The 111582-nt window shown below is 74.8% G+C and carries 102 protein-coding genes (1 of these 102 only partly in view); 41 read left to right on the top strand and 61 right to left on the bottom strand.

The genetic code is table 11. The annotated features are described in order from the left end of the window. Positions 1–1386, bottom strand: the 5' portion of a protein-coding gene (locus AB0Q96_RS32040; protein ID WP_365331625.1) for a hydrolase. Its footprint begins 222 nt before the window's first position; the window shows 1386 of its 1608 coding nt (coding positions 1–1386); it begins with the start codon at positions 1384–1386; its stop codon lies off the left edge, out of view. Positions 1387–1619: 233 nt separating this feature from the next. Between AB0Q96_RS32040 and AB0Q96_RS32035 the strand changes: the two genes are divergently transcribed. The 12 genes from AB0Q96_RS32035 (at position 1620) to AB0Q96_RS31980 (ending at position 14892) form a co-directional block, all read left to right on the top strand. Beyond that, the gene (locus AB0Q96_RS32035; RefSeq protein WP_365331624.1) at positions 1620–3206 is read left to right on the top strand and encodes a phage tail sheath subtilisin-like domain-containing protein; all 1587 of its coding nucleotides are present in this window, start codon (positions 1620–1622) and stop codon (positions 3204–3206) included. 97 nt (positions 3207–3303) lie between these two features. Beyond that, a complete protein-coding gene (locus AB0Q96_RS32030) occupies positions 3304–3747 on the top strand; it encodes a phage tail protein (protein ID WP_365331622.1) in 444 nt (147 codons plus the stop codon). Then, positions 3747–4184: a hypothetical protein gene (locus tag AB0Q96_RS32025; RefSeq protein ID WP_365331620.1), complete on the top strand. Its 438-nt coding sequence runs from the start codon at positions 3747–3749 to the stop codon at positions 4182–4184. The genes AB0Q96_RS32030 and AB0Q96_RS32025 overlap by 1 nt, the downstream gene beginning before the upstream one ends. Further along, positions 4181–4333 (top strand): DUF6760 family protein, encoded by a 153-nt coding sequence (locus tag AB0Q96_RS32020; protein ID WP_365331618.1) that lies wholly within the window; start codon positions 4181–4183, stop codon positions 4331–4333. Before AB0Q96_RS32025 ends, AB0Q96_RS32020 begins: the two co-directional genes overlap by 4 nt. Positions 4334–4374: 41 nt before the next feature. Then, positions 4375–7368: a hypothetical protein gene (locus AB0Q96_RS32015; RefSeq protein WP_365331616.1), complete on the top strand. Its 2994-nt coding sequence runs from the start codon at positions 4375–4377 to the stop codon at positions 7366–7368. A gap of 59 nt (positions 7369–7427) precedes the next feature. Next, on the top strand, positions 7428–7865 hold the full coding sequence (locus tag AB0Q96_RS32010; protein WP_365331614.1) for a phage tail protein: 438 nt from the start codon (positions 7428–7430) through the stop codon (positions 7863–7865). 1 nt (position 7866) lies between these two features. Then, the gene (locus AB0Q96_RS32005) at positions 7867–8643 is read left to right on the top strand and encodes a LysM peptidoglycan-binding domain-containing protein (RefSeq protein ID WP_365331612.1); all 777 of its coding nucleotides are present in this window, start codon (positions 7867–7869) and stop codon (positions 8641–8643) included. Further along, on the top strand, positions 8640–10478 hold the full coding sequence (locus AB0Q96_RS32000; protein ID WP_365331610.1) for a VgrG-related protein: 1839 nt from the start codon (positions 8640–8642) through the stop codon (positions 10476–10478). Before AB0Q96_RS32005 ends, AB0Q96_RS32000 begins: the two co-directional genes overlap by 4 nt. Positions 10479–10507: 29 nt before the next feature. After that, positions 10508–10906: a GPW/gp25 family protein gene (locus AB0Q96_RS31995; RefSeq protein ID WP_132917962.1), complete on the top strand. Its 399-nt coding sequence runs from the start codon at positions 10508–10510 to the stop codon at positions 10904–10906. Between the two features lie 10 nt (positions 10907–10916). Continuing rightward, positions 10917–12944: a putative baseplate assembly protein gene (locus AB0Q96_RS31990; RefSeq protein WP_365331608.1), complete on the top strand. Its 2028-nt coding sequence runs from the start codon at positions 10917–10919 to the stop codon at positions 12942–12944. Then, complete coding sequence (locus AB0Q96_RS31985; RefSeq protein WP_365331607.1) at positions 12941–13543, top strand: phage tail protein; 603 nt, start codon at positions 12941–12943, stop codon at positions 13541–13543. The genes AB0Q96_RS31990 and AB0Q96_RS31985 overlap by 4 nt, the downstream gene beginning before the upstream one ends. Then, entirely contained in the window at positions 13540–14892 is a 1353-nt protein-coding gene (locus AB0Q96_RS31980; RefSeq protein WP_365331606.1) for a hypothetical protein, read from the top strand. Before AB0Q96_RS31985 ends, AB0Q96_RS31980 begins: the two co-directional genes overlap by 4 nt. Here AB0Q96_RS31980 and AB0Q96_RS31975 read toward each other — a convergent pair. Then, positions 14844–15815, bottom strand: a complete 972-nt coding sequence (locus AB0Q96_RS31975; RefSeq protein WP_365331680.1) for a MerR family transcriptional regulator — start codon at positions 15813–15815, stop codon at positions 14844–14846. The genes AB0Q96_RS31980 and AB0Q96_RS31975 overlap by 49 nt on opposite strands. Before the next feature lie 139 nt (positions 15816–15954). On the opposite strand from AB0Q96_RS31975, the gene AB0Q96_RS31970 reads away from it, so the two are divergent. Then, positions 15955–17433 carry an alpha/beta hydrolase gene (locus AB0Q96_RS31970; protein WP_365331604.1) on the top strand — a complete coding sequence of 493 codons (1479 nt, stop codon included), beginning with the start codon at positions 15955–15957 and terminating at the stop codon, positions 17431–17433. A 366-nt stretch (positions 17434–17799) separates the two neighbouring features. Here the strand turns inward: AB0Q96_RS31970 and AB0Q96_RS31965 are convergent, their stop codons facing one another. Further along, positions 17800–18150, bottom strand: coding sequence for a helix-turn-helix domain-containing protein (locus tag AB0Q96_RS31965; protein ID WP_365331602.1), 351 nt, complete (start codon positions 18148–18150; stop codon positions 17800–17802). A gap of 68 nt (positions 18151–18218) precedes the next feature. Between AB0Q96_RS31965 and AB0Q96_RS31960 the strand changes: the two genes are divergently transcribed. Next, the gene (locus tag AB0Q96_RS31960) at positions 18219–19133 is read left to right on the top strand and encodes an NAD(P)-binding domain-containing protein (protein ID WP_365331600.1); all 915 of its coding nucleotides are present in this window, start codon (positions 18219–18221) and stop codon (positions 19131–19133) included. Between the two features lie 22 nt (positions 19134–19155). Here the strand turns inward: AB0Q96_RS31960 and AB0Q96_RS31955 are convergent, their stop codons facing one another. Together AB0Q96_RS31955 and AB0Q96_RS31950 are read right to left on the bottom strand one after the other, a co-directional pair. After that, positions 19156–20322 (bottom strand): alpha-hydroxy-acid oxidizing protein, encoded by a 1167-nt coding sequence (locus AB0Q96_RS31955; protein ID WP_365331598.1) that lies wholly within the window; start codon positions 20320–20322, stop codon positions 19156–19158. A 106-nt stretch (positions 20323–20428) separates the two neighbouring features. After that, positions 20429–21013 (bottom strand): Type-2Aa cytolytic delta-endotoxin, encoded by a 585-nt coding sequence (locus AB0Q96_RS31950; protein WP_365331596.1) that lies wholly within the window; start codon positions 21011–21013, stop codon positions 20429–20431. A 96-nt stretch (positions 21014–21109) separates the two neighbouring features. Here AB0Q96_RS31950 and AB0Q96_RS31945 point away from each other — a divergent pair, with 96 nt between their 5' ends. The 5 genes from AB0Q96_RS31945 (at position 21110) to AB0Q96_RS31925 (ending at position 25997) form a co-directional block, all read left to right on the top strand. After that, positions 21110–22204, top strand: coding sequence for a sulfite oxidase (locus AB0Q96_RS31945; protein ID WP_365331594.1), 1095 nt, complete (start codon positions 21110–21112; stop codon positions 22202–22204). Between the two features lie 260 nt (positions 22205–22464). Next, positions 22465–23613, top strand: a complete 1149-nt coding sequence (locus tag AB0Q96_RS31940; RefSeq protein ID WP_365331592.1) for a YncE family protein — start codon at positions 22465–22467, stop codon at positions 23611–23613. A 60-nt stretch (positions 23614–23673) separates the two neighbouring features. After that, positions 23674–24168, top strand: coding sequence for an NUDIX domain-containing protein (locus tag AB0Q96_RS31935; RefSeq protein ID WP_365331590.1), 495 nt, complete (start codon positions 23674–23676; stop codon positions 24166–24168). 32 nt (positions 24169–24200) lie between these two features. Then, on the top strand, positions 24201–25055 hold the full coding sequence (locus AB0Q96_RS31930) for a DUF6585 family protein (RefSeq protein WP_365331588.1): 855 nt from the start codon (positions 24201–24203) through the stop codon (positions 25053–25055). Between the two features lie 144 nt (positions 25056–25199). After that, positions 25200–25997 (top strand): VOC family protein, encoded by a 798-nt coding sequence (locus AB0Q96_RS31925; RefSeq protein WP_365331586.1) that lies wholly within the window; start codon positions 25200–25202, stop codon positions 25995–25997. A gap of 72 nt (positions 25998–26069) precedes the next feature. Here AB0Q96_RS31925 and AB0Q96_RS31920 read toward each other — a convergent pair whose 3' ends face one another. The 12 genes from AB0Q96_RS31920 to AB0Q96_RS31865 form a co-directional block, all read right to left on the bottom strand. After that, entirely contained in the window at positions 26070–27662 is a 1593-nt protein-coding gene (locus AB0Q96_RS31920; protein ID WP_365331585.1) for a hypothetical protein, read from the bottom strand. Positions 27663–27793: 131 nt separating this feature from the next. Continuing rightward, entirely contained in the window at positions 27794–27988 is a 195-nt protein-coding gene (locus AB0Q96_RS31915; RefSeq protein WP_365331583.1) for a hypothetical protein, read from the bottom strand. A gap of 123 nt (positions 27989–28111) precedes the next feature. Then, positions 28112–28765 carry a hypothetical protein gene (locus AB0Q96_RS31910; protein WP_365331581.1) on the bottom strand — a complete coding sequence of 218 codons (654 nt, stop codon included), beginning with the start codon at positions 28763–28765 and terminating at the stop codon, positions 28112–28114. Next, complete coding sequence (locus tag AB0Q96_RS31905; RefSeq protein WP_365331579.1) at positions 28762–29454, bottom strand: ATP-binding cassette domain-containing protein; 693 nt, start codon at positions 29452–29454, stop codon at positions 28762–28764. Before AB0Q96_RS31905 ends, AB0Q96_RS31910 begins: the two co-directional genes overlap by 4 nt. Then, positions 29438–30442: an ABC transporter ATP-binding protein gene (locus AB0Q96_RS31900; protein ID WP_365331678.1), complete on the bottom strand. Its 1005-nt coding sequence runs from the start codon at positions 30440–30442 to the stop codon at positions 29438–29440. The genes AB0Q96_RS31905 and AB0Q96_RS31900 overlap by 17 nt, the downstream gene beginning before the upstream one ends. An 11-nt stretch (positions 30443–30453) precedes the next feature. Further along, the gene (locus AB0Q96_RS31895) at positions 30454–31338 is read right to left on the bottom strand and encodes an ABC transporter permease (RefSeq protein WP_365331577.1); all 885 of its coding nucleotides are present in this window, start codon (positions 31336–31338) and stop codon (positions 30454–30456) included. Beyond that, positions 31331–32323: an ABC transporter permease gene (locus AB0Q96_RS31890; protein WP_365331575.1), complete on the bottom strand. Its 993-nt coding sequence runs from the start codon at positions 32321–32323 to the stop codon at positions 31331–31333. Before AB0Q96_RS31890 ends, AB0Q96_RS31895 begins: the two co-directional genes overlap by 8 nt. Further along, positions 32320–33927: an ABC transporter substrate-binding protein gene (locus tag AB0Q96_RS31885; protein ID WP_365331573.1), complete on the bottom strand. Its 1608-nt coding sequence runs from the start codon at positions 33925–33927 to the stop codon at positions 32320–32322. Before AB0Q96_RS31885 ends, AB0Q96_RS31890 begins: the two co-directional genes overlap by 4 nt. An 89-nt stretch (positions 33928–34016) precedes the next feature. Then, positions 34017–35192 (bottom strand): acyl-CoA dehydrogenase family protein, encoded by a 1176-nt coding sequence (locus AB0Q96_RS31880; protein ID WP_365331571.1) that lies wholly within the window; start codon positions 35190–35192, stop codon positions 34017–34019. Beyond that, the gene (locus AB0Q96_RS31875; protein WP_365331569.1) at positions 35189–36382 is read right to left on the bottom strand and encodes an acyl-CoA dehydrogenase family protein; all 1194 of its coding nucleotides are present in this window, start codon (positions 36380–36382) and stop codon (positions 35189–35191) included. The genes AB0Q96_RS31880 and AB0Q96_RS31875 overlap by 4 nt, the downstream gene beginning before the upstream one ends. Beyond that, the gene (locus tag AB0Q96_RS31870; RefSeq protein WP_365331567.1) at positions 36379–37347 is read right to left on the bottom strand and encodes an NADPH:quinone oxidoreductase family protein; all 969 of its coding nucleotides are present in this window, start codon (positions 37345–37347) and stop codon (positions 36379–36381) included. The genes AB0Q96_RS31875 and AB0Q96_RS31870 overlap by 4 nt, the downstream gene beginning before the upstream one ends. Positions 37348–37441: 94 nt before the next feature. Next, entirely contained in the window at positions 37442–38029 is a 588-nt protein-coding gene (locus AB0Q96_RS31865) for an XRE family transcriptional regulator (RefSeq protein ID WP_365331565.1), read from the bottom strand. Between the two features lie 64 nt (positions 38030–38093). On the opposite strand from AB0Q96_RS31865, the gene AB0Q96_RS31860 reads away from it, so the two are divergent. The 3 genes from AB0Q96_RS31860 to AB0Q96_RS31850 all read left to right on the top strand — a co-directional run bounded on the left by AB0Q96_RS31860 (position 38094) and on the right by AB0Q96_RS31850 (position 40964). Then, on the top strand, positions 38094–39050 hold the full coding sequence (locus tag AB0Q96_RS31860; RefSeq protein ID WP_365331564.1) for an NAD(P)/FAD-dependent oxidoreductase: 957 nt from the start codon (positions 38094–38096) through the stop codon (positions 39048–39050). A gap of 41 nt (positions 39051–39091) precedes the next feature. Continuing rightward, positions 39092–40039 (top strand): SDR family oxidoreductase, encoded by a 948-nt coding sequence (locus AB0Q96_RS31855; RefSeq protein ID WP_365331562.1) that lies wholly within the window; start codon positions 39092–39094, stop codon positions 40037–40039. Positions 40040–40184: 145 nt separating this feature from the next. Further along, positions 40185–40964, top strand: a complete 780-nt coding sequence (locus tag AB0Q96_RS31850; RefSeq protein ID WP_365331560.1) for a VOC family protein — start codon at positions 40185–40187, stop codon at positions 40962–40964. Positions 40965–40997: 33 nt separating this feature from the next. Here AB0Q96_RS31850 and AB0Q96_RS31845 read toward each other — a convergent pair whose 3' ends face one another. The 6 genes from AB0Q96_RS31845 to AB0Q96_RS31820 all read right to left on the bottom strand — a co-directional run bounded on the left by AB0Q96_RS31845 (position 40998) and on the right by AB0Q96_RS31820 (position 47368). Next, the gene (locus AB0Q96_RS31845) at positions 40998–41831 is read right to left on the bottom strand and encodes an enoyl-CoA hydratase/isomerase family protein (protein WP_365331558.1); all 834 of its coding nucleotides are present in this window, start codon (positions 41829–41831) and stop codon (positions 40998–41000) included. A gap of 73 nt (positions 41832–41904) precedes the next feature. Beyond that, positions 41905–42666 carry a PIG-L deacetylase family protein gene (locus AB0Q96_RS31840; protein WP_365331556.1) on the bottom strand — a complete coding sequence of 254 codons (762 nt, stop codon included), beginning with the start codon at positions 42664–42666 and terminating at the stop codon, positions 41905–41907. A 185-nt stretch (positions 42667–42851) separates the two neighbouring features. Continuing rightward, positions 42852–43745, bottom strand: coding sequence for an SIS domain-containing protein (locus AB0Q96_RS31835; protein WP_365331554.1), 894 nt, complete (start codon positions 43743–43745; stop codon positions 42852–42854). 134 nt (positions 43746–43879) lie between these two features. Next, positions 43880–44995, bottom strand: coding sequence for a GntR family transcriptional regulator (locus AB0Q96_RS31830; RefSeq protein ID WP_365331552.1), 1116 nt, complete (start codon positions 44993–44995; stop codon positions 43880–43882). Positions 44996–45227: 232 nt separating this feature from the next. Further along, the gene (nadE, locus tag AB0Q96_RS31825) at positions 45228–46058 is read right to left on the bottom strand and encodes an ammonia-dependent NAD(+) synthetase (protein ID WP_365331550.1); all 831 of its coding nucleotides are present in this window, start codon (positions 46056–46058) and stop codon (positions 45228–45230) included. A gap of 128 nt (positions 46059–46186) precedes the next feature. Beyond that, the gene (locus tag AB0Q96_RS31820) at positions 46187–47368 is read right to left on the bottom strand and encodes a molybdopterin-dependent oxidoreductase (RefSeq protein ID WP_365331548.1); all 1182 of its coding nucleotides are present in this window, start codon (positions 47366–47368) and stop codon (positions 46187–46189) included. 63 nt (positions 47369–47431) lie between these two features. On the opposite strand from AB0Q96_RS31820, the gene AB0Q96_RS31815 reads away from it, so the two are divergent. Continuing rightward, entirely contained in the window at positions 47432–48502 is a 1071-nt protein-coding gene (locus AB0Q96_RS31815; protein ID WP_365331546.1) for a P1 family peptidase, read from the top strand. On the opposite strand, the gene AB0Q96_RS31810 is transcribed toward AB0Q96_RS31815, so the two are convergent. The 5 genes from AB0Q96_RS31810 to AB0Q96_RS31790 all read right to left on the bottom strand — a co-directional run bounded on the left by AB0Q96_RS31810 (position 48426) and on the right by AB0Q96_RS31790 (position 53502). Continuing rightward, entirely contained in the window at positions 48426–50069 is a 1644-nt protein-coding gene (locus tag AB0Q96_RS31810) for a molybdopterin-dependent oxidoreductase (protein WP_365331544.1), read from the bottom strand. The two genes, AB0Q96_RS31815 and AB0Q96_RS31810, sit on opposite strands and share 77 nt — an antisense overlap. A 145-nt stretch (positions 50070–50214) precedes the next feature. Next, the gene (locus AB0Q96_RS31805; RefSeq protein WP_365331676.1) at positions 50215–51072 is read right to left on the bottom strand and encodes an amino acid ABC transporter permease; all 858 of its coding nucleotides are present in this window, start codon (positions 51070–51072) and stop codon (positions 50215–50217) included. A gap of 122 nt (positions 51073–51194) precedes the next feature. Further along, on the bottom strand, positions 51195–51860 hold the full coding sequence (locus AB0Q96_RS31800; RefSeq protein ID WP_365331542.1) for an amino acid ABC transporter permease: 666 nt from the start codon (positions 51858–51860) through the stop codon (positions 51195–51197). A 10-nt stretch (positions 51861–51870) separates the two neighbouring features. Further along, positions 51871–52716 carry a glutamate ABC transporter substrate-binding protein gene (locus tag AB0Q96_RS31795; RefSeq protein ID WP_365331540.1) on the bottom strand — a complete coding sequence of 282 codons (846 nt, stop codon included), beginning with the start codon at positions 52714–52716 and terminating at the stop codon, positions 51871–51873. Positions 52717–52746: 30 nt separating this feature from the next. Then, positions 52747–53502 (bottom strand): amino acid ABC transporter ATP-binding protein, encoded by a 756-nt coding sequence (locus tag AB0Q96_RS31790; protein WP_365331538.1) that lies wholly within the window; start codon positions 53500–53502, stop codon positions 52747–52749. Between the two features lie 327 nt (positions 53503–53829). Here AB0Q96_RS31790 and AB0Q96_RS31785 point away from each other — a divergent pair, with 327 nt between their 5' ends. Both AB0Q96_RS31785 and AB0Q96_RS31780 read left to right on the top strand, forming a co-directional pair. Further along, positions 53830–54354 (top strand): hypothetical protein, encoded by a 525-nt coding sequence (locus AB0Q96_RS31785; RefSeq protein ID WP_365331536.1) that lies wholly within the window; start codon positions 53830–53832, stop codon positions 54352–54354. Continuing rightward, on the top strand, positions 54351–55673 hold the full coding sequence (locus AB0Q96_RS31780; protein WP_365331534.1) for an ATP-grasp domain-containing protein: 1323 nt from the start codon (positions 54351–54353) through the stop codon (positions 55671–55673). Before AB0Q96_RS31785 ends, AB0Q96_RS31780 begins: the two co-directional genes overlap by 4 nt. Before the next feature lie 60 nt (positions 55674–55733). On the opposite strand, the gene AB0Q96_RS31775 is transcribed toward AB0Q96_RS31780, so the two are convergent. Continuing rightward, positions 55734–56429 carry an alpha/beta hydrolase gene (locus AB0Q96_RS31775; RefSeq protein WP_365331533.1) on the bottom strand — a complete coding sequence of 232 codons (696 nt, stop codon included), beginning with the start codon at positions 56427–56429 and terminating at the stop codon, positions 55734–55736. A 281-nt stretch (positions 56430–56710) separates the two neighbouring features. Between AB0Q96_RS31775 and AB0Q96_RS31770 the strand changes: the two genes are divergently transcribed. Further along, positions 56711–57169 carry a cyclic nucleotide-binding domain-containing protein gene (locus tag AB0Q96_RS31770; RefSeq protein ID WP_365331531.1) on the top strand — a complete coding sequence of 153 codons (459 nt, stop codon included), beginning with the start codon at positions 56711–56713 and terminating at the stop codon, positions 57167–57169. Between the two features lie 27 nt (positions 57170–57196). Here the strand turns inward: AB0Q96_RS31770 and AB0Q96_RS31765 are convergent, their stop codons facing one another. Next, positions 57197–57622, bottom strand: a complete 426-nt coding sequence (locus AB0Q96_RS31765) for a GNAT family N-acetyltransferase (protein ID WP_365331529.1) — start codon at positions 57620–57622, stop codon at positions 57197–57199. A gap of 166 nt (positions 57623–57788) precedes the next feature. Between AB0Q96_RS31765 and AB0Q96_RS31760 the strand changes: the two genes are divergently transcribed. The 4 genes from AB0Q96_RS31760 to AB0Q96_RS31745 are packed head-to-tail and all read left to right on the top strand — an operon-like array spanning position 57789 to position 60732. Continuing rightward, entirely contained in the window at positions 57789–59138 is a 1350-nt protein-coding gene (locus AB0Q96_RS31760) for a diacylglycerol kinase family protein (protein ID WP_365331527.1), read from the top strand. Continuing rightward, entirely contained in the window at positions 59122–59850 is a 729-nt protein-coding gene (locus tag AB0Q96_RS31755; RefSeq protein ID WP_365331525.1) for a phosphatase PAP2 family protein, read from the top strand. Before AB0Q96_RS31760 ends, AB0Q96_RS31755 begins: the two co-directional genes overlap by 17 nt. A gap of 45 nt (positions 59851–59895) precedes the next feature. Beyond that, positions 59896–60258: a zinc ribbon domain-containing protein YjdM gene (locus tag AB0Q96_RS31750; RefSeq protein WP_365331523.1), complete on the top strand. Its 363-nt coding sequence runs from the start codon at positions 59896–59898 to the stop codon at positions 60256–60258. Positions 60259–60300: 42 nt separating this feature from the next. Continuing rightward, positions 60301–60732 carry a PPOX class F420-dependent oxidoreductase gene (locus AB0Q96_RS31745; RefSeq protein ID WP_365331521.1) on the top strand — a complete coding sequence of 144 codons (432 nt, stop codon included), beginning with the start codon at positions 60301–60303 and terminating at the stop codon, positions 60730–60732. Positions 60733–60790: 58 nt separating this feature from the next. On the opposite strand, the gene AB0Q96_RS31740 is transcribed toward AB0Q96_RS31745, so the two are convergent. From AB0Q96_RS31740 to AB0Q96_RS31700, 9 genes are all read right to left on the bottom strand, one after another. Beyond that, entirely contained in the window at positions 60791–61507 is a 717-nt protein-coding gene (locus tag AB0Q96_RS31740) for a GntR family transcriptional regulator (protein ID WP_365331519.1), read from the bottom strand. Between the two features lie 40 nt (positions 61508–61547). Continuing rightward, complete coding sequence (locus AB0Q96_RS31735; protein WP_365331517.1) at positions 61548–62534, bottom strand: ornithine cyclodeaminase family protein; 987 nt, start codon at positions 62532–62534, stop codon at positions 61548–61550. After that, positions 62531–63577 carry a proline racemase family protein gene (locus tag AB0Q96_RS31730; RefSeq protein WP_365331515.1) on the bottom strand — a complete coding sequence of 349 codons (1047 nt, stop codon included), beginning with the start codon at positions 63575–63577 and terminating at the stop codon, positions 62531–62533. Before AB0Q96_RS31730 ends, AB0Q96_RS31735 begins: the two co-directional genes overlap by 4 nt. Beyond that, positions 63574–64578, bottom strand: coding sequence for a proline racemase family protein (locus tag AB0Q96_RS31725; RefSeq protein ID WP_365331513.1), 1005 nt, complete (start codon positions 64576–64578; stop codon positions 63574–63576). The genes AB0Q96_RS31730 and AB0Q96_RS31725 overlap by 4 nt, the downstream gene beginning before the upstream one ends. Before the next feature lie 41 nt (positions 64579–64619). Then, a complete protein-coding gene (locus tag AB0Q96_RS31720; protein WP_365331511.1) occupies positions 64620–65543 on the bottom strand; it encodes a dihydrodipicolinate synthase family protein in 924 nt (307 codons plus the stop codon). 74 nt (positions 65544–65617) lie between these two features. Next, complete coding sequence (locus AB0Q96_RS31715) at positions 65618–67012, bottom strand: FAD-dependent oxidoreductase (RefSeq protein WP_365331509.1); 1395 nt, start codon at positions 67010–67012, stop codon at positions 65618–65620. After that, entirely contained in the window at positions 66993–67304 is a 312-nt protein-coding gene (locus AB0Q96_RS31710; protein WP_365331507.1) for a (2Fe-2S)-binding protein, read from the bottom strand. The genes AB0Q96_RS31715 and AB0Q96_RS31710 overlap by 20 nt, the downstream gene beginning before the upstream one ends. Before the next feature lie 25 nt (positions 67305–67329). Beyond that, positions 67330–68484 (bottom strand): FAD-dependent oxidoreductase, encoded by a 1155-nt coding sequence (locus AB0Q96_RS31705; RefSeq protein WP_365331505.1) that lies wholly within the window; start codon positions 68482–68484, stop codon positions 67330–67332. Between the two features lie 70 nt (positions 68485–68554). Further along, complete coding sequence (locus tag AB0Q96_RS31700; protein WP_365331503.1) at positions 68555–70924, bottom strand: collagenase; 2370 nt, start codon at positions 70922–70924, stop codon at positions 68555–68557. A 311-nt stretch (positions 70925–71235) separates the two neighbouring features. Between AB0Q96_RS31700 and AB0Q96_RS31695 the strand changes: the two genes are divergently transcribed. Further along, a complete protein-coding gene (locus tag AB0Q96_RS31695; RefSeq protein WP_365331501.1) occupies positions 71236–71829 on the top strand; it encodes a TetR/AcrR family transcriptional regulator in 594 nt (197 codons plus the stop codon). A gap of 144 nt (positions 71830–71973) precedes the next feature. Then, positions 71974–74040, top strand: coding sequence for a discoidin domain-containing protein (locus AB0Q96_RS31690; RefSeq protein WP_365331499.1), 2067 nt, complete (start codon positions 71974–71976; stop codon positions 74038–74040). A 78-nt stretch (positions 74041–74118) separates the two neighbouring features. Here AB0Q96_RS31690 and AB0Q96_RS31685 read toward each other — a convergent pair whose 3' ends face one another. Beyond that, positions 74119–75399, bottom strand: a complete 1281-nt coding sequence (locus AB0Q96_RS31685) for a YncE family protein (RefSeq protein ID WP_365331497.1) — start codon at positions 75397–75399, stop codon at positions 74119–74121. A 308-nt stretch (positions 75400–75707) separates the two neighbouring features. Between AB0Q96_RS31685 and AB0Q96_RS31680 the strand changes: the two genes are divergently transcribed. The 3 genes from AB0Q96_RS31680 to AB0Q96_RS31670 all read left to right on the top strand — a co-directional run bounded on the left by AB0Q96_RS31680 (position 75708) and on the right by AB0Q96_RS31670 (position 80529). Further along, on the top strand, positions 75708–76856 hold the full coding sequence (locus tag AB0Q96_RS31680) for a hypothetical protein (RefSeq protein ID WP_365331495.1): 1149 nt from the start codon (positions 75708–75710) through the stop codon (positions 76854–76856). Further along, complete coding sequence (locus AB0Q96_RS31675) at positions 76844–77482, top strand: response regulator transcription factor (RefSeq protein WP_365331493.1); 639 nt, start codon at positions 76844–76846, stop codon at positions 77480–77482. Before AB0Q96_RS31680 ends, AB0Q96_RS31675 begins: the two co-directional genes overlap by 13 nt. Before the next feature lie 203 nt (positions 77483–77685). Then, entirely contained in the window at positions 77686–80529 is a 2844-nt protein-coding gene (locus tag AB0Q96_RS31670; RefSeq protein ID WP_365331491.1) for an AAA family ATPase, read from the top strand. An 8-nt stretch (positions 80530–80537) separates the two neighbouring features. Here the strand turns inward: AB0Q96_RS31670 and AB0Q96_RS31665 are convergent, their stop codons facing one another. The 4 genes from AB0Q96_RS31665 to AB0Q96_RS31650 form a co-directional block, all read right to left on the bottom strand. Then, a complete protein-coding gene (locus tag AB0Q96_RS31665; RefSeq protein WP_365331489.1) occupies positions 80538–82166 on the bottom strand; it encodes an ABC transporter ATP-binding protein in 1629 nt (542 codons plus the stop codon). Then, positions 82163–84871 (bottom strand): class III lanthionine synthetase LanKC, encoded by a 2709-nt coding sequence (gene lanKC / locus AB0Q96_RS31660; RefSeq protein WP_365331487.1) that lies wholly within the window; start codon positions 84869–84871, stop codon positions 82163–82165. Before lanKC ends, AB0Q96_RS31665 begins: the two co-directional genes overlap by 4 nt. Before the next feature lie 114 nt (positions 84872–84985). Next, a complete protein-coding gene (locus tag AB0Q96_RS31655; protein WP_365331485.1) occupies positions 84986–85096 on the bottom strand; it encodes a class III lanthipeptide in 111 nt (36 codons plus the stop codon). Between the two features lie 115 nt (positions 85097–85211). Further along, positions 85212–85322 carry a class III lanthipeptide gene (locus AB0Q96_RS31650; protein WP_329426498.1) on the bottom strand — a complete coding sequence of 37 codons (111 nt, stop codon included), beginning with the start codon at positions 85320–85322 and terminating at the stop codon, positions 85212–85214. A 213-nt stretch (positions 85323–85535) separates the two neighbouring features. On the opposite strand from AB0Q96_RS31650, the gene AB0Q96_RS31645 reads away from it, so the two are divergent. Next, complete coding sequence (locus tag AB0Q96_RS31645; protein WP_365331483.1) at positions 85536–86024, top strand: GNAT family N-acetyltransferase; 489 nt, start codon at positions 85536–85538, stop codon at positions 86022–86024. A 48-nt stretch (positions 86025–86072) separates the two neighbouring features. Here AB0Q96_RS31645 and AB0Q96_RS31640 read toward each other — a convergent pair whose 3' ends face one another. Together AB0Q96_RS31640 and AB0Q96_RS31635 are read right to left on the bottom strand one after the other, a co-directional pair. Further along, positions 86073–86798: a DUF1524 domain-containing protein gene (locus tag AB0Q96_RS31640; RefSeq protein ID WP_365331481.1), complete on the bottom strand. Its 726-nt coding sequence runs from the start codon at positions 86796–86798 to the stop codon at positions 86073–86075. An 86-nt stretch (positions 86799–86884) separates the two neighbouring features. Next, positions 86885–88225 (bottom strand): hypothetical protein, encoded by a 1341-nt coding sequence (locus tag AB0Q96_RS31635; RefSeq protein ID WP_365331480.1) that lies wholly within the window; start codon positions 88223–88225, stop codon positions 86885–86887. Positions 88226–88351: 126 nt separating this feature from the next. Here AB0Q96_RS31635 and AB0Q96_RS31630 point away from each other — a divergent pair, with 126 nt between their 5' ends. The 3 genes from AB0Q96_RS31630 to AB0Q96_RS31620 all read left to right on the top strand — a co-directional run bounded on the left by AB0Q96_RS31630 (position 88352) and on the right by AB0Q96_RS31620 (position 91193). Continuing rightward, complete coding sequence (locus AB0Q96_RS31630) at positions 88352–89284, top strand: aminoglycoside phosphotransferase family protein (protein WP_365331478.1); 933 nt, start codon at positions 88352–88354, stop codon at positions 89282–89284. A 169-nt stretch (positions 89285–89453) separates the two neighbouring features. Then, positions 89454–89924 (top strand): TrkA C-terminal domain-containing protein, encoded by a 471-nt coding sequence (locus AB0Q96_RS31625; protein WP_329426492.1) that lies wholly within the window; start codon positions 89454–89456, stop codon positions 89922–89924. Positions 89925–89927: 3 nt separating this feature from the next. Beyond that, positions 89928–91193, top strand: coding sequence for a cation:proton antiporter (locus AB0Q96_RS31620; protein ID WP_365331476.1), 1266 nt, complete (start codon positions 89928–89930; stop codon positions 91191–91193). Here the strand turns inward: AB0Q96_RS31620 and AB0Q96_RS31615 are convergent. Further along, a complete protein-coding gene (locus AB0Q96_RS31615) occupies positions 91176–91934 on the bottom strand; it encodes a DUF2071 domain-containing protein (protein WP_365331474.1) in 759 nt (252 codons plus the stop codon). The two genes, AB0Q96_RS31620 and AB0Q96_RS31615, sit on opposite strands and share 18 nt — an antisense overlap. Further along, positions 91931–92308 carry a metalloregulator ArsR/SmtB family transcription factor gene (locus AB0Q96_RS31610; RefSeq protein ID WP_365331472.1) on the bottom strand — a complete coding sequence of 126 codons (378 nt, stop codon included), beginning with the start codon at positions 92306–92308 and terminating at the stop codon, positions 91931–91933. Before AB0Q96_RS31610 ends, AB0Q96_RS31615 begins: the two co-directional genes overlap by 4 nt. A gap of 178 nt (positions 92309–92486) precedes the next feature. Here AB0Q96_RS31610 and AB0Q96_RS31605 point away from each other — a divergent pair, with 178 nt between their 5' ends. Beyond that, positions 92487–93080, top strand: coding sequence for a cysteine hydrolase family protein (locus AB0Q96_RS31605; protein ID WP_365331470.1), 594 nt, complete (start codon positions 92487–92489; stop codon positions 93078–93080). Between the two features lie 102 nt (positions 93081–93182). Here AB0Q96_RS31605 and AB0Q96_RS31600 read toward each other — a convergent pair whose 3' ends face one another. Continuing rightward, positions 93183–94400, bottom strand: a complete 1218-nt coding sequence (locus AB0Q96_RS31600; RefSeq protein WP_365331468.1) for an alpha/beta hydrolase — start codon at positions 94398–94400, stop codon at positions 93183–93185. A 131-nt stretch (positions 94401–94531) separates the two neighbouring features. On the opposite strand from AB0Q96_RS31600, the gene AB0Q96_RS31595 reads away from it, so the two are divergent. Then, complete coding sequence (locus AB0Q96_RS31595; protein ID WP_365331466.1) at positions 94532–95272, top strand: hypothetical protein; 741 nt, start codon at positions 94532–94534, stop codon at positions 95270–95272. Positions 95273–95275: 3 nt separating this feature from the next. On the opposite strand, the gene AB0Q96_RS31590 is transcribed toward AB0Q96_RS31595, so the two are convergent. The 12 genes from AB0Q96_RS31590 to AB0Q96_RS31535 form a co-directional block, all read right to left on the bottom strand. Beyond that, positions 95276–96055, bottom strand: coding sequence for a phosphate ABC transporter ATP-binding protein (locus AB0Q96_RS31590; RefSeq protein ID WP_365331674.1), 780 nt, complete (start codon positions 96053–96055; stop codon positions 95276–95278). Positions 96056–96188: 133 nt separating this feature from the next. After that, positions 96189–97133: a sortase gene (locus AB0Q96_RS31585; protein ID WP_365331464.1), complete on the bottom strand. Its 945-nt coding sequence runs from the start codon at positions 97131–97133 to the stop codon at positions 96189–96191. Beyond that, positions 97130–98431 (bottom strand): Ig-like domain repeat protein, encoded by a 1302-nt coding sequence (locus AB0Q96_RS31580; protein ID WP_365331461.1) that lies wholly within the window; start codon positions 98429–98431, stop codon positions 97130–97132. Before AB0Q96_RS31580 ends, AB0Q96_RS31585 begins: the two co-directional genes overlap by 4 nt. A 30-nt stretch (positions 98432–98461) precedes the next feature. Continuing rightward, the gene (locus tag AB0Q96_RS31575; RefSeq protein ID WP_365331460.1) at positions 98462–99382 is read right to left on the bottom strand and encodes a hypothetical protein; all 921 of its coding nucleotides are present in this window, start codon (positions 99380–99382) and stop codon (positions 98462–98464) included. 69 nt (positions 99383–99451) lie between these two features. After that, positions 99452–101236, bottom strand: coding sequence for a DUF916 domain-containing protein (locus AB0Q96_RS31570; RefSeq protein WP_365331458.1), 1785 nt, complete (start codon positions 101234–101236; stop codon positions 99452–99454). A gap of 87 nt (positions 101237–101323) precedes the next feature. Next, positions 101324–102898, bottom strand: a complete 1575-nt coding sequence (locus AB0Q96_RS31565) for an Ig-like domain-containing protein (RefSeq protein ID WP_365331456.1) — start codon at positions 102896–102898, stop codon at positions 101324–101326. A 74-nt stretch (positions 102899–102972) separates the two neighbouring features. Next, positions 102973–103971: a substrate-binding domain-containing protein gene (locus AB0Q96_RS31560; RefSeq protein WP_365331454.1), complete on the bottom strand. Its 999-nt coding sequence runs from the start codon at positions 103969–103971 to the stop codon at positions 102973–102975. Positions 103972–104080: 109 nt separating this feature from the next. Continuing rightward, positions 104081–106636, bottom strand: a complete 2556-nt coding sequence (locus AB0Q96_RS31555) for a hypothetical protein (RefSeq protein ID WP_365331452.1) — start codon at positions 106634–106636, stop codon at positions 104081–104083. Further along, the gene (gene pstS, locus AB0Q96_RS31550; protein WP_365331450.1) at positions 106633–108390 is read right to left on the bottom strand and encodes a phosphate ABC transporter substrate-binding protein PstS; all 1758 of its coding nucleotides are present in this window, start codon (positions 108388–108390) and stop codon (positions 106633–106635) included. Before pstS ends, AB0Q96_RS31555 begins: the two co-directional genes overlap by 4 nt. A 183-nt stretch (positions 108391–108573) precedes the next feature. Beyond that, positions 108574–109821, bottom strand: coding sequence for a phosphate ABC transporter permease PstA (pstA, locus tag AB0Q96_RS31545; protein WP_365331448.1), 1248 nt, complete (start codon positions 109819–109821; stop codon positions 108574–108576). 2 nt (positions 109822–109823) lie between these two features. Further along, on the bottom strand, positions 109824–110840 hold the full coding sequence (pstC, locus tag AB0Q96_RS31540; RefSeq protein ID WP_365331446.1) for a phosphate ABC transporter permease subunit PstC: 1017 nt from the start codon (positions 110838–110840) through the stop codon (positions 109824–109826). Continuing rightward, positions 110840–111262, bottom strand: coding sequence for a hypothetical protein (locus AB0Q96_RS31535; RefSeq protein ID WP_365331444.1), 423 nt, complete (start codon positions 111260–111262; stop codon positions 110840–110842). Before AB0Q96_RS31535 ends, pstC begins: the two co-directional genes overlap by 1 nt. Between the last annotated feature and the right edge of the window lie 320 nt (positions 111263–111582).

Below are 111582 nucleotides of genomic sequence, written 5' to 3'. Positions count from 1 at the left end.
CCCGTTCATCGCCCAGTAGAAGGCGGCCATCAGGCGGGTGGTCTCCCAGCTCCTGCCGCCCTTCTTGACCATGTCGGGCGTGACCCCCTGCATCCACAGCGAGGTGAGGGTGGCCGGGCCCAGCATGCCCTCCTTCTCGACGGCGAGGATCTTCGTGGGGTTCTTGCCGCTGTTGTCGACGGCGTGCTGGTAGCAGACGAGCGCGGCGCGGGTCGGCGCGTCGATCACGCCGCGGGTGAAGCTGCGCGGGCTGCACGCGTTCTCCAGCGCGACCAGGCGTTGCTGGGCGAACTCGACGACGACGTGCTTCTGGTAGCCGAGGCCCCAGGGCGGGCCGGTCTTCGCGGGCGGCGGCACGTTGGGCCGCTGCGCGGAGCCGCCGCCACCGCCTCCGCCGACGGTCCCGCCGCCACCGCCACCGCCACCGCCTCCGTCACCGGTGCCGCCGTCGTCGGAGGGCGGCGGGGCGCCGCCGGTGTCGGGGTCTCCCCCGTCGGCGGGCGGCGGCGACGCGCCGCCGGGGCCGCCGCCGGCGTCGTCGCCGGTGTTCGGGGGCAGCGGCGGCGGGGTCGGGAGGTTCTTCCCGTCGCCCTGCTGGACGGGGTTGGGGGCGCCCGAGGCGAGCAGTTCCTTGGCCGAGCTGCCGATCTTCGGCGAGAAGCCGAACCACAGCACCGCGAAGGCGATGACCGCCGCGGTGAGCAGTCCGCCGACCGACATCAGCCAGGCCCCGATGACCGGCCGCTGGACGTAACTGCCCTCCAGCTCCTGGCCGGTGTCGTCGCCCGACCTGCGCAGCGCGAGGGTGAAGCGGTGGGTCTGCTCGCTGCCGGTCCACCGGATGGCGCGGGGGCGCAGCGTCAGGGCGGCGAAGGCGGCCCGGCCCGGGTCCACGCGCACGGCGTTCGGCGCCAGGTCGAACTCGAGGGCGTCGGTCTCGTCGCGGGCCACCAGGGAGGCGGTGACCGGCGTGTTGCCGAGGTTGTCGACGGCGGCGCGGGCCCGGCCCCGGAACCGGCCGGTCAGGGCGGGCGGCAGGAGTTCGGCCCGGATCTCCGTGAAGGGGGCGATGGTGAGCTGCCCCTCGACGACGTCCCGTACCGCGGTGTTCTCCCGCGGCTCGACCCGGATGCCGTAGGCGGCGGGGCCGGCCTCCGCGTCCGGGGTGCGCGGCGGGGCGAACGAGATCTCCGCGGTCCCCTCCGCGCCCGGGTAGAGGCGCAGCACATCGGGTTCGACGCGGCCCCAGCCGGCGGGCCTGCCGACGAGGGAAAGGCGGTACTCCTCGACGGTGTCGCCGGTGTTCCGCACCCGGAGCCGGGCGGTGGCCCGGGAACCGGGCTCCACGGCCACGGCGGCCGGGTCCAGAGAGGTCCAGATGGTCATGGGCGGCAGGCTACGGGCGGGCGGGCGGTGCGGGCGTGTCCGAAGGTCCCGGGACGGGGGCAGGCCGGGCTGCCCTTCCGTACGGGCGCCCCTTCCTGATGTCCGGTCAGGCAGCGTTCGCTGCCCTCGGCACCGCCCGTTCGTCCACGCGCCGGGGCGCGCGGGCGGGAGAGGGTCGGAAGCGTCACCGCCCCTTTCCCGTCCTCCGTACCCATCGAGGAGCGCTCGCACCCATGCCCACCTACCTCTCCCCCGGTGTCTACGTCGAGGAAGTCGCCAGCGGCTCCCGCCCCATCGAGGGGGTCGGCACCTCCGTCGCCGCGTTCGTCGGACTCGCGCCGACCGGACCGCTGCACGAGCCGACGCTGGTGACCAACTGGTCCCAGTACGTGGCCTCCTTCGGCGACTTCGCGGACGGGTACTACCTGGCGCACTCCGTCTACGGCTTCTTCAACAACGGTGGCACCGCCGCGTACATCGTCCGGGTGGGCGGCGGGGACGCCTCCGGGGCGCTGCCCTCGGCCACCGGTGCGAGCGGTACGGACGCCCCGAGGGAGCTGCTGCCCGGAACCGCCGTCGCGCTCGGCGCCTTCCGCGTCGCCGCGATCGCCGCCGGGTCCGGCGCGGACGGCACGCTCACCGTCGAGGTGCAGGAGGCCGAGGGCGACGACGAGCGTTTCAAGCTGGTCGTGAAGGACGGCGACAAGGCCGTCGAGAGCTTCGAGGTCAGCGCGAAGAAGAGCGCCCGCAACTTCGTCGTCACCCAGGTCCGCCAGCGGTCCAAGACGATCGTGGTGGAGGAGACGGCCGGTGCCGCGCTCGCCCGCCCCGAGGCGCAGTCGGTGACCCTCACCCCGCCCGCCCCGGCCCCGGTGGCCGTGCCCGCGGCCCGCGCCGGCCAGGACAAGGCCCTGGAGTCGGGCCAGTTCATCGGCGACTCGGCGGACCGCACCGGCTTCGGCGGCCTGGAGGCGCTCGACGAGATCGCCATGGTCGCGGTGCCCGACCTGATGGCCGCCTACCAGCAGGGGCTCATCGACCTGGAGCAGGTCAAGGCCGTCCAGCTCGGCCTCATCGCGCACTGCGAGCTGATGGGCGACCGGATGGCGCTGCTCGACCCGCCGCCCGCCATGAACGCCCGCGACATCCGCAAGTGGCGGCAGGAGACGGCCGGTTACGACTCGCGCTACGCGGCCCTGTACTACCCGTGGATCAAGTCCTTCGACCCGGCCACCGGTCAGACCCGCACCGTCCCGCCGTCGGGCCACATGGCCGGCGTGTGGGCCCGCAACGACTCCGAGCGCGGTGTGCACAAGGCGCCCGCCAACGAGATCGTCCGCGGTGCCGTCGACCTGGAGCTCCAGATCACCCGCGGCGAGCAGGACCTGCTCAACCCCGTCGGCGTCAACTGCATCCGTGCCTTCCCGGGCCGCGGCATCCGCGTGTGGGGCGCCCGCACCCTGGCCTCCGACCCGGCGTGGCGCTACCTCAACGTGCGCCGCTACTTCAACTACCTCGAAGAGTCGATCCTCATCGGCACCCAGTGGGTCGTCTTCGAGCCGAACGACCAGGCCCTGTGGGCCCGGATCCGGCGCAACATCTCGGCGTTCCTGGTGAACGAGTGGCGCTCCGGGGCGCTCTTCGGGCAGCGCCCCGAGGACGCGTTCTACGTGAAGTGCGACGAGGAGACCAACCCGCCGGAGTCCGTGGACCTCGGCCGCGTGGTCTGCGAGATCGGCATCGCGCCGGTCAAGCCGGCGGAGTTCGTGGTCTTCCGCCTGGCGCAGTTCCAGGGCGGCGGGGGCGAGCTGGAGGAGTAGGCGCCCCCTCCCCGGCGGGAGGAAACCCCTCCCGCCCCCTCCACCGCGCGCCGAGCGCGCCCTTCCTCAGCGAACCAGAACCAAGGAGTGACCCCGCATGTCCCTGCAGCCCGGTGACGCCCTCACCACCCATAATTTCGGCCTCCAGATCGACGGCGTCATGGTCGAGTACCTCCAGGAGGTCAGCGGCCTGTCGATGGAGCAGGACGTCATCGAGTACCAGCAGGTCTCGGCCGACGGCAAGCCCGTCGTGAAGAAGATGCCCGGTGTGAAGAAGGCCGGCCAGTGCACGGTCGTGCGCGGCATGACGCAGAGCGCCACCTTCAACGAGTGGATCAACCAGTCCATCGCTGGTGACATGGGATCGGCGCGCAAGAACGCCTCGATCATGATGATGGACTTCCAGAACAACCCGGTGAAGCGGTACAACCTGCGCAACGCCTGGTGCAGCAAGGTCGACACGAGCGGGGTCAAGGCCGGCGACGCCGCCGCGCTCACCGAGACCGTCACCATCGTGTTCGAAGAGCTGGTCATCGAGTAATGCGACGCGAATCCCCCGGGGGCGCGTCCGCGCCCTCTTCCGCAGCCGCCGAGGAGCGACGCGAGCCGCTGCGCACGGAGTTCGAGTTCGAGCTGCCGCGCGGGTACGTCGACGAGTCCGGCACCGTGCACCGCCGCGGTGCGATGCGGCTGGCGACCGCCCGGGACGAGCTCGTCCCGCTGCGTGACGTCCGGGTACGGGAGAACCCCGCGTACCTGTCGGTCGTCCTGCTGGGCCGGGTCGTCACCCGGCTCGGCACGCTGCCGTCGGTGCACGACGGGACGGTGGAGAACATGTTCGCCTCCGACCTGGCGTTCCTCCAGGACTTCTACCGGCAGATCAACGCGGAGGGCCACACCCGGGCCGCCGTGGCCTGCCCGCACTGCTCGGAGTCCTTCGAGGTCGAGCTGGCCGGGAGCCGCCTGGGGGAATCGTGACGTACGCGGCCGACCGCATCGAGGAGGAGACCGCGTACCTCGCCTACCACTTCCACTGGTCCCTGGACGACGTCCTAGACCTCGAACACGGGGACCGCAGGCGGTACGTCGAGCGGGCCGCGTCACTGGTGGAGCGGTCGGCACCGTAGGCGGGCGTACGTGAGCAGTGAGGGAGCAGGAGGGGATGGGAATGTTCGGCAGGTGGAAGTCGCGGCGCGGCGGCTCCGGCGGCACGTCGCCGACGCCGTCGCCGGAGGCCGCGGCGGCGCCGCGACCGGGCCGGGGCGACGCGTGGGCGGCGCTCCCGCCGGTCCAGCGCGTCCTCGCCCCGCCGCAGCGGGTCGCCGACCCGTCCTTCTCCGCCGCCCTCGCGACCCACGCGGACCCCTCCTTCCAGCGTGAACTCGGCCACGGCCGCACCCCGTCCGCCCCGGGCGGCCTCCTCCTCGACGCCGTCCGCGTGATCCCGGACCGCCCGGCCGGCACCGAACTCCCGGCCGTACGGCTGCCGGTGACGGCGCCGGAAGGGACCACGACGGCCGGGCGGGGCACGGCTGCCGCCCCGGCTCCGACGGGTGCCGCGCCCGCCCGGCGGGCCACGGACACCGGGGCCACGCCCGTGAACCGGGCGGCCGGAGCGGCGCGTTCGGCGGCTCCTGCCGCACCCGTCCAGCGGGCCTCCGGCGTACCCGGCCCGGCGGCCGGGCCCCCGCGGGTCCAGCGGGCGAAGGACACCACCGGAACCTCGCGGCGCGCGTCCGGCGACCCGGGCGCGACGCCGGTCACGCCCGCCGTGGACACCACCGCCGCCGGTGCGGCGGCCACGCCGGCCCCGGCGGCGCCCGTCCAACGGGCCACGGCCACGGGTTCGGCGGCCACGCCCGCCCCGCGCGCCGGCGGCACGTCTGTCACATCCGGCACATCCAGCACGTCTGTCACGCCCGGCACCCCCGGCGCTTCCGGCCCGGCCGTCCAGCGGGCCACGGCGAAGGCGGCTCCGGCGGATGCCGCCGCGACGCCCGTCAGCCGGGCCCGGGCGACCGGGACGGCGCACTCCACCTCCGGCACACCCGCCGAGGGACCGGCCCCGACTTCCCGCACGTCCCGGGCGACGGAGCCCGTGCGTCCCGTCGTCCCGACGACCGGGACGGCACCCGCACCCACGCGCGCGCAGGACACCTCGGCAGCCGCCGCCCCCGTCCAGCGCGCCTCCAAGACGAGCGCCGACCCTGCGGCGCTCCCCGCCAGGGGCGACTCGGCCGTGGGCCCCTCCCCCGTGCCGAACGCCGCTGCCGTCCGGCGGGCCGAACCGGCGCACCCGGTCCGGCCCGCCGCGGACGCCCGCGTGACGCCCGTCGCCCGCCCCGTACGCGACGCGTTCCTCACGACGGCGCGCGCCACGGCCGGCACGGCACCGCAGCGACGCCTGGCCCCGGTCGCCGCGCCCGGCACGCCGCAGCCGACGCCGCCGGTGCAGCGGGCCGAGAGCGCCGCTTCCGCCGCGTCCGCCGCTTCCGCCGCTTCCGCCGCTTCCGCCGCCCAGGACACCGTCACCGTCGCCCGCAGCGCGGCCCCGGCCGCCGCACCCGCGCGGCCCCTCGACGTCCCGGTTCCGGCTCCCCTCGACGGGCCCGTGACCCCGGCCGCCGACGCCGGCGCGCGGTCCGGCCCCCCGGTGCGCCGCTCCCGCCGCGCTCCGGGCGCCGACTGGAGCACGGCGACGCCGACGGCCCCGGTCCGCAAGGGAGTCGGGGCGCCCGTCCAGCGAGCCGTGGCGGAGCCGCCCTCGGCTCCGTCCGGGCCCCGGCCCCGGCGTTCCCCGATCGGCCCGCCGATCACCCCCGCGCAGCCGGCACCGGCCGCGGCCGCCCCGGCCCCGGCTCCGTCGACGCCTCCCTCGCAGGCCTCCCACACCGCGACCCCGATCCACTCCGCCGCTCCGGCGCGAGTCACGCCCCCGGCGCCGGCCCCCGCGACGAGCCCGGCGCGGAACACGCCCGCAGCGGCCCCGGCTCCGTCCACCGCTCCGGCCCGGGTCACGCCCCCGGCCTCCGCCGCTCCGTCCGGCACCCCCGCGCGGCCGACCCCCGGAGCAGCGTCCGGTCCGTCGAGCGCCCCGGCGCAGAGCACGCCCGCAGCCCCCTCGGCGCGGTCCGGCGCACCCGTGCAGCGGGCCGCCAAGGCCGCCCCGGTGCCGGTCACGCCCACGGCGCCGTCCAGCACTCCCGTACAGCGGGCCCCCAAGGGCGCGCCGGCCCCGTCCGTCACCCCGGGTCCGGTCACGCCTCCGGCGGCGCCCTCCATGACTCCCGTACGGCCGACGCCCGCAGCCACCCCGCGTGCGTCCGGCACTCCGGGACAGGTCACCGCGGCCCCTGCTCCGGCCACCGCTCCGGCACGCGTCACACCCACGGCACCCCCGGCTCCGTCCGCGACTTCCGCGGCGTCCGCGCGGTCGGCGACGCCCGAGGCGGCCGCGCTCCCCGCGCTCCCCTCGGTCACGCCCACGGCGCCCCCGGCGCCGCAGCCGCCCGCCGGGCAACCCGCCCTCCAGCGCAGCCCCGCCCCCGCCCCGGCACCGGCCGCACCCCGCCCCGCCGCCCCCGTCCAGCGCATCGCGCTCCCCCTCGCCCGGACGACGGGACCCGCTCCGCTGCCCCTGGCGACGGCGCGCCCCCTCGCTCCTCAGCACGCGACGCCGAACGCCCCGGCGCCCGCCGGACCCGTCGCACCCCCCGCGCCCGTCACCCCCACCGCCCCCGGTGGTCCGGTCGCCGTGCAGCGCAGCACCCCCGCGCCCCCCGTCGTACCCCTGTCCGCGCCCCGTCCCGCGCGGCCCGTGCGCACGCCGGTCGCGGTGCAGCAGGCGCCGGCCGTCGTGGCGCCGCCCGCGCCGAGCCGACCGGTGCAGCCGAGTGCCACCGCGCCGGCACCCGCACCGGCGCCGGTCATCCCCACCCCTCTCCCGCCCCGTCCGCCCGTGCAGCGCTCGACCGGTTCCGCGCCCGCGCCGGCGGCTCCGGCTCCGGCTCCGGAGCAGGCGGCGGGGGCCGCGGCCTCCGCTTCGCCCGCGCAGTTGGACGAGTTGGCGCGGCGGCTGGTCACGCCGCTGTCCCGGCTGTTGCGCGCCGAGCTGCGGGCGGACCGGGAGCGGGTGGGCCGGTTGCGTGATCACGGGCGCTGAGAGAGCGCCGCCCCCGTCCGTCCGTCGCCACCCTCCCCACCGAGTCCGAGAGAACTCCTATGCCCCAGCCCCTGGACCCCGCCTCCACCATCTTCTTCAGACTGACGATCGACGGTCAGGACCTCGGCCTGTTCAACGGCTGTGACGGTCTCGCCTCCGAGGTGCAGGTGGAGCAGCGCCAAGAAGGCGGGAACAACGGCTTCGTCTGGCAGCTGCCCACCCGTGTCACCTTCTCGACCATCCGTCTCACCCGCCCGCTGACCCCGGACACCGCGCGGGTCGCCGCGTGGATCTCCTCGCTGGCCACCGGCATCACCCGGCCGACGGCGCAGATCGCGGCGCTGCGGGCCGACAAGTCGGTGGTGGCGCAGTGGGGTCTGGTGGAGGTGCTGCCGGTCCGGTGGACCGGGCCGAGCCTGGATCCGGGGAACCCGTCCGTGGCGACGGAGACCCTGGAGATCGCGCACCACGGGTTCACCGACGCGGGAGGGGCCTGAGATGGCGGCGCCCTCGGGCGGCAAGGCGGCGCGCGGTCTGTCGCGGGCCTCGTTGTCGATCCATCAGCCGCCGACGGACCTGGGCGGCTCGATGGGCGGCTCCATCGGCGAGGTGAAGTTCCAGTTCAACCCCGACCAGCTACGTCTGAGCCGTTCGGCGGACTGGCACACGGAGCCCGCGGTGGCCTACACCCGGGGCGCGCCGCCGAAGTTCACCGGCAGCCGGCCCGCGGCGCTGGAGCTTGAGGTGTTCCTGGACGCGTCGGGGACGCCGAGTTCGACGGCGGTGCAGAGCCAGGTGGAGCTGCTGCTGTCCTGCTGCGAGGTGACGGCGCAGAGCGTCGACTCGAAGGCGCCGAGCCCGCCGTGGGTGCGGTTCTCGTGGGGTTCGTTCTCGACGGTGCAGTTCGTCGCGTACGTGACGAACGTGTCGGCGACGTACACGCTGTTCAGCCCGAGCGGGGTGCCGATCCGGGCGACGTGCTCGCTGTCGCTGACCGAGGTCGCGTCGGAGACGAAGAAGCAGAACCCGACGTCCGGCGCGCTGTCCGCGCGCCGGGTGCACCGCACGGTCGCCGGTGACTCGCTCGCCTCGCTGGCGTGGCGGGAGTACGGCGACGCGACCCGCTGGCGGGTGATCGCCGAGGCGAACGGCATCGACGACCCGATGCGGCTGAGCCCCGGCACGGAGCTGCTGCTGCCGTCCGCCTCCGAGCTTCCGGCGGCGGTCCGGCCGTCCGTACCGACCTTCCGATCGCCGACCGAGGGCGCCGCATGAGCGAGAAGACCTTCACCACCGTCCTGCACGTGCAGCTGGACGGGGTGACACTCCCCGACCCGCTCGCGGTCCGGCTCACGGAGGGCTGGGTGGACGCGAGCGTCAACGTGCCGTCGGCGTTCCAGCTGACCTTCAGCGACAAGGACGGCACGCTGACGGAGAAGTTCCCCTTCCTGAAGGTGGGGGCGATGGCGGTGCTGTCGCCGTTCACCGACGGGCGGCTCGGCGCGCCGATGCTGACGGGCGAGGTGACGGCCCTGGAGACGGACGCGGCGCCGACGCTGGGCCGGTACCTGATCGTGCGCGGCTACGACCCGGGGCACCGGCTGCTGCGCAACCGCCGGGTCGAGGGCTATCCGAACATGACCGCCTCCGACATCGTGCGGAAGGTGGCGGCGCTGAACCGGGTGCCGCTCGGGCAGGTCGACGCGACGCCGACGGTGTACGAGCTGGCGACCCAGCCGAACATCACCGACTGGGACTTCCTGTCGCGGCTGGCGCAGGCGAACGACGTGCGCCTGGCGGTGGACCCGGCGGGCCGGCTGACCTTCGCGGCCCTGCCGCCCGCCGCGTCCGCCCCGGCCGACACGACGCCGGCCGCGCAGAGCCCGTACGTCCTGGACTTCGGGCACAACACGCTGCACAGCCGGGTGTCGGTGACGGCGGCCGGCCAGGTCGGCCGGGTGGACGTACGGGGCTGGGATCCGCGGACGAAGCAGGCGCTGTCGTCGCCGACGCCGGCGGCGAGCAGCACGGAGATCGTCTCGGACATCACGCCCGCGCAGCTCTCCGCGCCGTTCGGGACGGCCGAACTCACCCTGGCGGACCGCCCGTTCACCACCCAGTCGGAGGTGCGGCAGGCGGCGCGTTCGCTCGCCGACGACGTCACCGGCTCGTTCGCGGAGGTGGAGGTGGCCGTGACTGGCAACCCGGAGCTGAAGCCGGGGCAGCCGGTGGCGGTGAAGGGTGCCGGGTTCCCGTTCGAGGGGCGGTACACGGCGACCGGGGTGCGGCACGTCTTCGCGTCGGGGCGGCAGTTCACGTCCTGGCTGACGGTGTCGGGACGCCAGTTCCGTTCGCTGTACGGGACGGCCGCCGGCGGCGGCGAGCCGGCGCCGCCGATGCCGGGGGTGGCGGTCGCGCTGGTCACCAACACCAAGGATCCGCTGTCGCTGGGCCGGGTCAGGCTGCGTTTCCCGTGGCTGTCGGCGACGTACGAGAGCGACTGGTGCCGGGTGGCGCAGCTGGGCGGGCGCGGGGGCGGCGGGCTGATGCTGCCGGACGTCGACGACGAGGTGCTGTGCGCCTTCGACCGGGGCTCGCTTGAGCACCCGTACGTCCTGGCCGGGCTGTACAACGGCGTCGACAAGCACACTCCGGCGACCGACCGGGTGCCGCCGGTCGACCCGACCAGCGGCCGGGTGCAGTGGCGGGCGCTGACCTCGCGCACCGGGCACACCGTGGAGCTGCGGGAGGAGGGCGGCGGCCGGACCCGCGCCTCGCACGGCATCCGGCTGCGCACCGCGCAGGGGAAGCTGAGCATCGAGCTGAACGAGGCCCGTACGACGCTGACCGTGGACAGCGACGGCACGGTGACGATCAGCGGCGCGCGCGGGGTGACGGTGGAGTCGGGGGCGGACCTCACGCTCTCCGCGCTGGGGAAGATCAGCCTCAACGCCGGAACCGGGGTCGACATCAAGTCGACCATGGGGGTCGACATCAAGGCGGGGACGCGGTTCAAGGCCTCGGCCACGCAGGCCGTCCTCAACGCGCCCAACATCGTCACCTTCACCGTCCCGATGCCGAACCCGGTCATCGCGGCCTCCCCGCTCTGACGGGCCCGTGAGCGGAGAGAGGACCTTCCATGAGTGAGCATTTCGTCGGTGCGGGCTGGGCGTTCCCGCTGCGCACCGGGCCGAGCGGGTCGATCGCGCTCGTGCGGCGCGACCGCGAGATCGAGGAGTCGATGCGGCTGGTGCTCGCGACGGCGCCGGGCGAGCGGCCGATGCGGCCCGAATTCGGCTGTGCGGTGCACGAGTTGGTCTTCGCGCCGGTGAACGACGCGACGACGGGGCGGATCCGGTACGAGGTGCTGACCTCGCTGGAGCGCTGGGAGCCGCGCATCGAGGTGGAGGAGGTCACGGTGACCCCGGCCCCGGGGGATCCGGCCACCCTGCACATCGACGTCCGCTACCGGGTGCGCGGCACCAACAACCCGCGCAACCTCGTCTTCCCCTTCTACGTCATCCCCTCCGAGGACTGAAAGAGCCGCCATGGCCCTGCCCGCACCCCATCTCGACGACCGCCGCTTCCAGCAGTTCGTCGACGACGCCAAGCGCTACATCCAGCAGGCGTGTCCCGAATGGACGGACCACAACGTCTCGGACCCCGGCGTCACGCTCGTCGAGGCCGTCGCGCACATGGCCGACCAGCTGGTCTACCGCCTCAACCGGGTCCCGGAGAAGAACCACCTGGCCTTCCTCGACCTCCTCGGCATCACCCTCTTCCCGCCGGCCGCGGCCCACGCGGACGTCACGTTCCGGCTGTCGGCGCCGCAGATCGAGCCGGTGCTGCTGCCGGCCGGCACGGAGGTGTCGACCGGGCGTACGGAGACGGAGGAGGCGGTCGTCTTCGCCACCACCGACGATCTGACGGTGGTCCCCTGCGAGCTGGCGCGGTTCCTGCGCCAGCCGGCCGGCGAGACCCCGGAGGACCGGACGCAGGACGTCCTCGGCGGCTCCGACGTGCCCGCGTTCGCGCCGCTGCCGGCCGTGGGCGACCTGCTGCTCTTCGGCCTGTCGGCGGCCGTCCCCGGCTGTGTCCTGGTGCTCGGCCTGGACAGCCGGGTGGACGGCGTGGGCGTGGACCCGCGGATGCCCCCGCTGGTGTGGGAGGCGTGGACGGCGACGGACGGCTGGGTCGGCTGCGAGGTCGACGAGGACACCACGGGCGGTCTCAACCGGCCCGGCGAGGTGGTGCTGCACATACCGGCGGGGCACGCGCTGTCCCGGCTGGGCCGGCACGAGGCGGGCTGGGTGCGCTGCCGGGTCGTCCAGGCGGCCGAGGGCCAGCCCGCGTACAGCGAGTCGCCGACGGTCCGCGCCGCGAGCGCCTTCACCATCGGCGGTACGGTGCGGGCGGCGCACGCGGAGACGGTGCGGGACGAGTCGCCGGGCGTGTCGGAGGGCGTTCCGGGGCAGCGGTTCCGGCTGACCCACGCGCCGGTCGTGAACCGGCCGCCGATGCTGCTCCAGATCGCCGAGCACACGGACGAGCCCGGCGCCGCGAGCCCCGGGGACGGGGCCGGTGGCGCCCCCGCGCTGGAGGGCGACACGGCGACGGGCTGGCAGGAGTGGACCCTGGTCCCCGACTTCGCGTCCTCCCGCCCCCGCGACCGGCACTTCACCCTCGACGCGACGACCGGCGAGATCGCCTTCGGTCCGAGCGTGCGCCAGCCCGACGGCACGCTGCGGCAGTTCGGGGCGGTGCCGCCGAAGGGCGCGGCGATCCGCGTGGCCCGGTACGGCACCGGCGGCGGCCGGGCCGGGAACGTCGCGCGGTCCTCGATCAGCGTGCTGCGCAGCTCCATCCCGTACATCGCCCGGGTCGAGAACCGTGAGGCGGCGCGCGGCGGGGTGGACGGGGAGACCGTCGAGGAGGCCAGGCTGCGCGCGCCGATCGCGCTGCGCGCCCAGGAGCGGGCGGTCACCGCCCGCGACTACGAGGAGCTGGCCCGCCGGGCCGCTCCCGAGGCCGCGCGGATCGCCTGTCTGGCGGCGGACGCGGCGGAGTCCGGGGACAACGCGGTGCGGGTCCTGGTGGTGCCGCAGGCGGTGGCCGACCGGGGCGGCCGGCTGCGCTTCGAACAGCTCGTGCCCGGCGAGGAGTTGCTGGGCCGGGTGACGGACTTCCTCGACGAGCGGCGCCCGCTCGGCACCCGCCTCGCGGTCGGGCCGCCGTTCTACCAGGGGGCGACGGTGGTGGCCACGCTGCACGCGTTCCGGGCGGTGAAGGCGGAGAAGGTGCGCTCCGACGCGCTGGACGCGCTCTACGCGTACCTCGATCCGCTGACCGGCGGGGTGCACGGCGAGGGCTGGCCGTTCGGGCGTCCGCTGCGCGCCGGGGAGATCTTCGCGGCCCTCCAGCGGGTGCCGGGCGTGGAGCTCGTCGACGAGGTGCTGCTCCACCCGGCCGACCCGCTGACCGGCCGCCGGGGCGAGGCGACGGACCGGATCGAACTGGCCCCGTCGGCGCTGCTGTTCCCGTTCGACCACCACGTCCGCGTGATCGAGGCCCGGTGAACGGGTCGCGGCACGGCGCGCCGGGCGGCTCCGCGCGCGGTACGGTGCCGGGTCTGGCGACGCCGTACCCGCTGGGCGACGCGCTGCCCGCCGTGTACGCGGAGGACGACTTCGGGCGCCGGTTCGTGTCGGGCCTGGACGTGGTCCTCGCGCCCCTCTTCAACGTGCTGGACTCGCTGGAGGCGTACTTCTCGCCCGCGCTGGCCCCGGCCGACTTCGTCGACTACCTGGCGACCTGGGTCGGCGCCGAACTCGACGGCTCCGAGCCGCTGGAGACGCGCCGCCGTGCCGTCGCGGCGGCCGTCGCGCTGCACCGGGTGCGCGGCACCCGGCGCGGTCTGGTGGCGGCGGTGCGGCTCGCCTTCGGCACCGCGCCCGAGGTCGTCGAGAGCGGCGGGGCGCACTTCTCGGTGCGTCCGCTCGGCCCGTTCCCCGGCACGCCCGTGCCCGGACTCCACGTCACCCTCCGGGTCGCCGACCCGGGCGCCGTGGACCCGTACCGGCTGCGCGCGGTCGTGGCCGCCGCGCGCCCGGCCCATCTTCCGTTCACCACCACGGTGACCGCCGCTTCCGCCCCCGAAGGAGTCTCCACCCCATGAGCGACACCGCCCAGCCCCGTCCCTGCCCGGACTGTGCCCGTCCGGTCCGGGCGGCGGACCAGTCCTTCTGCGACGCGTGCGGCGCGTTCCTGCGCTGGGACACGCCGTCGGCGCGCCCGGCGGCCGGGGACGGCGCCGAGGACGGCGCCCGGGACGGCGGCTCGACGACCCCCGCCGGGACCTCCGGGACGGCCGGGTCCGGTGGTACCGGCGGGGCGACCGGTCCGGCCGGTGCGGGCGCGGGCGCCCCGGCGTCCGAGGCCGTCACCGAGTCGCTGCCCGCGGTACGGGAGGGCGAGAGCGGCGGCGGTGACGGCGGGGCGCCGACGGCCGCCACCGGAGACGGGCCCGCGACCGGGAGCGATGCCCCGGCGGCGCCCGCCGCAGGGGCCCCGGCCCGGGCCACCGCCGCCCCGGTCGAGACGCCGGCCCCGGCCGAGGCCCCCGCGGCACCGGCCGCCGCTCCCGCCCCCGCGGCCTCGGCTCCCGTTCCCGCCCCCGTGCGCCCCTCCGGCCCGTCCGACACCGTCGCCCGCGCCCTCCTGGTCCCCGTCCCGGAGAGCGACCCGGCCGCCCCGGCCGCCGTGCTGCCGGGCCGCCCGGACGCGCCCCGGCCGACGGTCCGGGCCGCCGAGGCGCCCGTGGTGGCGCACGGCGGGACGCCGTGCCCCGCCTGCGGGACCGGCAACACCCCCGGCCGGCACTTCTGCCGGGTCTGCGCGACGCCGCTGGTCGCGCGACCGCTGACGGCGGCCGAAGGCCCGTACGCGGGTCAGCGGCCCCGGCTCGCCCGGGACCGGGGGCGCTGGATCGTGCGGGCCCTGGCGACGACCGCCGTGGTGGCCGTGGTCGTGGGCGGCGTCTTCGGCGGGCCGCCGGCCGCCCGCGCCGTGCAGGACCACTTCGCCGACCGGACCCCGGTCCACCCGGCGGCCTGGCGCGCCTCGCACTCCGCCCCGAAGCAGGGGGCCGCGATGGCGGGCGACGGCTACTCCAACACCTGGTGGGGCACCGGGTACGCGGGCGACTCGGCGGGCCAGTACCTGGAGGCGCTGTTCGGCGAGCCGACCGATCTGCTGGCGGTCCTGATCACGCCCGGCAGCGGGAAGAACACCACCCGGGCCGACGGGCAGGCGACGCCGCGCACCTTCGACCTGGTGGTCACGGACTCGGCGGGCGAGACGCACGTATCGCAGCACCGGATCAATGACGGCGGCACCCAGAAGATCGAGCTGCGGGTGCGGGACGCCGTGTCCGTGCGGCTCGTGGTGCGCACGGCGTGGCGGGCGGACCCGACGCGTCAGGTGGCCGTCGCCGAGCTGGAGTTCTTCGGGCGCTCCTTCTCCTGACCGGTCGGGAACGGACGTGTCCCGGGGCCGGTCTTGAGGGCCACGCAGAGCCAGTGGTGGGTCGCGCCGGCCGTCGGTTCGGCGCGGCCCGCGGCGGGCGTGGCCGCCTCGGCCGCCAGCTCCCAGTAGCGGGCGATCAGCGGGTCGGCGCCCTGGATCATCAGCCCGCCGAGACGGCGCCGGAAGGCGCGGGTGTCGGGCACGCCGAGGGCGGCGGCGTAGGCGGCGACGAAGCAGTCGAGCGCCTCGCCCGCGACGGGCGGGCGGCCCGCCCGCAGGTGCGCCGCCGCGAGGGCGTACGCCTCGCCGAGGCCCTCGTACAGGACGGCGGGCCGGTGGTCGAGGCCGTCGAGGTGGACGACCGGGGCGGGCGCCCGGGCGACGAGTTCGTGCAGGCGGGCGAAGGCCAGGACCTGGGCGGGGGTCGGGTCCTCGGGCGGGTCGGGCACGGCGACGCCGACGATCGTGGCGGCGAGCCGGGGCGGCAGCCGTACCGGCAGCGTGCGGCGCCAGAAGCGGGCCAGGGCCGTCGTGTCGGGCGGCACGGGCACGGTCCCGAGGAGCCGCAGCCGCTCGACGCGTTCCTCGGCGGTGCAGTCCTGGAGGAGCCTGAGGGACGCCTCCTGCCAGCGCAGGGCGGCGAGCCGGCCGCCGACCTCCCGCAGTCGCCGGGCGACGACGTCCGCCAGGTCGTCGTCGCGGTCGAGCACCCGCCCGACGTCCGGGACGGGCAGGTCGAGCGTGCGCAGGGAGCGGATCAGCCGGATCCGGTCCAGTGCCTCGGGCCCGTACCGCCGGTGACCGCCGCCGCTGCGCCCGGCCTCGGGCAGCAGCCCGCGGTCGGAGTAGAAGCGGACGGTCTTGACGGTCACGCCCGCGCGCTCGGCGAGTTCGCCGATGCTCCACAGCTCCTCCGGTGACACCCGCACGCCCTCCCCCGCCGCGAGGCACCAGGCTAACCCGCGGGGCGCGTCGGCCGGCCGGGCCCTCGCGCGCTTGAACCTCCCCCAGGGGGAGTTCCTACCGTTCGCCCTGCCAGGAGGAACGTGAGGAGACGAAGAGATGACCGCATTCGTATTGGTGTCGGGGCCGTTCACCGGGGGCTGGGTGTGGGGCGAGGTCGCGGACCGGCTGCGGGAGGCGGGGGCCGAGGCGGTTCCGGTGGGGCTGACGGGGATGGTGGACGGGCCGCCCGGCGGGCCGGGCACGGACCTGGACACGCACGTCGCGGACGTGCTGCGGGCGGTCGACGCCTGCGGCGCGTCCGAGGTGGTGCTCGTCGGGCACGACTACGGCATCCACCCCGTGCTGGGCGCCGCCGACCGGCGGCCGGGGCGGGTGGCGCGGGTGGTGTACCTGGACGCGGGGATGCCGGGGGACGGCGACGCGGCGCTCGCGCTCGCCCCCGAGGGGACCGTCGAGCGGGACGGGTTCGTGGCGCCGCCGTCGGGCGGGGAGTGGGGGCGCTGGGGCAGCCTGGAGGGGATCCCGGCGGAGGCGCTGGACCGGCTGGACCGGCTCGCCGCGCCGCAGCCCGCGCGGACGCTGACCCAGCCGCTGCGGCTGACCGGCAGCCCCTTCGACCGGCCGACGACCGGGGTGCTGTGCACCGCGAACGGCTCCGGGATCGCGATGGTCGAGCTGCTGGTGGCGACGGGCCCGCCGGCGTTCCGGGTGCTCGCCGGTCCGCGGGTCGGCTTCCTCGAACTGGGCACCGGGCACTGGCCGATGCTCTCCGCGCCCGGCGAACTGGCCGGGGCGCTGCTGCGGGCCGCGGCGGACGAGGGGCACCGAGTGAAGGCGCCGGAGCGGGAGCGTCCGGCACACACGGGATCCTTCCTCCTGGACGTCGAGGAGCGGCCCCGGGTGCGCGAGGGGCGGGTCGATCTGCATCTGCCGGAGGCCGAAGGGCCGCGCCCGGCGGTGCTGTTCGTGCACGGCGGGCCGGTGCCGCCCGACGCGCGACCGACGCCCCGGGACTCGGCGACCCTGCTCGGCTACGCCCGGTACGTGGCGGGCCTGGGCGTGGTGGGGGCGACGCTGGACCACCGTCTGCACGACCTGGCGGACTATCCGCGCGCGGCGGAGGACCTGGCCGAGGCGGTGGAGCTGGTCCGTGCCGATCCGCGGGTGGACGGGGACCGGATCGCGCTGTGGTTCCTGTCGGCGGGCGGCCTGCTCTCGGCCGACTGGCTCGCGGCTCCGGCGCCCTGGCTCCGTACGGTGGCCCTGAGCTATCCGGTCCTCGCGCCGCCGCCCAGCTGGCGCGCGGTGCCCCCGCGCTTCCGGCCCGCCGCGGCGGTGGCCGCGGGCGGCCCGCCGGTCGTGCTGGTCCGGGCGGAGCTGGAGCACGAGGTGTTCGCGGCGACGGTGGAGGAGTTCCTGACCGCCGCCGGGAAGGCGGGCGCGGAGGTGGACGTCGTCGACGCCCCGCTCGCCCGCCACGGCTTCGAGACCCTCGACCACACCGAGGACACCCGCGCCGCCGTGGCCCGCGCGACGCGCGCGGTGCTCGGACACCTGCTGGCGCCGGTGGACTGAGCACCCGGGGGCCCACCGGCCGCCGGACGGCGGCGGCCGGTGGGGTGGTGACGGCAGGCGTCGGCCGGTCAGGTGACGGACACGACCGGCTGCCGCCTCCGGGCAGCGGTGCGCCACGGCGATCCCCTCAGGCGGGAGGACGCGGACGACGGACGGCCGAAAGGCCCCGGTCCGCGGCCCCGAGGAGACGGACGCCGCGGCGCGCCGCGGTCGTTCCCGGGCGTGGGCGTCCATGGGACTCCCCGACACCCACTTTTTTGTGGGTACTTGTCGCCGCCCGCGCCCCCGGGAGAACCTGGCGGAGGCCGGGAGACACCCGGGGCACCCCGCCCCGGACCACGGCCGGAACAGGAGGACGACGAGGGATCAGGACACGGCACGCTCCTCGGTGAGCCGGTCCAGCCTGCGGTGGCCCCAGTCGGAGAGCGGAGCCAGCGCCGTGGCGAGCTCCTGGCCGAATCCGGTGAGCGAGTAGACGGTCTTCGGCGGCACCACGTCGTGCACCTCGCGGTGGACGAGGCCGTCCGTCTCCATCTCCCGCAACGCCTGCGTCAGCACCTTCTCGCTGATCGCCGGTACCTTCCGGCGCAGTTCGCCGGGCCGGTGCGGGCCGGACTCCAGCAGCCACAGCAGCAGCGTCTTCCACTTGCCGTCGATCACGGCGATCGCGGCGGTCACTCCGCACACGTCGGTGTCCAGGGCGCGGCTGCGCGTCATCTGCGTCGTCCTCCGGTGTCTCGCGTCGTCTCCTTGCCTTCTTACCTCACCTCCAAGGGAGTTCCGTCATGCCTTCTTCCCCCACCGCCCCCGCCTCCCCGGCTTCCCCCGGGTCCTCGGCCGTCACGGTGATCGGGCTCGGCCCCATGGGCCGTGCCCTGGCCGGCGCCTTCACGGCCGCCGGGGTGCGCACCACCGTGTGGAACCGCACGCCCGGCCGGGACGCCGAGCTGCTCGCCCGGGGCGCGCTCGGCGCGGCGACCGCGGAGGAGGCGGTCGCGGCGAGCCCGCTGACCGTCGTCTGCGTGGTCGACTACGACGCCTCGGACGCCGTACTGCGGCGCGGTCCGGTGACCGCCGCGCTCAAGGGGCGCACCCTGCTCAACCTGACCGCCGACACCCCCGGGCGGGCCCGGGACACCGGCCGGTGGGCCGGGGAGCACGGCATCCGCTACCTCGACGGCGCCATCATGACGCCGACCCCGACCATCGGCACGCCGCAGGCGGTGTTCCTGTTCAGCGGCCCGGAGGAGCTGCACCACGAGCACCGGCCGGTGCTCGACGCCCTGGGCGGCACCCACACCCACCTCGGCGAGGACGTCGGGCGGGCCGCCGCCTACGACATCGCGCTGCTCGACATCTTCTGGACCGCGATGGCCGGCTACACCCACGCGCTGGCGCTGGCGACCGCGGAGGGCGTCTCCCCGCGCGAACTCGCCCCGTTCGCCGAGGGGATCGGGGCGATCCTGCCGCCGCTGTTCCGGGAGTGGGCCGACGACGTGGAGAGCGGCTCGTACTCGGGCGAGGGCAACCCGCTGACCTCGGCGGTGTCGTCGATGGCGCACATCGTGCACAGCTCGGAGGACCACGGCATCGAGGCGGGCGTGATGCGCGCCGCCGAGGGGCTGGCCCGCCGGACCGTCGCCCTCGGGCACGGCGCGGACGGGTTCTCCCGGCTCGCCGAGGTCCTCGGACGACGCTGAACGGCCCCGCCCCCGCGCCCCCTCACACCCGGCGCAGCGCGCCCTCGGCCCGCAGGTCGGCGAGGGCCGGGTAGCCGTCGACGGCCATGACGAGGTCGGCCTCGGCGAGCAGCGACCGCAGGACGTGGACGATGCCGTCGGTACCGCCGAGGGCGAGGCCGTAGGCGTACGGGCGGCCGACGGCGACGGCGGTGGCGCCGAGGGCCAGGGCCTTGACCGCGTCGGCGCCGGTGCGGACGCCCGAGTCGAAGAGCACGGGCAGTCCGTCGGCCGCCGCCACCACGTCCGGCAGGGCATGGAGGGCGGGCAGTCCGCCGTTGGCCTGCCGTCCGCCGTGGTTGGAGCAGTAGACGCCGTCCACGCCGCCGTCCCTGGCCCGGCGGACGTCCTCGGAGTGGCAGAGGCCCTTGAGGACGAGGGGAAGCGAGGTGAGGGAGCGCAGCCAGGGCAGGTCGTCCCAGGTGAGCGGGTTGCCGAAGAGGCCGGTCCACTCCAGGACGGCGGCCTGCGGGTCCTCCTCCGGCGGCTTGGCGAGGCGGGCGCGGAAGACCGGGTCGGAGGTGTAGTTGGCGAGCGCGTGGCCGCGCAGCTGGGGGAAGTTGCCGGTGGCGAGGTCGCGGGGGCGCCAGCCGGTGACCCAGGTGTCGAGGGTGACCACGATGGCCTTGAACCCGGCGGCCTCGGCGCGGTGCACCAGGCTCTCGGCGAGGGCGCGGTCGGTCGGGGTGTAGAGCTGGAAGAGGCCCGGGGTGTCGCCGAGTTCGGCGGCGACCGACTCCATCGGGTCGACGCTCAGGGTGGAGGCGATCATCGGGACGCCGGTGCGGGCCGCGGCGCGGGCGGTGGCCAGGTCGCCGTGTCCGTCCTGGGCGCACAGGCCGATGACGCCGACGGGGGCCATGAGCAGCGGGGTGGGCAGCCGCAGTCCGAACAGGTCCACGGTGAGGTCGCGTTGCGCGGCGCCGATCATCATCCGGGGCACCAGACCCCAGTCGCGGAAGGCCTCGACGTTGGCCCGCTGGGTGTGTTCGTCGCCGGCGCCCCCGGAGACGTACGACCAGACGGACGGCGGGAGCGCGGCGCGGGCCCGGTCCTCCAGCTCGGCGAAGGTCATGGGGAGCGTGGGCGGGGTGCCGAAGAGCCCGGCCAGGTAGATCTCGTTCTGGTAGTCGCCGAACCGCTGGGTCATCGCGCGTCTCGTCCTTCCGCCGGTCTCCGCTGTGCGGCGACGCTACCGCCCGGTACCCGCGGAAGGCCATGGCCCGGGACGGCGGGCCGTGACGTGGTGCGGAGGGTCAGGCGGCGAGGGCGGGGGCGAGCTCCTGGCGCAGCACGATCGCGTTCAGGCGGATCGCGAAGGGGACGGCGTCGGTCATCTCCAGGGCGCCGACGGCCTCCTTGCCGAGGCCGATGGTGACGTCGATGCAGAACGCGATGGCGTACATGTGCTCGCCCGTCTCCTCGTCCTGGAGGGCGAAGAACAGGTCCCGGTAGTAGCGGGTGCGGTCGGCGCCCTCCTCGTAGTAGGCGAGGCCCGGCAGGCCCTCCTGGGCGGCGAGGCCCGTGAAGGCGTCGACGAGTTCGCGCTCGACGGTGTCCCAGAAGGACGCCTGCGCCGACTCGGGCGGCAGGGCCTGCCGGACGGCCTCCTTGAGGGAGAGGACCATGACCAGGACCGGGGCGTGCTCCTGGAGTCCCCAGCCGCGCACCATCCGCACGATGCTGCTGTCGGGGATCGCGGCGGCGGCGTCGCGGATGTGGTCGAAGTCGTAGTTGACGGTGGCGGGGGCGATGGCCTCCTGGAAGGCGTGGCCGAGGGCCCGCGCCTGGGCGAGGTGGCCGGGGCCCACCTCGATGACCGTCTTGAAACTGGCGCCCAAGAGTCCTCCTTGAACAATCTGTTGATCGAGGAGGGTCAGTATGACCCAGCGTCCGGCGGACGGCCCAGGAGGGTCCGGGCGTAGCCTGGAGGGACCATGTGCCCCTCCGTGATCCCCCGCGGGCCGGGAGCCACCGCGTGGGCGCCGGAGACGGTGACCACCGACCCGTACAACGCCGAGACGCCGTCGGCCGCGCTGACCGAACCGGTCACCCCCGCCGGCGCCCTCTTCGTCCGCGACCACTTCGGCGTGCCGCGCCTCGCGCCCGCCGGGTGGCGGCTGCGGATCGACGGGGCGGTGCGGGCGCCCCTCGCCCTCGGGTACGCGGAGCTGCTCGCCCTCCCGCACACGGAACTCGACGTGGTCCTGGAGTGCGCGGGCAACGGGCGCACCCTGATGACGCCCCGGCCGCCGGGACTGCCCTGGGGCCGGCGGGCGGTCGGCTGCGCGCGGTTCGCGGGCGTCCCGTTCCGGCTGCTCGCCGAACGCGCGGGCATCGACCCGGCGGCCGTCGAGTGCGTCTTCACCGGTGCCGACGCGGGAACCGTGCGCGGGCACCGCACGCCCTTCGCCCGCAGCCTGCCGCTCGCCGTCGCCCGCCACCCCGGCACCCTCCTCGCCACCCGCCTGGACGGCGCGCCGCTCACCCCCGAGCACGGCGCGCCGGTGCGGCTGGTGGTCCCCGGGCGGTACGCGGTGGCGGACGTGAAGTGGCTGGTGGGCGTGCGGGCGGTCACGGAGCCCTTCGCCGGGGTGTTCCAGACCGAGGAGTACGTGTACGTCGACGCGGACGACGGCGCCACGGGCCCGGTCGCCGGGCTGCGGGTCAGCTCGCTGATCACCGCGCCCGAGCCGGACGAGGACCTGCGGCGGGGCCGGGAGACCCTGGTGCGGGGCCGGGCCTGGTCCGGCGACGGGGTGCCGGTGCGGCGGGTCGAGGTGCGGACCGTGCACGAGGACGCCCCGGAGGACCCGTCGGCGGGATGGCGGGACGCCGAACTGACCCGGCCCTCCGGCCCGTACGCGTGGACGGCCTGGTCCCGCCCCTGGACGCCGGACGCCCCCGGCCGCTACCGGGTGCTCGCGCGGGCCACCGACGCGGACGGGGCGGTCCAGCCGGAGCGGGCACCGTGGAACGCCCGCGGCTACGGCTGCAATCCGGTGTCCGCGGTCGACGTGGTCGTCGTCTGACGGAGCCACCGCGCCCGAACCGGACCGGTCGGGGCAGGACAGGGCAGGGCAGGGCAGGGGGCGGTGACCGGCGGCGGGGGTGCGGGGGCGGGGCCTTCGGCCCGACCGGGGTGCGGGCCCTTCGGCCGTCGAAGGGTCAGCCGATCGGTTGACCCGGCGGGCCGCGGGGTGGCCGGAGCATGGGACACGGGCGGTTCCCGCCGCCCCACGCCTACCGGACCCGCCCGGACCCGCCCCGCCCCGCCCCAGGAGTCCCGCCGATGAACCGTCACCGCGCCCTCGCCGGACTGGCCGCCGCCGTCGCCCTGCTCGCCGGGTGCGCCCAGGGCGGTACGGAGGCCGCCGGAGCCTCCGCGCCGGCGTCCCCCGCCACCCCCTCCCCCGCCTCGCCGACCCCCGCCCCGGCGGCCCCGTCGCCGTCCCCGGACACGCCCACCCCGGCGGGCACGCTGCTCCTCGCCGACTTCGGCGCGGACACGGTCACCTTCGTCGACCCCGCGCGCGGGCCGCTCTCCTCGGTGCGGGTCGGCACCGCGCCGTACGGGCTCGCGGTCGGCGCCGACGGCCGGGCCTGGGTGGCCACCGCCGAGGGCGTGGCCGTCGTGGACACCGTCACGCGCACGCGCCTCGCGCTCGTCCCGTACCGGACGGCGACGGGTCCCGTCACCACCGGCGAGTACCGGGGCGGCGGCATGGGCATCGCCCTGTCGCCCGACGGCGGCCGGGCGTACGTGGGCGTCAACGTGCCGGGCGGGAACGGCACCCTGGAGGTGATCGACACGAAGGCCCTGAAGGTCACGGACACCGTGCCGGTCGGGCGGCGGCCCTTCGACGTGGACGTGGCGCGCGACGGCTCGGAGGTGTACGCGACGGACCACGACTCCTTCGACGTCACCGTGGTCCGCGCCGACACCCTGCGCCCGCGCCGGATCGAGGTGGCCCCGTACGGGACGGAGGGCGGGCTCGGCTCCTGGCTGAAGCCGCACTACGCGGCGGTCCGCCCGTCCGACGGGAAGCTGCTGCTGCCCTTCGAGGGCGAGCGGCTCGTCGTCCTCGACCCGCGCACCGGCCGCTCCGAGATCGAGCCGATGACCGCGAACACGCACCAGCACGGCGTCACGGTCACCCCCGACGGCACCCTCCTGACCGTCGGCACCGGCCCCATCGACCCCGCCACCGACCGGGGCCCGTCCCTCACCGTCCGCTCGCCCGACGGCACCGAGCGCGTCCACCCCCTGGACGGTCCGCACGAGGACGTCGCCGTCTCCGGGGACGGGCGCACCGCCTACGTCACGGGCGGCTTCACCCGCGACGGCTCCTGGGACGGCCTGACCGTCGTCGACCTCACCGACGGCTCCACCCACCGGCTGGCGGCCGGCTCGCGCCCCCTGGGCATCGCCGTGCTCTGAGCGTTGTCGGTGCCATGGTGTTGGCTGGGCGGGACGACGCGCCCCGCCCGAGGAGAGTCCATGACCGACGCCGCCCGCAACACCCAGCCGCCCCCCGCCCAGGCATCCCTCGGCACGGGCGTGGTGGTCACCGACGCCGCCGGCCGGGTCCTGCTCGGCCTGCACCGCTCCGGTGTCTGGGAGCTCCCGGGCGGCAAGGTCGACCCCGGCGAGTCGATCGAGCGGGCGGCGGTGCGCGAACTGGCCGAGGAGACCACGCTCGTGGCCGACGAGGCCGACGCCCGGGTCATCGGGCTCGTCCTGGACACCCGGACCTCTGCCGAGCTGACCCGGATGACCGCCGCGACCGTCGTCCACGCCCACACCGGCACCCCGGCCGTCGCCGAACCCGACAAGATCGAGCGCTGGGAGTGGACCGACCCCGGCCGGCTGCCCACCGCGCTCTTCCTCCCCTCGGCCCAGGTGCTGAAGCTGTGGCGCCCCGAACTCCCCATCGACGACACCCCGTTCCACCGATACGCCGTCGAGCGTCTGGCCCCCCGGGGACGCCCCTGACATCATGCCGATGAGGGGGAGGGGGGTGCGCGGTGACGACCTGCGACCGGGTGACGGTGCCACCGCCGGGCGAGGAGGCCACGCGGACCGCGCGCGAGGCCGGGCTCGGGATGTACCTACGGGGATTCCGGGCGCACCACGCCGAGAGCGAACGGCGCGGCGGCGGGCCGCCCGCCGCGCTGCTGCTCCTCACGGTGGCGAGCCTGTGGCTCCCGGTCCTCGCCACCCGGCTGGTCGGGACCTGGGCGGGGATCGCGCTGCTCGCGCTGCCGTTCGGGCTGCTCGGGCGGCAGGTGTGGCGGTACGGCAGGGTGCCGGGCGCGTCCTTACGGCCCGACGAGTACGTGTACCTGTACGAGCGGGGGCTGCTCTGCCCCGGCGCGGACGGCGGCGCGCGGGCGGTGCCCTGGGCGTCGGTGACCGCGATGCACCAGGACGTCACCCGCACCTACGTCCACGGCGGCTACGCGGGGACCCGCTACGCGTACCGCCTGTCGGCCGGCGGACGGCGGACCGTGTCGGTGGGCGGGTTCATCAACGAGGAGACCGTGCCGAAGCCCACCGACTCGCAGATCCGCGAGCTGGCCCAGATCGTCCTGGACGAGACGGTCCGGCGCGCCCTGCCGACGGCGGTGTCCACCCTGGAGGAGGGCGGCAGCGTCGCCTTCGGCGAGGTGGCGCTGGACGGGCGGGGCATCACGCTGCCCTCGGGGACCTCCCCGTGGGAGCGGGTGCGGCGCTGCGAGCTGCGCGGCGACGGCCTGGTGGTGGTGCGGACCGCCGGCGGCGGCCGGTGGGCCCGGGAGTCGAAGGAGATCCCCGACTTCCCGGTCTTCTGGGCGCTGCTCAAGGAGCTGTCGCCGACCACCCGTGAGCACCGACGGTGACGAGCCGGAACGGCTGACGGCGCGGCGCGGGACACGGGAGGGGACGCGGGACGGAGCACGGTCACCGTGCGTCACCAGGCGGGCGGGGGCGGACCTGGTTAGCGTGGCCGTAGACACGTCATCGATTCGGAAGAGAGTCCCGTCATGGCTTCACGCACGGAAGGCACGCCGGTCTGGACCGACGCGATGTTCACGGACGTCGAGGGGGCGAAGGCGTTCTACGCCGACGTCCTCGGCTGGACCTTCGGCGAGTCCGCCTCGGAGTTCGGGAACTACACCCAGGCGTACAAGAACGGCAAGGCGGTCGCGGCGGTCGTCCCGCCGATGCCCGGACAGGACGGCGAGCCGCAGTCGGCCTGGTGTCTGTACTTCGCCTCGCCCGACGCCGAGACCACCGCGGAGAAGATCAAGGCCGCCGGTGGCACGCTGCTGATGGAGCCGATGAAGGTGGGCGACTTCGGCACCATGTGCCTGGCGCAGGACCCGACGGGCGTGGTGTTCGGCGTCTGGCAGGCCGGTGCCCACGAGGGCTTCGAGCTGGAGGGCGAGACCGGCAGCTACGTGTGGGCGGAGGTCTTCACCCGCGAGCCGGGCAAGTCCGACGACTTCTTCACCGCGGTCTTCGACTTCGGCTCGAAGAAGATCAAGGACGAGCACATGGACTACCGGGTCTTCGACCTGGGTGCCGGTCCCGTCCTGGGCCGGATGGTGATGAGCCCCGACGACTTCCCGGCCGAGGTCCCCGCGTACATCCAGATCTACTTCGCGGTCGACAACTGCGACAAGGCCGTGGAGGCGGCCGAGCGGGCCGGCGGGCGGAAGGTGTTCGGGCCGATGGACAGCCCCTTCGGGCGGTTCGCGGCGGTCCTGGACCCGCAGGGTGCCGCGTTCGCGGTGATCGACGTCAAGACCACGGTCGGCGAGATGCCCGAGATGGTCTGACCCCGGACGCACCGCGGGCGTGCCCGGGACCCCTGGGGTCCCGGGCACGCCCGCGCCGGTGCCGGCCGGCCGTCAGGCGCCGTCGCGGACGGCGACGATGCCGTTGAAGACGCCGACGTACGCGGCGCCGTCGGGGCCGATGGTGATCGGCGCCCAGTTGTTGTCGTAGGCGGGACCGGTGCCGGTCAGCCGGGACCAGGCCCGCTTCCCGGTGCGGAAGTCGACGGCCGTCAGGTACCAGGCGTCGATGCCGAGGGCGTGGGGCCGCTTCTCGTAGAAGTAGAGCAGGCCGTTGGCGGTGGACAGCTTGGGCACCGTGGAGGGCGAGCGGACGTCGCTCTCCCACACGGTGTCGCAGCCGCTGCCGTCGGCGCGGACGTCGACGCGGGTGGCGCCGCCGACGACGCTCCGGCCGAAGGTGAGCGAGGTGATGTTCTCGTAGCCGTAGTTGTTCTCGACGACGAGGCTGTTTCCCCAGCTGATCAGCGAGTTGTCGGTGGTGGAGGCGCCGGAGCCGAAGACCGGGACCTTGCAGACGAGCCGGTCGGCCGCGGGCACGTCGGTGCCGCGCCGGTAGACCAGGATGTTCATCCGGTCGTCGGCGTTGTCGGTGATGGCGACGTACCGCGCGCCGTTCTGGCCGAAGAGGTCGGGGGTGGTGCCCGAGCCCTGGTTCACGGAGCCCGGCTTGGTGCCGGTGCCCCGGTCGTAGGTCTGCCGCCACTGGACACGCGGGGTGCCGTCGGGATCGGCGCGGAAGCTGTAGAGGGCGTGGTCGGAGACGATGGAGACGCCGTCCTCGGCGACGGAGAAGGAGTTCTGGATCTCCTCGCCGTCGAGCCGGATCGCGCGCAGGGCGCCGGTGGCGGGGTCGACGGTGCCGACGCGGCCGAGCCGGGTCACCCACCAGATCCGCCCGTCCCAGTCGGGCATCACCGAGGTGACCGGGTCGCAGACGCCGCTGGGGAAGAGGTTGGTCCAGCTGACGCAGTCGTGCGGGACGAGCGAGGTCAGGTCCCAGTCGTCCTCGACGACGAACTCCCACGCTCCGTCGCTTTTCTGACGGTGCGCCAGGCGCAGGACGTGCTGGCGCGAGTCGGCGAGGACGACCCTGTCGCGGTCGTCGAGGTAGAAGTAGGCACCGCCGGAGGTGTCCTTGAAGATCTTCTCGAAGTCGAGGCGGGTGATGGCCTCGACGGTGGAGGAGCGCTGCGGCAGCTTGTACTCGGCGAGGGTGTCCAGGGTGCGCGGGTCGAGCAGCTTGAGCAGGAAGCCGTTGAAGGTGCCGCAGACGGTGACGAGCCGGCCGCCGGCGTCGAAGGTGACGGTGGCGCACTCGCCGCCGAGGGCGGCGATCTTCTCGCTGTCGACCTCCGGGTCGCGCCCGAGCGGTCCGGAGAACGGGTGGGTGCCGCTGCCGGCGGCGTCGGCGTGCATGCCGCTGCGCCCGTTGGGGGCGAGGTACGGGTGCTGGGGCGGGGCCTCGGCGGGGACGGGCCGGGCGGTGGCGGGCGCCCCCTCGTAGTGCTCGACGAGCCGGTGCCCGGGGGCGAGCGGTATCTCGTCGGCGAGGGCGACGGGCGTGGCCAGGGCGAGCGCGGTCGCGCTCACGGCGGCGATCAGCGCGAACGCGCGGGCTCGCCGACCGGGGGGTCGGGTGGTCAATGCGGCTCCTCGGGTGCGTGCGTACAAGGTCGCGCCGCGGCGACGCTAGGCCCGAGGACTTGAGATGTACATGGAAATGCGCGCCGTTTCACGCGCACTTCACGATCGCGAAACGAACCGGCGGACGCCGGTCAGGGCCTCAGGCTGGACACCACGTCGGCGGTGGCGGCGACCCCGTTCTGGATGCTGGGCGCCATGCTCGTGCCGGCCAGGAAGAAGCCGAGCAGCGCGCAGACCAGCGCATGGGAGAACTTCAGGCCGCCGCTGCGCAGGAAGATCATGGCGAGCACCAGCAGGAGCAGCAGTACGGATACGGAAACGGCCATCGCGCAACCCTCCTCGCGCCGCACCGGATTGCGGCGTTCGGCCGACAGTGTGGCGGACCGGGCGATCCGGACGGCGGTACGGCGGCGCGCCCATCCGGGTGGTCTTCCGGAGCGGGCCGTTCCTCAGCCCCGCGCCCAGGTCTCGGCGATGCTCGGATGGCGTACGGCCTCCAGCTCCTCGTCGGCCAGCAGCGCGGCGATCAGCTCGGCGCTGCCGAAGACCTCGGTGGCGCACAGGTCCCAGTCGGTCAGCACGAACCAGGACCCGTCCACCGCCCACCAGTTGGCGGGGAACTGGAGCCAGGAAGCGCCGCTCCGGCCCGAGCAGTGGTCGTGGTGGGCCGGCGCGTCGGCGAGCCGCCCCGCGCGGGCCGGGACGGACGTGCCGAGGTCCTCGATCGGCGCCTGGGCCGCGTGGCAGGGGGTGTCGGGACCGTCGGCGCCGTGCCGGGCGAGCAGCGCGACGAGCCGCGCCAGGCAGGCCCGGTCGATCTCCCCGTCCGAGGGCCCCTCCCAGTCGTGCCGCGCCTCGATGCCCTGGAAGAGGAGGTACGAGGGGGTCTTCGGCCACCGGTCCAGGGGCGGCCGGCCGGCCTCCGCGAGGATCTCGCGCCAGCGCAGCCGCCGGGTCCCGTCGTGGACCGTGTGCAGGACCCAGCAGCGGTCCTCGTACCCCTCCCGGGGTTCGTGCCCGAGGACCGCGTCCGCCGCCTCCAGGACGGGGCGCAGGCCGCCGAGGGGGTGGGTGTCGGGCAGCGGGGTCCAGGGGCTGGTCATGCCGCATTCTCTCCCGGGGCGCCCGGGGCCCCGGCGGCGAGGCAGTCGGCCCAGTCGACCGTGCGGTCGCACCAGCGCTCCAGGAGCACCCGGTCGTGCCCGACGGCGAGCAGGCCCGCGCCGGTCTCCGCCCGGTATGCCTCCACCGCACCGACCAGGGCGGCGGTCGTCGAGGCGTCGAGCATCGCGGTCATCTCGTCGCAGATCAGCCAGCGGGGCCGCAGCACCAGGGCGCGGGCCAGGCAGGCGCGCTGGAGCTGCCCGTCGCTGACCTCGTGGGGGCGGCGGCCCAGCAGGTCGCCGGTGAGCCCGACGACGGGCGCGAGGGCGGCGACGCGTTCGGGGACCTCGCCGCGCCGGCCGGTGGCGCGCAGCGGCTCGGCGATCAGGTCGGCGAGCCGCAGGCGCGGATCGGCGGAGAGCCGGGGCTGCTGGAAGACCACCCCGATCGAGGTGCGCAGCGCGCGGGGGGCGCGGTGGCGCCAGGCCCGTACCTCGGTGCCGTCGACGCGGACCCGGCCCGCGTCGGGGCGGTGCAGCAGGGCGGCGACCCGGGCGAGGGTGGACTTGCCGCAGCCGCTGGGGCCGAGCAGGCCGACGGACTCGCCGGGGGCGACGGTGAGCGAGGCGTCCCGGAGGACCGGGGCGCGCCGCTCGTACCCGGCGGTGACGTCATGGAGTTCGAGCATCGTCGGCTCCCCAGGGGTGGTGGCAGGCGGTGCCGGCCAGGACGTCCGGCCGGACGGCGCAGGCCGCGGTGGCCCGGGCGCAGCGCGGGGCGAAGGCGCAGCCCTCCGGCAGGTCGGACAGTTCGGGCGGCAGCCCGGGGATGGGGGTGAACTCCCGTTCCGGGAGGGCGTCGACCAGTCCCCGGGCGTAGGGGTGGCGGGGGCCGGGTTCGCCGAAGAAGCGGGCGGCGGAGGTGAGTTCGACGATCCGACCGGCGTACATGACGGCGACCCGGTCGGCGACCCGCCGGGCCGCGGCCAGGTCGTGGGTGATGAGCAGCAGGGCCTTGCCCTCGTCGGCGTGGCGGCGCAGCTCGTCGGCGGTGCGGTCGACGAGTTCCCGGTCGAGTCCGGTGGTGGGCTCGTCGGCGAGGAGCAGGGGCGCGTCCCCGATGAGGGCGAGGGCGGTGGCCGCGCGCTGGGCGAGGCCGCCGGAGAGCTCGTGCGGGTAGCGGTCGAGGTGCCCGGCGGGGAACGCGGCCCGTTCGGCGGCGGCCTCGGCGACGGACCGGCGCCCGCGCCGCGGGGTGCCGGTCAGGGCGCGGACGGTCTCCTCCAGGTGGGCCCGTACGGTGCGCACCGGGGTGAGGTGGGCGGCGGGGCTCTGCGGGACGAGGCCGACGCGGCGTCCGCGTACGGTGCGGGCGAGGGTGCGTTCGTCGGCGGCGAGCAGGTCGGTGCCGTCGAGGAGGGCGCTGCCCGCGGTCTCGGCGTTGCCGGGGAGCAGGCCGAGGAGGGCGGAGGCGAGGACGGACTTGCCGCAGCCGCTCTCGCCGACGAGGGCGAGGCACTCCCCCGCCGCCAGATCGAAGTCGGCGTCGGTGACGGCGGCGACGCTCCGTCCGCCGCGCAGCCGGAAGCGCACGGTCAGGCCCCGGACGCTCAGCACCGCGTCCTCGGCACGCTCGGCGCTGACGGCGGCGAGGGCCCGCGCGATCTGCGGGTCCACGGTGTTCCCGGTCACAGCGTCAGCTCCGATCGGCGGCGCGGGTTGAGCCGGTCGCGCCAGATCCCGGCGAGGCCGGCGAGGGCGAGGGTCGGCACGATCAGCAGCAGGCCGGGGAAGAGCGTCGGCCACCAGGCGCCGGCGAGCAGCGAGGAGCGCGCGGTCTGGACGAGGTTGCCGAGGCTGGCCTGGTGGCTGGGAAGGCCGAGGCCGAGGAAGGAGAGCGCCGACTCGTGCCACATGGCGTGCGGCACCATGAGGACGGCGGCGAGCCCGGCCTGCGGCAGGACGGCGGGGAGCAGGTGCCGGACGCCGACGCGCCAGCGGGAGGCGCCGCCGGAGATCGCGGCGTCCACGAAGGGCCGCCCGCGCAGCGACAGCACCTCGGAGCGCACGATCCGGGCGGTGGAGAGCCAGTGGGTGAGCGCCACGGAGACGATCACGGGCCAGACCCCGGGCCGGAACATGGCCACGATGAAGATGCCGAGCAGCAGGTGCGGCACGGACGAGAAGGCGTCGACGATCCGCATCACGAAGCGGTCGAACCGGCCGCCGAGCGCGCCGGCGGCGGCACCGACGGCCGTCCCGATGACGGTGGCGACGAGGGCGGCGACCAGGCCGACGAGGAGCGAGATCCGCAGGCCGTAGACGCAGCGCAGGAGGAGGTCCCGGCCGAGGTCGTCGGTGCCGAAGGGGTGGTCCCAGGACGGCGGCAGCAGTTTGCTGCCGAGGTCGACGGCCTGTTCGTCGAGCTGGACGAGGGGCGGGACGAGCAGGACGGCGAGGACGACGGCGCCGGTGACGAGCGCGGAGCTCCACAGCCGCACCCGCCGGGTGCGGTCGGCGGGGGCGCTCCTGCGCGGGCCGGACGTGCGGGCCTTGAGGTCGGTGTCAGCCATCGAATCCCACCCGGGGGTCGGCGAGCCCGTACAGCAGGTCGGAGAGCAGGTTGCCGAGCAGCACGGCCGCGGTGGCGAGCACGGTGAGCGCGGCGAGCAGCGGGAAGTCGACGGAGACGGCGGCCTGCACGGTGGCGGCGGCGATGCCGGGCCAGCTGAAGACGGTCTCCACGAGGAGGGCGCCGGTGATGAGTTCGGGGACCCGGGAGCCGATCAGGGTGAGCATCGGCAGCATGCCGGAGCGCAGGGCGTGCCCGGTGAGGACGGTCCGCTCGGAGAGGCCGCGGGCACGGGCGCCGCGCACCGGGTCCTCCTCCAGGGCGTCGCCGACGCCCTGGCGTACGTACAGGAAGAACCAGGGCAGTTGGGAGACGCCGAGGACGAGGGCGGGCAGCACGAGGTGGCCGGCGACCTGGCCGGCGGTGACGGTGTCGCTGCCGGTGTCGGTGAGTCCGCCGGCGGGCAGCGCGCCGAGCCTGAGGGCGAAGAACCAGATGGCGAGCAGGCCGAGCCAGAAGGCGGGGGCGGCTTCCAGGGTGTACGCGGCGGAGCTCACGGCCCGGTCGAGGAGGCCGCCGCGGCGGCGTCCGGCGAGGACGCCGAGGGCGGTGCCGAGGGTGACGGCGACGAGGAAGGCGGTGGCGGCGAGCAGCACGGACCAGCCGACGCGTTCGGCGATGACGTCGGCGACGGGCTGGCGCATCACGCCGGACTGTCCGAGGTCGCCGGTGACGGCGTCGCCGAGCCATTCCCACCAGCGGGTGAGGAGGGGCCGGTCGACGCCGAGGTTGGCGCGCAGCTGGTCCAGGTTCTCCTGGGAGGCGGTGAGTCCGGCGGTGCCGGCGTAGGCCTTGACGGGGTCGAAGGGGGAGGCTTCGGCGACGGCGAAGACCGCGAGGGTGACGCCGAGCAGGACCGGGACGGCGGCCAGCGCGCGCCGTCCCGTCATGCGGGCCATGGCCCCCCAGGGGAGGCGGCGGCTCACGGCTTCGGCTTCCAGCTCTCGACGTTCCACCAGGGGCCGGAGGCGAGGCCGTGGTCGTGCGGTTCGACCTGGGTGGTGAGGCCGCCGGAGGCGGTGTCCCAGCGGTCGTCCACCACGTACAGGTGGTCGATGTGGGTGAGGAAGGTGTAGCCGGGGTTCTTCACGAGTTCGCGCTGCACGGTGTCGTAGGCGGCGCGGCGCTCGGCCGGGTCGTCGGTCCGGCGGCCGTCCTCCAGGGCCCGGTCGACGGTCTTGTTGTCGTACCAGGCCATGTTGTTGAAGCCGTCGCCGGCGAGGGAGGAGGTGAGCAGCAGGTACTGGTCGAAGTCGGGGTCGCCGGGCGAGCCGCCGCCGGCGAGGACGGCGTCGGTCTTCATGCGGGGCTCGATGACCTCCCAGGTGCCGGCCTGGGCCTTGATCTCGATGCCGGCCTTCTTGGCGTCGGAGGCGTAGGCGAGGGCGTGGTCCTGGCGCAGCTTGTCGCCGGAGAGGTACCAGAGCGGGAAGGAGGCGCGGACGCCGTCGCGGACGCGGACGCCGTCGGGGCCGGGCTTCCACCCGGCCGCGTCGAGGATCCTGCCGGCGGCGGCGAGGTCGTGGCGGCGCTCGGTGCCCCGGGCGAACCAGGGGCTGTCGGTGGGGACGGGGCCGTAGGCGGGCTTCCCGGCGCCTTCGAGGATCTTGTCGACCATGGCCTGCCGGTCGACGGCGACGTCGAGGGCGCGGCGGACGGCGGTGTCGCCGGTGACCTTGTGGTGGGTGGGCAGGGTGACCGTGCGGTAGTCGTAGGTCTTGGCCGCGTAGGTCTTCCTGCCCTTGTCCTGGGCGAACCCGGCGGCGAGGGCGGGCGGCAGGATGGCGGCATCGAGGTCGCCGGCGCGCAGCCGGGTGGCGCGGACGTCGTCGTCCTTGATGATCGCCATGGTGAACTTCTTCACGGCGGGCGCGCCGCCCCAGTAGCCGGGGTTGGCCTTGAAGGTGAGCTTCTCGCCCTTGGACCAGCCGGTGAGGACGTACGGTCCGGTGCCGACCGGGCGCGTGGTGAAGGGGCCGGTGTTGACGTCCTGGCGGCCCGCGACGTGCTCGGGGGCGATGGCGAGGACGGTGCGCTGGGCGAAGGGCGCGTAGGGGTACTTGAGGGTGAACACGACGCTGTCGTCGCCGACGGCACGGACGTCCTTGAGGGCGTCGAGCTCGGTCCGGGAGGCGTTGTTGGTCTTCGGGTCGAGCACCGTGCGGTACGTGAAGACGACGTCCTTCGCGGTGAACGGCTGCCCGTCGCTGAACTTCACGCCCTGGCGCAGGCGGTACGTGTACGTGAGGCCGTCGGCGCTGACGGTGGGCAGTGCGGCGGCGAGGGCGGGGCGCAGCTTCATGTCGGCGTCGAGGGCGAGCAGCCCGTCGAAGATCTTCGAGTTGCCGTCCTTGCCGTAGCCGAGGAGGGGGCTGAGCGACTCGGGTTCGTAGGCGATGCCGACGACCGCCGTGTCCCGGGGGCCGCCGGAGCCCGCGGCGCCGCCGGGGGTCGAGCAGGCCGCCGCGGTGAGGGCCAGCGTTCCGGCCAGCGTCGCGGCGGCGGCGCCGCGTATGGATCGGGCGGTCATGGTGTCCACACCCCTCTTGAAGATCAACTGTTATTGCGAACGACTCGCAATTAAACAGCAGGTAAAGGGGTGCGGACAACGAGGGCCCCTTACCGGCCCTGGGCCGGAGCCGGCAGGTCCGCCAGAACGGCGAGGGTGTCCTGGTGGCGGCCCGCCGAACCCAGCGCGATGGCATCGGACTTGGCCCGCTTCAGCGCCAGGTGGGCCGGGTGCTCCCAGGTCATCCCGATGCCGCCGTGCAGCTGGACGCACTCCTCCGCCGCGCGCACCGCCGCCTTCGAGCAGTACGCCTGGGCGACGGCCACGGTCAGGGCGGCGTCCCCGGCGCCGGTGGCGAGCGCGTCCGCGGCGGCCCGGGCCACCGCCCTGGCGCCCACCAGCTCCAGCCAGAGCTGGGCCATCCGGTGCTTCAGCGCCTGGAAGGAGCCGACCGGCCGGTTGAACTGGTGCCGCTCCCGGGTGTGCCGCACGGTCTCCTCCAGGCACCACTCGGCGAGCCCGACCTGCTCGGAGGCGAGCAGTCCGGCACCCGCGAGCAGCCCGCGCCGCACCGCCTCGCGCGCGGCTCCGGCATCGGCGAGGCGGGTGCCGGCCGCGCCGCCCGGGTCGACATCGGCGAGCGGCCGGGTGAGGTCGAGCGAGGAGCGCGGGGTGACGACGGCGTCCGAGGCGTCGACGGCGTACAGGCCGTCGGCGCGCGGGACGAGGAAGACATCGGCCGCGACGGCGTCGGGCGCGGCCGGGACGGGGCCGTCGGGGACAGCGGGCCCGTCTGGGCCGTCTGGGCCGTCGGGGACAGCGGGGCCGGCGGAACCGGCCGGTGCCGGGGAGCCGTACGGGGCCGGGCCCGCCGGGTGCCCGTCCGGGGCCGTGGAGAACGGGACGGCCAGGACGGCGACGCGTTCGGCGTTCGCCAGGGCGCCGAGCAGGTCCGCGACGGGGCCCCGCTCCGCGCCGAGGGCGAGCAGCGTCGAGGTCGCCACCACCGCGCTCGTCAGGTACGGGGCCGGGGTCACCGCCCGCCCCAGCTCCTCCAGGACGACGGCCGCCTCGCGGTGGCTCGCGCCCTGGCCGCCCAGCTTCTCGGGCACGAGGAGCCCGGCGGCGCCGATGCCGCCCCCGAGGGCCTCCCAGAGGCCCGGCGGGTACGGGTCCGGGCCCTCGATCCGGCCGAGCACCGTCCGCGGGCCGGCCCGGTCGGCGAGCAGGGAGCGGACGGCGGCGCGCAGGTCGTCCTCGGTCTCGGAGTACAGCAGGTCGCTCATCGGGCGAGGTCCTTCCAGGCGACGTCCTTGTCGTTGCGCGGCTCGGCGGGCAGGCCGAGGACCCGCTCGGCGACGATGTTGAGCAGCACCTCGCTCGTGCCGCCCTCGATCGAGTTGCCCTTCGAGCGGAGGTAGCGGTAGCCCGCGTCGCGCCCGGTGAAGTCGACGAGCTCGGGCCGGACCATCGTCCAGTCCCCGTACGACAGGCCCTCGTCGCCGAGGAGTTCCACCTCCAGGCCGCTGATGGCCTGGTTGAGCCCGGCGAAGAACAGCTTCATCGCGCTGCCCTCGGGCCCGGGCTGTCCGGCGACGAGCTGCTGGCGCAGGCGCTCGCCGGTGAGCCGGGCGACCTCGGCGTCCACCCACAGGCCGAGCAGCCGCCGGTGCAGGTCGTGGGTGCGCAGCTCGGGCCGGGCGCGCCAGGTCCCGGCGGCCTTGCCGATCATGCCGCCCTCGCGGGGGACGCGGGCGCCGCCGATGGAGACCCGCTCGTTCATGAGGGTGGTCTGCGCGACCCGCCAGCCGTCCCCGACCTCGCCCAGGCGGTGGGCGTCGGGGATGCGCACGTCGGTGAGGAAGACCTCGTTGAACTCGGCCTCGCCGGTGATCTGCCGCAGCGGCCGCACCTCGACGCCCGGGTCGGTCATGTCGCAGACGAAGTAGGTGATGCCGCGGTGCTTGGGCTGCTCCGGGTCGGTGCGGGCGATGAGGATGGCCCAGCGGGCCACGTGGGCGCTGGAGGTCCACACCTTCTGCCCGTTGAGCACCCACGTGTCGCCGTCCCGCACGGCGCGGGTGCCCAGCGCGGCGAGGTCGGAGCCCGCGCCGGGCTCGCTGAAGAGCTGGCACCAGACCTCCTCGCCGACCCAGAGCGGCTTCAGGAAGCGCTCCTTGACCTCCTCGGAGCCGTACGCGAGGAGGGTGGGGGCGGCCATGCCGAGGCCGATGCCGATCCGGCGCGGATCGTTGTCGGGGGCTCCGGCGGCGGCGAGCGCGGCGTCCACGACGCTCTGGAGGGAGCGCGGCGCGTCGAGTCCGCCGAGGCCGACGGGGTAGTGCACCCAGGCGAGTCCGGCGTCGAAGCGGGCCTTCAGGAACTCGGTGCGGCCGGTGGTGGCGGGCGGGTGCTCGGCCAGCAGCCGGTGGACGCGCCCGGTCAGGGCGTCGGCGTCGGGGGGCGTGCCGGTCATGCGCGGGCCCCTTCCGGGAGGACGACGAGCCGGCCGGTGGTGACGCCCTCGGAGACCCGCTGCACCGCGTCGGCCGCGCCCTCGAAGGGGACCCGCTCGCTCACGTACGGCTTGATCAGGCCCTTGGCGGCGAGCGCGGTGAGGGTCTCGTGGCAGCGCAGGACGGCGGCCGGGTCCTTGAGGTTGTAGAGGCCCCAGTGCAGGCCCAGGATCGAGTAGTTCTTGATCAGGGCGTGGTTGAGGGCGGGGGCGGGCACGGTGCCGCTGGCGAAGCCGACGACCACGATCCGGCCCTCGAAGGCCACCAGTTTGGCGGACTGCTGGTAGGCGGCGCCGCCGACGGGGTCGTAGATCACGTCGGCGCCCCGGCCGCCGGTGGCCTCCTTGACTGCGCCGACGACGTCCTCGGCGTGCCGGTCGACGACGGTGTCGCAGCCGAGCGCGCGGGCGGCGGCGGCCTTGTCGGCGCCGCCGACGACGCCGATGACGGTGGCGCCCGCGGCCTTGCCGAGCTGGACGGCGGCGCTGCCGACGCCGCCCGCGGCGGCGTGCACCAGCAGCGTCTCGCCCTCCTGGAGGGCGGCCCTGCGGTGCAGGCCGAACCAGCCGGTCTGGTAGCCGATGTGGAGGGCGGCGGCCTCGGCGTCGTCCAGGGCCTCGGGGGCGGGCAGCAGGGCGGCGGCGTCGGCCACCGCGTACCCGGCGAGGCCGCCGTACGGGAGGGCGGGGGTGGCGATCACCCGGCGTCCGTCCTCGGTCTCGGCGCAGATCTCCACGCCCGGCGTGAAGGGCAGCGGCGGCCGTACCTGGTACTGCCCCCGGCACAGCAGCGCGTCGGGGAAGTTGATGCCGGTGGCGCGGACCTTGAGCAGGACCTGCCCGTCGCCGGGCACCGGGCGCTCGACCTCGTCGCGCTGCATCACCTCGCCCGGTTCGCCGTTCTCGTGCACTCGCCATGCCTGCATCGGGGGCCTCCAGCAGCCGTCGTCGGTCCTGCGCGCTCCTTCGGAGCGATGCCCGGCATACTAAGCGGTCGCTTGGGCTGGCGGAACCAGGCGCTCAGGACTTCTTGGGGCGCGCCCGCACGTGCATCCGCTCCCCCTGCGGCCCGAACAGGCTCAGGAACTCCACCGGCCGGTCCCCGGCGGGCCCGAACCAGTGCGGCACCCGGGTGTCGAACTCGGCGGCCTCGCCGGAGCCGAGCACCACGTCGTGGTCGCCGAGCACGAGCCGCAGGCTGCCGGAGAGCACGTACAGCCACTCGTACCCCTCGTGGACGCGCGGCTCGCCCGCCTCCGCGCCGGGTTCCTGCACGACCTTGTACGCCTGGAGCCCGCCGGGCTGGCGGGTGAGCGGGTACATGGTGCGCCCGTGCCGGACGATCGGCTTCGCCCGGACCCGGGGGTCGCCGACCGGCGGGGCGCCGACCAGCTCGTCCAGCGGCACCTGATGGGCGCGGGCGATCGGCAGCAGCAGCTCCAGGCTGGGCTTGCGCTGTCCGGACTCCAGCCGGGACAGGGTGCTCACGGAGATGCCGGTGGTGGTGGCGAGCTCCGCCAGGGTCGCCCCGCGCTCGCGCCGGATGCGGCGCAGCCGGGGGCCGACCTCGGTCAGCACGGCGTCGATGCGGTCGTCTTCGGTGGTCATGCTCCTATTGCAGAAACGGCAACTTCGTTTGTCAAGTGAGCATGCCCCGCGTGACCCTCGCGGCATGAACGACAACGAGCAGACCCGTGACACGTACGACGTCGTGGTGGTCGGCGGCGGCGCGGCCGGACTGAGCGCGGCCCTCGTCCTCGGCCGGGCCCGGCGCACCACCCTGGTGGTCGACGCCGGCGAGCCGCGCAACGCGCCCGCCGCCCACATGCAGGGCTACCTCACCCGGGACGGGATGAGCCCGGCCGCGTTCCTGGAGGCGGGACGGCGGGAGATCGCCGGGTACGGGGTGGAGCGCACCGAGGGCGTGGTCACCGGTGCGACGCCGGACGGGGCCGGCGGCTTCGCCGTCGCCCTGGCGGACGGGCGCCGGATCGGGGCCCGCCGGCTGATCGTCACGACCGGGCTGGTGGACGAGCTGCCGGAGCTGGACGGGCTCGTCGGGCGCTGGGGCCGGGACGTGATCCACTGCCCGTACTGCCACGGCTGGGAGGTCCGCGACCGGGCCTTCGGCGTGCTCGCCCACCCGGAGCTCCCGGCCCACCAGGCGCTGATGGTCTCGCAGTGGTCGGCCGACGTGACCCTCTTCCTCCACACGGCCGCGGCCCTCTCCGCGCAGGACGCGGCCCGTCTGGCGGCGGCCGGCGTGACCGTCGTGACGGGCGAGGTGGCGGGTCTCGTCGTCGAGGACGACCGTCTGACGGGCGTACGGATGGCGGACGGGCGGACCGTGCCGCGCGAGGTGCTGTTCGTGGGTCCCCGGCCGGTCCCCCGCGACGGGCTGCTCACGGCGCTGGGCGCGGACACCCGCGAGACGCCGTTCGGCGCCTTCGTGGCCGTGGACGAGACGGGGCGCACCTCGGTGCCCGGAGTCTGGGCGGCCGGGAACGCGATCGGCGCGCACGAGCAGGTGGTCAACGCGGCGAGCGGCGGCTACCGGGCCGCCGCCGCGGTCAACGGGGACCTGCTGCTGTCCGACCTGGACCGGAAGGCGGCGGGTTCCGCGGCCTGACGGGTCTTCAGTTCTCGGCGCGGGCGCGCTATCGATGCCCCATGGACGAGACGAGGGACCCACGGCACGAAGGGGCGTACGAGACTCCCGGGCTGCCCGCCCCTCCGCCGCTCGGCGCGAGCGCCCTGCCGGCGGGCACCTTCGGGGGCCGGGTGGTCCTGGTGACCGGCGGGGGCTCCGGACTCGGCAAGGCGATCGCCGCGGAGTTCGCCCGGCTCGGCGCCGATCTGGTGATCCTGGGACGCACGGCCGGGCGGCTCGCGGCGGCCCGTGCGGAGCTGGCGGCGGTCGCCGGGACGCGGGTGGTGACCGGGGTGTGCGACATCCGGGACCCGGAGCGGATCGCCGGGGTGCTGGACTCCTGCGAGGCGGCGCTGGGCGCCCGGCCGGACGTCCTGGTGAACTGCGCGGCGGCCAACTTCCCCGTACCGGCGGAGGACCTGACGCCCAACGGCTGGCGGGCGGTGGTGGACATCACGCTCTCCGGGACCTGGTTCACGACCCGGGAGTTCGCCCGCCGGCACCTGGCGGCGGGGACGCCCGCCTCGGTCGTGAACGTCGGTGCCTCGTACGCCTGGACCGGCGGGCCCGGGTACGCGCACTCGGCGGCGGCGAAGGCCGGGGTGAAGAACCTGACGGAGACCCTGGCGGTGGAGTGGGGGCCGTACGGTATCCAGGTCAACGGCCTGGTGCCGGGGCTGATGCCGCACGAGGAGATGGTCCCGGCGGTCCGGGCGAACCTGGACCGGGCCGGGCGACCGGAGCTGCGGCAGCCGGCCCTGCGGGTGGGGAGTCCGCGCGAGCTGGGCTGGGCCGCCACCTTCCTGGCCTCCCCGTACGCCCGGTTCGTCAGCGGGCACACCCTGGTGGTGGACGGCGCCAACTGGCAGCGGCGCTCGCTGGTGAACGAGCCGGTGGTGCCGGTCCGGGCCCAGCTGGGGCGCGGCCCGTTCACCGGGGAGGGACCGGAGCGGGCGGAAGAGGGCTGAACCGCGCTGGGCCGTGCGGATGAAAGCGGGGTGGCAGGGCTGCGGAGGGCCCGACAGGGGGTGAGGATCGGCCATGGTGGCCGGAACCCCGCCACTCGCTCCGCTTCGGCACGGCCTCCCCACCCGGAAGGACGGGACTCATCCCATGCTCGGTACGGACTTCACCACGGGCTCGCCCGACTGGCTCGACCTCGGCAGCCCCGACACCACCGCCGCCGCCACCTTCTACGGGCGGGTCTTCGGCTGGGACTTCGCCTCGGCCGGCCCCGACGCCGGCGGCTACGGCTTCTTCCAGCAGGACGGCAAGACGGTCGCCGCGCTCGGCCCGCTCACCCAGGAGGGCGCGAGCAGCGCCTGGACGGTCTACTTCGAGACCCCGGACGCCGAGGCCACCGCCCGGGCGGCCGAGCAGGCCGGCGGCACGGTCCGGATGGCCCCGATGGACGTGATGGAGGCCGGGCGGATGGCCGCCCTGACCGACCCGGGCGGCGCCGAGTTCGCCGTCTGGCAGCCGAACGCGGTGAAGGGCCTGGAGCGCACCTCCGAGAACCACACCCTGCTCTGGGCCGAGCTGCACGTCGCCGACCCGGAGGCGGTGCTCGGCTTCTACCGAGGGCTGTTCGGCTGGCGCTGGGCGGAGATGGAGGCGCCCGGCATGACCTACCGGGTGATCTCCACGGCCGCCGGGGACCAGCAGGACGCCTCCTTCGGCGGCGTGGCCCCGCTGCAGCCCGGAGCGGACAAGGCGCGCTGGATCCCGTACTTCGCCACGACGGACGCCGACGTGGTCGCCGCCTCGGTCCAGGAGAGCGGCGGCTCGGTCCTCATGTCGCCCGCGGACGTCCCGCAGGTGGGCCGGATCGCCTGGCTCGCCGACCCGTTCGGCGCCCCCTTCGCCGTACTGAAGCCCGACCCCAGGATGTGACGCGGAGGGTCCCCCGGGGCGTCCCGTCGGCGGTCAGCGGCCCTCGAAGCGGGGCGGCCTGCGGGCCGCCTTCGCCGCGTAGCCCTCGCGGGCGTCCTCGGAGGTGAGGGTGAGGGCGGCGGCGAGCGCGGTGCGGTCGAGGGCGGCGGCGAGGCCCTGGTCGGCGAAGGCGTCGATGTCGCGCTTCACCGCCCGGACCGCGAGCGGGGCCGCCGCCGCCACGGCCCCGGCCGTCTCGTACGCCGCCGCCGCGAGCTCCTCGGGCGCGGTGACGCGCTGGACCAGGCCGAGGCGTTCGGCCGTGGCGGCGTCGATCCGCCGCCCGGTGAGCGCCAGGTACTTGGCCCAGCCGGCGCCCGCCTCGCGGGCGATCCGCAGGTCGCCGCCCGCGTCCACGGCGACGCCGATGCCGGTCTCGGGGAGGGCGAAGACGGCGTCGTCGGCGGCGATGCGGATGTCCGCCATCAGGGCCAGCTCGAAGCCGAAGCCGAGGCAGTAACCCTGGACGGCGGCCACGACGGGCTGCGGCAGCCGGGCGAAGGCGGCGAAGCGCTCGTGGACCCAGCGGACGCCCTCGGCGTAGTTCTCGGTGCGCTCGGCCGCCGAGCGCCCGGTGATGGCCCCGCCCGGCGCGGTCACGTCGATCCCCGCGCAGAAGGCCCGGCCCTCGGCCCGCAGCAGCACGGCCCGCACCCGCTCGTCGAAGCGGATCCGGTCGGCGACGAGGCCGAGTTGCCGACTGGCCTCCCAGCTCCAGCCGTTGAGCTTGTCCGGGCGGCACAGGGTGACCACCCCGATGCCGTCCTCGACCCGGAGGGTGAGCCGCTCCTCGCCCTCCGGGACCGTGTGGTCGAGCGTGTCGATCACCGCACCGCCCCCTGCCCCACGCCCTCCTGACTGACCGTCAGAAAGCTCCGGCGTGGAGCCTAGCGCCCGTCCCCTACCGGGGGAACACCTCGAACGCGACCGCCGGGCGGCCCCCGAAGCGGTCCGAGGAACGGGCCGTGGACTGGGCGACGAACTCACGGCAGTACCCGTCCGCGTCCTGGTCGGTCAGCGCCTCGATGTAGGTGCGGTGGGCGAGCAGCGAGCGGGTGGCGCGCTCCAGGCCCGGTCCGGCGTCGACCGCGTGGGTGGGCAGGTTCGAACCGGCGACGGCCACCCAGCGCACCCCGTTCCAGGGTGCGAGGCCCCGCTCGGTCAGCTCGGGGAAGATCCAGCGGTTGCCCGCGTCGGCCGCCGCGTCCAGGACGGCGCGGCCCACCGCCAGGTGGTCCGGGGTGTTCCAGGCGCCGCCGGGCTCGGGGCCCCAGGTGTCGCGGTGGTTGAGGGTGAGGACGAGTTCGGGGCGGTGCCGGCGGATGGCGGCGGCGATGTCGCGGCGCAGCCCGAGCCCGTACTCGATCACGCCGTCCCGGTGGTCCAGGAACTCCACGGTCCGCACCCCGACCACCGCCGCGCTGTCCCGCTGCTCCCGCTCGCGCAGCGGGCCGCACACCGCCGGTTCGAGGCCGTCGATGCCCGCCTCGCCCCGGGTGGCGAGGACGTAGACGACCTCCTTGCCCGCGTCGGTCCAGCCCGCGACGGCCGCGGCGCAGCCGTACTCCAGGTCGTCGGGGTGGGCGACGACGGCGAGGGCGCGCTGCCAGTCGGAGGGCATCTCTTCCAGCTGCGGCGGGACCTGCCCGGTGGTGTCGATCATGGGCGCAGGATACGTCCCGGGCCCGGCCCTCGGTCGGCTCCGGCACGGTGCCGGAGCCGACCCGACGGCGCGCCGGGTGGGCTTCAGGGCTTCTTCAGGCACTCCTCGGGGCCTCTTCGGGGCCTCTTCGGGGCCTCTTCGGGGACGCGTGCAGGGACGCGTGCGGGGCCGCGTGCGGGGCCGGCTCAGCGGGCGCCGGCGAGGATCACCGAGCGGGTGAGGTGGCGGGGGCGGTCGGGGTTGAGGCCGCGGCGGTCCGCGAGGGCGACGGCCAGGCGCTGGGCGCGCACCAGGGCGGCGACCGGGTCGACGGCGTCGGCGACGAACCGGGCCCCGGTGGAGGCGACTTCGTCGGCGAGGCCGGGCGGGACCGGGCCGAGGCACCACACCAGGCTGCCGGGGTCGCTGATGCCGATCGGGCCGTGCCGGTACTCCATCGCCGGGTACGACTCGGTCCAGGCGCGGGCGGCCCCGCGCAGCTTGAGCGCCGCCTCGTCGGCGAGGCCGACGGTCCAGCCGGTGCCGAGGAAGGTGAACTGCCCGTACCGCGTCCAGCTCGCCGGCAGCGGCTCGTACAGGGCGAGTTCGGCGTCCGCGATCGAGGGGCCGAGGTCGACGCCGAGACCGGCCCTGAGCAGTTGGAGCGCGGTGGTGGGGAACCGGGTCTGCACCACGGAACGCTCGTCGGCGAACGGCAGGTCGAGGACGGCGTCGGCGAGCCGCGCGGCCGGGCTGCCCGGCACGCCGGTGAGGACGAGGGTCGGGGTGCGCCCGGCGGCCCGGGCGAGCAGCTCGGCGACCTCGGTGGTGGTGCCCGAGCGGGTGAGGGCCACGATCCGGTCGTAGCCCCGGCCGAGCGGGGTCGGGTCGGAGGCGGGGAAGGCGTCCGTCTCGCCGCCGCCGAGCGACTCCCGGAGGGCGGCGTAGGCGCGGGCGATGAAGTACGAGGTGCCGCAGCCGACGACGGCCACCCGCTCGCCGGCGCGCGGCAGCAGCTCGGCCCGTGCCGCGGCGATCTCGGCGGCACGCCGCCAGCAGTCCGGCTGGCTCGCGATCTCGATGTCCACGTGGCTGGTCATGTCCGTCCTCTCTCGGACCCCGGTGCGGGGGCCCGGACGGAGTTCTATCCCTTCGCGGCGGAGCGAACAAGGAGCAATCGGTGAGCAGGACTTGGACTTTCGGACGCGGCGGCGCCGACCGGGCGGCCGGGCCGTCAGCCCGCCGACCGCGCCGGCGCCCCGCAGGAGGCCCGGACGACCAGGCGCGGGCGCAGCCGGACCTGGTGGAGCGGGGCCGCGTCGCCCTCGGCGAGCCGGCGCAGCAGGATCTGCGCGGCGAGCCTGCCGAGCTGGAACTTCGGCGGGGAGACGGCCGTCAGCGGGGTCTCGGCCACATCGGCGAACTCGTTGTCGTAGCTGATCAGGGCCAGGTCCTCGGGGACCCGCAGACCGGCCCGGCGGGCGGCGCCGAGGACCAGCGCGGCCTCCCGGTCGCCGAAGCAGAGCGCGGCGGTGACCCCGGCGGCGCGCAGTGCGGCCACGGCCCGGTCGGCACGGGCCGGGTCCCACTGCGCCATGGCCTCGCTCTCCCGGTGCGCCGAGGGCAGCCCCAGGTCGGCCAGGGCGCGGGCGAAGCCGGACTCGATGGGTGCCGTGGTCGGCGCGTCGGAGCGCACGACGAGCCCGAACCGCCGGTGCCCGAGGGCCCGCAGGTGCCGTACGGCGTCGTAGGCGCCGCCCTCGTGGTCGGTGCAGACGTGCTCGGTGGGGTCGCCGGGGCCGTGCGCGGCGAGCCGCCGCTCGACCAGGACGGCGGGTACGGGCAGGGCGAGGAGCTCCTCGGCGCGCCGTCCGGGGTCGGCGGCGGTGTGCAGGGAGGGCACGAGCAGCAGCCCGTGGACGCCCGCGCCGAGCAGCCGGGCGACGGCGGCGTCCTCCTCGGCCCGGTCGTAGTGCGAGCAGGCGAGGACCAGCCGGGCACCGGCCGCGGCGAGCTCCTGCTCGATGCCTTGGAGGACGCGCGGGTAGTAGAAGGCGGTGTCGGGCACGAGGACGCCGACGACCCGGCGGCCGGCCCGCTCCTGCCCGGCGCGGTGCGCGGCGAACGTGCCCGCGCCCTGACGCCGTCGGACCAGACCGAGGGCGACGAGGTCCTCGTACGCCCGGCGGACGGTGGTCACGGAGACCCCCGTCTCGGCGGCGAGGGCCCGCTCGGTGGGCAGCTTGCTGCCGGGCGGCCAGGTCCCGTCGAGCAGGCCCCGGCGCAACTGGGCGGTCAGCGCCCGGAACTTCAGCTCGCGTCCGGACGCGGGGATCTCGCCGTGTGCCACCGGGCCCCCTGGTGCTCGGGTCGCCGGCCGCGGGCCGGCCGGCGGGCGACCGGGTGCGGACCGGTCGCGCGGCGCATCCTATCCCCGCGCATCGGGCGGGCCGGGGGTCGGAGTTCGCCGCGCACCGGGCGGGCCGGGGCTCCGAGTTCGCCACGCACCGGGCGGGCGGCCGGCCGAGGGCACGGGGCCGCCGGCCCGTACGGCGCCGGGTGCGAGGCCGGGGGTGGTGCGGTCAGGGGGCGATGGGCAGCCGGCGCTTGTGCTCGGTCAGCTCGTAGCGGCGGACGATCGAGGCGAAAGCGGCCTCGCCGACCGGCTTGCCCTCCAGGAAGTCGTCGATCTCGTCGTAGGTCACGCCGAGGGCGTCCTCGTCGGGCTTGCCGGGGTCGAGGGTCTCCAGGTCGGCGGTGGGGGTCTTCCAGACCAGCTCGGCGGGGGCGCCCAGCTCGGCGGCCACGGCGCGCACACGGCGCTTGGTGAGGCCGGTGAGCGGGACGAGGTCGGCGGCGCCGTCGCCGTACTTGGTGAAGAAGCCGGAGACGGCCTCGGCGGCGTGGTCGGTGCCGACGACCAGACCGTTGTGGGCGCCCGCGACCGCGTACTGGGCGATCATCCGCTGCCGAGCCTTGATGTTGCCGTGCACGAAGTCCTGGTGGTGCGGGTCGCGGAAGGCGGTGCCGGCCGTGACCGTGGCGTCCAGGGCGGCGTCACTGGCCGCCTTGATGTCGACGGTGAGGACCTCGTCGGCGCGGATGAAGTCGAGGGCGAGCCGGGCGTCGCGCTCGTCGGCCTGGACGCCGTAGGGCAGCCGCATGGCGTAGAAGGTGGCCCGGTGGCCGGCGGCGCGGGCGCGCTCGACGGCGAGCTGGCAGAGCCGTCCGGCGGTGGTGGAGTCGACGCCGCCGCTGATGCCGAGGACCAGGCAGCCCAGGCCGGTGGAGGTCAGGCGCTCGGCGAGGAAGGCCACCCGGCGCTCGATCTCCGCGCGCGGGTCGAAGGTCTCGCCGACCTCCAGCTCACGGGCGATCCGCTGCTGCAGGGCGGTGGTCTCCGGGTCGGTCACGGAATGCTCCTCGGTGGTGCGTGGTGTGCGGCGTCCGCTCCGACTCTATGCGGCCCGCGCGGCGCGTGTCGCCCGCCCCGGGGCCCGGCCGCGGGCACCGCCCCGGCGACCACCGGCGACCACCGGCGCTAGGTGACGCAGAGCACCTCGACCCGCTGGACCAGGTTGTTGCCGAAGCCGCCCCGGTTCCACGGGGCCGTGAGCGGCTGGCTGCGGCCGGTGGCGTCGGTGGCGCGGACGGTGAGCAGGTACGGGCCGGGGGTCGCCGTCCAGGCCGTGCGCCAGGCGGCCCAGGCCCAGGGGCGTCCGGGGTCGGCGGTCACCTCGGCGTCGGTCCAGCTGCGCTCCCCGTCGGTGCTGAGCTCGACGCGGGTCACGGGCCCGTGTCCGGACCAGGCGCGGCCGGCGAGCGGGACGGGGCCGGGGCGGACGACGCGGGTGCGGGACATGAAGTCGGGGAAGCCGGGCGGGATCATCAGGGCACGGGGCGCGATGACGTCCACGGGGGTGCCGGGATCGTCGGGGCTCTGCCGGTAGCGGTAGGCGACGGCCTGCTGGAAGCCGGTGAACGGGGTGTCCGTGACGGTGATGCCGGTCAGCCACTTCACGGAGGCCATGCCGTACCAGCCGGGCACGACCAGGCGCAGCGGCTGTCCGTGCTGGGGCGGCAGCGGGGCGCCGTTCATGGCGTACGCGACGAGCACGCCGCGTGCCGGGTCGGCGGCGAACGGGAGCGGGAGGCTGCGCCGGTAGTCCTGTTCGGTGCCGCGCTCGACCCCGTGGTCGGCGCCCGTGAAGACGGCCTCGACGGCGCCGTCCACGGGGGCCGCCTCGGCGAGCAGGGCGGCCAGCGGGACGCCGGTCCAGTCGGCGGTGCCGACCGCCTCGACGATCCAGGGCTGGCTCACCGGGCGGGGGCTGAGGCGGGCCCGGCCGTTGCCCGCGCACTCCAGGGTGACCCGGTGGGTGACGGCCGGCCGCTCGCGCAGCGCCGCGACGTCCAGGTCGAGCGGGCGGCGCACCCGCCCGTCGACGGTGAGCCGCCAGCCGTCCGGACCGGCGGCGGGGGCGTCGGGGCCGGTGGGGATGGCTGGCATGGCTGGGATGGCTGGGATGTCGTAGTGGACCAGGACGTAGTGCAGGCCGGGCGGGGTGATGTCGTAGCGCAGCGCTTCGAGGGGCAGTCCGTGGTTGCGGGCGGCGAGGGCCAGCTCGGCGGCGCCGATGCCCTCGTCGGGGCCCGCGACGCGGCCCGGGGCACTCGCCTCGCCCAGCCCGGGGGCGCGCCCCGTGCCGTCGGTGCCGTTCATGTCTTCATGGTGCTCCGCCGGTCCGCCACCGGCACCCCGACGGTCAGCGGTACGGTGCCGTCCATGACGGAAGTACGCGCGAGAGTACGCGAGTTGGGCGTTCCGCTGACCGGGGAGCCGGGGCCGTGGAACGCGATCACCGATGTGCCGGGCGTCCAGGTCGGCCACGTGACCCTGATCGAGGGCGAGGACGTCCGCACCGGGGTGACGGCCGTCCTGCCGCGCGGCCCGTCCGGGGTGGGCGTGCCCTGCGCGGCGGGCTGGTACGCGCTGAACGGCAACGGCGAGATGACCGGGACGACCTGGGTGGAGGAGACCGGCGCCCTCGCGGTGCCGGTGCTGCTCACCAACACCTACGCGGTGGGGCCGGTGCACCGCGGGGTGGTCGACTGGGTGGCCCGGCACCGCGCGGACGCGGCGCCCGAGTGGCTGCTGCCGGTGGTGACGGAGACCTGGGACGGGTATCTCCACGACATCCACGGCTCCGCCGTGCGCCCGGAGCACGCCGCGGCGGCGCTGGACGCGGCGGTCTCGGGCCCGGTCGAGGAGGGCTGTGTCGGCGGCGGGACGGGAATGCGCTGCTACGGCTTCAAGGGCGGGGTCGGCACCGCGTCCCGGGTCGTCCCGTACGGGGCGGACCGGTACACGGTCGGGGTCCACGTACAGGCCAATTTCGGCGCCCGGCACGAGCTGGTGGTGGCCGGCGACCCGGTGGGCCGGCGGCTCCCGCCGGCCGGGGAGGCGGGGCGGGTGCCGCCGGGGGCGGGTTCCGTGGTGGTGGTCGTGGCGACGGACGCGCCGCTGCTGCCGGGCCAGTGCAAGGCGCTGGCCCGGCGGGTGCCGCTGGGTCTCGCCCGGACGGGCACCACGGGCAGCCACTTCTCGGGCGACCTGTTCCTGGTCTTCTCCACGGCGAACGAGTCGGCGCTGACCAGCACGTTCCCCGAGAGGGACGGACCGGCCCCGTACGAGACGCTGCGGTTCGTGCCGTGGGGCCGGATCGACCCGTTCTGCACGGCGGTGGTGGAGGCGGTCGAGGAGGCCGTCCTGAACGCGCTCACCGCCGCCCGGTCGACGACGGGCCGGGCCGGGCACCACGTCCCCGCGCTCCCCCTTGAGCTGCTCCGACGGTGACCGTGACGGAGTGCAGTCCGGTGGCCCCGTCGGGCATGGTCCCGGCCCGCTGCTCGGTCTGCACCGCCCCGGTGCCGTCGGTCGCCCGGGCGGTGAGGGTGTGCCGTCCGGGCTCCGCGCGCCAGCGGTACACCCACTCGCGCCAGGTGTCGCGGCTGTCCTGGGCGCCCAGCTCGGCGTCCTGCCAGGGGCCGTCGTCGACCCGTACCTGGACGCGGGAGACGCCCCGGTGCTGGGCCCAGGCGACACCGGCGACGGCGACCGTGCCGGCCCTCGGTTCGCCGAAGGCCTTCGGGGTGTCGATCCGGGACTGGGTCTTCACCGGCGCCTGGGCCGACCAGCCGCGCGGCACCCAGTAGGCGTCGTAGGCGGCGAAGGTGGTCAGTTCGAGCGAGGAGATCCACTTGCAGGCGGAGACGTAGCCGTACAGGCCGGGGACGAGCATGCGCACGGGGAAGCCGTGGACGAAGGGCAGCGGCTCGCCGTTCATCCCGAAGGCGAGCAGCGCGTCCCGGCCGTCCATGACGGTCTCCACGGGGCTGCCGATGGTCATGCCGTCGACGGAGCGCGCCACGAGCTGGTCGGCGGGCCCGCCCGCCGACGGCGGGCGCACCCCGGCCTCCCGCAGCAGGTCGGCGAGGCGGACGCCCAGCCAGCGGGCGTTGCCGATGTACGGTCCGCCCACCTCGTTGGAGACGCAGTTGAGGGTGAGGTCCCGCTCGACGACCTCCCGGCGGAACAGGTCCCGCAGGGTGACGGTCAGCTCCCGGGCCACGCCCTGGCCGTGGATCCGCAGGGACCAGGTGTCGGCGTCGATCCGGGGCACGACGAGGGCGGTGTCGACCCGGTAGAAGTCGTGGTTGGGCGTGATGAAGGAGCTGATCCCCTCGACCGGGAGCTGCGCGCCGCGCGGCACGGCGGGGGCGGGCGAGGCGGGACGGGGCAGCCGGAGGGCGTTGCGGGAGGCGGTGGCGTTCGCGGAGCGGTCCGCGCCGGCCGACCGGGCGAGGAAGGTGGCGCCGACGGCGCCGACGAGGGTGCCGGCCCCGGCGACGAGGAAGCGCCGCCGGGCCCGCGCGGGCGTGGTCGCGGGCGGTCCGACCAGCCGCCGGGTCAGCAGGTACAGGACGGCCACGGCGGTCGCGGCCCCGGCGAGGGAGGGCAGGGCGTCGGTCCAGGACTCCGAGTCGGGGCGGGTCACGGCGGCCAGGGCTCCCACCAGGCCGAGCGCGCCCGCCCCGGCGAGGGCGACGGCACGGTGGCGCAGGGCGAGCACGCCCAGGCCGGCGGCGAGGACGGCGAGGACGATCACGACGCCGGTCTGGAGGACGTCCTTGTCGCTCTCGCCGAAGGTGCGGATGGCCCATTCCTTGACGCCCGCCGGAGTGTGGTCGACGACGAAGCCGCCGACGGCCGCGACGGGGGCCGCCTCGGGGCGGACGGTGACCGCGACGAGCGCGGCCACGGCGAGCCCGCCGCATCCGGCGAGGATCCCGCCGAGTGCGGCGAGGAGGCGGTCGGTGCGGTCCGGCGCGCGGGTCGGCGGCGGTGCGGGCGTGAAGGTCATGCCCTGGGTTTCGGCAGACGGCGGCCGGAGGCTGAGCGGGGCGCGGGGTGTCCCCGGGGGGGGGAGGCGGGCCCCGGCAGGTGGGCCCCGGCCGGTCGGCCCCGGCAGGTGGGCCCCGCCAAGTACGCCCGCCCGGTGCGCCCCGTCAGTCGGCCCCGCCAGGTGGCCCCGTCCCGCCCGGCTTCCCCGGTGCCGCCAGGTCCTGGACCCGGTCGGCGCCGACCACCGCGCCCGTGGACCGCTTGCCGCGCCGCAGGCGCCGCTCCAGCCGGGAGGCGAAGGTGGTGAGGGCGAAGTTGAGGACCACGAAGATCACGGCGACCACGGTGAAGGAGGCGATCGTGTTCGCCCCGTAGTTGGCGCTCATGGGGCGGACGGAGGCGAGGAGTTCGGAGAAGCCGAGCATGGCGCCGCCCAGCGCCGTGTCCTTGACTATGACGACGAGCTGGCTGACCAGGGCGGGCAGCATCGCCGTGACCGACTGCGGCAGCAGCACGTACGCCATGGTCTGGCCCTTGCGCATCCCGATGGCCTTGGCCGCGTCGGTCTGCCCGGCCGGCAGCGCGAGGATCCCGGCGCGGACGACCTCGGCGAGGACGGAGGCGTTGTAGAGGACGAGGCCGGTGACGACGGCGTACAGCGGCCTGCTCTCCGGGCTGACGCCGGTGAACTCGGCGTAGGCGGCGTTGGCGAAGAGCATCAGGATGAGGACGGGGATGGCGCGGAAGAACTCGACCACGGGCCCCGCCGTGCCGCGCACCCAGCGGTGGTCGGAGAGCCGGGCGACGCCGAGGAGCGCGCCGAGCGGCAGGGCGATGCCCATCGCGAGGGCGGCGGCGGTGACCGTGTTCTTCAGGGCCGGCAGCAGGTACGTGTGCCAGACCCTGGGGTCCGTGAAGAAGGGCGCCCACTTGGCCCAGGCGAGCTGGTCCTTGTCGGCGAGGCTCGCCACCACCCACCAGACGACGCCGCCGACGGCGAGGACGAAGAGCAGGGTGAACAGGAGGTTGCGCCGCCGGGCGCGCGGCCCGGGGACGTCGTAGAGGAGGGGCCCTGATTCCTTCGGCTCCTTCTGCTCCTTCGGCGCCTTCCTCGCGCGGGGCGTCCCCACCGGGTGCGGCGTCTTCACCGTTTCACCGCGACCTTCTTGGCGATCCAGCCGAGGAACAGCCCGGTGGGCAGGGTGAGGCAGAGGAAGCCGACGGCGAAGACGGCCGAGACGAGCAGCAGCTGGGCCTCGTTCTCGATCATCTCGCGCATCAGCAGGGCGGCTTCGGCGACGCCGATGGCCGCGGCGACGGTGGTGTTCTTGGTGAGGGCGATCATGACGTTGGCGAGGGGGCCGACGACCGAGCGGAAGGCCTGCGGCAGCACGATCATCCGCAGGGTCTGCGAGAAGTTCAGCCCGATGGCCCGGGCGGCCTCGACCTGGCCGAGGGGCACGGTGTTGATGCCGGAGCGCAGGGCCTCGCAGACGAAGGCGGAGGTGTAGGCGGTGAGGCCGAGGACGGCGAGCCGGAAGTTGATGGTGGTGAAGTCCTGGGCGCCCAGGCTGACCCCGAGGGTCTGGAAGAGGCCCAGCGAGGTGAAGACGATGATGACGGTGAGGGGGATGTTGCGGACGATGTTGACGTAGACGGTGCCGAAGCCCCGCATCAGGGGGACGGGGCTGACCCGCATGGCGGCCAGCAGCGTCCCCCAGACCAGGGAGCCGATCGCGGAGAAGACGGTCAGCCGGACCGTCGTCCAGAAGGCTCCCAGCAGGTCGTAGCCCTCCAGGAAGTCGAACACGACGGCCCGCTCACTGGACGACCACGCCGATCTTCGGTGCGGGCTCGGCCTGGTAGCCGGCGGGGCCGAAGTTCTTCTGCACGGCCGCGGCCCAGGACCCGTCGGCCACCATCTTCTCCAGCGCCGTGTTGATCTTCGCCTTGAGCTCGCTGCCCTTCTGGACGCCGATGCCGTAGTTCTCGTTGCTGAGCTTGAAGCCGCCCAGCTTGAACTTGCCCTTGAACTCGGGCTGCGAGGCGTATCCGGCGAGGATCGAGTCGTCGGTGGTGATCGCGTCGACGACACCGTTCTCCAGGCCGGTGAGGCACTCGGAGTAGCCGCCGTACTCCTGGAGCTGGGCGTCCGGGGCGATCTTCGTCTTGACGTTCTGCGCGGAGGTGGAGCCGGTCACGGAGCAGAGCTTCTTGTGGTTCAGGTCCGAGGGCTTGGTGATCGACGTGTCGTCCGCGCGGATCAGGACGTCCTGGTGGGCGAGCAGGTAGGGCCCGGCGAAGTCGACCTTCTCGGCCCGCTTGGGGGTGATCGAGTAGGAGGCCGCGATGAAGTCCACGTCGCCGCGCTGGAGCAGGCTCTCGCGGTCGGCGCTCTTGGCCTCCTTCCAGACGATGTCCTTCGGGTCGTGGCCCAGCTGCTTGGCGACGTAGGTGGCGACGTCGACGTCGAAGCCGGTGTAGGTGCCGTCCGGGGTCTTCAGGCCGATGCCGGGCTGGTCGAACTTGATGCCGACGGTGATCTTCCCGTCGTCGCGGTGCGCGGCCGCCGCACCGGAGGCGAACGCGGTCCCGGTGAAGGAGAGGGCGACCGCCGCGGCGGCGGCCACGGTGAGCCTTCGGGTCCTGAGCGGATTCATGGTCATCACCCCACGGTGGTGCGGATGGCGTACGGGTCAGTGGTGCAGGATCTTCGACAGGAAGTCCTTGGCGCGTTCGCTGCGCGGGTTGCCGAAGAACTCCTCGGGCGTGGCCTGTTCGACGATCCGGCCGTCCGCCATGAACACCACGCGGTTGGCCGCCGACCGGGCGAACCCCATCTCGTGGGTGACGACCACCATCGTCATGCCGTCCCTGGCCAGTTGCCGCATCACCTCCAGGACCTCGTTGATCATCTCCGGGTCGAGCGCCGAGGTCGGCTCGTCGAAGAGCATGACCTTCGGGTCCATCGCGAGCGCCCGGGCGATGGCGACCCGCTGCTGCTGGCCGCCGGAGAGCTGCGCCGGGTACTTGTCCGCCTGGTTGGCGACCCCGACCCGCTCCAGGAGGGTGCGGGCCCGCTCCTCGGCGCTCCTGCGGTCCTTCTTGCGGACCTTGATCTGGCCGAGGGTGACGTTGTCGAGCACCGTCTTGTGCGCGAAGAGGTTGAAGGACTGGAAGACCATGCCGACGTCGGCGCGGAGCGCGGCCAGTTCCCGTCCCTCGGCGGGCAGCGGTCTGCCGTCGACGGCGATCTCGCCCGAGTCGATGGTCTCCAGGCGGTTGATCGCGCGGCAGAGCGTGGACTTGCCGGATCCGGAGGGGCCGATGACGACCACGACCTCGCCGCGGTGGATGGTGAGGTCGATGGACCGGAGCACATGGAGGGTTCCGAAGTGCTTGTCCACGTCTTCGAGTACGACGAGTGCGTCACCGCCGTCCGGGACGGGCATGGCACCCTCCTGCTCACCTCCCCCGCCGGCCGTCCCTCCTCACGTTCATGCTCCGCCCTCCGCCGGACGGGCGCACGTGGAGCGGTCCCGCCCCGCCGCGGGCCCGGTCGAACGCCTTTCCCGCGCTCCCTCGAACGCCCTTCCCACGCCCCGCCCCATACCCCGCCCGGCGCCCCGCCCCCGGCCCCGCACGGTGTTCCGTCATGCGGGACAGGGGGTGAAAGGGCTTGCCCCGGGGAGCCCCGGATTGCTTGGATCTTGACCGTTCCGGGCGGACACGCGGCTCCGGCCGGTGCCCCCGCAGGCCCACGGAGAGGCTCACCCACGGTGACGTACACGAGACCGGCCGACATCCCGCCCGTCCCGGAGCACCTGCGCGCCGAGGGCGCCGTGCTCACGGACTCGCTGATCCCGCTGGTGGACCGCTTCCGGGCCCGGCAGGCCGAGGACGGGACGGTGCCCCGGCCCGACGGCGCCGACCGGGCGCTGCTGCTGCGGATCCGGGAGGAGGGCGCCGCCTGGTGCCGGCGGCACGCGCTGGACGGCCAGGCGGAGGCCCTGGAGGCCGACGTCGACGGGTGGCTGGCGGCCGGACTCGACACCCGGCCCGTCTTCGGGCGCTCGGTGGACGCCGTCGCCCGGCCGGCCGAGGGCGAGACGGTGTTCCTGATGGCTCCCGCCCGGGGCGCCGGCGGCACCCCCGCCGCGGGCGACCGGCTGGACTGCCTCTTCGCCCTGCGCGCCCCCGGCGCGTTCCCCGTCCTCGTCCCGGTCGCCGGCAGCGAGGGCTTCGCCCACGGCGCCCGCCCCGAACGCTTCACCGAGCCGGCCCGGCAGGGGGCCGCCTCGTGACCGGCACCCGCCCGTCGCGGGCGCACACGACGGAAGCCGGCCCCACGGGCACCCGCCCCACCCTGGTCCTCGTCTTCCAGCGGGCCGGTCTGCCCTGGGTGTTCGAGGCCGCCGAGCGGGCCGGGATCGACCTGGTGCTCGTGCCGCGCCCCGACGAGGAGGTCCCGGCCGACCGACTGCCGCCCGGGGTCGTCGAGTTGCTGCCGCTCGACCCGGACGGCGACCGGGCCGGGGCGCTGGAGCTGCTGCGCGCCCGCCACGCGGCGCGCCCGTTCCAGGGGATCACCACGCTGTACGACCCGATGGTGCCGTTCGTCGCCGAGGCGGCCGAGCTCCTCGGCCTCCCGGGCATCGGCCACGACACCGCGCTCGGCGCGCAGGACAAGCGCCTGATGCGCGAGCGGCTGGCCGCGGCGGGCCTGAACGTCCCCGGCTTCGTCCGGATCGAGGGCCCGGACCCGGAACCCGGCCTGGCCGCGGCCGGGCGGCTCGGCTTCCCCGTCGTGGTGAAGCCCGCGCACGGCTACTCCAGCCTCGGCGTGACCCGTGCCGACTCGCCCGCCGCGCTGCGCGACGTGGTCGCCGAGGTGCGCCGGGTGTGCGCGCAGAAGCTGGACGGCCCGGCGGCGGCGCTGGTCGTCGAGGAGTACCTGGACGGGCCGGAGTTCGCCGTCGAGTCCCTGGCGTACGGGGGTGAGGTGCGGGTCCTGTCGGTGGGCTACAAGGGCGAGCCGGCCGGCCCGTACTTCGAGGAGAGCGTCTACCGGGCGCCCGACACCCTGCCGGAGGCCGTCCGCGCGGCCGTGGTCCGCGAGGTGACGGCGGCCCACGCGGCGCTCGGGATCGGCGCGGGGCCGACCCACACCGAGCTGCGGCTGCGCGGCGGGCGCACGCCGTACCTGCTGGAGATGGGCGCCCGGATCGGTGGTTCGGGCGCCTCGCACTACGTGGCCTCGCACGTCAGCGGGACCGATCTGGCGGCCGAGGCGCTGCGGATCGCGGTCGGCGGCGCGCCGTCCTCGCCCGCCGCGGGCGGGCTCGCGGCCCCGGTCGGCGCGGCGGCCAACTACATCGTGCCGTGCGGCGGGCACGGGCGGATCACCGCGGTCCACGGCCTGGACGAGGTGCGGGCCGATCCGCGGGTCGACCACGTGGTGCAGATGCTCTTCCCGGGCGACGTGGTGCGCCCGTACCCGGACTTCACCGGCTATCCGGCGTTCGTGCTGTCGCGGCACGACGGCCCGGCCGAGGCCGCGGAGTTCCACGCGCTCCTGGAGCGGACCGTCCGCGTCGAGTACGCCGGGGCGGGCGGGGAGTAGCACGCGCGTGGGGCCGGGGCCGCCGGGCGGCCCGGGCCCCACGTCCGGCGGGGGTGTCCCTCAGCCGGTGGTCTCGCGGGCCGCGACCTCGATGAGGTCGGCGACCGCGCCGGGCTGGGAGGCCAGCGAGGCGTGGCTCGCGTCGAGCTCGACGGTCTTGACCGGGTTCATCCGCGCGGCCATCCGGCGCTCGTTGTCCGGGTGGATCATCCGGTCCTGGGTCGACACCTGGTACCAGCAGGGCTTGGCGCGCCAGGCCGGGGCCGTCACGTTGTCGCCGAAGGTCGAGCCGAGCGGGGCCTTCTGCGTGACGCCCATGACGAGGGCCTCGTCGGCGCTCAGGTCCTGACAGAAGCTCTCCCGGAACTTGTCCTGCTTGATCCAGAGGTAGCCGTCGGAGTCGGGCACGATGTTCTCGAACGCGGCCGGCGGGTGCTCCTGGCTGATCTGTCCGGGGCTCTCGCCCGCGTCGGGGGCGAAGGCGGCGATGTAGACCAGGGCGGAGACGTTCGGCAGGTCGCCGGCCTCGGTGATGACGGCGCCGCCGTAGGAGTGCCCGACGAGCACGACGGGTCCCGCCGCCTGACGGATCATCTTGCGGGTGCGTTCGGCGTCGTCGGCGAGGGAGGTCAGCGGGTTCTCGACGGCGTGCAGGTCGCCGAAGCCGCGCCGGTGCAGGTCGGTGATGACGTGCGACCAGTGGGCGGCTCCGCCCCAGAATCCGTGGACCAGGACGATCGAGGGCTTGTCTGCCATGAGCGGCACCGTTCTAGGTGGGGGTCCCCCCGGGAGTCCCACGCTAGGCGGAGGGTGACCGGGCCGCCACCGATCGTGCGCGCGGTGCGCCCGCCGCCCGCCCGGTGCCGCACCGGACCGCGTACGGCGTCCCGTCCGCGTACAGCGTCCCGTCCGCGTGCGGCGTCCGTCGGCGTACGGCGTCCGTGTGACGGCGCGCGTGCGGCGTCTGCGCACCGCGCGCGGGCGACGGACACTGGAGGCGGGACGCACCACCGTCGCCGGGTCCGAGGAGGTCCGCCATGAGAACTGCCGCACCCAAGATCAGCAGCCTGCCGCCCGAGCACCGGGAACGGCTCATGGCCTTCGCCGAGGACGTGCACTTCGAGTCCGGCCACCGGCTCTTCGAGGAGCAGCAGCACGCCGACCGGTTCTGGATCGTCAAGACGGGTGCGGTCACCCTCGACGCCAAGGTCCCCGGACGCGGCTCGCCCGTGATCGACACGCTGCGCCACGGCGAGCTGGTCGGCCTGTCCTGGCTGTTCCCGCCCTATCTGTGCCAGTCGGGCGCGGAGGCGATGACCCCGGTGCGGGCCCACGAGTTCGACGCCGTGGCCGTGCGGTCGATGTGCCGCACGGACGCGGAGTTCGGCGCCTCGGTGGTCTACTGGGTCGGCCAGATCCTGGCCCACCGCCTCCATGTGACCCGGGTCAGGCTGCTCGACCTGTACGCGCCGCACGGCAGCGGCATCCTGGCGTGAGCGGGCGGCCCGCCGGAGCCTCGGTCCTCAGCCCCGGTCGAGTTCCCGTACGTACCAGTCGACGACGGTGCCGTCCCGGTGACTGATCTGTCCCCGCCGCAGGAACCCGGCGCGTCGGGCGACGGCCGCCGCGGCCGGGTCGTCGGCGGGGGTCTGGATCACCGCGCGGCGGGCGCCCTCGCAGCGGGCGTGGGCGCACGCCAGCAGGACGGCCCGGGTGGCGAAGCCGCGGCCACGGGCCTCGGGGTGCAGCCGGTAGGTCACGTCGACGTCGCCGTGGGCGAGTCCGGTGGCGGCGAACCGCAGTCCGACGCTTCCCACGCACCGCCCGGCGCGGATCCCGAAGGAACGGAACGGCTCGCCCGCCCCGGCTCGCGGCTCGGCGGGGGGCGGGGGCAGCAGGGTGACGACCCCGTCGGACAGCTTGGCGGCCTCGGGGGGCTCTGCAGGCATCTGTTCGCGCACTCCAGCGATCCTTTCGCCTCTCCGCCGCCACCACAATCGGTATCCGGCCGGACCCGCCGGGCTGGCCTGCCGAGGCGTCACCCGAACGGGCCTGTGGGTACGGTGCGGGGTCATGCGGGGTACGAGGCTGGGGTCGAGACTTGGGGAGGCAGTGGTGACTGAATCCGATACGGGGGCGCGGGCCCGGTCAAGGGAGCGCCTGTTCGCGCGCTGCGCGCTGCTCGCGGCGGTGGCCGCCGTCGTCGCGCTGTTCGTCCCGTTCGGGGCCGGCGGTCTGCTGATCGTGTTCAGCGGTCTGGTGGGGCTCGTCCTGTGCGCGGCCGGCACCTGGTGGTTCCTGGCCCACCGCGGGCCGGTGCGGTTCCTCGGCGCGCTCCTCGCGGCCGGGGCGCCCGTCGGGCTGCTCGTCCTGTACGTCCGGGGCGGTCTGTGGCCGACCGCGCTGCTCTCGCTCGGTCTGTGGGGCGTGGCCCTGTTCTGCGCCCGCGCGGCGCTGCCCCGGCCGCGCCCGCACCGCCCGGCGGCGCCCGCGGCGCGTCCCCGGCGGCCCGTGCTGCTGATGAACCCGAAGTCGGGCGGCGGCAAGGTCGAGCGCTTCGGGCTGGTCGAGCGGGCCGAGCGGCTCGGTGCGCGGGTGGTGCTCCTGGAGCCGTCCGGTTCGGGCGGGCAGGCCGATGTCGAGGCGCTCGCCCGGCAGGCCGTCGCCGACGGCGCCGACCTGCTCGGCGTGGCGGGCGGCGACGGCACGCAGGCGCTGGTCGCCTCGGTCGCCGCCGAGCACGACCTCCCGTTCCTGGTGATCAGCGCGGGCACCCGCAACCACTTCGCCATGGACCTGGGCCTGGACCGCAACGACCCGTCCCGCTGCCTGGACGCCCTGACCGACGGCGAGGAGCTGCGGGTCGACCTGGGCGAGGTCGCGGGGCGCCCCTTCGTGAACACGGTCTCCTTCGGGGTGTACGCGGATGTCGTGCAGCGTCCCGAGTACCGGGACGCGAAGGCGGGTACGGCGCTGAACGCGATGCCCGAGCTGCTGGCCGGCGGCGAGGGCGGCCGTCTCGACGCGGAGGCCGACGGCACCTCGCTCCGCGGCCAGCAGGCGCTGCTCGTCTCCAACAATCCGTACGTCTCGCCCGACCCGCTCGGCGGCGGCCGGCGGCCCCGGCTGGACCGCGGTGAGCTGGGCGTCATCGCCATCCGGGTGGAGGGCGCGGCGCAGGCCGCCGAGCTCGCCGTGCGCGGCACGCAGTCCACCGGCCTGAACGTCCTGACCGCCCACCGGGTCGAGGTCACCGCCGAGGACGACACCGTCCCGGTGGCCGTCGACGGCGAGGCGCTGACCCTGCCGACCCCCGTCCTGTGCACGCTGCGCCCGCGCGCCCTGCGCGTCCTCGTCCCGCGCGACCGTCCCGGGACCGCGCCGCCCGTCCCCCCGCTGAACTGGAGCCGGATCGTCGTCCTGGCTTTCGGCCCCCGAGGAGAGCACCATGCCCGAGCCCACTGACGGACGTCCCGACGACCGCTCCGCGCGGCCCGAGCGGCCCGAGCGGCCGCGCGAGCCGGCGGCCGGAGCGGCGGCGGAGCCGTCGCCCGCCCCCGCGACCGCGCCCGCCGAGCCCTTGGCCGAGACCCTCGCCGCCGCCGCGGGCCCCGGCCCCCGGGCCGTGCTCGCCGATCTGCGGGCGGTGGACGGCGCCCTGTACGCGGCGGTGGCCGCGACCCCCACCCCGGCCCTGGACCGGGGGCTTCGGCGGCTCTCCCACGCGGCCGACAACTCCAAGATCTCCTTCGCGGTGGCCGCCGCGCTCGCCCTCGCCGGGGGCCGGGCCCGCTCGGCGGCGCTCGTCGGCGTCGGCGCGATCGCGGTGGCGTCGGCCTCGGCGAACCTGCTCGGCAAGCGGCTGGTGCGGCGCCCGCGGCCGGACCGGGAGGCGGCGCGGGTGACGGTGGACCGCCATGTGCCGATGCCGACCTCGGCGTCCTTCCCGTCCGGGCACACCGCGTCGGCGGTCGCGTTCGCCACGGCGGTGGGCGCGGTCTTCCCCCCGGCCGCCGTCCCGCTGACCCTGCTGGCCTGGACGGTGGGGTACTCGCGGGTCCACACGGGCGTCCACTACCCCGGTGACGTGGCCGGTGGCGCGGCACTCGGTCTGGCCAGCGCCGGCGTGGCGCTGGCCGGTGCCGGTGCCTGGGCCCGACGCGCGGAAGCGGGGTAGTTGCCGATTTTCGCAATTGACGGTCCCACCACATACGATCACCGGGTGAACGAGACGCTTCCCCCCTGCCCCCAGTGCTCCGGTGCCTACACGTACGAGATGGGCGCGCTCCTGGTGTGCCCCGAGTGCGGCCACGAGTGGACGGCCGGCGCGGCCGACCCGGCCGCCGGCGACGCCTCCGCCGGGGAGCGGGTGGTGAAGGACGCGGTCGGCAACGTGCTCGCCGACGGCGACACCGTGACCGTGGTCAGGACCCTGAAGGTCAAGGGCAGCCCGAGCGGCATCAAGGCCGGCACCAAGGTCCGCAACATCCGTCTCGTGGACGGGGTCGACGGGCACGACATCGACTGCAAGGTCGACGGATTCGGCCCGATGCAGCTCAAGTCCAGCGTCGTGAAGAAGGCCTGACAGGCGGGAACAAAGCGGCCCCGCGAGGGACTTGGAACGGGCATGACGACCTCACGTTTCGACGCCCGCGAGCTGCTCGCGAAGAGCCGGCTCGGTGTCCTCGCCACCCTCAAGGCCGACGGCCGCCCGCAGCTCTCCCCCGTCATGCCCTACTACGACCCGGCGACGGAGACGCTGTACGTGTCGATGACGGAAGGCCGCGCCAAGACGGCGAACCTGCGCCGCGACCCGCGCGCGGCCCTGGAGGTCACCAGCGGCGACGGCTGGTCCTGGGCGACCGCCGAGGGCACGGTGACCCTCACCGGGCCCGGCACCGACCCGCACGGGCCGGAGGTCGAGGCCCTGGTGGAGTACTACCGGCTGGCCGCCGGGGAGCATCCCGACTGGGACGAGTACCGGGCGGCGATGGTGGCCGACGGACGGGTGCTGATGCGCATGCCCGTCGACCACGTGTACGGCCAGAGCATGCGCTGACCGGCCGTACGGCCGGCGGCCCGTCGGGGCGGCCTCCCGGCCGCCCCCCGGTGCCCGCTCAGCCCTTGCGGACCGGGCCCAGCCGCCCGGTGGGACGCTCGACCGGCTCGTCGCGGGCCTCGGCCCACAGCGAGCGCACATGGCCCAGGTGCCGGTGCATGCACGCCTCGGCGCCCTTCGCGTCCCCCGCGATCATCAGGTCGAGGAGCTCCACGTGCTCCTCGGCCGAGGAGACCAGCTTGCCCGCCTCGTCCAGGCCGGTGAGCCCGTACAGGCGGGAGCGCTTGCGCAGGTCCCCGACGGTCTCCACGAGCCGGTCGTTGCCGGCCAGGCCGAGCAGCGTGAGGTGGAAGAGCCGGTCCGCCTCCAGGTAGCCGATGAGGTTGTGCTCACGGGCGTTGGTGACGATCTCCTGGGCGAGCGGCCGCAGCGCCTCCAGCTGCTCGGGCGTGGCCAGTTCGGTGACCCGGCCGATCGTCGGGACCTCGATCAGCATGCGCAGCTCGGTGCACTGGTCGAGCTCGCGCTCGCTGACCTCCGTGATCCGGAAGCCCTTGTTGCGGACCGGCTCGACCAGGCCCTCGCGGGCGAGGTCGAGCATGGCCTCGCGCACCGGTGTGGCCGACACGCCGAGTTCGGCGGCCAGGCCGGGCGCCGAATAGATGCTTCCCGGCCGTAGTTCGCCCGCTATCAAAGCGGCCCTGAGCGCGTGACCCACCTGGTCGCGCAGCCTTTCCTGGGCCTTGATGAGACTGTGCTGCTTCAGGTCGCCCACGCTCTTCCTCCGAGACTTCGCAGGAGGACAGCGTACAATGTCACGTTTCGCTGCCGGACCCTCCGTCCGCCTCCGGGGCTTCCGGAGCCTCCGCGAGGGCGGCCCGGTACACCGCCACCGCCACCGCCAGATCCTCCCAGGCCATGCCCACGCTCTTGAAGAGGCGCGGCACCTCGGGATCCGCCGGGGTGCGCCCGGCGGCCAGGTCGGCGAGCGTGCCGGTGATGTGCCCCGGGCCGATCGCGCCCTCGGCCTCCGGGATCAGCAGGTCCCCGGCCTCGCGCAGCGCCGCCGTCCGCGACTCGACGTACACCTCGGCCCGGCGGACCAGGGCGGTGTCGACCTCGCGGGCCTCCGGCTCGTGCGAGCCGACGGCGACGACGGTGGCGCCCGGAGGCACCAGGCGCCCGTCGAAGAGCGGTTCGCGGGCCGTGGTGCAGCACACCACGAGGTCCGCCCCCGCCACGTCCCAGGGCGTGCCGGTCCTGGCCTTCGGCACGCCGAGCTCCTCGGCGTAATCGGCCAGCCGCCGGGCGCCCTCCTGGTTGCGGGCGACGACCACCGTCTCGGCGAGCTCCCGTACCGCGAGCACCGCGTCGAGGTGGGCGAAGGCCTGCGGGCCGGAGCCGAAGATCACCAGGCGCAACGGCCCCTCCGCCGGGGCGAGGTGACGGATCGCCAGAGCGGAGACCGCCGGGGTGCGCAGGGAGGTGAGCGCGGCCCCGTCGAGGAGGGCGACCGGGCGGAGGGTGGGCCCGTCGAGGAGGAGGTAGCTGCCGGTGATGCGGGGCAGCCCCAGGGCCGCGTTGCCGGGTGCCACGCCGGCGACCTTCACCCCGGCCCAGGCGCCCGAGGCGGCCGGCATCAGCAGCAGTTCGCCGCCGGGCACCGGCAGCGCGGTCCGCTGCGGGCAGGACTCCGGGTCGAGGCCCTCGCCGAGCACCCCGGCCAGCGCGTCGACGGCGCCGGCCGGGGAGACGAGCCGTGCCACGGTCGGGGCGTCGATCCAGAGCGGGGCGCCCGTCACAGCGGGAACCCCGAGCCCAGGGCGTCGTACGGGTCGAGCGTGAAGAGGTGCTCGCCCGTCCGGTGGGCGGTGCCGGTCACCGTGGTGACCAGGCCGTCCGGCGTCTCGCCGCCGGGTGCGATCCGGCCGGTGAACACGGTGTCCACGAGGGATTCGTGGGTCAGCGTGTCGCCCTCCTTCAGGCGCCCCTCGTCGGCGAGGAGCGCGATCCGGGTGGAGGTGCCGGAGCCGCAGGGCGAGCGGTCGATCTGGCCGTCGGCGAAGACGGTGACGTTCCGCTGGCGCGGGCCGGCCGGGGTGTCGGGGAGGTCCTCGTACAGGATCACGCCGTACACCCCGGACAGCAGGGGGTCCTCCGGGTGCCGGGTGGCCGGGTGGCCGGCGAGGGCCGCGCGGACCTCCCGGCCGACGGCCACGAGCTCGGTCAGGTCGGCGCGGTCGACGCGCAGGCCGAGGTCGCGGACGGCGACCGAGGCGTAGCAGGCGCCGGCGTGCGCGAGGTCGGCCGTGACCGTGCCGCGGCTCGTGGCCACCGGGACGCCCCGGCCCGTCACCCGGGCCGGGACGTTGCGGAAGGTGACGCCGGTGGTGCGTCCTCCCGCGCGGTGGACGGTCGCGGTGACCCGTCCTGACGGGACGTCGATCCGCACCTCGACGTCCCGTCCGTCCTCCGGGGCGGCGACCAGACCGGAGTCCACGGCCCAGGCGCCGAGCGCCATCGTGCCGTGGCCGCAGGCGGTCGAGTAGCCGTCCTTGTGCCAGAACAGGACGCCGAGGTGCGCCCCGTCGTCGTCCGGGGGCACCACGAAGCCGCCGTACATGCCGGCGTGGCCGCGCGGTTCCTGGACGAGCAGCCGGCGCAGGCCGTCCAGCGGGCCGGGCCGGGGTGCCGTGCCGTCGCCGCCGGGCCCGAGGAGGGTGGCCCGGCGTTCGGCGACGGTGTCGCCGGGCAGCGGCGGCAGGCCCGCCGCGGCGAGGTCGACGATCCGGAAGGGTTCGCCGGCCGTGTGGTAGTCGGTGGTCCGCACCTCCGTGGAGCTCACAGCAGGAATCCCGCCGGGAAGGGGTCGGTCGGGTCGAGGAAGTACTGGCCGGTGCCGGTGATCCAGGCCCGGCCGGTGACGGTGGGCACGATGGCGGGGAGTCCGCCGACCGTGGTCTCGCCGACGATCCGGCCGATGAACTCGGTGCCGATGAAGGACTCGTTGACGAAGTCCTGGTCCGGGCCGAGCAGTCCGCGGGCGTGCAGCTGGGCCATCCGCGCGCTGGTGCCGGTGCCGCACGGGGAGCGGTCGAACCAGCCGGGGTGGATCGCCATGGCGTGCCGGGAGCGGCGTCCGTCCGAGCCGGGGGCGGCCAGGTAGACGTGCTTGACGCCGCCCTGCCGCGGGTCCTCCGGGTGGACCGGGCGGTCCGGGCCGGCGTTGATCGCGTCCATGAGGGACAGGCCGAAGGCGAGCAGGTCGTCCTTGCGGGCCCGCTCGAAGGGCAGGCCGATCGAGTCGAGCTCCACGAAGGCGTAGAAGTTGCCGCCGTACGCGAGGTCGTAGGTGACCGTGCCGTAGCCGGGGACCTCGGTCTTGAGGTCGAGGCCGGCGCTGAAGGCGGGGACGTTGGTGAGGGTGACGGAGCGGGCGGCTCCGTCCTCGACCTTCACGTCCACGCTGACCAGTCCCGCCGGGGTGTCGAGCCGGACGGTGGTCACCGGCTCGCTGACCGGGACCATGCCGGTCTCGACCAGCACGGTGGCGACACCGATGGTGCCGTGGCCGCACATCGGCAGCAGGCCGGAGACCTCGATGAACAGGACTCCGTAGTCCGCGTCGGGGCGTGTGGGCGGCTGGAGGATGGCGCCGCTCATCGCGGAGTGCCCGCGCGGCTCGAACATCAGCAGCGTGCGCAGGTGGTCCAGGTTCTCGATGAAGTGGACGCGCTTCTCCGCCATGGTGGCGCCGGGGATCACCCCCACTCCCCCGGTGATCACGCGGGTCGGCATGCCCTCGGTATGCGAGTTGACCGCGTGGTAGACGTGACTGGTGCGCATGGTTCCCCTCGGTCGCTGGTGGGCGTCGGTACGGCGGGCTGTCAGTGGTGGCCGTCGGCCAGGGCCTTCTCCGTGGCGGAGCGGACGGACGCCAGCGTCTCACCCGTGAGCGGGTGGCGCGGCGGACGGGTGACGCCGCCGGGGCGGCCGGCCAGGTCCATCGACAGCTTGATGGCCTGGACGAACTCGGTCTTGGAGTCCCAGCGGAGCAGCGAGTGCAGGGACTTGTAGAGCGGCAGCGCGGTGGTGAGGTCGCCCGCGACGGCGGCGTGGTAGAGCCCGGAGCAGGAGGCCGGGAACGCGTTCGGGTAGCCGGCGATCCAGCCGACGGCGCCGGCCAGGGCCAGCTCCAGGAGCACGTCGTCCGCGCCGATCAGCAGGTCGAGCTCGGGGGCCAGTTCGGCGATCTCGTACGCGCGGCGCACGTCCCCGCTGAACTCCTTGACGGCGACGATGTTCCCGTCGGCGTGCAGCCGGGCGAGCAGGCGCGGGGTCAGGTCGACCTTGGTGTCGATCGGGTTGTTGTAGGCGACGATCGGCAGTCCGGCCTTCGCCACGTCCGCGTAGTGGCCGCGGACGGCCTCCTCGTCGGCGCGGAAGGCGTTCGGGGGCAGCAGCAGGACGGATCCGGCGCCGGCCTCGGCGGCCTGCTCGGCCCAGCGGCGGGACTCGGCGCTGCCGTAGGCGGCGACGCCCGGCATCACCCTGGCGCCGTCGCCGGCGGCCTCGACGGCGGTGCGGACGACGCGGGCCCGCTCCTCGTCGGTCAGCGTCTGGTACTCGCCCAGCGAGCCGTTGGGGACCACGCCGTCACAGCCGTTGTCGATGAGCCAGCGGACGTGGTCCGCGTAGGCGTCGTAGTCGACGGAGCGGTCCTCGCGCAGGGGCAGGGTGGTGGCGACCATGATGCCGCGCCAGGGGCGGGCGGGGGTCCAGGTGCCGGTGGTGGTGGTGCTGTCAGACATGGAAGGTCTCCTTTGTAGTGTGTGACATTTTACTGAGTGGTGTGGGGTGGCCACAAGAGGGCCGCCGCACGAGATCAGGCGTCGTCCGCGGGGAGTTCGGCCAGATGCCGGAGCGGGACCGGGCAGGCGAGCGGCCGGCGGTCCGGGGTCGCGCCCGCGCCGCAGAGCGCCGCCACGGCCGGGCCGCACATCCGGCCCTGGCACCAGCCCATGCCGGCCCGGGTCAGCAGCTTGACCGTACGGGGGTCACGGGCGCCCAGCTCGTCGACCGCCTCCCGGATGTGGCCCGCGCCCACCTCCTCGCAGCGGCACACGTCCGTGTCCTCCCGGAGCCAGGACGTCCAGCCCTCGCCGGGGCGGTGCGCGGCGCCCATCGCGTCCGCGAAGGCGCGCAGCCGGTTCCGGGTGCGGCGGGCGCGCGCCGCGGCCTCGCTCCGCGGTGCCCGGCCGAGGCTCACCGCGATCGCGTGGGCGGCCAGCTCGCCTTCGGTCAGGGCCAGTTGGGCACCGCCGATGCCGCCCGTCTCGCCCGCCGCCCAGATGCCGGGGACCGAGGTGCGCTGGTCCGCGGAGAGGGCCAGCGCGATGGTGCCGTCGGTCGCCGTCCTGGTGGCGCAGCCCAGACTGGTGGCCAGGGACAGTTCGGGGACCAGGCCGTGGCCGACCGCCAGCGCGTCGCACGGGATCCGGCGGCCGGTGCCCGGGACGGGGCGCCAGTCGCGGTCCAGCCGGGCGACCGTCACGGCCTCGACCCGGTCCGTGCCGTGCGCCTCGATCACGGCGTGCCGGGTGAGCGGGCGCACGTGGTGCCGGGCCAGGGCGGCGCCGTAGCGGGCGCCCTCGATGAGCTTCGCCGGGTTGCGCAGCAGCGTGCCGGTGCTGCGGGCGTACCCGCTGTACGCGGCGGCCTCCACGACCACGGGGACCCGGGCGCCGGCCGCGGCGAGGGTGGCCGCGACCGCGAGGAGCAGCGGGCCGCTGCCCGCCACGACGACCCGCCGGCCGGGCAGCACCAGGCCGCCCTTCAGCATCGCCTGGGCCCCGCCGGCTCCGACCACGCCGGGCAGGGTCCAGCCGGGGAAGGGGAGCTGGCGCTCGTACGCGCCGGTGGCGAGCAGCACGGCGCGGGCGTGGACGGTGGTGGGCGTCTCGTCGCTCCGGCGGGCGTGCAGGGTCCAGCCCTCGCCGTTCGGCAGGACCGCCCAGACGTGGGACTCCGGGTGGTGGTCGATCCGGCCGGCCGCGCGCAGGCGCTCCTCGCGGGAGGCGAAGGCGTCCCAGTCGTGGTGCAGGGCCTGCGGGCGCTCGGCGCCCAGCTCGGGGGCGGGGCTGCGGTAGTACTGGCCGCCGGGGCGTCGGCCCGCGTCCAGGAGGACCACGGACAGGCCCAGGTCGGCGGCGGTCACGGCGGCGGCGAGTCCCGCGGGGCCCGCGCCGACGATCGCGAGATCAGCAGCCGAGTTCGGCACGTCCGGTTCCTTCCTGGGTGGTGATCGTGTCGCCCGGGTTCGCCGGGACCAGGCAGGCGCGCTGGTTGGGGCGCCCGTTGAGGGTGACCAGGCAGTCGAAGCACTGGCCGATCCCGCAGAAGGCGCCTCGCGGCGCCCCGTTCTCGCGGGTGGTGCGCCAGGCCAGGATGCCCGCGGCCCAGAGGACCGCGGCGATGGACTGGCCGGACTGTACGGGGAGTTCGCGTCCGTCGAAGGTGACGGTGTGCGTGGCGGCGGGCGTGCCGCCCACCAGGTCGCGCGGGGTGGTCATCGGGGTGCTCCGTGGGTGGGTCGCCTCATGCCTCTGTCTCCTCGCCGAAGTCCCGGTCCGGGCGGAACGGGGCCGGGTCCATGGGCGGCTCCGTGCCGGCGAGCCGGGCCGCGACGATCGCGCCCGTTCCGGGGGCCAGACCGATGCCCGCGCCCTCGTGGCCGCACGCGTGGTGCAGGCCCGGGACCCTGGGGTCGGCGCCGACGGCGGGCAGGTGGTCGGGGAGGTAGGGGCGGAAGCCGTGGTAGACCCGCTGGACGTCCACCTCCGCCAGGATCGGGAAGAGCCCCTGGGCCTGGGCCGCCAGGCGGCGCAGGGCCTCCGTGGACAGCGAGCGGTCGAAGCCCACGCGTTCCCGGGTGGCGCCGATCAGGACCGGGCCCGAGGGGGTGCCCTCGACGACCGCGGAGGACTGGAGGGAGGCGGAGTCGCTCGCCACGTCGGCCACGTAGTCGGCCGCGTAGACCTTGTGGCGGACCACGCGGGGCAGCGGCTCGGTGACGAGGACGAAGCCCCGGCGGGGCAGCACGGGCAGGTGCGTGCCCGCGAGCCGGGCGATCTCGCCGCCCCAGGTGCCCGCGGCGTTCACCACGGCGGGGGCGAGGAGTTCACGGCGCGGGGTGCGGACGCCGCGGACCGCTCCGGTGGCGTCGGTGAGGATCTCCGTCACCTGTTCGCCCAGGTACACCTCGGCTCCCGAGGCCGCCAGGAGGCGGGCGGCCGCCTTGGCGGGCTGGACCTGGGCGTCCTGCGGGTAGTGGAAGGCGCCGGCCAGGCCGGGGGCCAGATGGGGTTCGAGGTCGTGGAGCCGGTCGGCGGTCACCTCGGTGTTCTCGACGCCGGCGGCCCGCTGGCCCTCCGCGTAGGCGCGGAGGGCCTTCAGGGTGGCCTCGTCGGGCGCCACGACGAGACCGCCCTTGGGCTCGTACTCGGTATCCGGCAGTTCGCCGGCCAGCTCACGCCAGAGTCTTGTGGACAGCAGCGCGAGGTCGAGCTCGGGACCCGCCTCCTTGTCGGAGACGAGCAGGTTTCCTTCCCCGGCACCGGTGGTGCCGCCCGCGACGGGGCCGCGGTCGACGACGGCGACGGAGAGGCCGGAGCGGGCCGCGTAGAAGGCGCAGGCGGCTCCGACGACGCCGGCACCGATGATCACGGCATCCAGGGAGTGTCTCTTGGGCACGACAGTAATATGTCACATTCTTTAGACGGTGCCCAGGCCCCTGAGGGCCTGGGCACGGATCGATGGATCTTTAGCTGCGGAGCGGGCCCTCGCAGCTGAAGCTGGAGGTGCCCGCGACCCGGGAGGACCAGATGTCCACCGGACCGAAGGAGCAGTTCATGTCGGCCAGGTTGTTCGAGGCCGCGCCGGCGCGGTCGAGGATGAAGTAGTCGACCGTCTCGGACATGTCCTTGAAGATCTGGTCCGCGTTGTTGGCGTCCTTCAGGTTGGCGGTGATCCGGCCCGTACAGACGAAGCGCTTCTTGCCGGGGTCGCCGTTCTCCACGCAGTCGGGGTTGTTGTAGGTGGCCGTGGAGAACGCGGAGCGGACCGCGGCGGCCGTGGTGTCGCGCAGCTGTCCGTTGGGCGTGAAGGTGGTGTTCGGCACGTACAGCTTGTCGACCTGGGCGATCTGGGTGTCCAGGAAGCGGTCGTACGCGGCCTGGAGGCCCGGGTCGGAGCCCATCCGGTTGCGCCAGGAGTCGTAGCCGGCCACGTCGTTGGCGCGCAGGCTGGTGTACATCTCGCGCAGCAGGGTCGGGCGCTCGGTCCACAGGAACTCGAAGAAGGTGCCCGCGTAGTTGTAGAAGCGGAAGCCGTCGCCGTCGTACGTGGCGTGCAGGAGCTGGTTGACGCTCATCCGCGGGCCGCCGCCGGCGGTGTCGTTGATGATGCCCTGCACCAGGGACTTGCGCACGGCGATGCCGTTGTCGCGGGTGGCGCCGTCGAAGAACTCCGCGGTGCCCTCGTCCATGGCGGTGGTGCGGTCGTTCTGGTACCAGGGGCCCTGGCCGAAGGTGCCGGGGACGGCCCAGCGGCCGTTGAGGTAGTGGGTGTACTCGTGCCGGAAGAGCTCTTCCAGGGTGAGGCTGGAGTCCTGCGGGACGCGGCGCTGGTAGGTGTAGAAGGTGGCGCCGTTCTCGATGTAGACACCGCCGTTGGCGGTGCCGTAGCCGGTCAGGACCGGGTGGTAGACCTCGTAGTCGAAGCGCGAGGCATAGAGCACGATGTTGAGGGAGCTGTTGGTGTCGCCCGCGAGCGGCTGGTCGGTGCCGAGCACGCGGTGGAACTGCGACTTGACCTGCTTGCTCGCGTAGTACAGCTGGTCGACGGTGGCCCGGTCCAGGGCGGTGCGGACCTTGATGCCGCCGTTGTCGTACGTGTACGTGTTGGGGAAGAGCTTCTTCTCGATGTCGGACTTGCAGACACCGTACGGCGCGCAGACGTTGTAGAAGTTCATCCAGGAGACGACCGACCCCCACTGCACGCTGAGGCCGAAGGTGGACGTGACGGTGCCGAACACGGTGCCGAGGTCGGCGCCGATGGCGTCCTTCAGACCGTCGATCTGGCCGAAGCGGCCGTACTCGCTGAGCGCGTCGCGGACCACCCAGGCGTTGGTCGTGCCCTTGAGGTGGCTGTAGCCGGCGAAGGCCCTGAAGGCGGCGCGGTAGGCGGGGTCCGCCTTCGCGGCGGCGTGGAAGGCGGCGTCCTGGTTGCCCGGGTAGATGCCCAGGTAGTTGGTGGAGAGGCCGGCGAGGGTGGCGCCCGCCCAGTCGGCGTCCTTGTTGGTCGCGGTGTGCGAGGGGTCCATGGTGGCCAGGACCCGGCTGATCAGGCCGATCTGGTGCTGGCGCAGGCCGGGGCCGCTGCCCGCGTAGAGGGCCTCGCGCAGGGTGCGGGCGTTGGTGGGGGTGGCGTCGAAGCTGCGGGCGGCGTTGCCGAAGTCGGCTATCGCGCGGCGCATGGCGTCGACGGTGGGGGCGTCGGTCACATCGATCTCGGAGCGCGCGAAGTCGTGGTATACGACCGCGTGGAGGTACGTGAACATCTCCTCCAGGTTCGAGGAGTTGGTGCCGTCGTGCGTGGCGGAGAGCGCCGAGATGCGGCGGGAGACCGCCTGGACGTGCGCGTCGGACATGACGGGGGCCAGCCGGGAGTCCCACCTCCAGATCAGGCCGCGCAGGCAGACGTCGGCCGTGACGGCCTTGTCAGCGAGGAAGTCCGCGAACCGCTCCGGGGAGAGACCGGTGATGCCGTCGAGGGTGCAGGGGACGCCGGACGCGAGGGTGGGGGCCTCGGCGCCGCGGGCGGCGGCCGACTGCTTCGCCGCCTTCGCGGTGCTCTTCGCGGCGCCCGGGACACGGGCCTCGGGGCCGCCGCCCGGGGCGGGGGCCGGGGCGGCCTTGCCCGGCTTCGCGTCGGCGAGGTGGTCGACCTCGTCGAAGGGGTTGGTGCCGGTGGCCGGTCCGGCGGCGAACGCGGCGGGCACGGCCTGCGCGGCGGGCGCGGCCGAAGTGCGCTCGGGGGCCACCTGGCCGACCGCCTGGCCGGCGGAGGCGACGAGGGTCACCGCGACTGCGGTGGCAAGGAGGGTGGAACGCACGGCTTTGTGCTGGTTCACCTGGGGACTCCAAGTCGGTACGGAAACGTGGGGGCACACGGCTGGAAAGTCCCTGGCTCACGCAGGACTTGACGGAGTACCGTCACCGTGTGAGCTGTAACATAGTAATGTGAAATTGCACTGACAACCCCTGTGCACCTGTGAGTTCCCCTCGGTTCACGAAAGTGTGGATGGAGCCCCGGTCGTCCGACGCCCGGAGCGGCCTGTTCCTCTTCGAGTCACCGCCTCCCGCGCCCCCTGGTGGCGCGCCTGGGATCCCGGGCGCTGCGGTTACCCTGTCGGCCCCGGTGGAGCCGATACGAGGAGGAACCATGGCGCGGATGCCGTCGGCGGAACGGCGCCGGCAGCTGGTCGAGGCGGCGGTACGGGCGATGGCCAGAGACGGCGTCGCCCGGACGACGACCCGGTCGATCTGCGCCGAGGCGGGCGTCTCGCTGAGCGTCTTCCACTACTGCTTCGAGTCCAAGCAGGCCCTCCTGGAGGCGGCGATCGAGTCGATCACCGACACCTACGTCGCCCATGTGATGGCGAAGGTCGAGCCGAGGGCGACCCTGCACGAGACGGTCCGGGGCGCGCTCGGCACGTACTGGGACCATGTGACGGCCCACCCGGCCGAGCACATGCTCACGTACGAGCTCACCCAGCACGCCCTGCGCGAGGAGGGGTTCGAGCATCTGGCGCGGGCCCAGTACGAGCAGTACGTGGCCTCGGGGACCACGTTGCTCGAACAGGTCTGCGCGGTCTGCGAGGTCGAGCCGCGGGTCCCGATGGGCCTGCTCGCGCACCTGCTCGCGGCGATGATCGACGGGCTGACGTTGCAGTACCTGGTGCTGGGCGACGTGCGGACCGCCGCGGCGCTGCTCGACGCGACGGCGGACCAGCTGGTGACCCTGATCGGGGGCTGACGGATCATCAACAGGTCATTTGACCCGGACTCTTGACTCACTCGGCGATCCTCGCGATCCTCGGGCCCAGTCGCTGTTACCGCAAGAAACACCCGGCGGCGCTCCAGCCCGGCACCACCCCCATGACCGAAGGCATCGCTGACCATGAATCGACCAACAACGCGTAGGAGGGGCGGGCGGTTCGCCCTCGTCTCGCTCTTCATAGCCCTGGCCACCGTCGTCTTCGGTGCGGGGCCGGTCCCCGCGGCCGACGCCGGTTCGTGGTGGGAACCCACCGCGCGGCCCGCCCCCGACTCCCAGATCAACGTCACGGGCACGCCCTTCAAGGGCACCGACGCCCAGGGCAAGGTGCGCGGCTTCATCGACGCGCACAACCACCTGATGTCCAACGAGGGCTTCGGCGGCCGCATGATCTGCGGCCAGACCTTCTCCGAGGCGGGCGTCGCCGACGCGCTCAAGGACTGTCCAGAGCACTACCCGGACGGCTCCGGCGCCCTGTTCGAGCACCTCACCGGCGGTGACAACGGCAAGCACGACCCGGTCGGCTGGCCCACCTTCAAGGACTGGCCCGCCAACAACTCGCTGAGCCACCAGCAGAACTACTACGCGTGGGTCGAGCGGGCCTGGCGCGGCGGCCAGCGGGTGCTCGTCAACGACCTGGTCACCAACGGGCTGATCTGCTCGCTGCTGCCCCGTGACCGCGGCTGCGACGAGATGGACGCGATCCGTCTGGAGGCCCGCAAGACCTACGAGATGCAGGCCTACATCGACAAGATGTACGGCGGCCCCGGCAAGGGCTGGTTCCGCATCGTGCTGGACTCCGCGCAGGCCCGCTCGGTGATCGAGCAGGGCAAGCTGGCGGTCGTGCTCGGCGTGGAGACCTCGGAGCCCTTCGGCTGCAAGCAGATCCTCGACGTCGCCCAGTGCGGCAAGGCGGACATCGACAAGGGGCTCGAAGAGCTCTACGGGCTCGGCGTGCGCAGCATGTTCCTCTGCCACAAGTTCGACAACGCCCTGTGCGGGGTGCGCTTCGACAGCGGCACCACGGGCGTGGCGGTGAACATCGGCCAGTTCCTGTCCACCGGCACCTTCTGGACCACCGAGCAGTGCGCGGGTCCGCAGCAGGACAACCCGATCGGCCTGGTGGCACCCCCCGCGATGGCCGAGAAGCTGCCGGCCGGGGTGAGCGTCCCCTCGTACGCCTCGGACGCCAAGTGCAACACCCGCGGTCTGACCAGGCTCGGTGAGTACGCCCTGAAGGGCATGATGCAGCGCGGCATGATGCTGGAGCTCGACCACATGAGCGTCAAGGCGGCCGGTCGCGCGCTGGACATGCTGGAGGCCGAGGAGTACCCGGGCGTCATCTCCAGCCACAGCTGGATGGACCTGGACTGGACCGAGCGGGTCTACCGCCTCGGCGGTTTCGTCGCCGAGTACATGCACAACGCCCAGGGCTTCATCGGCGAGGCCGCGCAGAAGGCGGCGCTGCGCAAGAAGTACGGCGTCGGCCTCGGCTACGGCACCGACATGAACGGCGTCGGCGGCTGGCCGGGCCCGGTCGGCGCGGACGCCCCGAACGCGGTGAAGTACCCCTTCCGCAGCTTCGACGGCGGTTCGGTCATCGACCGGCAGGTCACCGGGGAGCGCACCTGGGACCTCAACACCGACGGCGCCGCGCACAACGGTCTGGTGCCGGACTGGGTCGAGCAGATCCGGCTCACCCCGGGCGGCCCCGGCGTGGTCGACGAGCTGTCGCACGGCGCCGAGACGTACCTGACCACCTGGAAGGCGACCGAGAAGCACGAGCTCGGCGTCAACCTGGCGGCGGGCCGGCCGGCCTCGGCCTCCACCACCCAGTGGTGGAACCCGTTCGTGGACCACTCGCCCGGTCTCTCCGTCGACGGTGACACCGGCACCCGCTGGGCCAGCGAGTGGTCGGACGACCAGTGGCTCCAGGTGGACCTGGGCGAGGTGCGCCGGGTCGGCCGGGTCACCCTCGACTGGGAGACCGCCTACGCCCGCGGCTACCGGATCGAGCTGTCCGAGGACGGCACGAACTGGAAGAGCGCGTGGTCCACGGACGCCGGTGACGGCGGCTACGACACGGCGGAGTTCGACTCGCAGCCGGCGCGGTACGTGCGGGTCCACGGGGTCACCCGGGGCACCCAGTGGGGCTACTCGCTCTACGAGCTGGCGGTCAGCCGGTCCTAGACCGGGAGCGTGCGGCAACGGAAGGGCCCGCCGGATCAGATCCGGCGGGCCCTTCCCGTCGTCCGCGTCCCGCGGGCCTCAGCGGGCGGCGGGGCCGGTCCAGTCGGCGGGGACGCGGGCGAGCCGGACCCGCTGGGGGTGGTCGCCGACGGCCACGGTGGCCACCCGCCGCCCGGTGGCGAAGTCGATGGCGGTGACCCGGTCGGCGCCGCTCTCGGAGATCACGCAGGACCTGCCGTCGCCGCTCACGGTCGCCCAGTACGGCTTGCTGGCCTCGACGAGGGGGCCCTCCTGGAGGGTGGCCCGGTCCACGACGGTCGCGTAGTCGTCCATCGTCCCGGCCACGCACAGCTTGCTGCCGTCGGGGCTGATCGAAAGACCGTGGTGGCGCGAGTCGTTGACCCAGGTGGTGCGGTCCGGGTCGGTGGCCGGGTTGGTCGGCAGCACCTTGGCGCGGGTGATGCGGTCGGTGGCGAGGTCGTACTCCAGGAAGCCGTTGTAGAAGGAGACCTGGAAGTACAGCTTCTTCTCGTCGGGGGTGAAGACGAGCGGCCGTACGGCGTCGGAGAGGTCCCCGCGTCCGAAGGCGTCCAGGCGCTCGCGCATGTCGATGACGCGTACGGTCCTGAACGTGGCCGCGTCGACGACGGTGATCTTGCGGTCGCCCTTGGTCCAGTCGAGCCAGGGGGCGTCGAGGGCGGTGGTGACCTCGCCGATGGACATGTTCCACAGCAGGCCGTCCGAGGTGAAGACGTTCTCGTGGGGCTTGTCGCCGGTGGTGAAGGAGCCGACCTGGCGGCCGGTGGCGATGTCGAGGACGTGCACGGTGTTGGCGGTGGAGGCGGAGACCGCGACCCGGGTGCCGTCGGGCGAGACGGCCATGTGGTCGGAGCGGTAACCGGCCACCGGGAAGCGCCAGTTGATCTTCCCGGTGCGCAGGTCGAGGGAGACGACGTCGGCGAAGCTGGGCCGCGAGACCACCATGGCGGAGCCGTCGGGGGTGGCGTACATGTCGTCGACGAACTGGTCGTGCCCCTCGCCCGGGCCGCTGCGCACCCCGAGGAAGTAGGCCAGCTTAACCGGATTGAGGTGGATCTCGCGCAGCCGCTCCTCGCGGTCCGGGATCACGTTCACCCGGCCGACCCGCGCGAAGTCGCCACGGGAGGCGATGACATCGGCGGTGCCGTCCCAGTTGTTCCCGACGAACATGACCTCGCGCAGCGCCTCCGCGCTCCGCTGCTCCGGCGGTGCCGCGGCGCCGGTGCCGCCGACGGCCGCGAGGAGGGCGAGCGCCGCGGCGAGGGCCGTACCGAAACGGCCACGGGCGTGGCGGGAACGGGGTGGGCGAAGGGTGGACATGGGGTTCCTTCTTCCGGGCGGAGGGGGGGGACAGTGGGGCTTACCCGAGGTAACCATGGCCACACCACACCCAACAAGCCCTGGGAGAACCCCTGTTACCAATGAGTAGTGCCGTGCTCCGGGGCCCTCGCACAGCACCCGCACACCGCCTTCACACCGTCCACAAAACGGCTGGCAGACGCCCTGTCGGCCGGATCCCACTCAGGCAGAATGCGGGGCGAAGACGACGGTTCGCGGGCGGGGAGGGCGTGGTCTTGCAGGTGGGATCCTTGGCGATGGAGCGATTACGGGCGTTACGGCAGTCGGCCGTGGCGGGATCCGGACTCCAACGCGCGCAGTCCTTTCTCATTCTGGCCACGCTCCTCTACCGGGCGAGCCATCTCACGGTCGGCGTCCTCGCGGTCTCCCAGCACCGGCAGGGCCACCCCGTGCAGTACCTGGGGCTCGCCGCCGCCCTCGGGCTGAGCCTCCTGCTGTTCGGGGCGGCGCTCACCCGCGGCTGGTTCGACCTCCGCCACGTCTGGGCGGACGTGCTGGTCACCGGATGCCTCCTGCCCTTCGCGCTGTACGCGTGGGGCGGCGTGCGGGAGACCCCCGCCCTCGGCTGGGCCATGCTGCTCGGCGGGTCGGCCAGCGGCGTCGTGTCCGTCGCCCTCCCCCGGCTCCAGGCCCTCGCGGCGCTCGCCCTGCTCGTCGTCACCCACCTGATCGGCTACCACCTGGTGGGCGCCAGCCGCGCCGTCCTCGGCGGGCACGTCAACTCGCTACTCTCCTCCGCCGTGATGACCTGGGTCTTCTGGTGGTACCTGCGCCGGCAGGGACGCATGCTCGACGCGGCCAACGCCCGCGCGCTCGCCGCCGAGACCCAGAAGGCGCGGTACGCGGAGCGCCTCCAGCACCACCGGGCCCTGCACGACACCGTTCTCGCCACCCTCACCACCCTCGCGGCCGGCGGCATCGACGCCAACGCCCCCGCGGTGCGGGAGCGGTGCGCGAAGGAGGCCGCGTACCTGCGCCGGCTGATCCAGCAGACCGCCGACGAGGAACCGCACCCCGAGATGGGCGCCGCCCTCGAAGAGGCCGTCAGCTCCGCCGAGAGCCTGCGGCTGCGGGTCACCGCCCAGTACCACGAACTGCCCCCGGTGCCGCCCGAGGTCGCCGCCGCGTTCGCCGACGCCACCCGCGAGGCGCTCAACAACGTGCGCCGGCACGCCGGCACCGGCCACGCCTACCTCACCGCGACCGGCTACGCCGGGGACCCCGACGGGGACGGCGGGCCCGGCGGAGCCGTCGTCACCGTCGTCGACCGGGGCCCCGGCTTCGACCCGGACCGCGCGGTGCCCGGCCTCGGACTGCGCCGCTCGGTGCGCGAGCGGATGGCGGAGGTCGGCGGCCTCGCCACCGTCGACACGGCGCCCGGCGAGGGAGTGCGGGTGGAGCTGAGATGGCCCGCGTGATCACCGTCGGCGTGGTCGACGACGACCGGATGCTGCTCGACGGCATGCGCTCCTGGCTTGGCCGGGTGCCCGAGCTGCGGGTGGTGGGCGTGGCGGCGACCGTCGGGGAACTGCTCGCCGCCCTGCCCGGCCCGCCCGACCTCGTCCTCCTGGACCTGCTGCTCCGGGACGGCTCCGCGCCCGCCGACAACATCCGCCGGGTGCTGCGCTCCGGCAGCCGGGTGCTGGTCATCAGCACCGTCCCGGACCGCCCCCGGGTCATCGAGGCGGTACGGGCGGGCGCCGACGGCTACCTCACCAAGGACAACGACCTGCCGACGCTCGTCGCCGCGATCCGGGACGTGGTGGCCGGGCACGGCGCCCACTCCCCCGAGCTGGCCTTCGCCTGCGCGTACGACACCAGCCCCGAAAGACCCCGGCTCTCCCCCAGAGAACGTCAGATTCTGCTCGATTACGCCTCCGGGATGACCCTCAAGTCGGCCGCGCGCCGGGCCGGGATCACCGTGCACACCGCCAAGGACTACCTGGACCGGGTCAAGGCCAAGTACCAGCAGGCGGGCCGTCCGGCGTACACGAAGATCGACCTCGCCGTACGGGTCCGCGAGGACCGCATCGAGGGGGTCTGACCACGTACGGAGCCCCCGCAAGCCCCCCAAACGGACGGCTGCAGGGGGCAGCGCCCCCTTCCTATCGTCATGCCCGGCGCACGCGGTCATCGTCGCGGCTCCGACCTCCCTCTTCCCCACCCCACTTGGAGAGGCAGATGACGACTCCCTACGCGTGTAGCAGCCCGGCCCAGGACCATGTCCCCCGTCCCGGGGGACAACTCGTGGGCCGGGGAACCGAGACGGGGCGGATCGCGGACGCCCTCGCGGACGCGCGGTCCGGCCGGGGCGGGACGGTGATCGTCACCGGCGAGCCCGGCACCGGCAAGACCCGGCTCGCCGCCGAGGCGATCGCGGCCGCCCGGGACGCGGGGATGGCCACCGCCCGGGGCCGCGCGGGCTCGGTCGGCCCGGCCGTCCCGTACCGGCCGCTGGTCGAGGCGCTGCTCGCGCTCTCCCGCGCCGAATCCTCACCCGGCCCGGAGGGACCGGGCGGCTACGGCCCGCTGCCCCGGCTGCTCGCCGACCCGCACGGCCCCGAGGACGCCGCCGTGGCGCCCCTGATGGTCGCCGAGGAGGTGCTGCGGCTGATCGCCGCCGCCGGCCGGGGCCGGGGCTGCCTGCTCGTCCTCGACGACCTGCACGAGGCCGACCCCGGCACCCTCGCCGTCGTCGAGTACCTCCTCGACAACCTCGGACACCTCCCGGCCGTCCTGCTGCTCACCGCCGAACGCGGGCCCTGCGGGGCCGTCGCCCTCGCCGCCCGCGCCCGCCAGGACGGCGTCGCCACGGTGGTCGACCTGGCGCCCCTCGGACGCTCCGCGGTCCGCCGGCTCGTCGCCTCCGAACTGGGCATCGCCCCCGAGCAGGTCAGCCCCGCCCTCGTGGAGCGCGCGGCGACCGGCGGCGCGGGCCTCCCCTTCGTCGTCAAGGAACTGGTGCACGGCCTCGCCGGGGTGGCGCAGAACCTGCGGCTGCGGGCCGCCCGGCTCGGCCCGCGCGGCGAGGAGTTCCTCAGCCTGGCGGCCCTCCTCGGGCCCCGCTTCCCGCTGCCGGTGCTGCGGCACGCCGCGGAGTGCGACGAGGCCGAGCTGACCGCGCTGCTCCGGGCCGCGACCGCCGCCTCCCTCGTGGTGCCGGACGGCCCCGGCACGGACTGGTACGCCTTCCGCTACCCGCTGGCCGCCGAGGCGTTACGGGACGCCCTCGGCCCCGTCGAACACCCCGCGCTCGCCCGCCGGGCCGCCGCCGCCCTCACCGCCCTGCACCCGCGGCTGCCCGGCAGCTGGTGCGCCCGCGCCGCGGAACTCCACGAACGGGCGGGCGACGCCGCCGAGGCCGTCCGCTGCTACACCGAGGCGGCCCGCCGGGCGACCGCCGAAGGCGCCCCCGACCGCACCCTCGACCTGCTGGCCCGCGCCCACCGTCTGTCCGACCCGGACACCGCGCCGGAACCCCACGCGGCGGTCCTCGCCCGCCTCCTGGACGCCGTCGGCAGCTCCGGGCGGCTCGACCGGCTGCCCGCCGCCCCGGCCTCCGGGCCCCCCGACGACGGCGCCGAGCGCCCCTGGGAGCCGGGCCCGACCGTGCCCCCGGCCCTGCGGGCGGGCCTGCACGCCCGGCTCGCCGAGATCCGGGTGCAGGCCGGGCGGCCCGCGGAGGGCCTGCGGCAGCTCGACCTCGCCCGGCGCCTCCTGGCCGGCCGGGACGACGCCGAGGCCGTCGCCCGGGTGGAGCTCGCGGCGGCGCTGGTGGAACCGGCCCGGCTCGCCCCCGAACGCCTGCGCACCGCCGAGGAGTCCGCCCGCCGGGCCGTCGACGCGGCGCACCGCGCCGGACTGCCCGAGGTGGCCGGCCGGGCCCTGCTGGCGCTGGCCCGGCTGGTCCGGGAACAGGACGAGCCGGCCGCGGTGGCCCGGCTGGAGGAGGCCCGGTCGCTCGCCGAGGCGCACCGCCTGCCGGGCGTCCGGCTGTCGGCCGAGCTCGGCCTGGCCCGCGTCGAGGCCCGCCGCGACGGGCGTACCGCCCCGGTGGAGCGGGCCCGGACCGAGGCCCTGCGGGCGGGGCTGCTGCCGACGGCGCACGAGGCCGGTCTGGAGCTGGCGCTCGACCGGGTGCGGCGCGGCGCCTTCGCCGCCGCGGGGGAGCTGGTCGCCGAGGGGATCGCGGAGGCGACCCGGCTGGGTCTGGGCCGGGCGCTGGCCCGGTGGCGGCTGGTCGACGCGGTGTGCTGGGCACACCAGGGTCGGCGGCCCGAGCTGGCCGAGGCGCTGAGACGTCTCGCCCCGCTGATGGACGCCGCGCCGGGGGTGCGGCCGGTGGCGTACGGGCTCGCCCGGGGGTTCTGCTCCCTCCTGGAGGAGGACCACGAGGGCGTCGAGCGGGACTTCGCGCAGGCCCTCGCGTACGACGCGGAGAATCCGGCGACCGGCGAGTTCGGCCGGCACGGCGTCGTCCTGCTGCTCGGGGTGCTCGCGGGCCGGATGGGCCGCCGGCACCACGCGGGCGTCGTGGCGGCGAGCGCGGCCGGGGCCCGCTGGAACCGTCCCTTCGTCGGCCTGGCGCACGCGGTGCTGCTCGGCCGGGAGGGCCGGACCGGCGAGGCGACGGCGGCCGCGGCGGCGGCGCTCGACGCGGCGGCGCCGTACCCGGTGGCCCGCCACCTGTGCCTGCGGCTGGTGGCCCGCTCGGCGTACGAGGACGGCTGGGGCGCCCCGGTGGAGTGGCTGCGCGAGGCCGAGGAGTTCTTCCACGGCGCGGGCCTGCCCGCGCCCGCGGGCGCCTGCCGGTCCCTGCTGCGCGGCATGGGCGCCTCGGTCCGGCAGCGGCGTTCGGGGGCCGACCGGGTGCCGCCCGGTCTGCGCCGGTGCGGGATCACGGTGCGGGAGTTCGAGGTGGCGCGGCTGCTCGCGGAGCGGTTCGGCAACCGGGACATCGCCGGGCGGCTGCACATCTCGCCCCGCACGGTGGAGAAGCACGTGTCCAGCCTGCTGCAGAAGACCGGCCACCCGACCCGGGCGGCCTTCGCCTCGGCCGCGCGCGAGCTGGTGGCCGGTCCGGCCGTGTGACGGCCCCCTCAGGCCGCGGTCCCGACGCTTCCCGGGACCGCGGCCACGGCCAGGTTCACCACCCGGTCGAAGGCGCTGTCGAGGTCCTCGTCGCCGTGGTGCACGACGAGCAGGGCCCGTCCCTCGGTGCGTTCCCGCAGCATCCGCAGGACCAGCGCGCGGCCCGCGTCGTCGAGGTTCGCGAAGGGCTCGTCGGCGAGGTACACGTCGGCGTCCTCGCCGAGCAGGGCGGCGACCCCGAGCCGCTGGCGCTGCCCGGAGGACAGCTCCGAGGGGAACTGGTCGGCGAGGTCGTCCAGGCCCATGGTGGTGCGCAGCCGCGGGTCGGTGACGAGTTCGCGGACCGGCAGCGGCGGCAGCTGGACCGGTGAGGTCAGGCTCGCGACCCGGGGCGGCAGGGTGACGGTGCCGCTGTCGGGGGCGAGGGTGCCGGCGACGATGTGCAGGAGGGTGGTCTTGCCGCAGCCGTTGGGGCCGCGGAGCAGGACCCGCTCACCGGACCGGAGCCCGAAGTCGGGGATGGCGACGGTCTTGTCGGCCTCGGCCCGCTTGCCGAGGTCCACCGCGCCGGACTCGGCGTCCGCCCCCGTCGCCGTGGCCGTGTCCGTCTCGTCGTCATCGTCCGTCTTCCCGTAGCGGACGCGGGCGCCTCGGACCAGGACCAGGTTGCCCTCGTCGTGGTAGGGGGCGCTGCCGGACGCGCGCAGGGCCTCGATCCGCTTGAGGACCGCGGTGTTGCGGCGGGTCTGCGGGATCATGTTGACCAGGTCGAAGATGCCGGTGACGGCCCGCCACAGCGAGTTCACGAAGGCGAGGAAGCTGCCGAAGGACATCCGGCCGCTGAAGACGAAGAAGGCTCCGATGACCATCGAGGCCGTGTCCGACAGGTTCATCACCAGGTCGCTGAGGGTCCGCTGGCGTTGCGCGAGGCGGTAGTTGGCGTAGGTGATGCCGAGGAAGCCGTTCAGCGCGTCCTGGTTGGCGGCGCGGGCCCCGGGCAGCAGCGAGCGCAGTCCGCGCAGGGCGTGGAAGGCTTCGAGGGTACGGGTGAGGGTGTTGACGTACCGGGCCTCGGCCTCGCGCTCGGGGTCGGTGTTCTTCTCGATGCGCCGGGCGAGGTCGTTGCTGACCAGGACCAGCGGCGGGATGATCACCAGCAGGATGAGGCTGGCCTGCCAGGAGAGGTAGAGCAGCACGCCGAGGAAGACGACCGAGGCGCAGGCCTGGCGGGCGATGCGGATGCAGACGTCGACGGCCGGCAGCACGCCCTCGCGGACGTCGTTGTGGATGCGGCTGACGTAGGAGGCGTTGCCCTGCCGCGCGATCTGCCGGCCGTCGAGGCCGAGGGTCCGGCCGAGGAGTTCCGTCTCCAGGCCGAGGACGAAGGCGTTCTCGAAGCGCTTGCGCCAGAGCCCGATCCCGTAGCCGGAGAGGTTCAGGGTGAGGCCGAGGACCAGGTAGCAGCCGCCGAGGAAGAGGAACCTGCGGAAGTCGGCGGTGAGGATCGCCTGGTCGAAGAGCGCCTTCAGGAGCAGGGGGTGCAGCAGGGCCTCGGTCCCGCCGAACAGGGCCTCGGCGACGAGGATGCCGGTGAAGGGGCGCTGGTGGCCGCGCAGGGTGCGCCAGATCTGTTTCACCGTTCCGTCCCGTCGAGCTCGTCGAGGAGGAAGTCGGCCATGCCGCCGTGGTTGGCGCGGTGCAGCACCCGCAGCACGCCGGCGGAGCCGGTGAGGTAGTCGGTGGAGCAGCGCAGCAGGCCCTCGCCGGGGACGCCGAGCGGGGTGACGCCGGCCCGGCGCGGGACCTCGAAGTGGGCGGCGGGCTCGAAGAGGAACACCTTGCGGAGGAAGTCGAGCTGGCGCAGGGCGGTCTCCCGGTAGGAGGCGTCTCCGGTGATCTCGGCGGCGTCCAGGAGGGCGTCGGCGATGCCGCTCATGCCGAAGGAGTAGCCGGGGAGCACGGAGTGGCCGACGTCGAGGGCGCGCAGCACGGTCCGCGCCGATGCGAGGTCGCCGTAGCGCAGCAGCACCTGCGCCACGCCCGCGGAGCCCACCTCGATGTACGGCTCCATGGTCCCTTCGTGCTCGAACATGATCAGGCCGCTGTCCTCCAGGGGGGTGGCGTGGGCCATCTCCCAGGCGAGCGCGTCCCGGCCGAGGTCGCGGTAGTGCTCCTCGCCGGTGACCTGGTGCATGCGCAGGAGGAACAGGGCCACGCCGGCCTGGCCGAAGCCGAGCCCGGTCAGCGGGCCCTCCTCCGAGAAGTCGTTGAGCCAGTAGGCGTGCGTGCCGTCCCGGTGGACGGTGTCGAGGAGCACCCGGGCGCAGTCCTTCGCCGCGGCGAGGTCGCGGGGGTCGCCGCCGCGCAGGTAGAAGCGCAGGTTGGTCATGCCGATGCCGGACAGGCCGTAGTAGAAGGTGTGGTCGGCGGTCTCCAGGGCGCGCCGGTTGGCGTGGCCGAGGAGCTCCCTGGCCTGGCGGCGCATGCCGAGCGACTCGGCGGCCCAGGCGATGCCGGCGAGGCCGCTCATCAGGCCGTCCGGGTAGGCGTCGAGGTCGATCCGGGTGAGCTGCTGGCGCAGCCAGTCGTGCCATTCGGGCCGTACCGGGACGCCGGAGGCGTTCAGCGACCAGAGCACGCCGCTCGCGCCGAAGCCGAGGCTGAGCGGGTTGGTGACGTGCGCGAACGGGTCGACGGGGAAGAGCGTGGCGCGGTCGGTGTCGGCGGCGGCCTCGACGAAGGCGGCGACGCCGGCCTCGGTGGCCCGCAGTCCGGTCGGCTCGATCGCGGGGCGCGGCCGCTCGGTGCTGACCTGGGCGAGCAGTTCGGCCTCCTGCGCGTCGAGGAGGGCGACGACGTCGGCGAGGCCGATCCGGGTGGCGGCGAGGTCGGTGACGAGCCGGTGGACCCGCTCGGGCCAGCCCAGGCCGTCGAAGAAGACCCGGTAGGTGTCGAGGACGTCCTCGCGCAGGTAGGACATGGCGGCGATGGGGAAGACGAAGTACGCCATGGTGGAGGCTAGGGAGTAGAGGTCGCCCTCGATGCCGGCGGGCTTGAAGCCGCCGCGGGAGAGGCTGAAGCCGGGGGTGTAGAGCTCGACGGGCCGGTTGAGGCCCGCCTCGCCGGTCTCGCCGGTGGCGCCGGAGGCGTCGACGAGGCGGCAGGCCTCCAGGTCGACGATGGTCACGTCGTACGTCTCGGGGTCGATGAGCAGGTTGGCCGGGGTGAAGTCGCCCAGGACGACCCCGTGCCGGTGGGCCGCGTCGATCGCGCGGGCGAGGCCGCGGAAGACGGTGATGAAGATCCGCAGGAACTCCCGCGAGCGTTCCGGCGCGAAGCCGGGGCGGGCCAGCGGGTTGTGTTCGAGGAGTACCGAGCGGATGTCGGTGCGGTCGATGAACTCCTCGGCGATGTAGTGGTGTTCCCAGTGCCGGAAGCGGGCGATCGGGTCCGGGTACGCCTCGACGTCGGCCAGCCGGTTGAGGAACATCCACTCGCGGCCGAGGACGTCGACGGCGTCGTAGTCGAGGCGCGGGTTGAGGTTGGTGTGCGGCCGGGCCTCCTTGAGGACGACCTGGCGGTCGCCGTCCAGGGTGTCCTCGGCGGTGTACACGCCTCCGCTGTTGGAGAACTGGAGGGCGCCGGTCACCCGGAAGCGGCCGCCGAGAAGGCCCTCCCCCTCGGCCTCCTCGGCGGGCTTCCAGTCGGCGAACGGCCACGGCACCCACCAGGGGTGGGTGTCCCCGGGCCGCCGGCCGTCCGTCTCGGGTTTCCCGTCGGGTCCCAGGATGTGCGGGATCCTGCGGCCCAGGACGTCGACGGTGTGGGTGGAGAGGAGCTGGCCGTACCGGAAGTACAGCGCCTTGCTGTCGCGATATCGCAGATCCGACAGCACGTACGCGCCTTCGGCGCCCTCCAGCAGGCGGGCCAGGTCGGCGAGGCACGTCCTGAACTCGTCCTCGTCGCGCGGGTAGACGGTGAGCAGCTTGCCCCCGCTCCCCCTGGACATCGCCTTGGAGTTGAGCATCTCGAAGACGTTCAGGTCGAGCGCGATCTTGAAGTCGATCTCCCGGGAGACCAGATGGCCGATCACCGTGGCCGCTACCTCCCTCACCTGACGGTGGTTGGAGGACACGTGGATCTTCCATCCCTGTTTCGGGAGGTCGGGGTTGTGCCGATGGCTCCACCAGATGCCACTGCGGACGAAGCGCGCCCGCGTCCGCTCGTCGAGGTCGGCCAGGAAGTGGTCCTTCCTCGGCTTGTAGTAGACGTCGAGCGGATCGAAGAACAGGGTGTCGTTCCAGGCGAAGAGGAACCGGTGGACCCATCGTTGGTCGCGCATGTCAGCCTCTGTGGTCGTCGAGGTGCCGCCGACGGCAGCGGCAGGGCGTGTGCGCCACGGTCCGGGTGGGGGCGCGGGTCGCCGCCGCCCCGACCGTGCCGGCCGTACAGGTGATTACTGAGGGTCCTTGTTGCAGCAGTCCGAGTAGGAGCTGGTGACGCTCACCGCGATGCCCTTGCCCTCGATGGTGCGGGGCCGCAGGTTCTGGAGCTTGAGGACGCTCATGTCGTCTCCTCCGTGAGGTGCCGCCGCCGCCGACGGCAGCGGCGGGGCGGGTGCGCCACGGTCCGGGTGGGGGCGTGGGGCGTCCCCACCCGGACCGTGGCGTTCGTTCGGGTGATTACTGCGGGTCGTTCTTGCAGCAGTCCGAGCCGGAGCTGGTGAGGCTCACGGAGACGGCCTTGCTGGCGGTGGTGCGCGGCTGCAGGTTCTGGAGCTTGAGGACGCTCATGTCGTCTCCTCCGTGTCGAGTGCGCGGGACGCGCACGCTGTGGGTCTTCCGTTGCCGTTCGGCGCCGAGCGACATGCGCAAGTCAACGCGATCCGTACGGAGGGCACATGGGAGGTCCGACCCCACAATTCCGCCGCGTTTCCCGCACGGAAGGTGGGTGTGGAGGGGAGGGGAATGGTGGGGTGCGAGGGCGGACGCGGCAGACTGGGCGGCATGGTGCTGCTACGCGAACTCACGCCCGCCGACTGGCCCCTGTGGCGCGCCGCCCGTCTGGCCGCCCTGACCGACTCGCCCGGGTCCTTCAAGGCGACCCTGGCCGACTGGCCGAACGGCGGCGAGACGCGTTGGCGCGCACGCCTCTCGGATCCCGGCTGCCACAGCGTCGCCGCGCTCCTCGACGGGCGCCCGGTGGGAACGGCGGCGGGCCTGCGGGCCCCGGACGGCGGGTACGAGCTGCGCTCGGTGTGGGTGGCCCCGGAGGCGCGCGGCCGGGGCGTGGCCGGCCGTCTGATCACGGCGGTGGAGACCTGGGCCCGCCGTTCGGGCGCGCGCACCCTCCGCCTGGGCGTGCTTCCGGGCAACGACCCGGCGATCGCCCTGTACGCCCGCCACGGCTTCACGCCGTCCGCCCGCCCGGGCGGCCTGCTCGCCGACGGGCGGACGCGGGAGCTGCTGATGGCGAAGGAACTGGGCGGGCGGTAGGGCCCGGCCGGGCGGCGGGCGGCGCGGGCCGCCCGCCGGTGCGCGGGGTCAGTCCCGGCAGGTGTCCAGCATGGACCCGAGGGTGGTCTTCTCGGTCTTCGTCACCGTGAGGCCGTAGTGGGACTTCACCGTGGTCCAGGAGCGGGCGTAGGCGCACCAGTACGTCCGGGACGGCGGCTGCCAGTCCTCCGGGCCCTGGTCGCCCTTGGAACGGTTGGAGACCGCGGAGACGGCGAGGAGCTGAGGGCGGGTGAGGTCGTTGGCGAAGGCCCTGCGCTTCTCCTGGGTCCAGGTGTTCGCGCCGGAGCGCCAGGCGTTGGCCAGCGGGACGGTGTGGTCGATGTCCAGGCCGGCGGCCTTGGTGAAGGTCTTGCCGTCGTAGACGCTGGTCCAGGTGCCGGAGACGGCACGGCACTCGGCGTCGCGGCGCACGTCGCGGCCGTCGCGTTCGAGGACGGTCTCGCGGGTGTTGCAGCTGTCGCCCTGTTCGGCCCAGTGCGGGAAGCGGTCGCGGCTGTAGCCGGTCATCGAGCCCTGGGCCGCGACCTTGAGGCGGGCGAGCTGGGTGCGGGCCTGGGCGGCGGTCGGGAGGCCGGGGAGGGTGCCCTCGGCCGGGCCCTTGCCGTCGCCGGACGGGGTGCGCGGGGCGGGCGCGGTGGGTCTCCCCTTGGCGTCGCCCGGCGCGGTGCCGCCCTGCTGGCCCGCGCAGCCCGAGACGGCGAGCAGCGCCGCCACCGCCGATCCGAGTATGTACGCCCGCTTCTGACACCCCATGAGCTGAATCTTCCCTCCGCCCGACATCGGTACGCACGGCAGCGTACGACGTGGGGGCCGCGGCGCCCGGCCGCGGCCCCCACGGGTCAGGCGGGGTACTTCACGTCGGCCGCGTAGGTCGCCCCGGCGAGGCAGTCGCGGATCTCGTGGCGGGGGGCCGCCGTTCCGGTCCAGCGCAGGAAGCTGGTGTCGTCCGTGCCGACCGCCTTGGTCATGTCGATGAAGCGGCAGCCGTCGTAGAGCACCTTGCCGGCGGTGGTCGGCGTGCTCCCGGTCGTCACCTGGTGGGAGCCCATCAGGGCGCAGTCGGTGTAGCGGACCATGGGGCCGCTGTTCCCGATGGCGTTGAAGGCGTAGGTGTGCGCCACCGCCCCGTCGGTCCAGGACTGGTGGCTGACGGCCGTGTCGTCGCAGGACACGAAGGTGATGGTGCCCTTGTGCCAGCGGGAGTCGATGACCTTCTGGCCGGCGTTGTGCAACTCGAAGCGGATGCCCTGGACGTACAGGCGCGCGACGGAGTCGGCGCGGGTGGTGGCCTCGGAGCCGAGCTGGAAGAAGGTGCCGGCGGCGGCGGTGTCGGTGAGGATGTAGGAGCCGCCGATGAAGTTCATCGAGCCGCCGCGGTTGTTCTTCACGAACACCCCGGACTTGAACTCGACCTTGCACTCGCGGAACCAGAAGTTCAGGAACTGGTCCTGCTGGGTGGCGGTCGGCTTCATCCCCATGACCAGGAAGGCCTCGGAGTAGGTGCCGCCGATCTGGCAGTGGTCCCAGCCCATCTCGCTGTTGAGGTCGGACTCGGGCAGGGCGTGGTCGGGCGAGTCGACGGGTCCGTCGAGCCCGATGCCGCGCTTCCAGCTGCCCCGCCACTCCACGTCCGTGTACCAGGTGTCCTGTACGCCGTAGCCGCCGTCGGTGGAGTAGGCGTAGCAGAAGCTGGACGTGGGGTTGTTGCTGGTGAAGGTGAGTCCGGAGATCCGGATGTTCTTGTAGCGCCGGTAGTTGGTCCACAGGGTGGTGTCGTCGGTGGTGGGCGCGTACACGATCCGGGAGAGCCGCTTGCCGTAGCCGGTGATCGACAGGCCGTCGACGATGCCGCCGTTGCCCTTGCCGTCGATGCCGGGCAGCAGCGAGTCGGGCTGGGTCAGCAGATAGGTGCCGGGCGGGATCACCAGGACCTTCTTGGGGATGGCCCCCGAGATCGCGCCGGGCTGGAACGAGGCGAGCACCTCGGCGGCGGCCGCGCGGAAGGCGGTGTCGCTGGGCGTGGCGCCGGTCGGGTCGGCGCCCTTGCCGATGACGTCGACGCTGTACGGGTCGTCGCCCGCGCCGGCGGCGTACGCCGGAGTGCCGCCCATCGTCACGGCTCCGGCGGCGGCGCCGACGCCCATCGTCGCCACCCCGCGCATGACGGAACGTCTGTCCATGTGCCCGTTGTCTCCGGCCATTCACTGCCCCCAAGTGTCATGATCGTCCGAAAGAAGACACATCCGATCATGGTGCCGGTAGGGGTGCAAGGGCCGTCCCGGCGTTCTCGCGCGTAGGGTGCCGGAATGATCGTGGTTCCCGAGGAGTTCGTCCGCGGCACCGTCGCCCGCGAGGGCGGGCCGGGCGCGGCGTGGACGGACCGACTGCCGCTGCTGGTCGCCGAGTTGCTCGCGCGCTGGGACTGCGTCCCGGACGGCGCGGTGCTGCACGGGGGCGTCGGCGTGATCGTGCCGGTACGGCGCCCCTCCGGGGAGCCGGCCGTGCTCAAGGTGTCCTTCCCGCACCCGGGCAACGTGCACGAGCCGGACGCCTTCGCCGTGTGGGCCGGCCGGGGCGCGGTCCGGCTGTACGCGCGGGACGACGAGCGGTTCGCCCTGCTCCTGGAGCGGGCCGGGACCTCGACCCTGGCCGGGCTCGCGGACGGCGACGAGCCGGCCCGGGTCGCGGGCGGGCTCGGGCGCCGGCTCGCCGTGCCCGCGCCGCCGGACCTGCCCCGGCTGAGCGCGCGGGCCGACGCCTGGGAGGAGGAGCTGCGGCGGGACGCCGGCGAGCTGGCGCACACGATGCCGCGCCGGGCCGTGGACGCCGCGCTGGCCACCGTACGGGAGCTGGCCCGGGTCCAGCCGGACACCCTCGTCCACGGCGACCTGCACGCGGGGAACGTCCTGAGGGCGGAGCGCGAACCGTGGCTCGCGGTCGACCCCAAGGGGTACGCGGGGGATCCCGCCTACGACGGGGGCACCTTCCTGAAGACGTACGCCCCGCGCCTCGCGGGCGCGGACGACCCGCGCGCCGCCGCCTTCCGGGTGCTGGCCGGGTACGCGGAGGCCGCCGGGCTCGACCGTGAACGGGTGCGGCGCTGGGCGCAGTTGCAGGTGGTGCAGACGGCGTTCTGGGCGCGCCGGCACGGCCTGCGGAGGGCGCGCGGCGGGCCGGAGCTCGACCGTCTGACGGCGCTCGCGGACCGGTTCGCGGAACTGCTCACGGATCCGCGCTAGCGCGGCGCGGCCCGCCGGTTCGTCCTGTTCCCGGCGTGATCTCCCGCTATCCCGGCGAATCCCCCCTTTTGTTGCCTGGGTAAAGTAATTATCAAGACGCCCGCCGACGCGGGGTGTCTCCCTTCGCCCTGCCCATCCGCCGAGGAGAGCTGTCGTGCCCGCTGCACGCATGAGTCGTACGCCCCTGCCCGGAATCGGGGTCCGCTACGACCTCACGACGCGCGAGGACCGGCGCCTTTCGGTGGTCGCGGGCCGGGACGGGAGCCGGGTGCTCAACGCGTACCGGAGCGACGACCCCGACGAATGCTCCTTGTCGGTACGGCTGACCGCCGGAGAGTCGGAGGCGCTGATCGACGCGCTGATGCCGTCCCACCACAGCCCCAGCCTGCTCTCCACCACGGACCTGGGCCTGGTGGCCGAGCGGATCGAACTGTCCGCCGCCTCCCATTGGAGCGGCCGCCACCTCGGCGAGACCCGCACGCGCACCGAGACCGGCGTCTCGATCGTCGCGGTGCTGCGCCGGGCGGACGCCGTGCCCTCCCCCGGCCCCGACTTCCGGCTCGCCGGGGGCGACACCCTCATCGTCATCGGCACCCGCGAAGGCGTCGACGCCGCCGCCCTGATACTCGGAAGGGAGTGATCCATGCACTCGTCCGCCGTCTTCCTCATCGAGTTCGGTGCGATCATCCTCGGTCTCGGCCTGCTGGGCCGACTGGCCGGACGCCTGAAGTTCTCCCCCATCCCGCTCTATCTCCTGGCCGGTCTCGCCTTCGGTGAGGGCGGGCTGCTGCCGCTCGGCGCGAGCGAGGAGTTCGTGGCCATCGGCGCCGAGATCGGCGTCATCCTGCTGCTGTTGATGCTGGGCCTGGAGTACACGGCGACCGATCTGGTCACCAACCTCAAGACGCAGTACCCGGCCGGTCTCGTGGACGCCGCCTTCAACGCCCTGCCCGGCGCGGTGGCGGCCCTGCTGCTCGGCTGGGGCCCGGTGGCCGCCGTCGTGCTGGCCGGCGTCACTTGGATCTCGTCCTCCGGCGTCATCGCCAAGGTCCTCGGCGACCTCGGCCGGCTCGGCAACCGGGAGACCCCGGTGGTCCTGAGCATCCTGGTCCTGGAGGACCTGGCGATGGCCGTCTACCTGCCGATCGTCACGGCGCTCCTCGCCGGGGTCGGGCTGGCCGCCGGCAGCGTCACCCTGGCCGTGGCGCTGGGCGTCGCCGGGCTCGTGCTCTTCCTCGCGCTCCGCTACGGGCGCCTGATCTCCCGCTTCGTCTCCAGCGACGACCCGGAGAAGCTGCTCCTCGTGGTGCTCGGCCTCACCCTGCTGGTCGCGGGGGTGGCCCAGCAGCTCCAGGTGTCCGCCGCCGTCGGCGCGTTCCTGGTCGGCATCGCGCTGTCGGGCGAGGTCGCCGAGGGCGCCCACCACCTGCTGAGCCCGCTGCGGGACCTGTTCGCCGCGGTGTTCTTCGTCTTCTTCGGGCTGCACACCGACCCGGCGAGCATCCCGCCGGTCCTGCTCCCGGCGCTGGCGCTGGCGCTGGTCACCGCCGCGACGAAGATCGCGACGGGCTACTGGGCGGCCCGCCGGGCCGGGATATCCACCAAGGGGCGGTGGCGGGCCGGCGGCACGCTGGTGGCGCGCGGGGAGTTCTCCATCGTCATCGCGGGGCTGGCCGTCTCGGCGGGCATCGAGCCCGACCTCGGTCCGCTCGCCACCGCGTACGTCCTCATCCTCGTCGTCCTGGGCCCGCTCACCGCCCGCTACACCGAGCCCCTGGCCACCCGCCTGGGCCGGCTCTCCCGCCGCGGGCCGGACGCCGCGGCCGTCGCCGCGCCCTCCCCCGGGACGCCCCCGCGGGAGGAACTGCTCGACCCGGTCGGCGACGGGCCGTCAGGCCGCGCGTCCTAGAGTCCGGGCGGCGGGCGGCCCCACCGGCAGGTCGGGGAGCGCCCGCCAGCGCACCGGGACGTCGCGCATGACCAGGACGGAGTCCAGGGTCGCGCTGCCCGCCGGGAACCGGGCGGGGTCGTCGAAGTAGCTGGACCGGGCCGCGGTGACGCGGCCCGGTTCGACGCGCCAGGCGTCCGTGTGGAGCTCCATGCCGTCCAGCGAGCAGCCGGAGCGGGTCGCCGACCAGCCCTTGCTGCCGGTACGGAAGAAGGCGGACGCCTCGTCGAGACCGGCGAACAGCTCGCTGCCCTCCAGCCGTTCGGTGACCTCGACGGTGACGTCGACGCCGGTCGACCCGTCGCGCGTCGCGTAGGCCACGCGCAGGGTGTCGGCGGTCTCCCGCACCTCGAAGTCGGCGTGCCCGTGCTCGCCCGGGAACACCCGGCCGCCGGCCCAGCGGTTGACCAGCGAGCCGGTGTCACGGCGCGGGATGTAGACGCCGGTCTCGACGCCGTCCGGGCCGTCCCACTCCACGGCGACCCGGTGGGCCGCGTTCTCGCTGCGCAGCCCGAGGACGGCGGGCGCCCAGGCGGGCCGCACCGAGCCGAGCCGCAGCAGGCAGATCCCCGCGACGGCGTGGCCGCGCACGAGCTGCGGGCGCAACGGGGCCGGGAGCAGCGGGACGACGGCTTCCGGGTCGACGCGGTAGTTGACGAGGAGGCGCCGTTCGATGACGGAGGCGAGGCGCGGGGGTCTCATGCGTTGTTCTCCTGTTCGCGGGCGTCGCCGCCCGTGCCGGCCCGCCACTTGGTGTGGCGCAGCACGATCTGTTCCGGGCACACGGCGCTGAGGAAGCGCCCCACGCTCGCGGCCAGCCGGTCCTCCACCAGGGAGTAGAGGATCCGGTTGCCGTCCCGCCGCTCGGCGACGAGCCCGGCGCCCTTGAGGACGCCGAGGTGACGGGAGATGGAGGGGGCGCTGATGGCGAAGCGGCTCGCGATCTCGCCGGCGGCGAGCTCGCCGCCGGCGCGGAGGTCTTCGAGGATCTGACGCCGGGTCGGGTCGGCGAGGGCGCGGAACACGCCCGCGTCCTCGTCCGGGCCGCGCGGGGACGCGCTCGGTGGTTCGGTCACGACGATCTTTTTAGCATCTTGGCTAAGTAGCTAACAATGCACGCTCAAGCCGATGTCCGGATCTGCGTGTCGCATGACATTGCCGCCATCGGAGCGGGTTCGTAGCGTGGGAGACACGGCGCCGGGCCTTCGCCCGGACGCCGTTCCCACCCGCACGTCCTCCCGAAAGAGCACACCCATGTCTGCCACCACCCTGCGTGACCTCAACGGCTTCGACCCGGCCCCCGCCTCGCTCGCCGGCGCCACGCTGCTCCTGATCGACTACCAGAACACCTACACGCACGGCGTGATGGAGCTGGACGGCTGGGAGGCCGCCCTCGACTCCGCCGCCGGACTGCTGGCCCGGGCCCGGGCGGCCGGCGCGACGGTCGTCCACGTCGTCAACGACGGCGGCGAGGGCACCCCGTACGACATCCGCGCCGAGATCGGGCAGATCCACCCCCGGGTGGCCCCCGTCGAGGGCGAGGCCGTCGTCGTGAAGACCGTGCCGGACGCCTTCGTCGGCACCGACCTGGCCGAGCACCTCGACGCCGCCGGCACCAAGGACCTCGTCGTCGCCGGGTTCATGACCCACATGTGCGTCGCCTTCACGACCGCCGCCGCCTTCCTGCGCGGCGACCGCCCCACCGTGGTGGCCGACGCCTGCGCCACCCGCCCGCTGGACACCGTCGGCGGCGAGGTGACGGCCGAGCAGCTCCACCGCGGCGCGCTCGCGACCATCGGGGACCTCTACGGGGTCGTCGTCCCGGACGGTGCCGCGCTCGCCGGCTGAAGCGGGCGGGCGCGAGGGTCCGGGGGCGGCACGGGGGTCCGCCACCGGGCCCGCCCGCGCGCCCGGCGGCGCACGGGATCACCGGTCCGCGCGCTCACGCGGTCACGGCCGCTGGAACCTCACCTCGGGGTGCAGCGGGCTCGGTCCCGCCAGGAGCGGCTGCGGCACCCCCCGCAGGTTCCGGTCGAAGAAGGCCCCGACGTACGCGCGGGTGACGGCGAGCGCCCGGTCGGCCGGGATGTCTCCCGCGGGCAGCCCGAAGTGGCTCTGGAGCACCGGGCCGTCGGAGAAGCTGAAGTGGTCGGTGCCGGCCACCGTCAGCCAGCGCTTCCAGCCGCCGAGCATCGGCCAGGTGGCGTCCCAGGTGGCGTCGCGGCCGCCCGGCCGGTGCATGTCGTCGTCGGTGCCGAGCATCAGGAACGGGCGCCCGCCGAGCCCCTTCGCGGGCAGGGTGTCCCAGAACGAGCCGTCCATGTTGACGCCCGCGTCGATCCGCCGGTCCAGGAGCATCGCCGTGGCGGCACCGGCCCCGCCGATGGAGTGGCCGGCCATGCCGATCCTGCTCCGGTCGATCGCCGCCGCGTGCTTCCACACGGGGCGCGGGCCGGTCAGCCGGTCGAGGAGGAAGCGCATGTCCGCCGCGCGCGCGGCGGTGACGACGCTGCCGTGCACCCCGTCCTCGTCGAGGGCCTTGCAGGCCACGCAGGTGAGGACGCGTCCGTCGGGCACCTCGGTGCCGGAGGTCTCGTAGGCGTGGTCGACGGAGGCCACGACGTAGCCGCGCGAGGCGAGGTCGACGGCGAGGCTGGTGAGGGTGAAGCGCGGCACGCCGAAGCCGGGCGAGAGCAGCACCAGCGGATGTCGGCCCGGCGCGGGCCGTACCCCGGTCTCGCTGTGCGTGTCCATGCCGGCCAGCGCCCGCGCCGCCGCCGGGTCCCCGACCTCGAACCCGGCCAGGAGCAGCCGGGCCTCCGCCTCGGTCGCGTACGGGGCGGGGGCGCCGTGCGAGCGGCGGGCCGCCGGGTAGTGCAGGGTCACCATGAGCTCCCGGCCGTCGGCCGTGGGCACCCACGGGTCCGTGCGGGAGCGGTCGACGAGGTGCAGGACGGTGCTGCCGACCCGCTCCGCGCCGGTGGGCGCGGGCAGTTCGAGCGGGGCGGGCGCCGGGACGGCGGCGGGCCCGGGGACCGGCCGCGGCGTGCCGACGGAGGACGCGCCCGTGGTGCCGGGCGTCGTGGCGTGGGCGGGCAGCACCGTCGCGGGTAAGGCGAGGGCGCAGGCGAGGAGGGCGGTCGCGGCCGCCCGGGTGGGTGTGAGCATGGGGACGACGCTACGGCGGCGGCCGGGCGCGGACGTCAACCCACGGTCGGACCCGTGACCGGGGGCGTACACCGGAAGTCTGATCGTTCCGCGTACGCTCACGACGCTGCCCCATGCGACGAGGAGGACCCATGAACGCCGACCCCGGAGGACGGCAGCAGTTGGACGCGGCCAGCGTCCTCAACGCCCGCACCACCCTCGTCCAGCTGCTGGCCCGGGCCGGGGTCTACTCCGGCGACGCGGAGGAACTGATCGGTCTGGTGGAGGCCGGCGCGCTCGCCCTCGCCCACCAGGAGGTCGACGGTCTCGCGCACGCGGCCCCGCGCGGAGCGGACGAGCGCTACGGCTCCGGCTGGCTCGACGGCGCCCGGGCCGCCGCCGACGGTCTCGGCGGGATCGCCGAACAGGCCCTGCGGCAGGCCGTCGCCGCCGGGGTGCCGGACCGCACCGCCGACGACCGGCCACGGGTCGGCCGGATGGAACTGGAGCGGGTCAAGGTCGCGGTGCTGCCGCTGTACCTGTCGTTCACCGACGTGTCCGACCTCGACCCCGAGGCCACCGACCAGGTCCTCAAGGCCGTCCTCGCCACCCTCACCTCCCGGCAGCGGGCCGGCTACCCCGGGCGGCTCACGGAGTTCACCACGCTCCACCGCGCACGCCTTGAGCGCCTGTTCGAGGAGTACGGCCCCGGCAGCGCCATCGCGATCCACGGCCGTTACTCCCTGGTCCACTCCCCCACCTGCCTCGCCGTCCTGGAGCGCCTGCTCGGGGAACCGGCGCCGCTGCGGGCCGAGTGGGACGCCGCCGAACTGCCGCCCGCGTGGCTGGACGGGCTGATGACGGCCTGGGAGCGGTCGGCCTCGGCCGGATGACGGTCAGCCGAAGCGGCCCTCCACGTAGTCCGCGGTGCGCGGATCCGAGGGGGCGCCGAACATGGCGGGCGTCGGGCCGTGCTCGACGATCGCGCCCGGGGTGCCCTGTTCGGCGAGGAAGAACGCGCACTGGTCGGAGACCCGGGCCGCCTGCTGCATGTTGTGGGTGACGATCACGATGGTCACCTCGTGGGCGAGCTCCCGGATGGTCTCCTCGATGCGGCGGGTCGAGGTCGGGTCCAGGGCCGAGCACGGCTCGTCCATCAGGAGGACCTTCGGGCGTACGGCGAGCGAGCGGGCGATGCACAGGCGCTGCTGCTGACCGCCGGAGAGCGCGCCGCCGGGCTGCCGGAGCCGGTCCCTGACCTCCTTCCACAGGCCCGCCTTGGCCAGGCACTCCTCGACGAGCTCGTCCTTGGCGGCGCCGCCCAGCCGGGTGCCGGTGAGCTTCAGACCGGCGGTGACGTTGTCGTAGATCGACATGGCGGGGAACGGATTGGGCTTCTGGAAGACCATGCCGACCGTCCGCCGCGCCGCCGTCAGCCGCTGCCCCGCGGCGTAGATGTCGTCGCCGTCGACCAGGACCTCGCCGGCCAGCGTGGCGGAGGGGACGAGTTCGTGCATGCGGTTGAGGATCCGCAGGAAGGTCGACTTGCCGCAGCCGGAGGGGCCGATGAGGGCGGTGACCAGGCCCGCCGGCATGGTCAGCGACACGCGGTCGAGGACCTTCCGCTCGCCGAACCACGCCGAGATCCGGCGGGCTTCGAGCGTCGCCCCGGTCACGGCGGCCCCGGCCCCCGGCACCGGCGGGAGCGGGAGCGTGATCTCGGTCGGGAGGGTCTGTTCGGTCACGGCACGTCCTTCACTCGGGTCACTCGGGTCACTCGGGTCGCTCGGATCGCTCGGATCGCTCGGGTCACAGCAGGTCGGGCAGGAGGAGCAGGAGTTGGTCGGCGGTGGCCAGGCCCAGGGCGCCGAGCAGGGGGACGCCGACCACCCAGGTCTGCGGGCGGCCCCAGCGGGCGTGGGTCCAGGCGAGGGCCGCCGCCGCGAGGAGCAGGGCCTGCCCCCACAGGACCAGCGGCAGCCAGGCCGACTGCTGGGTGGCCATCGGCTTCTCGTCGTCGGGCAGTGCGCCCGGCGGGACGGCGGTCGGTGGGGTGGGCTGGGCGTCCGAGACCAGCTCCGCGTCCACCCGCAGCACGCCGCCGGGCATGAACGGCGTGCCGTCGGCCGTGATGAGGGTGAGCCGGCCCCGGCCGGCCGCCGGGGCGGGCGGCTGGGGGTCGCCGGCCCGGCGCGGACCGATCACCCGGTACCGGTGGCTGCCCTGGCCGGTGGTGACGGTGAACGTGTCGCCCGTGCTCAGTTCGCCCAGGCGCCGGAAGGGGCCGCCGTACGCGGCCTGCCGGCCCATGACGACGCTGGTTCCCGACTGCCCGGGCAGCGGGGTGTCCCGGCGGTGGCCGGGGCCCCGGGTCAGGCCCTCGGCGGTGGTGCCCTCGCGGACCACCTCGCGCAGCCGCAGCGCGGGGATCTCCAGGAGGGCCACGGGCTCGCCGGTGTCGGGCGCCCGGCCGCCGACCGCCGACTTCCCCACCGGGGCGACGCCGTTGGCGAGGGCGGAGCGGAAGGCGGCGTAGTCGACCTGCCGGTCGCGGGCGTGCCGCAGGTCGCTGACCGGGCCCGCGTCGACGACCACCCCGAGCAGCAGGGCGGCGAGGATGCTCAGCGCGGCCCCGGCGACGCGCAGCCGGGGGCCGGCCTGCGGGGGTGCCGGGCGGGCCGCCCCGCCGCCGGGGGCCGCCCAGGGGTCGGCCGCCGGGGACGGGGTGGCGAGGGGTTCTGTGGCTGCGGTCATCCGATCCTCACCGCGGCGGAGGTGGCGGAGCCCTTGGCGTATCCGGGGCGCTGCGCGGTGACGGTCACGGTGAGCCGGTGGCCTCGGTCGGCGCGGGTCGCGGTGTACGTGGCGCGGGTGGCGCCCCCGATGACGCGGCCGTCGCGCTTCCAGACGTAGGTGTACGTGGTGGCGGCGGGGGTCCAGCTCCCGGTCCTGGCGGTCTGCCGGTAGCCGGCGCGGTGGGTGCCGGCGACGCCGGGCTTCGTGCCGTTGCGCAGGGCGGGGCCGAGGGCGACGACCGGGGCGGCGCTGGTGGCGAGGGTGCTGCCGGTGGTGTTGGTGGCCTTGGCCCGGCAGGCGATCCGGTGCGGGTGGTCGGCGGCGACGAGGGTGCGGGTGCGTCCGGTGGCGCCCGCGAGGGGCGTGCCGTCGCGGAGCCAGGCGTAGCCGACGGAGGCGGCGCCGCCGAAGGTCACGGCGCAGGTGACGGTGGAGCCGACCCGTACGGTGCCGGTGACCTTGGCGGGGGTGAGCAGCGCCGGGGGCTTGATCCTGACGGTGAGCGCCAGCGGTCCGGTGAGCGAGGGCGCGTGGAGCGCCGGGTCGGCCGGTGTGAACTCGGCCTTCAGGGCGTGGGTCCCGACGGTGAGGGCGCCGGTGGTGAGCGTGGCCGTGCCGGCGGCGACGGGCACCGGGACGCCGAGCGGGGTGGCGCCGTCGAGGAAGCGGACGGTGCCGGTCGCGGTGGCGGGGGCGACGGTCGCGGTCAGCCGGACGGGCGTGCCCTGGACGACCGCTCCGGCGGGGCTCGCCGCGAGCGTGGTGGTGGTCGCGGTGACGGGCGCGGTGTTCCGGTAGGCCGTGTTCGTGGTGAACCAGACCGGGGCGGCGAAGTCGCCGTAGGTCGCGGAGCCGAAGGCGGCCCGGCAGGTGAGGGTGAAGTCGTAGCGGCCCTGGAGGGTGCTGAAGCCTGCGGTGTTCGCGTAGTCCCGCATGGTCTGGGTCAGCGGCACCACGATCCCGCCGTTCGGCGCCGTCGCGTACGCCGCGATCGGCGAGTTGCCGACGACGATCTGGCCGTCGGCCGGGAAGCCGGAGCCCTTGACCGCCACGATGAGGTGGGAGGCGGGTTCGGGGCAGGGGGTGCCGGTGGTGAGGGTGATCCCGGTGGTGTCCGTGCCGGTGGCGGGGTTCACCTCCATCGCGCCGGGGGCGTCGGCCCGGGCGCCGCCGATGCCGAGGGTGAGGGCGCCGGCCGCGAGGACGGAGACGAGGGCGGCCGTCAGGGGGCGGCGTACCGCCTGGGGGATGCGCATGGTGTCGTCCTTACTTCCGCGGTGCGCGGCTCAGGCCTGGGGCAGGTCGGTGGTGGGGAAGTCCTCGCGGTGGCGGGCCCGCCGTACCAGGAGGACTCCGGCGAGGACGAGCGCGGCGGACAGGGTGCCGAGGGCTCCGGCCTGCGCGCCGGTGTGCGCGAGGGTGCCGCGGCCGCCGGAACTGCCGCCGGTCGAGCCGCCGTTGACCTGGGTGGACACGTCCTGGGAGCCGCCGGTCGTCGTGCCGCCGGCGGTCGAGGAGGTTGCCGTCGGGGAGGCGGTGTCGGTCGGGGAGGCCGTGTCGGTCGGCGTCGGGCCGTCCGTGGGGGTCGCGGTGTCGGTCGGTGAGGCGGTGTCGGTGGGCGAGGCGGTGTCCGTGGGCGTCGGCGTCGGCGTGGGGGTGCCGGAGGGGGTGGCCGTGGTGGACGGCGGGCTGGTCGGCAGGGCCGGATCGGTGTTCCGGTAGGCCGTGTTCGTGGTGAACCAGATCGGGGCGGCGAAGTCGTGGAGGCTGGTGCCGTCGAACGCCTTGCGGCAGGTGAGCGTGAAGTCGTAGCGGCCCTGGAGCTTGCTGAAGCCGGCGGTGTTCGCGTAGTCCCGCATGGTCTGGGTCAGCGGCACCACGATCCCGCCGTTCGGCGCCGTCGCGTACGCCGCGATCGGCGAGTTGCCGACCACGTTCTGGCCGTCGGCCGGGAAGCCGGAGCCCTTGACCGCCACGATGAGGTGGGAGGCGTCGGCCGGGCAGGCCGCGGCGGTGGTGAGGGTGATCCCGCTGCCGTCCGTGCCGGTCGCGGGAGCCACCGTCATCACGCCGGGGGCGTCGGCGGCGTGGGCGGACTGCGCCTGGGCGAGCAGCCCGGCGGTGACGAGCAGTCCGGCCGCGCCGCAGGCGGCGACGAGGGTGCCGACGCGGGCGGACCCACGCGGTGTCTGGTGGGTGATGGACACGGTTCTCTCCCTGGGGGATGGACGGAAGGCGGTCGGGGTAGCGGGGGTGGACCGGTGGTGCGGGTCGGGTCAGGTCGGGGTGGGCCCGTCGCCCGGCCCGGGGGTGCCGCGGCCCCGGCGCCACAGGGCCGCGCCCGCCAGGAGGGCGAGCAGGGCGACGGTGAAGCCGCCCGCCGACCAGGCGGTGAGCGCCCCGCCGGAGGTGTGGGCGGCGGCGGGCACGGGTGCGGCCGGGGCCGCGGTGGGTGCCGGGACGGCGGCGGCCGGGGGCGGGACCGGGGCCACGGCGGGTCCGGTGGGCGTCCGGATCACGCTGCCGTCCTGGTAGGCGCTCTTCGAGGTGAACCGGAGCGTGCCGGTGAACTCCCGCAGCGCGGTGGGCCGGAAGGCCCCTTCGAGGCAGCTGAGGGTGAAGGTGTAGCCGCCGCGCAAGGTGGTGAACCCGGCGGTGGCCGCGTAGTCCCGGAGCGTGGCGAAGAGCGGGACGGAGAGGCCGCCGCCCGGCACGCGCGCGTAGGTGCCGAGCGGGGCGTTGCCGACGACGATCTGCCCGCCGCGCGGGAAGCCCGCTCCGAAGACGCGGGCGATGACGTGGGAGGTCCGGGCGGGACACGGCGCGTCGGCGACGAGGGTGAGCGGCTGCGTGTCGTCGCCGCGCGGCGGGAGCACCGCGAGCCCGCCGGTGTCGGCGGCGCGGGCCGGGGCGGCGGTGCCGCCGACGGCGGTCGCGGCGGCCAGCAGGATCCCGGCCGACGCGGCGAGCGCCCGCCGGGGGCGCGGGGGCGTGCGCGCCGGGTCGGTCCCGGCGGCGCGGAGCCGGCGGCGCCTGCGCCGTACGGTGAGGAGCGCGGCGGCGCCGGAGGCGAGCAGGAGCAGCAGGGCCAGCGCCGCCCAGGGCACAGCGGTGAAGCCGGCGGTGCGGGTGACCCGGGGCAGGATCCGGTGCTTGATGTCGCCGCGTACGGGGGCGGGGTCGACCGTGACGGTCGTCGTGTCGGAGAAGGCGGGCAGCACGCCGGTGGCCGAGGCGGTGACGCGCACGCTGTCGCCGGGCAGCAGTTCGGGGATGTCGCGGACCCGTGTCACCTCGGCGGACCCGCCCAGCGGGTCGCGGACCTCGACGGTCTGACGGGCCGCGAGCCGTACGTTGCCGGTGTTGCGGACGGTGTACGTGAGGGTCGCCTCGCCCTGGCCGAAGGGGTTCGCGGTGCCCTGGTAGGTGGTGTGCAGGTCCTCGACGGCGAGCCGGGGCGCGAGTTCGCCGGCCACCCGGACGTAGATCCGGGCGCCGACGCGCTGGTCGACCGTCACCTTGCTGCCCTTGCGGTCGGTCCGGACGCCCGACAGGGAGGCGACGACGCCGCCGGTGTGGTCGCCGGGGGTGGCCCCCGGGGGCACGGTCAGGGTGAAGGGCACGACGGTGTGGGAGCGGGCGGGCACGGTGACCTCGCCCGCGCGCAGCCCGACCCACGCGCCGACGCCGGTGGGCCGCCGGTTCGCCGCGTACAGGTCGAAGCCGCCGTCGGCGGTCGTGAAGGCGTCCTGGGCGTAGACGCGGAGGGTGAGGGGCGCGGTGCCGTAGTTGAAGACGGCGAGGTGGTCCTTGACGACGGCGCCGGGGGTGGCTCCGTACGAGAAGTGGGGCCGCGCGTCGGGCTTCTTCGCCGAGGACGGCTGGACGCCGAAGGTCGTGCGCCCGGTGCGTCCCGTTCCCCCGTCGCCGGGCAGGGCGGGGGACGCGGGCGCCTGTGCCGGTGCCATGGCGGGTGCGGCCGCGGCGGGTGCGGCCGGCAGGGCGGCGAGGAGGCAGGCGGCCAGGGCGGCGGCGGGGCGGCGGGCCGGGATCGTGGTCATGTCGGGTCGTCCGTTCGGGCGCGGGCGGGACCGGTGCGCGGGGGCCGGGGGCCGGGACGGGCGGCGTGCCCGTCCCGGCCGGCGGCGTCAGATGGCCGTCAGGGTGAGGGTCGCGGTGTAGGTGCCGGCCACGGTCGAGGTCGGCGCGTTGAGGGCGAGGTCGGCGCCGAGGTGGGCGGTGCCGAGCCCGGTGCCGGTGGCGAGGGAGCGGGAGGACTTGAGTCCGGCGGTGCCCGGGTCGGCGGGGGCGAGGCCGCCGGCCGCGGCGACCGGCGTGCCGGGCGTCACGGTCTGCGCGGCGCCCTTGTCGACGACCTTGGGCGTCCAGCCGAGGTTCTGGCCGTTGATGCGGTGGGTGCCGCCGTCGGCGAAGTCGGTGACCTGGCCGCTGACGGACCAGCCGGGGTTGCCGGCCCGGGTGTCGGTGAGCGTCACCGGGTTGATGGCGCCGGTGGTGGCGAGGAGGTCGCCGCCGGAGGTGAGCGCCGGGGACGGCAGGGTGACGTTCGGGTGGTCGACGCTGATGACCAGCGCGCCCGACTGGACGGTGGTGGTGATGTTCTGCGAGGCGGTGACGCCCTTGAAGGAGCCGATCAGGTACGGCACGGCGCCGGAGGTGGAGGCGGTGTACGCGCCGCTGTCGGCCGGGACGAACACGGCCGTGAAGGAGTGGTCGCCGGGGGGCAGGGCGCTGGTGCCGAACGCGGCCTGACCGCCGGTCACCGGGACGGTGGCGAGCGTGGTGGTGGTGCCGCCGGCGGTGTCCTGGAACTTCACGGAGCCGGCCGCCGAGGCGGGCGACACCGTGGCGGTGAGGGCGACCGGACTGTACTGGTCGGCCGTGCCGGACGGGGAGACGGCGAGCGCCGTGGTGGTGGCGGTCGCCGGGGCGGCGTCGACGGTGTAGGTGACGCCGGCGGAGGCGGACGGGTTGTGGGCGGTGCTCGCCGGGGTGAACGCGGCGGTCAGGGTGTGGCCGCCGCGGGTCAGGGCGCTCGTGGTGAGCGTGGCACGGCCGCCCGCCACCGGCACGGGCGCGCCGAGCGCGGTGCCGTTGTCGCGGAACTGGACGGTGCCGGTGGCCCCGGCGGGGCCGACGTTCGCGGTGAGGGTCACCGGGGTGGCCTCGACGACGGGGCCGGCCGGGGAGACCGCGAGGGAGGTGGTGGTGTCGGTCCGCACCGCCGGGTCGGTGTTCTGGTAGGCCGTGTTCGAGGTGAACCAGACGGCGCCGGGGAAGTCGCCGAGGCTGGTGCCGTTGAACGCCGTGCGGCAGGTGACGAGGAAGGTGTACTTGCCCGTCAGATTGGTGAAGCCGGCCGTGTTGGCGTAGTCGCGCATGGTCTGGGACAGCGGGATGACGAGGCCGCCGTCGGCGGTGGTGCCGTAGGTGGCGATCGGCGAGTTGCCGACGACGTTCTGGCCGCTCGCCGGGAAGCCCGCGCCGGTCACCGCGACGATGACGTGGGTCGCGCCGGGCGGGCAGGCGCCCGAGGTGGTCAGGGTCATGCTGGAGGTGTCGGCGCCGGTGGCCGGGGTGACGGCGGCGGTGCCGATCTCGGCGGCCTGCGCCGAGGGGGCGAGGGCGAGGCCGCCCGCGAGTACCGCCACGAGGCTCGCGAGGCCCCCTGCCAGGGTCCGCGAGAACGTTCTGTTCCGCACAGTCGTGCGCTCCTTCTCGGAAGTTCCGGGTGTGCCGGGTGTGCCGGGTGTGCCGGGTGTGCCGGGCGGACGGGTCAGGGGGTCTGCTTGGAGGTGTCGCCGCAGTTCGGGTTGGCCGCGAAGCCGTACGTGTTGATCACGCCCTGCTGCTGGCAGACGAGCGAGCCGGAGCCGACGAAGACGGTGCTCCAGGGCGGGGTGGTGAGCTTGCTGGTGGGGATCACGTTGTAGACGTCGCGCTTCACGCCGAAGCCGCTGTTGAGGACGGTCGGGGCGAGGCCGTCGACGCTGCCGAGGATGGCCCGGCCGCGCAGGTCGGCGATGGTCTGCGAGCTCTGCGCGTTGTACTGGGCGATGGAGAACGGCACGATCGACTTGTCGTCGAGGACACGGCCGTCGTGCTCCTGGACGGGCGCCCCGCCCTTGGCGTCCTTGATGCAGGGGTAGACGCCGGCGACGACGTCCGCGTCGGTGATGCCCATCTGGGACTCCCAGAAGCTGCGGGTCCCGGAACCGGCCTGCGGCAGGTAGACGGTGATCCCGAAGTTGGGCCCGTTGCCCACGTAGGCGGGGTCGCAGTGGTAGATGGCCTTCAGGTCGGTCAGGGTCAGCTTGCGCGGCACGGTGCTGGTGGGCGTGATCGCGTAGCTGACGGCGTCCACGGCGAACGGCACGTAGGTGAGGCCGGGGCTGGCGGCGCCGAGGTTGAGGCTGGAGGAGCGGGCGAAGTCGAGGCAGCCGTTGTTCGCCTGGAGGGAGTTGAGCAGGGCGGTGCGGCCGGCTCCGGAACCGTTCGGGCGGTTCATGGTGCAGCCGGGGGTGACGGCCGGGTCCTTGGTGGTGACCTGGGGCGAGCCGGTGGCGTCGTAGGAGCCGATGACCTTGGTGCCGTTGATGGTGATGGCGTTGGCCAGGCCGTTCATCACGTCCTGGGTGGTGTCGGAGCCCACGCCGGAGAGCTGGCGGAAGGGCGGCGGGCCGGAGGGGTCGGCGACGGCCTGCTGGGCGGTGACGACGCCGGTGAGCAGACCGGCGATTCCGACGGCGGCGAGCGCGGTCAGGGACTTGTTCACGTGCGGTACCTCTCGGGTTAGGCTTCCGCCGGGCGGTGGTGCCCGGCGCGGTGACTCGGACAGTTCGTTGGCGCGGACCTGTCGATGGATCACGGATGCGCTGCGGGCATCACCTCCCTTGTCCTTCGCGGGACCCGGCCGCTCCGCGCCGGTCCGCCAGGGCGGCGGCGAGGCGGGGGACGACCCTCGGCAGGAGCGGCCCGCAGACGGCCGCGGCGAGCCCGGTCACCAGGGCGATCAGGAGCGCGAAGCGCACGGCGCCGATCGCCTGCTCCGGGGTGAGCGCGAGCGCTCCGCCGGACGCGGCGGCGGGGGCCGGTGCCACGGACGCCGGCCGGGTGGTGGGCGGGGCGGCCGAGGCGGAGTGCGCCCCGGGGCCCGCACCGTGCGCCTGGCCGCCGCCACCGGAGGAACCCGTGCCCGGCCCCGTACCGCCGCCGGTCGAGGAACCACCCGAGGAGCCGCCCGAGGAGCCGCCCGAGGTCCGGCCCGGTGCCGGGACCTCGGACCGGGCGGCGACGGCGGTGGCCGCCGTGCGGGTCTCGGCGCGCAGGGTGCCGGGCAGCGGGGCGTACCCCTCGGGCAGGGTGCCGGCCGAGACGCCGGGCCGCTGCCCGTCGCCCGCCGCGTACCGGAGCAGGGCCGCGTAGTCCCGGCCCTCCCTCGGGGTGAGCCGTTCGGGAACGGTCGCGGCGTAGGTCAGGAGCGTGAGCGGGTACGCGTCGCGGTTGCGGGCGGTCGGGTCGGGCAGCCGCAGACCGCTCGCCGGGTCGCGGCGCATGGCGGCCTGTCCGGCGAGCAGCCCCTTGGCGGTCGGGGCGACGAAGACGCCGGCGGCGTTGCGCAGGCGCGCCGTGACGAGGCCGTAGCGGGCCGCGGTGGCGGTGTCGGCGAGGGCGAGGACGGCCCGACGTCCGGCGGGCTGCGGCGGGTTGCGCTTGTAGCCGGGCGGGGTGGCGGTGCCGTCCCAGGTGGCCCGGGCGAGCGTGTCGCCGCGGGCGGCGGCACGGGCCGCCGTGCGCATGTCGACGGTGTACGGGTGCTTGTCCTGGATGCACAGCGGCTGGTCGGGGTGGTCGTCGAACGCCTGGCAGAACGGGTCGCTCTTGGGGTACGCGTTCCGCGGCAGCTTCAGCTTCCGGTAGTGCGGGTTGACCTTCATGCCCGCGTTGCCGGGCTCGCCGTACCGCCCCTGGTCGTCCGGGGTGCCGTCGAGGAACTCGCGGGCCGCCGGGTCCTTGTCGAGCCAGTTCCACAGCTCCCAGGCCGCGTCGGACAGCGCCTCCGGTACGACGACGTCGCCGAGGGCGCCGCCGAAGTCCAGGTTCCGGTAGGCGGGGTTGAGGCGCAGGAACTCCGGGTCGCGGCCGAGGTTGACGGGGTTGCCGGCGGTGCTGGGGGCGAAGCGGGAGTTGCCGTCCGGGTAGGACTCGGTGAGCAGCTTGGCGACCAGCCGCGGGGTCAGGTCCAGCGAGGTGAGGCGGGTTCCGTCGCGCTTCTTGACCTGGTCGGGGGCGCCGAAGCCGGCCTGGCTCTCGACGAAGAAGCCGATGGTGAGTCCGGACAGGGCGACGGGCGCGTAGACGGGGGTGTGGACGGGCTGGGCGCCGGCCCGCAGCTGGCTCGGGGTGGCGGGGCGGCCGAGGAAGAGGAGGCCCGGGCTGCCGGAGACCAGTTTGGCGCGGGCGGTGTCGTCGGTGACCTGGGCGTAGCCGTAGACGGTGCGGCCGCCGGACCGGCACATCGCGGGCTGCCAGCGGGAGACGGCCTCGGCGACGGGCTCGTGGCCGAGGGTGCCGCGTTCGGCGGCGCCGATCGGGCAGAAACTGTCGGTCGGTTCGAAGCGCAGCGGGACGACGAGCCGGTGGCGCCAGTTGCTCGCGCTGAGCGGCGAGGACTGGAGCATGCCGCTGGGCTGCGCGGTGTACGCGGTGCCGTCGACCTCGGTCCGGCCGCGGGGCACCACGACCAGCCAGCAGGACCGGCCGGCGGTGGCTCCGGAGGCCCCGCGGGGGACCTCGCCGCAGCCGAGGCCGGGTGCCTCGACGCCCGTCTGGGTCTCGAACCAGACCTCGCCGGTGCCGTCGGGGCCGCTGCGGGCGTAGGGGACCTCGTTGCTGGTGGTCCCGTCGTAGAAGTCGTTCCAGTTCCCCTTGGTGCTGATGTCGCCGGTCACCGAGCGGAAGCGGACGTACGAGATGCCGGTGCCGGTCGCGGGCGGCAGGGTCTGCGCCGGGTCCTTGAGGCCGCCGTAGGTCAGCTGCCGGGTGTTGGTGTACGCCCCGGCGGCCTGGCTGCCGGCGCCCGCGCCGAGCGCGGAGGAGCCGCCGAACTGGCACTGGTCGGGGTCGGGGCCGCGTGCGGCGTCACCCCAGCACTGCATGAGCTGGAGGTAGTCGGCGGCGTAGGTGGTGTCCGAGACGGTGGGCGAGGCGCCCTTCCAGCTGACCTTGACGACCTGGTCGACCAGGTTGCGGGTCTGGCCGACCGTCACCTTCAGCGCGGCGTAGGGGCCGGTGCCGGAGACGGTCACCGCGGAGCGGGTCTCGGCGGCCTCGGCGGGCGGCGGCGCCGAGAACAGCACGGCGGTGCCGGCCGCCGTGAGCAGCACGAGCGCGAAGGTGGCGGCGGAGGTGGCCGCGAAGCGGCGCAGGGCGGCGATCACGAGCGGCCCCGCTTCAGGCGGCGGCTGAGCAGCGGGGGGCCGACGGTGACCGCGAGGAGGAGCAGCGCGGACATGCCCATCAGGGCGGTGCGCAGTCCGCTGCCGATGCTCTGGGCGCTGGTGACGGGGACCGCGAAGGCGTCGGCGCCGCCGTCGCCGGCCGCCCGGCCGCCCGTCGTGACGGCCTGTCCGGTGTCCGGGTCGACCGCGCCGCCGCCGGTCGCGGCGGCACCTCCCGAGCCCCCGCCGCCCGTGGCGGCCGAGCCGCCCGACGTACCGGAGGAGCCGGCGCCCGCCCCCGCCGTCCCGCCGGAGGCCGAGCCGGACCCCGATCCCGAACCGGAGCCGGAGCCGGAGCCCGATCCCGAACCGGAGCCGGAGCCGTTGGCTCCGCCGGAGGTCGAGCCGCCGCCGACGTGGGTCGGGGTCTTGGCGCCGCCGGTACCGGTCGCGCACTGGGCGGTGCCCCGCTTGTCGCAGGCGGGCGGGTACGGGGCCTGCTTCACCAGGGTGTTGGTGCCGTCGGCGGAGAAGGTGGGGTTGTGGCAGTCCTTGAGGCTGATCCGCTCGACGTCGACGCCGGGGATCCGGCGCACCTGATCGAGGCCCGCCTGTACGAGGTTGACGGGCAGCGGCGAGTAGCCGAGGTTGTCGACGCTCTGCTGTCCCTGGCAGAGGAAGTAGTAGGCGAACGCGCCGAGCGTCTTGCCCTTCTGGGCGTTGAAGTTCGACTCCAGCCGGGTCGGGATGATCATGTAGCTGTAGCTGGAGAGCGGATAGGCGCGCGGATCGCGGTCGTCGTAGACGTCGTCGAGGATCTGCGTCAGATAGCCGGCCGAGTTCGGGTTCTTGTCGATCCGCGCCTTCGTCAGGGCCACGGCGACGTTCTTCGCGGTCGGCTCGGTGTAGTACCCGGCCTTGTTGAGCACCTTGGCCACCGGGAACCCCGTCGTGTACACGGCGAACGAGTACTCGACGTAGGTGATGGTGCCGATGTGGCTCTCCTCGGCGACGTAGCCGGAGACGCCGTTGGAACCGGACTGTCCGACGAAGCCGCTGCCCGCCACCAGCGGGTAGTTGGAGGTCGCGCCACAGGGCGTACCGCGCCCGGCCCGCCCGCAGTACGCGTCCCACAGGCCGGGGTACTGCCGGCTCATCCAGGTGGTGAACTGCGCGGTGGTGCCGGAGCCGTCGGAGCGCACCACCGGGACGACCGGGCGGGCCGGCAGGGCGGCGGCGAGCGCGGGATTGTCGGCCTTGACGGCGGGGTCGTTCCAGGTCTTGATCTGCCCGGTGAACATCTTGGCGACGACCTCGCCCGACAGGCGCAGGTTGGTGACCCGCCTGCCGCCGATGACGAGGTTGTACATGAACGAGGTGCCGCCGGCCACGATCGGCATGTACGCGTACTTCCGCGAGGGCGGCGAGTCGACGACGCCCGAGTCCTTGATGCCGTACGGGATCTCGGAGACGGCGTAGTCCACGGTGCCGTTGCGGAACTGGTTGCGGCCGTCGGAGGACCCGTTGCCGGTGTAGTTCACGGTCATGCCGTACTGCTTGACGTTGGCCCGCCACTGGTCGAGGGCGTTCTGGCTCCAGGTGGATCCGGCACCCGAGACCGGCACGTAGGTGGCGGCGACGGCGGGTCCGGCGCCGGGCAGCGCGGCGCCGAACAGCAGGGCGGTGAGGAGGACGAGGGCGGTCACCGCTCTCGTACGGAGGCGTGCGGGAGCGGCCGGAGGCGATCCGGGCATGACGGGGGACTCCTGGTCGGGTGTGGGAGCGGCGGGGGTGCGCGCGTCGGGTGGAGGGGCCGGGGCGAAGGGGCCGGATCAGAGGGGCCGGATCGGAGGGGCCGGGTCGGAGGGGCCGGGTCGAAGGGGCCGGGTCGGCCGGGAGGTAAGGGGGGCGCGAGGGGCGGGGGCCCGGAGCCGTGGTCAGTGCGGGGGTGGTGGTGTCCCGGTGTCGCCGTCCCGCCGGGGGCGCGGGCGGGCGCGGGCCGCCATGCGGGCGGCGTCGCGCCGCGAGGCGACCACGCGCCGGTGCCGCTGGCCGCGGGTGAGTTCGCCGGGGGCGCGTCCGCCGATCACCCGGGCCACCACGAACAGCAGCAGCACCAGGGCCATCAGGAGGGCGGCCGAGCCGAAGCCGCGGGCGATCAGGCTGGGCTGGGGCGAGCTCACCAGCTGGAAGGTGGCCAGTGGCAGTGAGACCTGCGGGCCGCTGAGCGCGTTCGCGTTCAGCTCGGCGGTGGCCCCGGAGGTGAGCAGCACGGGCGAGGTCTCGCCGATACCGCGCGCGGTGCCCAGGATCACGGCCGTGGTGAGGCCGGAGCGCGAGGTGGGCAGCACCACCGTCCAGACGGTGCGCCACTGGCTCGCGCCCAGGGCGTAGGAGGCCTCCCGCAGCGAGCCGGGCACCAGCCGGATGACCACGTCCGCGGCGCGGATGACGATGGGCAGCATCATCACGCCGAGCGCGAGCGACGCGGCGGCGCCGGACTTCTCCAGGCCGAGGATGAGGATCACGGTCGCGTAGACGAAGAGTCCGGCGACGATCGAGGGCAGGGCCGTCATCGCCTCGACCACGGTCCGTACGAAGCGGGCGTAGCGGCCGGGGACCTCGTTGAGGAACACGGCGCAGGCCAGCCCCAGCGGCACGGTGATGCCGAGCGCGAGGGCGATCTGCTCCAGGGTGCCGACGACGGCGTGCAGCACGCCGCCCTCGGAGAGCGGCTGGAGCGGGCCGGTGCCGCTCATGTCCTCGGTGAGGAAGTTGAGGTGGACGAGGGCGGACCTGCCGCGCCACAGGGTGTAGCCGACGACGAGGAGCAGGGCGCTCAGGAGCAGCGCGGCGAGGCTCTGCCAGAGCACGGCGGCGACCTTGTCGCGGACGGCCGGACCGGTCTCGTCGAGGGAGACGAGGACGGCGTACAGGGCGACGAAGAGCAGGTACGCGACGACGACGAAGCCGAGGGCGGTGTCGAACGGGGCGACCCAGGCGAACAGCAGCGTGGTCAGGGCGAGCGCGCCCACGGCGGCGCCGGCGACCGCCAGCAGGTCCGAGGCGCGGACGGCGGAGGTGGAGCGGCGGACCTCGGGCACGTGGCCTTCGGGGCCTTCGGGGACGGGGCGCACGGTCGCCGGGGCGGCGGGGCGCTCGGAGTGGAGGAGGTCGGACGTCATGTTCAGGCCTCCGTTCCCGCGCCCGAACGGCTGCGGGCGGCGATCGAGGACGCGAGGAAGTTCACGACGAGGGTCATCAGGAAGAGCGCGAGCCCGGCGGCCATCAGGGCCGACATCCCGAAGGCGCTGGCGGAGCCGTAGCGCAGGGCGATGAGCGCGGAGACGGAGTTGGCGCCGTTCTGCAGGAGGTGCGGCTGCACGGCGAAGACCGGCGAGATGATCATGTAGACGGCGATCGTCTCGCCGAGGGCCCGGCCGAGACCCAGCATGGTGCCGCCGATCACGCCGCCCCAGCCGTACGGCAGGACGACGGAGCGGATCATGCCCCACCGGGTTCCGCCGAGCGCCAGTGCGCCCTCCCGCTCGCCCGCCGGGGCCTGGGAGAAGGTCTCCCGCATCACCGAGCAGGCGATGGGGGTGACCATCAGGGCCACGACGATGCCGGCGACGAAGGTGGAGGAGGTGTAGACGGTGGTGGTCTGCAGCGGGTCCGCCGGATCGGCCCCGTCGACCCGGAAGAGCGGGATCCAGGAGAAGTAGGTGGCGAGCCAGCGGGAGAGGCCGACGATCTTCTCCTGGAGGAAGAAGGCGCCCCAGAGCCCGAACACCACGCTCGGCACGGCGGCCATCAGGTCCACCAGGCTGACCAGGGTCCGCTTCAGCCGTCGCGGCGCGTACTCGGAGATGTACAGGGCGGTGCCCAGGGCCAGCGGTACGGCGAGGCCGACGGCGACCAGGCCGATCAGCACCGTGCCGGTGAGCACGGCGGCGATGCCGAAGTGGTGGGAGTCCGGCTCCCACACGGAGGTGGTGAGGAAGGAGCCCTTGGCGACGCCCAGCGCCTGGGCGGCGCGGTAGGCGAGGAACACGCCGACGAGGAGCATGACCGCCAGGACGAGGGCTCCGCTGCCGCGGGCCACCCCGCGGAAGACCCGGTCGGCCGGCGCGGCCGTGCCGCGCGGCACCCGCTTGCCGTCGGGGACGGCCTCGGGCACGGTCTCGGGGACGGCGGCGGTCATCACACCGCCGCCCGGGTGCCGGGGTCGCCGCCGGGCCGCACCCGCTGCCGGGCCGGGGCCTGCTCGGCGAGCTCGGCCACGGGGACCACCTGGAGGAACTGCCCCAGGTTGAACTGACAGTCCCGCTGGCGCTGGTAGGTCCGCCCGGCGACCGCGACCGGCCGCCCCTCGATCTCCAGCCGCCAGGCCCAGCCGCCCCCGCCCGCCGCGTCCGCGACGGTCAGCAGCGTCCGGGCGTCCCCCACCCGCTCCCGCAGCCGCACCACCGCGGCCCGGCACTCCCCGGGATCCCCGAACACCTGGGCGCTGCGGCCCAGCTCGCGGTGGTTGGCCCCGACGAGCCGCCACCCGAACCGCGGCACCTCCCCCACGGGTCTCTGGCGCGCCCCGAGCATCACGTACAGGAACCGAGCCGGAACCATGGAAACCACCCCCCTTCCTCTCTCCGAAAGCGCACTGAGAGTCGCGGACTTGTGTGCGACTTGTGTGCACGGACGCGTGAAGGCCGAACGGAGGGCAAATGAACGGGAGACGCCGGTGATCTTGGGGGGCGCACAGGGGCGCACAGGGGCGGACGGGAGCGGGCAGGGGCGCACCGCAGGTACGTCGGAAGTTCGTCGCCGGCACGGCGGAGGCGCGTCGCGGGTACCTCGCGCGCGCACCTCTCGGGTACGCGAAAAGCCGCGTGGCGGTGGTCCGGGCACGTACCGCGCGCCCCCCCCCCCGCGCAGGTAATGGTGTG

It is taken from the genome of Streptomyces sp. NPDC093111, from assembly GCF_040683955.1.
GTDB lineage: Bacteria > Actinomycetota > Actinomycetes > Streptomycetales > Streptomycetaceae > Streptomyces.
The sequence above is the reverse complement of the archived record's forward strand: the minus strand, read 5'-3'. Positions and strand labels throughout refer to the sequence as shown.

Excerpts from the sequence above, each read along its gene's own strand:
- AB0Q96_RS31995 (WP_132917962.1), top strand. The coding sequence starts at position 10,508 with ATGAGTGAGCATTTCGTCGGTGCGGGCTGGGCGTTCCCGCTGCGCACC.
- AB0Q96_RS31880 (WP_365331571.1), bottom strand. The coding sequence starts at position 35,192 with ATGAGCGACCTGCTGTACTCCGAGACCGAGGACGACCTGCGCGCCGCC.
- AB0Q96_RS31960 (WP_365331600.1), top strand. The coding sequence starts at position 18,219 with ATGCCTTCTTCCCCCACCGCCCCCGCCTCCCCGGCTTCCCCCGGGTCC.
- pstS (WP_365331450.1), bottom strand. The coding sequence starts at position 108,390 with ATGCCCGGATCGCCTCCGGCCGCTCCCGCACGCCTCCGTACGAGAGCG.
- AB0Q96_RS31835 (WP_365331554.1), bottom strand. The coding sequence starts at position 43,745 with ATGACCAGCCACGTGGACATCGAGATCGCGAGCCAGCCGGACTGCTGG.
- AB0Q96_RS31795 (WP_365331540.1), bottom strand. The coding sequence starts at position 52,716 with ATGACCATGAATCCGCTCAGGACCCGAAGGCTCACCGTGGCCGCCGCC.
- AB0Q96_RS32005 (WP_365331612.1), top strand. The coding sequence starts at position 7,867 with ATGGCGGCGCCCTCGGGCGGCAAGGCGGCGCGCGGTCTGTCGCGGGCC.
- AB0Q96_RS31815 (WP_365331546.1), top strand. The coding sequence starts at position 47,432 with ATGACGGAAGTACGCGCGAGAGTACGCGAGTTGGGCGTTCCGCTGACC.
- AB0Q96_RS31570 (WP_365331458.1), bottom strand. The coding sequence starts at position 101,236 with ATGACCACGATCCCGGCCCGCCGCCCCGCCGCCGCCCTGGCCGCCTGC.
- AB0Q96_RS31640 (WP_365331481.1), bottom strand. The coding sequence starts at position 86,798 with ATGGGGTGTCAGAAGCGGGCGTACATACTCGGATCGGCGGTGGCGGCG.
- AB0Q96_RS31980 (WP_365331606.1), top strand. The coding sequence starts at position 13,540 with ATGAGCGACACCGCCCAGCCCCGTCCCTGCCCGGACTGTGCCCGTCCG.
- AB0Q96_RS31770 (WP_365331531.1), top strand. The coding sequence starts at position 56,711 with ATGAGAACTGCCGCACCCAAGATCAGCAGCCTGCCGCCCGAGCACCGG.
- AB0Q96_RS31645 (WP_365331483.1), top strand. The coding sequence starts at position 85,536 with ATGGTGCTGCTACGCGAACTCACGCCCGCCGACTGGCCCCTGTGGCGC.
- AB0Q96_RS31585 (WP_365331464.1), bottom strand. The coding sequence starts at position 97,133 with ATGACCGCAGCCACAGAACCCCTCGCCACCCCGTCCCCGGCGGCCGAC.
- AB0Q96_RS31850 (WP_365331560.1), top strand. The coding sequence starts at position 40,185 with ATGCTCGGTACGGACTTCACCACGGGCTCGCCCGACTGGCTCGACCTC.
- AB0Q96_RS31925 (WP_365331586.1), top strand. The coding sequence starts at position 25,200 with ATGGCTTCACGCACGGAAGGCACGCCGGTCTGGACCGACGCGATGTTC.
- AB0Q96_RS31860 (WP_365331564.1), top strand. The coding sequence starts at position 38,094 with ATGAACGACAACGAGCAGACCCGTGACACGTACGACGTCGTGGTGGTC.
- AB0Q96_RS31965 (WP_365331602.1), bottom strand. The coding sequence starts at position 18,150 with ATGACGCGCAGCCGCGCCCTGGACACCGACGTGTGCGGAGTGACCGCC.
- AB0Q96_RS31915 (WP_365331583.1), bottom strand. The coding sequence starts at position 27,988 with ATGGCCGTTTCCGTATCCGTACTGCTGCTCCTGCTGGTGCTCGCCATG.
- AB0Q96_RS31725 (WP_365331513.1), bottom strand. The coding sequence starts at position 64,578 with ATGCGCACCAGTCACGTCTACCACGCGGTCAACTCGCATACCGAGGGC.
- AB0Q96_RS31720 (WP_365331511.1), bottom strand. The coding sequence starts at position 65,543 with ATGTCTGACAGCACCACCACCACCGGCACCTGGACCCCCGCCCGCCCC.
- AB0Q96_RS32015 (WP_365331616.1), top strand. The coding sequence starts at position 4,375 with ATGTTCGGCAGGTGGAAGTCGCGGCGCGGCGGCTCCGGCGGCACGTCG.
- AB0Q96_RS31600 (WP_365331468.1), bottom strand. The coding sequence starts at position 94,400 with ATGCTCACACCCACCCGGGCGGCCGCGACCGCCCTCCTCGCCTGCGCC.
- AB0Q96_RS31535 (WP_365331444.1), bottom strand. The coding sequence starts at position 111,262 with ATGGTTCCGGCTCGGTTCCTGTACGTGATGCTCGGGGCGCGCCAGAGA.
- AB0Q96_RS31710 (WP_365331507.1), bottom strand. The coding sequence starts at position 67,304 with ATGACCACCCCGCGCGACCTGGTGGGCGGCACGCCCGCCGCCACGCAC.
- AB0Q96_RS31970 (WP_365331604.1), top strand. The coding sequence starts at position 15,955 with ATGACCGCATTCGTATTGGTGTCGGGGCCGTTCACCGGGGGCTGGGTG.
- AB0Q96_RS31910 (WP_365331581.1), bottom strand. The coding sequence starts at position 28,765 with ATGACCAGCCCCTGGACCCCGCTGCCCGACACCCACCCCCTCGGCGGC.
- AB0Q96_RS32010 (WP_365331614.1), top strand. The coding sequence starts at position 7,428 with ATGCCCCAGCCCCTGGACCCCGCCTCCACCATCTTCTTCAGACTGACG.
- AB0Q96_RS31655 (WP_365331485.1), bottom strand. The coding sequence starts at position 85,096 with ATGAGCGTCCTCAAGCTCCAGAACCTGCGGCCCCGCACCATCGAGGGC.
- lanKC (WP_365331487.1), bottom strand. The coding sequence starts at position 84,871 with ATGCGCGACCAACGATGGGTCCACCGGTTCCTCTTCGCCTGGAACGAC.
- AB0Q96_RS31870 (WP_365331567.1), bottom strand. The coding sequence starts at position 37,347 with ATGCAGGCATGGCGAGTGCACGAGAACGGCGAACCGGGCGAGGTGATG.
- AB0Q96_RS31940 (WP_365331592.1), top strand. The coding sequence starts at position 22,465 with ATGAACCGTCACCGCGCCCTCGCCGGACTGGCCGCCGCCGTCGCCCTG.
- pstC (WP_365331446.1), bottom strand. The coding sequence starts at position 110,840 with ATGACCGCCGCCGTCCCCGAGACCGTGCCCGAGGCCGTCCCCGACGGC.
- AB0Q96_RS31675 (WP_365331493.1), top strand. The coding sequence starts at position 76,844 with ATGGCCCGCGTGATCACCGTCGGCGTGGTCGACGACGACCGGATGCTG.
- AB0Q96_RS32000 (WP_365331610.1), top strand. The coding sequence starts at position 8,640 with ATGAGCGAGAAGACCTTCACCACCGTCCTGCACGTGCAGCTGGACGGG.
- AB0Q96_RS31875 (WP_365331569.1), bottom strand. The coding sequence starts at position 36,382 with ATGACCGGCACGCCCCCCGACGCCGACGCCCTGACCGGGCGCGTCCAC.
- AB0Q96_RS31790 (WP_365331538.1), bottom strand. The coding sequence starts at position 53,502 with ATGCCCGTCCCGGACGGCGGTGACGCACTCGTCGTACTCGAAGACGTG.
- AB0Q96_RS32035 (WP_365331624.1), top strand. The coding sequence starts at position 1,620 with ATGCCCACCTACCTCTCCCCCGGTGTCTACGTCGAGGAAGTCGCCAGC.
- AB0Q96_RS31620 (WP_365331476.1), top strand. The coding sequence starts at position 89,928 with ATGCACTCGTCCGCCGTCTTCCTCATCGAGTTCGGTGCGATCATCCTC.
- AB0Q96_RS31615 (WP_365331474.1), bottom strand. The coding sequence starts at position 91,934 with ATGAGACCCCCGCGCCTCGCCTCCGTCATCGAACGGCGCCTCCTCGTC.
- AB0Q96_RS31990 (WP_365331608.1), top strand. The coding sequence starts at position 10,917 with ATGGCCCTGCCCGCACCCCATCTCGACGACCGCCGCTTCCAGCAGTTC.
- AB0Q96_RS31685 (WP_365331497.1), bottom strand. The coding sequence starts at position 75,399 with ATGTCCACCCTTCGCCCACCCCGTTCCCGCCACGCCCGTGGCCGTTTC.
- AB0Q96_RS31855 (WP_365331562.1), top strand. The coding sequence starts at position 39,092 with ATGGACGAGACGAGGGACCCACGGCACGAAGGGGCGTACGAGACTCCC.
- AB0Q96_RS31810 (WP_365331544.1), bottom strand. The coding sequence starts at position 50,069 with ATGACCTTCACGCCCGCACCGCCGCCGACCCGCGCGCCGGACCGCACC.
- AB0Q96_RS31955 (WP_365331598.1), bottom strand. The coding sequence starts at position 20,322 with ATGACCCAGCGGTTCGGCGACTACCAGAACGAGATCTACCTGGCCGGG.
- AB0Q96_RS31625 (WP_329426492.1), top strand. The coding sequence starts at position 89,454 with ATGAGTCGTACGCCCCTGCCCGGAATCGGGGTCCGCTACGACCTCACG.
- AB0Q96_RS31630 (WP_365331478.1), top strand. The coding sequence starts at position 88,352 with ATGATCGTGGTTCCCGAGGAGTTCGTCCGCGGCACCGTCGCCCGCGAG.
- pstA (WP_365331448.1), bottom strand. The coding sequence starts at position 109,821 with ATGACGTCCGACCTCCTCCACTCCGAGCGCCCCGCCGCCCCGGCGACC.
- AB0Q96_RS32025 (WP_365331620.1), top strand. The coding sequence starts at position 3,747 with ATGCGACGCGAATCCCCCGGGGGCGCGTCCGCGCCCTCTTCCGCAGCC.
- AB0Q96_RS31935 (WP_365331590.1), top strand. The coding sequence starts at position 23,674 with ATGACCGACGCCGCCCGCAACACCCAGCCGCCCCCCGCCCAGGCATCC.
- AB0Q96_RS31755 (WP_365331525.1), top strand. The coding sequence starts at position 59,122 with ATGCCCGAGCCCACTGACGGACGTCCCGACGACCGCTCCGCGCGGCCC.
- AB0Q96_RS31765 (WP_365331529.1), bottom strand. The coding sequence starts at position 57,622 with ATGCCTGCAGAGCCCCCCGAGGCCGCCAAGCTGTCCGACGGGGTCGTC.
- AB0Q96_RS31945 (WP_365331594.1), top strand. The coding sequence starts at position 21,110 with ATGTGCCCCTCCGTGATCCCCCGCGGGCCGGGAGCCACCGCGTGGGCG.
- AB0Q96_RS31635 (WP_365331480.1), bottom strand. The coding sequence starts at position 88,225 with ATGGACAGACGTTCCGTCATGCGCGGGGTGGCGACGATGGGCGTCGGC.
- AB0Q96_RS31775 (WP_365331533.1), bottom strand. The coding sequence starts at position 56,429 with ATGGCAGACAAGCCCTCGATCGTCCTGGTCCACGGATTCTGGGGCGGA.
- AB0Q96_RS31690 (WP_365331499.1), top strand. The coding sequence starts at position 71,974 with ATGAATCGACCAACAACGCGTAGGAGGGGCGGGCGGTTCGCCCTCGTC.
- AB0Q96_RS31885 (WP_365331573.1), bottom strand. The coding sequence starts at position 33,927 with ATGACCGCCCGATCCATACGCGGCGCCGCCGCCGCGACGCTGGCCGGA.
- AB0Q96_RS31745 (WP_365331521.1), top strand. The coding sequence starts at position 60,301 with ATGACGACCTCACGTTTCGACGCCCGCGAGCTGCTCGCGAAGAGCCGG.
- AB0Q96_RS31605 (WP_365331470.1), top strand. The coding sequence starts at position 92,487 with ATGTCTGCCACCACCCTGCGTGACCTCAACGGCTTCGACCCGGCCCCC.
- AB0Q96_RS31865 (WP_365331565.1), bottom strand. The coding sequence starts at position 38,029 with ATGACCACCGAAGACGACCGCATCGACGCCGTGCTGACCGAGGTCGGC.
- AB0Q96_RS31595 (WP_365331466.1), top strand. The coding sequence starts at position 94,532 with ATGAACGCCGACCCCGGAGGACGGCAGCAGTTGGACGCGGCCAGCGTC.
- AB0Q96_RS31905 (WP_365331579.1), bottom strand. The coding sequence starts at position 29,454 with ATGCTCGAACTCCATGACGTCACCGCCGGGTACGAGCGGCGCGCCCCG.
- AB0Q96_RS31650 (WP_329426498.1), bottom strand. The coding sequence starts at position 85,322 with ATGAGCGTCCTCAAGCTCCAGAACCTGCAGCCGCGCACCACCGCCAGC.
- AB0Q96_RS31695 (WP_365331501.1), top strand. The coding sequence starts at position 71,236 with ATGGCGCGGATGCCGTCGGCGGAACGGCGCCGGCAGCTGGTCGAGGCG.
- AB0Q96_RS31840 (WP_365331556.1), bottom strand. The coding sequence starts at position 42,666 with ATGATCGACACCACCGGGCAGGTCCCGCCGCAGCTGGAAGAGATGCCC.
- AB0Q96_RS31895 (WP_365331577.1), bottom strand. The coding sequence starts at position 31,338 with ATGGCTGACACCGACCTCAAGGCCCGCACGTCCGGCCCGCGCAGGAGC.
- AB0Q96_RS31820 (WP_365331548.1), bottom strand. The coding sequence starts at position 47,368 with ATGAACGGCACCGACGGCACGGGGCGCGCCCCCGGGCTGGGCGAGGCG.
- AB0Q96_RS31580 (WP_365331461.1), bottom strand. The coding sequence starts at position 98,431 with ATGCGCATCCCCCAGGCGGTACGCCGCCCCCTGACGGCCGCCCTCGTC.
- AB0Q96_RS32030 (WP_365331622.1), top strand. The coding sequence starts at position 3,304 with ATGTCCCTGCAGCCCGGTGACGCCCTCACCACCCATAATTTCGGCCTC.